This is a genomic window from Mesorhizobium sp. CA5, assembly GCF_020165105.1.
Taxonomy (GTDB): domain Bacteria; phylum Pseudomonadota; class Alphaproteobacteria; order Rhizobiales; family Rhizobiaceae; genus Mesorhizobium.
In genome coordinates this window covers 1-114500 of the sequence record NZ_JAIUHJ010000004.1, presented here as the reverse complement: position 1 = coordinate 114500, position 114500 = coordinate 1, and the positions used below count along the sequence as shown (strand labels likewise).

Below are 114500 nucleotides of genomic sequence, written 5' to 3'. Positions count from 1 at the left end.
GGCCGACCAGGGTGATCGTGTCGATGCCACGTTCCTTCAGATAGCCTCCGAGGCCGGTCGGCGTCTTATGGTCGTTCTCGAAGAAGGCGGAATAAGAATCGATCGCCGTGCGGAACCCCTTGCGGATCACCAGTTCCGCCTTGGTCCAGGCGAGCCCGGAATGGAAATCGGAGCCGAGGCTTCCCTGGATGCAATGATCCGGCCACAGCGTCTGCGGCCCATATGGCATCTCGATGCCCTCGAAAGGCTGCTTGCCCGGATGGCTGGAGGCAAAGCTCGAATGCCCGGCCGGGTGCCAGTCCTGGGTCAGGATCACGTGCTCCGTTCGCCGGATCAGGTCGTTGACCAAGGGGACGATCTCGTCGCCGCCGGCAACCGCCAGCGCGCCGCCGGGGCAAAAATCGTTCTGCAGGTCGATGACGATGAGCGCTTCTTCGGCCATGCGGTCCCTTTCGTTTCGGCCCTCTCGTCTGGCTTGGGGCACCTGTCCAAAAGCCGCTGACGCGACCGGACACGGAACCTTGACCAGATGGCCGGCGGCGTCAACCTCCGGCGCCATAACAATCGCGTTCAGCTCTTCGCGGCGCCAACTCCGGCTTTGACAATTCCGGCCGGCCTGATATCATTTGCATACGAATGAATTTGACCGGTCCGGAGACCGGCAAGAAGACCTGAAGCGGCACTTCGGGAGGCCTGGGGAAGGCCTAAGGTCTGGGAAGGCGCAATTGTCTGGAAGGCAGAGCGTGATCCGTTACGCAAAACCCACCACGGTCGACGAAACGCTCGCTTTGCTTGGCGAGGACCGCTGGCGCATTCTCGCCGGCGGCACGGATTTCTATCCGGCGCAGGGCGCGAAACCCTTCCGCGACAACGTCCTCGACGTCAACGGTCTCGCCGAACTGCGCGGCATCGCCGAGACCGGGGAGTATTGGCGCGTCGGCGCGCGCACGACCTGGACCGACATCGTGCGCCACCCGTTGCCGGCCGCGTTCGATGCGTTGAAATCGGCCGCGCGCGAGGTCGGTTCGGTCCAAATCCAGAATGTCGCCTCGGTGGCCGGCAATCTCTGCAATGCCTCGCCGGCAGCGGATGGCGTGCCGGCGCTTTTGGCCCTCGATGCCGATGTCGAATTGCGCTCGGCGAAAGCCGTCCGCCATCTGGCCCTCGGTGACTTCATCCTTGGCAATCGCCGCACCGCGCTGCAGCCGGGCGAGATGGTCACCGCCATCCGCGTGCCGAAGCGTTCCGCTGCCGGCAGCTCGGCCTTCGTCAAGCTCGGCGCCCGGCGCTATCTCGTCATCTCGATCGCCATGGCGGCGGCGAGGCTGGTGGTCGAGAACGGCTTGATCGCAGAAGCGGCGATCGCCGTCGGCTCCTGCTCGGCGGTTGCCCGCCGCCTCGCCGGCGTCGAGGCGGCCCTGCGGGGGCGTCCGAGCGATGAGGCGCTTGCCGATGCGGTGCTGTCGGCGCCGTTCGATGAATTGTCGCCGATCGCCGATGTGCGCGGCAGCGCCGAGTACCGAGAGCAGGCGGCGCGCGAGATCGTCGTCCGTGCCGTGCGCGCGGCGGTCGGGCTTGATCAAGGCAAGGTGGCCGCATGAGCATGGTCCAATCCGGCATGGCCCGGTCCAGTATGGACCGCTCCGAGATCGCCTTCGAGGTCAACGGCGCTGCCGTCAGCGTGTCGGTGCCGCCGGTCAGGCGGCTGTCGCAGGTGTTGCGCGACGAGTTGCGGCTGACCGGCACCAAGGTCGGCTGCGATGCCGGCGATTGCGGCGCCTGCACGGTGCTGGTCGACGGCAATCCGGTCTGCGCCTGCCTGATGGCGGTGGCCTCCGTAGCCGGCGCCTCCGTCGCCACTGTCGAGGGCCTCGCCGATGGCCGGCTGTCCGCCTTGCAGGCCTCCTTCCTCGAACATGGCGCCGCGCAATGCGGCATCTGCACGCCCGGCCTGCTGGTCGCGGCCACCGCGCTGCTGGATCGCAACCCCAGGCCGAGCGAGGCCGAGACGCAGGATGCGCTGGGCGGCGTCCTTTGCCGCTGCACCGGCTACAGGAAAATCGTCGCGGCGGTGATGCAGGCCTCGCAGCACATGAACAGCGTGGATCTTCGCCTGCCGGAGGCCGGCCATGCCGTCGGTGCCTCGCCGATCCGGCTCGACGGCGTGCCGAAAGTCACAGGCGCCGAAAAATTCGGCGGCGATTCCTTCCCGTCCGACGCACTGGCGGTGCTTGTGGTGCGCTCGCCGCATTATCATGCCCGCTTCAGCTTCGGCGATCTCGATGCCTGGTCAAAAGCGCATCCCGGCATCGCAGGCGTCTTCACCGCCAAGGACATTCCGGGAAAGAATTGCTTCGGCGTCATCGGCCCCTTCGCCGACCAGCCGGCGCTGGCTGAGGGCTTTGCGCGCCTGCGCGGCGAGGCCGTGGCGCTCGTCGCCGGCGAGCGCGAGGCGATCCTCGATCTCGACCTGATGGACTTTCCCATCACCTGGACCGAGCTGCCGCATGTGCTGCAGCCGCGCGAGGCGAAAGCTGACGGCGCAGCACTGATCCATCCGCACCGCCCGGCCAATCTGCTCACCTCCGGCCATGTCGAGCGCGGCGATCCGGAAGGAGCGTTCGCCAGCGCGGCCGCCACCGTCTCCGGCACTATCGAGACGTCCTTTGTCGAGCACGCCTATATCGAGCCGGAAGCCGGTTACGCCTATATGGATGGCGACACGCTGGTTGTCGTCGCCTGCACCCAGGCGCCCTATATGGACCGCGACGACACGGCGAAAGTGCTGGGCCTTCCTGTGGAGAAGGTGCGCATCGTGCCGACGGCGACAGGCGGCGGCTTCGGCTCGAAGCTCGATGTCTCGCTGCAGCCTCTCATTGGCCTCGTGGCGATGAAGACCGGGCGGCCGGCGGCACTTGCCTACACGCGCAACGAGTCGATGATGTCGACCACCAAGCGCCATCCGGCCGAGATGAAGGCGACGATCGGCGCCGATGCCGAGGGTCGGGTTACCGGCATGGTCTTCGAGGGCGATTTCAACACCGGCGCCTATGCCAGCTGGGGCCCGACGGTCGCCAACCGCGTGCCGGTGCACGCCTCCGGTCCTTACTTCACGCCGAACTACCGTGCGACGGGCTACGCCATCCACACCAATGGCCCGATCGCCGGCGCCTTCCGCGGCTTCGGTGTGCCGCAAGCTACCATCATGCAGGAGACGCTCTATGACGAGCTCGCCGCCAAGCTCGGCATGGATCGTCTCGATTTCCGGCTTAAAAACTGCCTTCGTAACGGACACGAAACGGTCACCGGCCAGCGCCTGGAATCAGGTGTCGGGATCGGCGAATGCCTGGAACAGCTCAAGCCGCACTGGGCGCGTGCGCTGGCGGACGCGGAGGCGTTTAATGCCACCCATACGGCAAGCAAGCGCGGCGTCGGCATCGCCTCCTGCTGGTATGGCTGCGGCAACACTTCGTTGCCCAATCCGTCCACCATCAAGGTCGGCATCTCGGCCTCCGGCGACGTCGTCCTGCACCAGGGCGCGGTCGATATCGGCCAGGGCTCCAACACGGTCATCGCCCAGATCTGCGCCGACGCGCTCGGCCTGCCGCTGGACAAGTTCAAGCTGAAGAGCGCCGATACCGCCATCACGCCCGATGCCGGCAAGACCTCTGCCTCGCGGCAGACTTTTGTCACCGGCAAGGCCGCCGAGAAGGCCGGCCAGGCGCTGCGTGAGAAAATCCTGCGGTTTGCCAATGTCTCCGGTCAGGCGACGATCGCGCTCGACGGCGACAGCATCTCCATCCGGGAGGGCGATGCCGCGCGGCGCATCGATCTCGCGACGCTCAAGGTCGATGCCGACGGCTTCGTCTTCCTCGCGGAAGAAACTTACGACCCGCCGACGCTGCCGCTCGATGCCAAGGGCCAGGGCAAGCCTTACGCGGTCTACGGCTATGGCGCGCAGATCGCCGAGCTCGAGGTCGATCTCAAGCTTGGCACCGTGAAGTTGATCAAGATCACCGCGGCGCATGATGTCGGCAAGGCGATCAACCCGGTCCTGGTCGAAGGCCAGATCGAAGGCGGCATCGCGCAAGGCATCGGCATGGCGCTGATGGAGGAATATATCCCCGGCCGCACCGAGAACCTGCACGACTACCTCATCCCGACCATCGGCGACGTGCCGCCCATCGAACATATATTGGTCGAGGTTCCGGATCCGGAAGGACCGTTCGGCGCCAAAGGGTTGGGCGAGCATGTGCTGATCCCGACCGCGCCGGCGATCCTCAATGCCATTCGCCATGCCACAGGCGTCCTGGTCACCAAGGTGCCGGCGACGCCGAGCCGCATCCTGGCGGCGATCCGCGAGAAGGAGGCGCGCCGATGAGCGAGCTTGCCGAACGTTTCGAAACCCACGATCCCGGTGAGAAGCAGGTGGCGGAAAAGATCCGCTGCGATGCCTGCCCGGTCATGTGCTACATCGCCGACGGCCGCACCGGCGCCTGCGACCGCTACGGCAATGTCGGCGGCCGCATCGTGCGCATGGACCCGCTGACCATCCTCGACCACGCGGCCGAGGCCGGCGGCGCGGTCGTGCCGTTCATTGCCGAGGGCGAGGAGTGGCGCGGCGAGCTGGTCAACACCGGCCGCCGCTTCGTCACCGCGATCGGCGCCGGCACCACCTATCCGGACTATAAGCCCGCGCCTTTCATCGTCAGCCAGGAGGTCGAAGGCGTCGATCTCGTCACCGTCGTCACCGAAGGCATCTTCTCCTATTGCGGCGTCAAGGTGAAGATCGACACCGACCGCCACATCGGCGACGAGACGGCGACCGTGCGCGCGCAAGGCGAGGCGATCGGCCATGTCACGACGGGTGAATACGGCTCGCAGATGCTTTCGCTCGGCGGCGTCCATCATTTGACCGGCGGCTCGAAAGCGGAGGGACGTGCCACCTGCGACGCGCTGCTCAATCTCTGCAACCGCAAGCCCGTCGAGCTCACCATCGACGGCGGCGCGACGGTCATCGTCGAAGCCGGCAAGGCGCCGGTCATCGACGGCAAGGTCGAGCATCGCATGCGCGTCGGCTGCGGCTCGGCCACCATCGGCATGTTCGCCACGCAATGGCGCGGCCTCGTCGACGAGGTGGTGGTGGTGGACGACCACATCACCGGCGTCGTTTCCGAGCACCAGGCCGGCAAGGTGCTGGGCTGGGAGGATACGGGGATAAAGATCATCGGCCGCCGTTCGACCCCCGGCCGCTATTTCAAGGTGTCCGAGCCCGGCCTCGGCTGGGGTGGCACCACGATCTCCGATCCGCTGTCGATCCTCGGCGATTGGAACGCCAAGAAGGGCGCGCGTCCCGGCCTGTCGCTGCTGATGGTCTCGACCACCGGCGAGCAGTTCGCCTATTACGAGCTCGACGACCAGCTGAAGCCGGTCCAGAAGCCATTTCCCGAGCGGCTGCAAAAGTCCGTCGGCCTGATCGAGGACAATTGCGAGCCGGCGCTGTGCACGGTTCTGTTCATCGGCGGCGCCGGCGGCTCGCTGCGCGCCGGCGTCACCGAAAACCCGGTCAACCTCACCCGCTCGGTGCAAGGGTTGAAGACCTATGTGACCGTGGGGGGCGCGCCGGTCTATGTCTGGCCGGGCGGCGGCATCACGCTGATGGTCGACGTCACCCGCGTGCCGGAAGGCGCCTTCGGCTATGTGCCGACGCCGGCGCTGGTGGCGCCGATCGAGTTCACCATGCGCCGCGACGACTATGTCCGGCTCGGCGGCTATGAGAACGAGATCCGCAGCATCGAGGACATCCTCGCCAAGGGCGGCGAATATCTCAACCCACGCCGCGGCACGGGCGCGCCGGCCGATAACCCCTGGCCGCCGTTGGCGCAACTGCGCCGCGCCGTGGCGAACGGGGCCGGCTGATGAACGGCCCGCAGGCGCATTGGCTTGCCGACGGCAGGCGGCTCCATCTCAACCATGGGCCGATCGATCTGATCGTCGAGGCCTTTGGGGAAGCGGATGAATGCCGCGCCGCTTACGAACAGGCGGTCGCACGCTTTCAGACGATCCTGATCGAGGTGGTCGAAGAGCTGCCCGAATTGCGCCTGCCGGCCTTCTTCCTGGCGCCGCGCGACTTCGCAGGCCCGACCGCGCGCCGCATGGAGGCTGCCGTCATGCCGTTGGCAGAATGCTTCATCACGCCGATGGCTGCCGTTGCCGGTTCGGTAGCCGACGAAATTCTCAGCTCAATGCTCGCCGGCCGCCGGCTCGATCGCGCCTACGTCAACAATGGCGGCGACTGCGCTCTCCATCTTGGCATCGGCCAGACGATGACAGTGGCGATCGCCGGCACCGGGAATGGCATGGCCGACCGCGTCGCCATTCGCGGTGAAGACGGCGTGCGCGGCGTCGCCACCAGTGGCTGGCGCGGGCGGTCGTTTTCATTGGGCATAGCCGATGCCGTCACGGTGCTGGCGCCGACGGGCGCCGAGGCCGACGCGGCGGCGACGCTGATTGCCAACGCCGTCGATCTGCCCGGACATCCCGCCATTGCACGCGCCGCCGCGCGCGATCTGGCGCCGGACAGCGATCTCGGTGAGATGCTGGTGACGCAAAGCGTCGGCCCGCTTGACGCCGCCGAAATTGCGCGCGCGCTGGACAACGGCCTTGCCGTCGCCGAAGATTTTCGCCGGCGCGGCCTGGTCGCCGCCTCGGCGCTGTTTCTGGCGGGCGAGGCCCGCATCAGTGGCTCGGTGACGCTCGCTGCGCCCAATAAACATAAAGCGAAGGAAACTGCCCATGCCTGACTTTCCGATCCGCAAGGTCGCGGTCTTGACCGAGGAGATTTTTCACGACGGCGGACCGGTGGTGAAAGAACCCCGCCTGCGCGCGGCGGCTCTTGCCGTGGTCAAGAACCCCTTCGCCGGCCGCTATGTCGAGGATTTGCAGGGCGCGATGGAGGACCTGAAGCCGCTCGGGCTTCTGCTCTCGGACAGGCTGATCGCGGCGCTCGGCGGCGATGTGAAAAAGATCGACGGCTACGGCAAGGGCGCCATCGTCGGCACGGCAGGGGAGCTGGAGCATGGGGCGCTGTGGCATGTCCCTGGCGGCTATGCCATGCGCGAGCGCCTCGGCGACGCCAAGGCGATCGTGCCCTCGGCCAAGAAGGTCGGCGCCTTCGGCGCGCGGCTCGATGTGCCGCTCGGCCACATCAACGCCGCCTATGTGCGCAGCCATTTCGACGCCATGGAGGTCGGCATCAGCGACGGCCCGCGTCCGGACGAGATACTGTTCTGCCTCGCCATGACCTGCGGCCCGCGTGTCCACAACCGCATGGGCGGCCTGGCTGCCGAGGACATCAAGGCATGGGACGGCCTGAGATGAGCGCCGAGGACAATCTGCTGCGGCTGGTCGAAGCCGAAGACGGCGACGAGAACAACTACCACCTGCAGGACCAGGTCGGCTTCATCCTGCGCAAGGCGCACCAGCGCCATGTTTCGATCTTCGCCTCGCATATCGGCGACCTGACGCCGCCGCAATTTGCCGCTTTGGCCAAGCTTTACGACATCGGCGAAACCTCGCAGAACCAGTTGGGAACGCTGATAGCCATGGACGCCGCGACCGTGAAGGGTGTCATCGACCGGCTGAAGGCGCGCGGGCTGGTCGAAGTTTCCAAGCACGAGGTCGACAAAAGGCGGCTGCTGGTCAATCTGACGCCGGAAGGCCGCGAGGCGATCGAGCGGCTGATCCCGCTCGCGCGCGCCATCACCGAGGAGACGTTGGCGCCGCTGACGGCCAAGGAGGCCGCGACATTCCTGCGGCTGCTGGCGAAGCTGGCTTGAAGGGTTGCTTTCGAGAGGGTGACACCTTTAGACGCTGGAGGGACAGCACCCCCCTCTGCCCTGCCGGGCATCTCCCCCGCAAGGGGGGAGATTAGCAGTTCGGACGCTGGTGCTCGTCCTGCAGCGTTGGCGATGGCGAAAGCCAAGGTGACGGCTGATCTCCCCCCTTGCGGGGGAGATGCCCGGCAGGGCAGAGGGGGGTTGGCGGGAACTCGACGCGGGCGATTGGCCACGCCCGTCCGCCTACACGTCCACCCCGAACATCTCCCTGGCCTGCTCAGCCGTATAGTACCCGAGCCTGACATCCTCGGCGACCTGCTTCGGGTCGCGCTCGCGCGGATCGCCGTAACCGCCGCCGCCGGGCGTGCCGACACGCACGCGGTCGCCGGCTTTCAGCGCGATGTCCTGTTCCTTGGAAAGATGCGGCGGCACATGCGCTTCGCCGCCCCGGAACACGGTGACGCTGTTCGGCGCGCCGTCCCTGCCGCCGAGCGCGCCTTGCGGCCCGAAGCGGCCGTGATCCATGACGAATGATGCGCGCGCTTCACCGCGCAATAGCTCGACTTCATAGGCGAGCCCGAAGCCGCCACGATGTTTTCCCGCGCCGCCGGAGCCTTCGCGCAGCGCGTAATGCCGGTAGAGCACCGGAAACGCCTGCTCCATGATCTCGACCGGCGGCGATTTCGAAATGCCGATGGTCGAGCAGCCATTGCTCAACCCGTCATGGCCGGCATTGCCGCCATAACCGCCGCCCGAGATCTGGTACATGACATAGTCGCGCCCGCGCGCCGGATCGTTGCCGCCGAGCGCGAAATTGCCGCTGGAGCCGGCGGGCGCCGCCGTCACCTTTTCCGGCAGCGCCTGCACCATCGCGGCGAATACGGCTTCGGCGATGCGCTGCGAAACCTCCGCCGCGCAGCCCGAGACCGGGCGCGGATATTTGGCGTCGAGGAACGTGCCTTCCGGCCGCTTGACGTTTAGCGGTTCGAAGGCGCCGGCGCTGATCGGCACCTCCGGAAAAATATGGCGCATCGCGAGATAGACCGACGACAAGGTCGTCGCCAGCACGCTGTTCATCGGCCCGGCGCAGGGTTTCGACGAGCCGGCGAAATCGAAGGTCAGCGTGTCGCCCTTTTTCTCGACGGCGAGATTGATGGTCAGCGGCTCATTCACCACGCCGTCGGAATCGACAAAGGCCTGCGAGCGGTAGATTCCGTCAGGGATCACGGCGATCGAGGCGCGCATCTGCTCGGCGGCGCGGCGGCGCAATTCGGCAATGGCCTCGACGACGGTTTCATCTCCGTAACGATCCAGGATTTCGTTGAGCCTGTCCTGGCCGATCAGCAACGCGGCGGCCTGCGCGCGGATGTCGCCGATGCGCTGGTCGGCGACCCGGATGTTGGAACAGATGACGGCGTAGATTTCCGGATCGAGCGTGCCCTTCTTGAACAGTTTTACCGGCGGCAGGCGCAGGCCTTCCTGTTCGACCGCTGTGGCCGAAGCGGAGAAGCCGCCCGGCACCGAACCGCCTATATCCGGCCAGTGGCCGGTGTTGGAAAGCCAGCAGAAGATCTTGCCGCCGCGATAGACCGGCATGACGAAGCGCACATCCATCAGATGCGTGCCGCCGAGATAGGGGTCGTTGACGATGTAGATGTCGCCGGGCTCGGGTGCCAGGCAACGGCCGTCGGCGATCATCTCGATCACCGTCCTGGTCGAGTATTGCATGACACCGACGAAGACCGGCAGGCCCTGGCTGCCCTGCGCGATCAGCGAGCCGTCGACGGCCGAATAGATGCCGTCCGAACGGTCATTGGCTTCCGCGATGACCGGCGAGAAGGCCGCGCGCGAGAAGGTCAGGTCCATCTCGTCGCAGACCTGCTGCAGCGCGGCCTGCAGCACCGAAAGCGTGATCGTGTCGAGCTTTGCCATCTCAGGCCTCGCCGATGTCGATGATGATGTTGCCGTCCGCATCCGAGCGCGCCCGGTCGCCGGGTTCGAGCACGGTGGTGGCATCCATCTGCTCGAGGATCGCCGGCCCGACAATTGTTGCGTCGAGCGGCAGCTTTTCGCGCGCATAGACCGGCGTGTCATGCCAGCGCCCGTTGTACCAGACCGGCCGGATCTCGCGCCGCGCCTCTATTAGCGTTGCCGCGCGTCCCGCCGGGTCGATCAGCTGCGACAGGTCTATCTGCGGCCGCACGCCGGTAACCGATGTGTTGAGGTTGACGAGGTTGGCACGGATCTCCGGCAACTCGACCTTGAAGCGGGCGAAATAGGCTTTTTCGAACAGAAGCTGCAGTGTTTCTCGTGAAACCGACGAGGAGGGCAGCGGCACGTTGATGATGTGCGTCTGGCCGACGAACTGCATGTCGGCCGAATGCGCGACACGGATTTCGTCCGGCTTCACCGCTTCCTTGGCGATCAGCGCTTCGCCCTCGTTACGGTGCCGTTCCAACACCTCGCGAAGCCTAGCTTCGTCGAGGCCGCCGACCGGCTGGTTGATTGTGTTGACGAAGTCGTGCCGCAGATCGGCCACAACGCAGCCGAGCGCATTGGTGATGCCCGGGCGCGCCGGCACGAGCACTCTCGGCAGGCCGAGCTCGCGTGCGAGCGCCGTCGCGTGCAGCGGTCCGGCGCCGCCGAAGGCGAACAGCGCGAAATCGCGCGGATCGTGGCCGCGCGAGACCGAGACCATGCGGATGGCGCCTGCCATCTTCATGTTGCCGAGCCTCAAGACGGCACCCGCCGCTTCGACGCCGGAGAGCCCTGTGCGCTTGCCGATCCGGTCTTCGAAAATCCCGGTGACGCGCTCGACGGTGACGGGATTGTCGACGGCGAGCAATTTCTTCGGCGCCAGGCGGCCGAGCACCAGATTGGCGTCGGTGATGGTCGGCTCGATGCCGCCGCGCCCGTAGCAGATCGGGCCGGGATTTGCGCCGGCGCTTTCCGGGCCGATCTGGATCAGCCCGGCCGCATCGACGCGCGCGATCGAGCCGCCGCCGGCGCCCACCGTGTGCACCGCCACCATCGGCACATGGATCGGCATCGCATATTCGATCTCGATCTCGTTGGAGACGGCGGGTTCGGCGTTGCGGATCAGCGCCACGTCGGTCGAGGTGCCGCCCATGTCGTAGGTGACGAGATTGCCGAAGCCGGCGCGTTTTCCCGTATAGGCGGCGGCGATAACGCCGGAGGCCGGGCCGGACATCACGGTCTTGGCCGATTCCTGCGTGACGAAGCGGGCCGAGATCATGCCGCCATTGCCGTTCATGATCAGGAAGTCGCGGGCGTAGCCCTTTGCCGCCAGCTCCTTGCGCAGCCGCTCGACATAGCGTTCGAGGATCGGCTGAACCGAGGCGTTGACTGCCGCGGTGACGCCGCGTTCGAACTCGCGCGCTTCCGAAAGCAGCGCATGACCGGTGGTGATGTGGCCGTTCGGCCAGAGCTCCGCCGCGATCTCTGCCGCACGCCGCTCATGCGACGGGTTGGCGTAGGAGTGCAGGAAATGGATGACCAGCGACTCGCAGCCGGCGTCGAGCAGCGCCTTCACCGCATCGCGCATCTCGGCTTCGTCGAGTTCAATGCGCACGGCGCCCGACGCCTCGACCCGCTCCGACACTTCCAGCCGAAGGTCGCGGGGAATGACGGGGACAAAAGTGCCCGTCATTCCATAGGCCTGCGGCCTTGTGCGGCGCCCAAGCTCAATCACGTCGCGAAAGCCTCGGGTGGTGATCATGCCGGTCCGCGCCAGGCGACGTTCCAGCACGGCGTTGGTCGTAGTCGTCGTGCCATGCACGATGAGGTCGATACCGTCGATCGGAAAACCGGTGGCGCCAAGTGCCGCGACGACGCCGAAGGCCTGGTTTTCCACCGTGGTCGGTGTCTTTGCGATATGGACCTTGCCGCCCGCCTTGCCGTCGATCAAAAGCAGATCGGTGAAGGTTCCGCCGACATCGATGCCAGCCACGACGTTTCCCGCCGACGCCGAAAATTTCTCATTCATTGCCGAAACCCGAAATGCCAGGACTACGGATATGCCTCGGTTTGGAAAGGCGTTTTACGCCGCCATCTTGACCTGGAGATCATTTGTATACTAATAAATTCCGGACACAAGAGCTTACCGCTTGACAGTGTGCAGGGAGCACGCCGGAACCTGACCGTTCGGGCGCGCACGAGAAGGTTTGGCGCCAGAAGGTCCCGTCTGGGCCGGAAAGTTGGGTTGGAATGAACACGACATCCGCGTTGAACGTCGCCGGCGCAAAGCCGCTGCAGTTCCCGATCCCGGCCAATGTCTATGCCGAGACCGTGGTGTCGGTGAAGCATTATACCGACCGGTTGTTCTCCTTCCGCATCACCCGGCCGCAGTCGCTGCGCTTCCGCTCCGGCGAGTTCGTCATGATCGGCCTGCCCAATGCCGAGAAGCCGATCTTCCGCGCCTATTCGGTCGCGAGCCCCGCCTGGGACGACGAGCTTGAATTCTTCTCGATCAAGGTCCCGGACGGTCCGCTGACCTCCGAGCTGCAGAAGATTGAGGTCGGCGACACCGTCATCATGCGCCAGAAGTCGACCGGCACGCTGGTGCTCGACGCGCTGACGCCCGCCAAGCGCGTGATCATGATCTCGACCGGCACCGGCATCGCGCCCTTCGCCAGCCTGCTGCGAGACCCCGATACCTACGAGAAGTTCGACGAGGTCATCCTCACCCACACCTGCCGCGACAATGCCGAGCTCACCTATGGCCAGGAGCTGGTGGCCGGGCTCGAGAGCGACCCGCTGATCGGCGAGCTGACCGGCGGCCGCGTCACGCTCTACAATTCGACGACCCGCGAGGAATCGGCGCGCATGGGCCGCATCACCGCGCTGATCGGCTCGGGCAAGTTCTATTCCGACCTCGGCATCGACAAGCTCAATCCCGAGACGGACCGCATCATGATCTGCGGCTCGATGCACATGCTGAAGGACGTCAAGGAACTCGCCGAAAGCCTCGGCTTCCAGGAAGGCTCGCTCAGCCATCCGGCCAGCTTCGTCGTCGAGCGCGCCTTCGTCGGCTGAGACATATCGCGGTCCGCCTGCTCTGTTGGAGGCGTCTGAGATTAGCGACGGCATTCGCGCTTCGTCATTCTAGGGCGGAGCAAGGAGCGGAGCGACGCGCGCAGACCCTAGAATCCATGCAGTTACGCTAAGACGTTGCGGCGGTTACAGAATTCTGCACCGTTGCACTCTGCGGCAGAGGTCACGGCATGGATACTCGGGTCAAGCTCGAGTATGACGAAGGGATGGGCATTTCGGCCAATCTCCAACGCATGGAGCGCCTACCCAGCATGATGTTTTGACCATACGGTCAAAAATCTGCTGCCTGAGCGGGCTTTTTGCGCTATGACCCTTTGAAAGACTCGTGAAGCATCGCTTCACGGGCTATCTTCGTTCGTGCCACCCAATGACACCGACGAAGGCATAAAAGCGCAAAGGCGCTGAGTGAAAGGGCAGGAGATGAGCACGATCCGCGAGGCCGGCGCAGGCGCGCCCAAGGTGATGCCGCTGCCGGCGCGCGCCGCCGCCAACACGCCGCTGCCGCTGGAACACGGCATCGCCCGCAACCCCGGCATGAAGCTTGATCTCGGCTTTCTGGAATCGGTGCGCAGCGTCAACCGCTCGGCGCTGGAGCGTCGCGTCGCGACGCTCACCAAGCGGCGCTCGATCAAGGCCGACAACCAGGCCGCTTGGCTCCTGCGCGCCATCGCCTGCATGGACCTCACCACGCTGAACTCCAACGACACCGACGAGCGCGTGCGCCGGCTTTGCGCCAAGGCGATCAGTCCCCTGCGTCGCGATATCGTCGAGGGCCTCGGCATATCGAGCGAGGCGATCCGTCCGGCGGCGGTCTGCGTCTACCATCCCTTCGTCGCCACCGCGGTCGACGCCGTGCGCGGCACCGGCATCCATGTCGCCGCCGTCTCGACTGCTTTCCCGCACGGCCTTGCGCCGCTCTCCACGCGCCTGCAGGAGATCGAAGCATCGGTGAAGGACGGCGCCGACGAGATCGACGTCGTCATTCCGCGCGGCCTGGTCTATGGCGCCAAATGGCGCGAGCTGTTCAACGAGATCGTCGCCATGCGCGCCGCCTGCGGCGATGCGCATCTCAAGGTCATTCTTGGCACCGGCGACCTTGCCACGCTGCGCAACGTCATGCTGGCGTCGATGGTGGCGATGATGGCGGGCGCCGATTTCATCAAGACGTCGACCGGCAAGGAAAGCGTCAACGCCACGCTTCCTGTCGGGCTTGCCATGGTGCGCGCCATCCGCGCCTATTTTGAGGAGACCGGCTATCTCATCGGCTTCAAGCCGGCCGGCGGCATTTCGACGGCAAAAGTCTCGCTCGACTGGCTGGTGCTGATGAAAGAGGAGCTCGGCCGTCCCTGGCTCGAGCCGGACCTGTTCCGCTTCGGCGCCTCCAGCCTACTCACCGACATCGAGCGCCAGCTCGAACATCATTTGACCGGCCACTATTCGGCCAACCATCGCCACGCAATGGCGTAGGCTACGAGTGCGCCCCATGAACATTCTCGAACGCTATCACGCCATGGAATACGGCCCGGCGCCGGAGGCCCGCAATGAGGCGGATGCCTGGCTCGCCGCACGCGATTTCTCCAAGGCGCTGTTCATCGACGGCGGCTGGAAGCCGGCGGCAAGCGGCAAGACTTTCGACACCAGCGAGCCGTCTTCCGGCAAGCTTCTGGCCGAGATCTCGGATGCCGGCGCCGCCGATATCGACGCGGCGGTCGCGGCGGCAGCAAAGGCGCTGCCAAAATGGTCGGCATCCTCGGGCTACGCCCGCGCGAAAGTGCTCTATGCCATCGGCCGCGCCATGCAGCGCCACCAGCGCCTGTTCGCGGTGCTGGAATCGATCGACAACGGCAAGCCGATCCGCGAAAGCCGCGACATCGACGTGCCGCTGGCGATCCGCCACTTCATCCATCATGCCGGCTGGGCGCAGACGCTGGACAAGGACTTTCCCGACCATAAGCCGGTCGGCGTCGTCGGCCAGGTCATCCCGTGGAATTTCCCGCTGCTGATGCTGGCCTGGAAGATCGCGCCGGCCTTGGCCGCAGGCTGCACGGTGGTGCTGAAGCCGGCCGAATTCACGCCGCTCACCGCCATATTGTTCGCCGAGATCTGCGAGCGGGCCGGCGTGCCGAAGGGCGTCGTCAACATCGTCCAGGGCGGACCGGAGGCCGGTGCGGCCATCGTCAATCATCCCGGCGTCCAGAAGATCGCCTTCACCGGCTCTTCGGAAGTCGGCAAGATCATCCGCAAGGCCACCGCCGGGTCGGGCAAGAAGCTTTCACTGGAGCTTGGCGGCAAGTCGGCCTTCATCGTCTTCGAGGATGCCGATCTCGACAGCGCCGTCGAAGGTCTGGTCGACGGCATCTGGTTCAACCAGGGCCAGGTCTGCTGCGCCGGCTCGCGCTTGCTGGTGCAGGAAGGCGTTGCGGAGGCCTTCATCGCCAAGATCAAGGTCAGGATGAGCCGGCTGCGCGTCGGCAGCCCGCTCGACAAGAACACCGATATCGGCCCGCTGGTCGACCGCACCCAGCTCGACCGCGTCAAGGGCCTGATCGCGGAGGGCGCGAAACAAGGCGCCGTCTGCTGGCAGCCGGACGCCGCTTTGCCATCCTCCGGCTATTATCACTTGCCGACGCTGGCGACGGGTGTTTCGCCGGCTAATATTCTGGCGCAGGAAGAGGTCTTCGGCCCGGTTCTGGCGACGATGAGTTTCCGCAACACCGAGGAAGCGATCGAGCTTGCCAACAACACGCGCTACGGCCTTGCCGCGTCCGTTTGGAGTGAGAACATCAACCTTGCCTTGCATGTCGCGCCGCAATTGAAGGCGGGCGTGGTTTGGGTCAACGGCACCAACATGTTCGACGCCGCCTGCGGCTTCGGCGGCTATCGCGAAAGCGGCTTTGGCCGTGAAGGCGGCCGCGAAGGCATGTTCGAATATCTCGCCGCCAAGCTGCCGGTCGGCCCCGCCATCAAGCCGGCCGCGGCCGGCTCGGCCCAGCCGGTCGAGCAGGCCGACGGCTTGGCCATCGACCGCACGGCAAAACTGTTCATCGGCGGCAAGCAGGTGCGCCCGGATGGCAATTACTCGATCGCCATTGCCAGCGCCAAGGGCAAGCTGGCAGGCGAAGTCGGTCTCGGCAACCGCAAGGATATCCGCGACGCCGTCGCATCCGCGCGTGGCTGCAAGGCCTGGCCGGAGGCGACGGCCTTCAACCGCAGCCAGGTGCTTTATTACTTCGCCGAGAACCTGTCGGGCCGCGCCGACGAGTTTGCCGCGCGCCTTGTCCAACTCACCGGCGTCGGCGCCAAGGCCGCGCGCGAAGAGGTCGAGCAGTCGATCGAGCGGTTGTTCCTGTATGCCGGCCTCACCGACAAGTTCGAAGGCCGCGTGCACCAGCCGCCGGCCCGTGTCGTGACGCTCGCGCTGCATGAGCCGGTGGGCGTCGTCGGCATCGTCGCGCCGGATAACCAGCCGCTGCTCAACTTCATTTCGCTGGTCGCGCCGGCGCTTGCCATGGGCAACACCGTTGTTGCCGTCCCGTCGGAGCGCCACCCGCTGCTGGCCACCGACCTCTACCAGGTGATCGAATATTCCGACATTCCGGCCGGCGCGATCAACATCGTCACCGGCCGCGGCGCCGAGCTTGCCGGCGTGCTGGCCAAGCATGACGACGTCGACGGGCTCTGGGTCTTCGCCGATGCCGACACCTGCGCCAAGGCGGAGGCCGACTCCATCGGCAACCTCAAGCGCGTCTGGACCGGCAATGGTCGTAGCCTCGACTGGGCCTCGGGGGAGGCGGCAGGCGAGGTCTTCCTGCGCCGCGCCATCGAGGTCAAGAATGTCTGGGTGCCTTACGGCGATTGATCGCTTACGAAGCGCGGCGTGCCCGAATGGTCCAGGACAGCGGAACTTGTTGCCCGGTTGTCGTACAAGTCTTGCGCCGCGACAGACTATATGCATTAAAGCAGCTGCCGCGAAGGTGATCGCGTTCGGGCTTGACGCCCGGATGGGTGTTCTTTAACGAGAAAAAACATCTTGTCCGTGGCGGAGGGCGCGGGTCGGCAAGGATTCTGGCCGGCCGCCGGCCATCCGCTCAATGCATGTCGCCCAAAAGTGCGCAGCGGTTTTGGGAGAACGACATGCATCAAAACAAAAAACTTAAAGCGCGTTGCATGAATTCGTTTCAACGCGACACGCTTTAAGTCCAAAGCGTGAGGAGAACAGCATGGCGGATCTTGCAGGCAAGGTCGTTGTTGTCACGGCCGCGGCCCAGGGCATCGGCAAGGCGAGCGCGCTGGCTTTCGCCAAGGCAGGCGCCACCGTCCATGCCACCGACATCAACGACGCCTTGCTGGCCCAACTCGGCAAGACGCCTGGCATCAAGACCCGCAAGCTCGATGTGCTGAACGACGCTGCCGTCGCTTCTGCCTTCGCCGAGATCGGCCGCGTCGATGTGCTGTTCAACTGCGCCGGCTTCGTCCATGCCGGCTCCATCCTCGAGATGAAGGACGAGGATCTCGACTTCGCGCTTAACCTCAATGTCCGTTCGATGATCCGCACCATCCGCGCCGTGCTGCCCGGCATGCTGGATCGTGGCGACGGCTCGATCATCAACATGGCGTCGCTGGCGAGTTCGCAGAAGGGCGTGCCGAACCGCTTCGTCTACGGCCTGACCAAGGCGGCCGTGGTCGGCCTGACCAAGGCGGTTGCCGCCGATTATGTCGCCAAGGGCATACGCTGCAACGCGATCTGCCCGGGCACGGTCGAAAGCCCGTCGCTGCAGGACCGCATGCATGCCCAGGGCGACTATGAGGCAGCGCGCGCGGCCTTCATCGCCCGCCAGCCCATGGGCAGGCTTGGCACGCCGGAGGAGATCGCCGATCTCGCCGTCTATCTTGCTGGCGCAACCTACACGTCGGGGCAGGCCTATAATATCGATGGCGGCTGGTCGATCTGACGAGAGGCTCGGATATCGGTGGGGCGGTCGGATCGAAACGTCTGAAAATCTCGACGATTTGGTCGGCATAGCAGCGAGGCTTGCTTGCCGTGGACGGGGTCGGCAACTACGGTCCGCTGGCTTTGATGGGAATTTGCAAAACCGGCCCTTGGCCGCAAGGTGGAGAACGTTGAGATGAAGTTGTTGCGCTATGGCGAAGCTGGCTGCGAAAAGCCCGGCCTGCTCGATGCGGATGGGACGATCCGCGACCTTTCGGCTCATGTCGCCGACATCGCCGGCACGGCGCTCCATCCGGCCTCGCTGGAGATGCTTTCGAAGCTCGATCCGAAGTCGCTGCCGGTGGTTCCCGGCAAGCCGCGCCTGGGCGCCTGCGTCGCCGGCACCGGCAAGTTCATCTGCATCGGCCTGAACTATTCCGATCACGCCGCCGAGACCGGCGCCACCGTGCCGCCGGAGCCGATCATCTTCATGAAGGCAAGCTCGGCGATCGTCGGGCCCGATGACGACGTGCTGATCCCGCGCGGCTCGGTCAAGACCGACTGGGAAGTCGAGCTCGGCGTGATCATCGGCAAGACGGCGAAGTATGTCTCGGAGGACGACGCGCTGGATTATATTGCCGGCTACTGCGTCGCGCATGACGTCTCCGAGCGTGCCTTCCAGGCCGAGCGCCAGGGCCAGTGGACCAAGGGCAAGTCGTGCGACACCTTCGGCCCGACCGGCCCCTGGCTAGTCACCAAGGACGAGGTCGCCGACCCGCAGAACCTGAAGATGTGGCTGACCGTCAACGGCAAGACAATGCAGAACGGCTCGACCAGGACCATGGTCTATGGCGTCAAGTATCTGGTCGCCTATCTCAGCCAATTCATGTCGCTGCATCCCGGCGACATCATCTCCACCGGCACCCCGCCCGGCGTCGGCCTCGGCATGAAGCCGCAGGTGTTCCTGAAGCCCGGCGACGTCGTAGAGCTCGGCATCGAAGGGCTCGGCCAGCAGAAGCAGACCTTCAAGGCGGACGAGTAACGCATATTTCCCCTTCTCCCCCTGTGGGAGAAGGTGGCCGCGAAGCGGCCGGATGAGGGGTGTTGGAAGGATCTCCGCGCTGCAGGATTAAGCGCGTGGAATTCTTCAATCTTTGAGGTCTTACTCCGCTGGAGCACCCCTCATCCGTCTCGGCGCTGCGCGCCGATCCACCTTCTCCCACAAGGGGAGAAGGGAGCGCCGGCGCTACTTCAGCACCTTCCCATCCGCCCCAAACCGATACGTCTTCGCCGCATCCGGCGTCGCGTAGAGGGTCGCGCCCGGCTCGGCATTGTAGACGCCGAAGATACGCACGGTGATCAGCCCGGCCTTCTCGCAGTCGAGATAGAGGTTGGTGTCGGCACCGAGATGCTCGGCATGCACGACCGTGCCTTTCCAGGCGCCCGACGTCGCGTCGACGGTGACGTGCTCCGGCCGCACGCCGATGGTCTTGGCCGTCTCGCCCAGCCTGGCGCCGTCGATGAAATTCATCTTCGGCGAGCCGATGAAGCCGGCAACGAATTCGTTGGCCGGCGAATTGTAGAGCTCCATCGGACTGCCGATCTGCTCGATGCGGCCGGCATTGAGCACCACGATCTTGTCGGCCAGCGTCATCGCTTCGACCTGGTCGTGGGTGACGTAGATCATCGTCGCCTTCAGCCGCCGGTGCAGCTGCGCGATCTCGAGCCTGGTGTTGACGCGCAACGCGGCATCGAGGTTGGACAGCGGCTCGTCGAACAGGAACAGCTTCGGCTCGCGCACCACGGCGCGGCCGATGGCGACGCGCTGGCGCTGGCCGCCCGACAGTTCCGCCGGGCGGCGCTCGAGATAGGGCTCCAGCGACAGCATCGCGGAGGCGATCTTGATGCGCCGCTCGATCTCGGCCGCCGGCGTGCCGGCCTGCTTCAGGCCCAGCGCCATATTGTTCTTCACCGTCAGGTGCGGGTAGAGCGCGTAGGTCTGGAACACCATGGCGATGCCGCGTTTGGCCGGCGGCGTGACGGAAACGTCCGTGCCGTCGATCAGCACGCGGCCGGAGGTCGAATCTTCCAGGCCGGCGATGACGCGCAGCAGCGTCGATTTTCCGCAGCCGGACGGGCCGACGAAGACGACGAACTCGCCGTCCGTCACTTCGAGGTTGATGCCCTTCAGCACCTCGACCGGCCCGAAAGCCTTCTTCACATTCTCGATCTTCAGCGAACCCACGGCGTCGTCCCTGTTCTAGAGTTTCACGGCGTTGCCGCTGCGCACGCTCTCGTCGGCGGCAAGGCAGACGGCGAGCGATTTCACGGCATCGTCCATGTGGCGGGTGAGGTCGATATTTTCGCGGATGGCCTTGAGCAGGAAGGCCTGCTCGAGGTCGCAAAGCTCCTGGTGGCCCGGTTCGCCTTCCATCGACAGCAGCTGGTCCTCCCGGGCGAATTTGCCGTCCGGCCCAGTCGCCGCGCTATGCAGCCTAATCGTCGAGGTCTTGGTATGGGTGTCGATGTCGTCGGACCTGACGCCCTCCTTCATCACGATCGAGACGCAGCCCTTCGGCGACATGACGTCCTTCACGAAGAAGGCCGTTTCCGAGATCATCGGCCCCCAGCCGGCCTCGTACCAGCCGACCGAGCCGTCCTCGAACAGCACCTGCAGGTGCCCGTAATTGTACATTGACGGAGCCACCTCATCGCTCAGCCGCACCCCCATGCCGCGCACCTCGACGGGTCTCGAGTCGGTGATCTGCAGCATCACGTCGAGATAATGCACGCCGCAATCGACGATCGGCGACGTCGTCTGCATCAGCTGCTTGTGCGTCTCCCAGGTGTGGCCGGAGGATTGCTGATTGAGGTTCATGCGGAAGACATATGGGCCGCCGAGCTTGCGCGCCTCGGCGATCAGCCGCACCCAGGACGGATGGTGACGCAGGATATAGCCGATTACCAGTTTCTTGCCGTTGGCCTTCGCGGCATCGACGACTCGCTTTGCGTCGGCAACCGTGGTCGCCAGCGGCTTCTCGACGAAGACATGGCAGCCGGCCTCGAAGGCCCGCACCGCATAGTCGGCATGGCTGTCGGAATAGGTGGCGACCGCCGCGACATCCGGCCTCTCGTCGCGCAGCGCGTCGTCAAAGGAGCGCCTTATGCCGTAGCCGGCGAGCCCGTCCGGCAGCGGCACGTCGGAACGGTTGACGAGTGCGGCGATCTCGAAGCCTGGGTTGCTGTGGTAGGCAAGCGCATGGCTGCGGCCCATATTGCCGAGCCCGGCGACGACAACGCGAAGAGAGGTTTTATCGCTCACCTGACTGCTCCATTTTTTCCTGAGAGGGTGAAGCGCAGCCCCATCAAGAATTGGCTATTGCGGCTCACTTGACCGCTCCTGACGTGATGCCGCGGATCAACTGCCGCGAGAAGATGACATAGAGGATCAGCACCGGCAGGATCGCCAGCGACAGCGCCGCTAGGATCGCGTTCCAGTTGGTGACGAACTGGCCGAGAAAGAGCTGCGCGCCGAGCGTCACGGTCTTGGTCTCCTCCGAAGGCGCCAGGATCAGCGGGAACCACAGATCGTTCCAGATCGGGATCATGGTGAAGACGGCGACGGTCGCCATGGACGGACGCACCAGCGGCAGCACCAGCCGGAAGAAGATCGTGTATTCCGACAGCCCGTCTATGCGGCCTGCATTCTTCAGGTCGCTGGACACCTGCTTCATGAATTCCGACAGGATGAAGATCGCCAGCGGCAGGCCTTGCGCGGTATAGACCAGGATCAGCGCCGTGAGCGTGTTGACCAACCCGGTCGCCACCATCAATTGGAGGATGGCGACGGTGCCAAGGCGGATCGGGATCATGATGCCGAGCGCGAGGTAGAGCCCCATCATCGTGTTGCCGCGGAAGCGGTATTCCGACAGCGCGAAGGCGGCCATCGCGCCGAACAGAAGCACGAAGAACAGCGAGGCGACGGTGACGATGAGACTGTTCTGGAAATAGTGAATGAAGTCGCCCTGGCCGAACACGGTGGTGTAGCCGATCAGGTCGAACGTTTTTGGCGTCGGCGGCGTCAGCGGCGCGCCGAAAATACCCGCGCGCGACTTGAACGAATTCATCACCACCAGGATCACAGGAAACAGCGCGATCGCGGTGTAGGTCAAAAGGATCGCATGCGCGCCGATGGCGCGGGGAAGCGAACGTGTGGCTGTGCTCATGGTGCGCCTCAGAACTGGTAGCGACGCAGGCGCGTCTGCACGAGGAACAGATAGACGCAGACGCCGGCGAGGATGATCAGGAACATGATCGTGGCGATGGTCGCGCCCATGTTGGGATCGCCGACCTGCAGCTGGAAGCCGAAGAAGGCGCGGTAGAGGAAGGTGCCGAGGATGTCGGTCGAATAGTTCGGCCCGGCCAGCGCCCCTTGCGCCGTGTAGATCAGGTCGAAAGCGTTGAAATTGCCGACGAAGGTCAGGATCGAGATGATGCCGATCGAAGGCAGGATCAGCGGCAGCTTGATCTTCCAGAACTGCGCCATGCCGGTGACGCCGTCGCATTCGGCCGCCTCGATCACCTCGTCGGGGATGGACAGAAGCGCTGCATAGATCAGCATCATCGGGATGCCGACGAACTGCCAGACCGAGACCAGGCTGAGCGCGGTGAGCGCATATTGCTCCTTGCCGAGCCACGGCGTGAAAAAGCTCTTCAACCCGACGAAATCCATCAGATGCGGCGCTACGCCCCAGATCGGCGACAGGATCAGCTTCCAGGCGAAGCCGACGATGACGAAGGACAGGATCGTCGGCACGAAGATCGCCGTGCGGTAGAAGGCGGTGAAACGCAGCCGGGGGCTGGAAAGAAGCGCCGCCAGAAGCACACCGATCGGGTTCTGCACCAGCATGTGGATGATGAAGAACCAGACATTGTTCCTCAGCGCATTCCAGAAGTTCACCGACCAGTTCGGATCGCCGAACAGCGTGCGGAAATTGCCCAGTCCGACAAAGACCTGGGACTGCTCGATGTTGCGGAACAGCGAAAGCTGCAGCGTGCCTAACAGCGGCAGGATCATGAATGCGGTGTAGACCAGCACCGCCGGCGCCAGGAAGACGCCGACATGCCAGCGGATCACTCTTTTCGGTCGCGTTTCTGCAGCCATGAGTTCGGTAGCCATGAGTTCGGTTCCCCGCCGTCTCTGGGTTCCAGGTCGGTTGATGCTAGCTGATGCCTCGATGCACGGCTTGGCTGTCCCCTTGAGGAGAAAGACAAGGCCAGCGACAGATCGGCTCCGTCTTCCCCGCACGGCGAGGGTAAGGCCGGGAGGCTGCGCCGACAATCGCTATCGGGAACTGTTTGATGCCGGCCGGGCCCGAGCCCGGCCGGCATCGCAATCGATGCTCTTACTTCGCCGGCTTGTACCAGCTGTCGAGGCCGTCCTGCAGCTTCTTGGCCGCAGCTTCCGGCGTGTCGGTGCCGTTGATCACATTGGCCGATTCGACCCAGGTCTCGTTCTCGAGGTTCGGCGTGCCGCGCGACAGGATCTGGTAGGTCGAGCGGATCGTCGACTTGCACTTGCCGCGCCAGGAGACGAACTCCTGCGCCAGCGGGTCTTCCATCTTCACCGGCGAGGAGTTCAGGCTGAAGAAGCCGGGCAGCGCGTTGGCGTAGATGGTGGCGAAATCCGGCGAGGCGACCCAGGACAGGAACTTCTTGGCCTCTTCCGCATGCTTCGACGCCGCATTCAGGCCCATGCCGATGTCGGTGTGGTCGGAGATGTAGCAGGTGTCGCCTGCCTTCTCGACCGGCGGCGGGAAGGCGCCCATCTTGAACTGCGCCTGGGTGTTGAACAGGCCGATTTCCCACGAGCCGGCCGGGTAGATGGCGGCGCGGCCGAGCGTGAACAGGTTCTGGCTGTCCGGATAGGTCTGCGCCTCGAAGCCGTCGCCGAGATAAGGCTTCCACTTGGCCAATTCCTTGAAGGGCTCGACCCACTGCGGATCGGTGAGCTTCTGCTCGCCCTTGATCAGCGCCTGGCGGCCTTCCTCGCCCTTCCAGTAGTTCGGGCCGACATTCTGGTAGCCCATGGTCGCGGCTTCCCAGAGGTCCTTGGTGCCCATCGCCATGGGGATATAGGTGCCGTCCGCCTTGATCTTGTCGAGCGCGGCGAAGAACTCGTCGCGGGTCTGCGGCACCTTGATGCCGAGCTTGTCGAAGGCATCCTTGTTGTAGATGAAGCCGTGGATGACCGAGGCCATCGGCACGCAGAAGCTCGACTTGCCGTCGTCGGTCTGCCAGGCGGCCTTGGCGACGGGCGAGAAGTTCTCCATGCCAGGCAGCGAGCTCAGGTCGGCGAGGTTGCCCTTCTTGAACAGCTCCAGCGACTTGTCGAAGGGGCGGCAGGTGATCAGGTCGCCTGCCGAGCCGGCGGCGAGCTTGGCGCCGAGGGCCGCATCGTATTCGGTCGGCGCCGAAGGCGCGAACACCACCTTGATGCCGGGGTTCTTGGCTTCGAAAGCCGGGATCAGCTTGTCCTTCCAGATGGTCAGGTCGTCGCCGCGCCAGCTTTCGATGTTGAGCGTCACGTCCTCGGCCAGCGCCATCCCGGTCGTGCCGAGGATGCTTGTGCCGAGCAGAAGGGCCGTCAGTAGTTTGGTCTTCATCTTCAGTCTCCCTGTTGACCTTTTTCAGGTTCGGTTTTGAGAACAGAGGCTCAGCGCCCCTTGCTCCCCTCGATCGCGGAAAGCGCCGGCCTGAGCTTCTGGCCGGTTCCTTCCAGTATCTTCTCGGCCGCGTCGGCGCTGGCGGCGCCCGCGGCGAGCAGAATGGCGGTCTTGACGCCGCCGCGGCTCTCTTCGAGCAGGCGGGCGGCGTCGTCGCGGCTCTTGCCGCTGATGGCGGCGACCATGCGCACGGCGCGGTCGCGCAGCTTGATGTTGTCGGCGGTGAGATTGACCATATAGCCGTCATGGACATGGCCGAGATGGATGGCAGTGAGCGTCGAAAGCATGTTGAGCGCGATCTTCTGCGCCGTGCCAGCGCCCATGCGCGTCGAGCCGGCGATCAGCTCAGGCGGCGTTTCGAGCAGGACGGCGACGTCGGCCTGCTCGAACAGGATGGCGCCCCGGTTGTTGGCAATCGCGATGGTGGCGGCGCCCCGGCGCCGCGCGTCCTGGAGCGCCTGGACCGCATAAGGGGTCGAGCCGCTGGCCGAGATGGCGATCAGGCAGTCGCCCTTGCCGATGGCGGCCGTGGCAACCGCCGCCGCCGCTTCCTCGGTATCGTCCTCCGGTCCGCCGGCCAGCGTGCGGAAGGCGTCGTCGCCGCCGGCGATGAGGATGGCGATGCGGTCGCGCGCAATGCCGAAGGTGCCCGGCAACTCCAGCGCGTCGGCCAGCGCCATCAAGCCGGAGCTGCCGGCCGCCGCATAGGCAAGCTTGCCGCCGCCCTTCAATTGCTTCGCGATGAGTTCGGCGGCAACGGCAATCGCCGGAATGGCGCCGTGCACGGCCTTGCCGGCCTCGATCTGGGCGTTGGCCAGGAACGCCAGAATGGTTTCGGGGGCCTGGACATCCAGCCCCTCGGCATTCTGGTGGAGCGCTTCGGTGCGCGTCTCGGCCATGCATTTTCCTCCGATTGAGCGAACAATACCAAAAAAATACCACTTGTCCACACGCATTAATGAATTTCAGGCGGCGGACCTCCCTTGTCGGCAAATTGGCGTGATTTTTCAATAAAATGCGCCTTAATCTTTTTTGAACAAAAATTAACTCTTGGCTATTGGTATTTTATTGGTATTATCCGGCTCCGAGGAGAAATCGCGTGAAATTCGTGCTTGGCATCGATGGCGGCGGCACCAGCTGCAGGGCGGCCCTTGCGACCGTCGGCGGCGCCGTTGTCGGCCGCGCCAAGAGCGGCGCCGCCAACATCCGCACCGACCTCACCGGCGCCCGTGCCAACATTGTCGAGGCGGCCAGGCAGGCTTTTCTGGCCGCCGGCGCGGATCCGGAACTGATTCCCCAAACACCGGCCATTCTCGGTCTCGCCGGCGCCAATGTCGGCACCTACCGGCAGCAGCTCGAGGCGATCCTGCCCTTCAGCCGGAGTCGTGTCGAAACCGATGCCGAGATCGCGCTAGAGGGCGCGGTCGGGCCTAGTGACGGCGCCATGGCCATTCTGGGCACCGGCACCGCCTATATGGCGCGCAAGGACGGCAAGTCGCGCGCCATCGGCGGCTGGGGTTTCCAGGTCGGCGACCAGGGCAGCGGCGCCCGCATCGGCCGCGACCTGCTGGAACAGACGCTGCTTGCCTATGACGGCATCCGTCCGGGCTCGCCCTTGACCGACGCCATGCTCGCCGTCTTCCGCAACAATCCCGAAGACGTGGTGGAATTCACCACCAACGCCAAGCCGGGCGATTTCGGCGGCTTCGCGCCAAAGGTTTTCGAGCATGCCGAGAAGGGCGATCTCGTCGCCAATTTTATCCTCGCCAAGGCGGTCGCCGATGTCGAGGCCTCGCTCAACGCGCTCGAGCTTGCCGACCATGCTCCGCTCTGCCTGCTCGGCGGCCTGGCGCCGCTTTACGCGCCGCGCCTTTCGGCACGCTATCAGGCGCTGCTCAAGGCCCCGCTCGACGATGCGCTGGGCGGCGCCGTGCAGATGGCCGTGCGCATCTTTGCCAAGGGTTCGGAGGCCGCCCGATGAGCGCCGCCGACCAGATCTTCTCCATGCTGAAAGAATCCTCGCAGAGCGGCGCACCGCTCTATTTGCAGCTCAGGCGCAGCATCGAGGAAGCGGTCAATCGCGGCCTGATCGGTCCGGGCGACGCATTGCCCTCCGAGCGCGACATCGCCAGCAAGGCCGATATCTCCCGCGTCACAGTACGCAAGGCGGTGCAGGACCTGGTCAAGGGCGGCATCCTCGTTCAGCGCCACGGCTCGGGCACCTTCGTCGCGCCGCGCATGGAGCGTGTCGAGCAGTCGCTGTCGCGGCTCACCTCCTTCACCGAGGACATGGCGCGCCGCGGCATGAATGTGCGTTCGGTCTGGCTCGACCGCGGCCTCTATGCGCCGTCGCCGGACGAGATGATGGTGCTGGGCCTCTCCTCGACCGAGCTGGTGGCGCGCGTGGCGCGCCTTCGCATCGCCAACGACACGCCGCTGGCGATCGAGCGCGCGGCGCTCTCGGCCAGCGTCCTGCCCGATCCCGAAGCGATCGGCTCCTCGCTCTATGCGGCGCTGGAAACGACCGGCAATCGCCCGGTACGTGCCGTGCAGCGCATCTCCGCCACCAATCTCGGCGACGCCGATGCGCGCCTCTTGGAAGTGCCTCCGGGGGTTGCCGGACTGCAGATCGAGCGCATTTCCTATCTGGCGAGCGGCAAGGTGATCGAGTTCACCCGCTCGGTCTACAGGGGCGACGCCTATGATTTCGTCGCGGAACTCCGGCTGACCGGGCCGGGAGAGGAGCTCCGGCCATGAATGCCAGCACCACCCATATGCGGCGCGAGATCGACGAGATCCCTGAAGCGGCCGCGCGCCTTCTCGACGGCTCGTCCGCCATGTTGGCCGAGGCCGGTCGCGGCCTTCGCGAGCGCGATCCGCATTTCGTCGTCACCGTGGCGCGCGGCTCGTCCGACCATGCCGCGACCTTCATGAAATATGCCGTCGAGCTGACGGCAGGCCTGGCGGTCGCCTCCGTTGGGCCGTCGATCGCGTCGATCTATGGCGCCAGGTTGAGGCTCCGGGGCTCGGCCTGCTTGGCGGTCTCGCAGTCGGGCAAGAGCCCCGACATCGTTGCCATGGCCGAAACGGCAAGGGCCGGCGGCGCGCTCACCGTCGCCATCACCAACACGGCGGACTCGCCGCTCGCGCGGGCCTCCGACTATGCCATCGATATCTTGGCCGGACCTGAGCGCAGCGTCGCGGCCACCAAGACCTTCGTCAATTCGGCCGTCGCCGGCCTTGCGCTGATGGCGCATGCCACCGATGACCAAGCATTGATCAAGGCGCTCGCCGGCCTTCCCGGCCATTTCGAGAAGGCGATCGCCTGCGACTGGATGGCGCTCGCCGGCGCTCTGGAGAACCCGCAATCGCTGTTCATCCTCGGCCGCGGCCCGTCCTTCGCGATTGCCAGCGAGGCGGCGCTGAAATTCAAGGAAACCTGCGCCATGCATGCCGAGGCCTACAGCGCCGCCGAGGTCATGCATGGGCCGCTGGCGCTGGTCGGTCCGGGTTTTCCGGTCCTGGCGCTTGCCGCCCGTGATGCGTCCGAACCCTCGGTCGCCGAGGCGGCCGACGGCCTGACGGCCAAGGGCGCCGCCGCCTTCATCACCTCCGACAAGGCGAAAGCCGCGCGGCTTCTTCCCCATGTCGCCACCGGCCACCCGCTGACCGATCCGCTGCCGCTGATCGTGTCCTTCTACGGCTTCGTCGAGGCTTTCGCGCGCCATCGCGGCCTCGACCCCGATGCGCCGCGCAATTTGCGCAAGGTGACGGAAACCGTATGAGTGACCGTTTCGCACTTACCGGCGCCCGCATCTTCGACGGCGCCGACTGGCACGACAACGCGGCTCTCGTCGTCAAGGGCGACGTGGTCGAGGCCATCCTGCCCGCCGGGGCGATTCCATCCGGGGTTTCGGCGACCGAGACTGGGGGCGGCCTGCTGGTGCCCGGTTTCGTCGACATCCAGGTCAATGGCGGCGGCGGCGTGATGCTCAACGATCATCCCGACGTCGCCTCGATCGAGACCATCTGCCGGGCTCACGCGCCTTTCGGCACCACGGCGCTGCTGGTGACGCTGATCACCGACACGCCGGCGATCACCGCCGCCGCCATCGCCGCCGGCGCCGAGGCCGCCCGGGAAAAGGCGCCGGGCTTCCTCGGCCTGCACCTGGAAGGACCGCATCTCTCGGTAGCCCGCAAGGGCGCGCATGATCCGGCCCTGATCCGGCCGATGACCGACGCCGATCAGGCGGCATTGATTGCCGCGCGGCGGGACCTGCCGGTGCTGCTCACCACGATCGCGCCGGAATCGGTCGAGCCGGCCCGTGTCGCGGCGCTGGCCACGGCCGGCGTCGTCGTCAGCCTCGGCCATAGCGATACCGACTACGCGACGGCAACCGCCTTCGCCAAAGCCGGCGCCACGGTGGTCACGCACCTTTTCAACGCCATGAGCCAGATCGGCAACCGCGAGCCGGGCCTGGCCGGTGCGGCGATCGACGCCGGCGGCCTGTATGCTGGGATCATCGCCGACGGCATCCATGTCCATCCGGCGACGATGATGCTTGCGCTGCGCGGCAAGCAGGGGCCTGGCAAGATCGTGCTGGTCACCGATGCCATGGCGACGATCGGCACCGACATGACATCGTTCACGCTCAACGGCCGCACCATCTACCGCAAGGACGGGAGCCTGCGGCTTGCCGACGGCACGCTGGCCGGCGCCGATCTCGACATGATTTCCGCCCTGCACTACGTCCATCGCGTCGTCGGCCTGGAACTCGACGAGGCTCTGCGCATGGCCTCGCTCTATCCGGCCGAGGCGATCGGCCAGGCCCACCGCCTCGGCCGCTTCGCCAACGGCACCGCCGCCGACATTGTCCGCCTGTCGGAGGACCTGGATGTCAGCAACGTCTGGATCGGCGGCAGGAAGGTTTTTGGAGCGTAGGCCTTCGCGATTTTCGTCATCCTCGGGCTTGACCCGAGGATCCATTCCGCGACCTCTGCCGCAGAAGCGCAATGGTGCAGAATTCTGTAACTGTTGCAATGCCTTAGCGTCACGGAATGGATCCTAGACTAGGGTCTGCGCGCGTCGCTTCGCTCCTTGCTTCGCCCCAGGGTGACGACGCAGTGTTGTTAGCCGGCTGTATAGATATCCTTATATGCCTCGCGCAGCACGTTCTTCTGCACCTTGCCCATCGTGTTGCGCGGCAGTTCGTCGACGAAGATCACCTGCTTCGGATGCTTGTATTTCGCCAGCCGGCCGGCGATGGCCCCGGCAATCTCGGCGGCGCTGATCGCCGAGCCCGGTTTGCGCACCACCACCGCGGTGACGCCTTCGCCGAAATCGGGATGCGGCACGCCGATCACAGCGCTTTCGCCGACACCGTCCAGCGCGTCGATCTCGCTCTCGATCTCCTTCGGATAGACATTGTAGCCGCCGGAGATGATCAGGTCCTTGCCGCGCCCGACGATGTGGACATAGCCGTCGGCATCGATCAGGCCGAGGTCGCCGGTGATGAAGAAGCCGTCGTCGCGGAACTCGGCCTTGGTCTTGTCGGGCATACGCCAATAGCCGGCAAAGACGTTCGGCCCCTTGACCTCGATCATGCCGATCTCGCCCCGGGCCAGCGGCTTGGCCGTCTCGGGATCGGTGATGCGAAGCGAAACGCCGGGCAAGGGGGAGCCGACCGTGCCGGCGCGCCGCTCGCCGTCATAGGGGTTGGACGTGTTCATATTGGTCTCAGTCATGCCGTAGCGCTCGAGGATGGCGTGGCCGGTGCGCTCGCGCCAAGCCTTGTGCGTCTCGGCGAGCAGCGGCGCCGAGCCGGAAATGAAGACCCGGATCGTCTTCGCCGCCTCGCATGTCAGGCCGTCCTGCTGCAACAGCCGCACATAGAAGGTCGGCACGCCCATCAAAGCCGTCGCGCGCGGCATCAGCGACAGAATGCGCGCGGGATCGAATTTCTGCTCGAAAAGCATTGTCGCGCCGGCCATCAAGACGACGTTGGTGGCGACGAACAGGCCGTGTGTGTGGAAGATGGGCAGCGCGTGGATCAGCACGTCGTCGGCGCCGAAGCGCCATTGCTCCACCAGCACGCGGGCATTCGAGGCGAGATTCTCGTGGCTGAGCATCGCGCCTTTGGAACGGCCAGTCGTGCCGGAAGTGTAGAGGATCGCGGCAAGATCGTCCGGCCCGCGCGCGACATCGCTGAAATCCGTCGCCTGCCGCGAAGCCTGGCTGGCCAGCGTTCCCTGCCCATCGCGGCCGAGCGTGAGCACTGTCGCGCCGACCGCCGCGGCAAGCGGCTCGACGCCCGAAAGGCGGTCCGGATCGCAAACGATCAGTTTCGGCTCGGCATCACGGAAGAAATAGTCGAGCTCGGGCAGCGTGTAGGCGGTGTTGAGCGGCAGGAAGACCGCGCCGGTGCGTAACGAGGCGAGATAGAGCAGCATCGCCTCCGGGCTCTTCTCGACCTGGACCGCGACGCGGTCGCCGGGCTCGATGCCGGCCTGCACGAGGGCATGCGCCAGCTGCGCCGATTTCGCCAGCATGTCGCCATAGGTGATCGAACGGCCGTCATCCGTCTCCATCAGCAGCCGGCCGGGCGCCGGCATGCGGGAGCGGAAAGCGCTGAAGAGATGATTGGTCATGAGATGTCCTCAAAGCGGACGAAGGCCGAATGGCGCATGCCTTGCGCTCGCCTGAGCGAATACCAGATTTGGCGCTCGGAGCAAAAACTGCGTTGATTTTTCGATCCGCTATTTACGGCCGCGTTGGGACTTGCCGGCCTTCGGATCATAACCCTGGGCGAGGCGTTCCATGCACATCGCTGCGGTGAGGCGGTAGTGATTGAGAAGCGCCTCGACCGCGCCGTCGGCGTCGCCGTCCAGCGTGCGTTCGGCGATGATGCGGTGCTCGCCGAGATCGTCGCGCCCCGTGCCTGGCGCGTTTTGCGCAATCAGGCGGTAGCGCGAGGCCTGGTCGGAAAGCTGGTCGCAAAAGCCGATCAGCCAGTGCGACCTGCAGGCCGCGATCAGGGCGCGATGGAAGGCGCGGTGCAGCTTTTCCCATTCCGGATTGTTGGTTGCCGGGTCATCCGGCAGGCGCCGCTCGGCGCGCGCCAGGCGGTGCAGGGCAAGCACCAGTTGCTCTTCCCATTCTGCGGTGCGGTGCGCAATGGATTCGCGCAGCGCCCGCTCCTCCAGCCAGCAGCGCGTACGCGTCAGCTCCTCCAGTTCCGCGGCGCTGACCGGCATCAGGAAGAAGCCGCGTTGGTCGTGACGGCCGAGCAGGCCCTCGGCGGCCAGGCGGTTGAGCGCCTCGCGCACCGGCGAGGCGCCGGCGCCATAGCGGGAAACGACCCACTCGACACGCAGTTTTGTCTCGGACTCCAGGGCTCCGCGCAACAGGTCATCGCGGAGTTGCTGGTAGACCGAACTGGCAAGCGTGCTTTTGGCGCCCTTGCTCTCGCCCGGCTCGGTGCTTCCGTTTGTCAATCGAACTCCTGTTGCTTTGCCCCTGGTTTGCCAGGGCCCCGCGGCGAAGCAATTCCCGTACATGTATCATACAGCCGGGCAATGAGGTGTCTCAAGCGGAAGATGACGATATTCGACTTTAAGACAAGCGGATCGTCTATTTATTGAACAAAGTAGAATCTCAGGAAAAGTCGATGTTCCTGCGTCGCTTCATAGAATGAACAATCGTTCAATCCTTGTCGCGGTTGTACAACTCCCGCGAGGCTCGCACGGTTATATGTTTAACTGGCGGCCCTGTCGGCAGCCGTTCGAATTGCTTCGATATTTGCCCTATAGGCTTCGACGCTGCCGCCCTTGAAGACTGCGGCGCCCGCTACCAGCACATTGGCTCCGGCCGCGGTCACCAGCGGCGCCGTTTCGGCCGAAACACCGCCGTCGATCTCGATACGGATCGGCCGACCGCCGATCAACGCCTTCACCCGTTTCACCTTGTCCACGATCGCCGGGATGAAGGCCTGCCCGCCGAAGCCCGGATTGACGGTCATGATCAGGATGAGGTCCAGCCGATCGAGCACATACTCGATCGCCGTTTCCGGCGTTGCCGGGTTGAGCGAGACGCCTGCCTTCTTGCCGAGGTTCTTGATGGTTTGGAGCGAGCGGTCGAGATGTGGCCCGGCCTCGGCGTGCACCGTCATGCCGTCGCAGCCCGCTTCGGCGAAGGCAGCCAGGTAAGGATCGGCCGGCGCAATCATCAGATGGCAGTCGAAGAAGGCCTTGGTGCGGTTGCGGATCGCCTTGATCACCGGCGGGCCGAAGGTGATGTTGGGCACGAAATGGCCGTCCATCACGTCGAGATGGATCCAGTCGGCCCCGGCCGCCGCAACGGCCTCGACCTCGTCGCCGAGTTTGGAGAAATCCGATGCCAGCACCGATGGCGCAATCAGGGTCTTCTTGCTCATGGCGCAAATTCTCCCGGCGGTCCTGTGCGCATGGTCGCGCCTGTCAGGGCGACTGCCTAGAGCAATTCCAGGAAAAGTGCGAGCGCTTTTCCGTCCGGAATTGCGTGAAAACAAAGAGATAGGGCGTTCACTGTTTTCGTGAAACGGTGAAACGCCCTCGACCATGATCCGGCCAAGGGGAGCATGTTTTCGACGGGCGCACTGGCCCGCCTGCCGTAGAGCTTTCTTCGATGTGGAAGAGAAAACCCGCCGGATCGCTCCGGCGGGTCTCGATCTTCAGCCAAGATTACGGCTTGAAGTTCTGGATGTTGGCGCCCGCCGGATCCTGCAGCATGCGCCGCGGCTGGCGCTGCGGCACCAATTGCTGCAGCACATTCGGGTTGAGCAGGATGCCGGGGTTGATCTCGATGTCCGGTCCCCTGCGGATCGGGTAGCAATCCGGATACTGCCCGGCCGTTCCGGCCGGGCAGCGCCGCCGGGTGAAAACCGGCTGGCACTGTCCGTCGATGAACTCCGCACCCGGTGCGCATTCCACCGACGCCTTGCGGCAGGCGCCGTTGCGGATTTCGGTCCCGCGCGGGCAGACGCAGTCACCCCGCTTGTTGTGGACCTGGCCGCGGATGGCGCACTGCTCCTGGCTCGGCTTCGGCCGCTGGCAGGCCTTGCCCCGCACCACCATGCCGTCCGGGCAGGCGCAGTTGCCGTTGGCGTCGCGCAGCTGGCCGCGGACCGGGCACTGCTTCGACACGATCGGCCGGCAGGCGCCACCGCGCACCTCCATGCCACTCGGGCAGACGCAATCGCCATCGGCGTTGCGGGACTGGCCGCGGATACGGCACTGGGCGGGCGGCTCCCTGTCAGGCACGCAAGCCTTGGCGGCACGGTCGAGATGCGTGCCTTTCGGGCAGACGCAGCCGTCCGTCGTCAGCACTGCACCATGGATCGAGCATTTCGGCGGGACGACCTGGCACACGCCGTTCACCAGCTCGCCGCGGCGGCAGACGCAATTGCCGTTCTGGTCGCGGTACTGGCCGGGACGCAGCGTGCATTGCGGCTCCTGCGGCTCTTCGCCCCGCACGCATCTGCCGTTCTCCAGCTCGGTGCCGCGCGGGCAGACGCAGCGTCCGTCCTCGGTGCGGACCTGGCCCTGCAGCAGGACGCAACGCTGCGGCAGCGGCAGAAGCTTGCTGCCGCCGGACGAGCATTGGCCGTCACGGAAGGTGGTGCCTTCCGGACAGACACAGCGGCCGGCCGAGTTCAGCACCATTCCATACAAGCACTGGTTCTTAACCTCTCGGCTGACGGTGAAGGGATGGCACGCATAGGCCTTGCCGCGATCGCCCTGCATGCCGCTCGGCGTGCGCGACAGCACGTCGCCGCCGCTTTGCACCGGCGTGTTCGGCGAGAGCACGCCGACGCAATTCTGTCCGCTGACCGTGCCCTTGAGATCGGCAAGCCGCCTGTCGTCGGGAAGCGTCACCGTGACATGGTGCTTGCGGCTTTCGCCGGCGCCGAGCGCCAGGTTGGCGATGCAGGACGCCGGCAGCGTCGCCGGCTCCGGCGAGCAGCCGAAGGGCGGGTCGATCGAGGTGATCCGGACGCCTTCCAGCCTGCCGATGCCGTCGATGCCGATCGCATCGCCGATGCGGACCGGGCCGGAGAAGGGGGTAGGCCCATCGTTCGTGATGGTGATCTCGAACGAGCAGGGCTCTCCCGCCCGGCACTCGGCATCGCCGGTCTTCTCGACGCGGATGGTCGAGCCGCCGCCGCCCTTCGCGCAGGCCTGGCCGATCGGGTAGACGATGTCATCGCCCGGCGCCGGCCCGTAGGAGCCGCGCGCGCAATTCTCGAACGCGCCGTTGCCGCTCACCGTCACGTCGAAGTGCCGGCTGGTTCCGGGCGTCATCACGGCGCCGGGAATCTGGCACGACAGCGTGTTGGCAGGCACCGGTCCGCAAGCCCAGTCCGCACCGTCAGGAGTGACGCTCTGGATTTGCACAGGCGCTCCGCCCGATACCAGCGTCGCGGCATCGTTGACCCGCACCGGGCCGGTCGGGGCCGCGGTGCCGGCATTGGTGACGGTGATGCGGCAGGAAACCGCGGCACCGGCAAGCGAGCCATCGCAGGTCTTGGTGATGCGCAGGCCAGGCTGGCCGCCATTCGGGTGGCGGGTGCGCTCGGTGGCGCAAGCCTTGTTGTTGGCAAGGTCGACCTCGCTGGCAACGCCCTTCACCTCGGCACAGTTCTCCACCGTGTCCGGCCGGTAGTTTGCTGGCATCACCGCTCTGACGACGATCGGCGTCGAGGCGCCCGGAGGCAGCGAGATGCCAGCATTGTCGCAGCGGAACTGTCCGGGGCCGTTCGGTCCGCAGGCCCATGGCGGGCTCGGCCCGAAGGTCGACGAGGTGGGCGCGCCGCCGGGGTAGGTGTCGATCACGGTCAGCGGCCCGTTATAGGTGCCGGTGCCGTTATTGATGATGTCGATCACGAAAGTGCAGGCACCGTCCGGCGTGCAGACCGGGGTGCGGGCGCGCTTCTTCAGGATCAGGTCGACCTTCTTCTCGACCGGCGGATTGCACTGCGCATCGCGATCGCCACGGCGGCAGATCGGGATCGAGGCGCAGCCGCGGTCGTTCTGCCGGCTGCCGAACAGCGGCTTGCCGCTGGCCTGGTAGTCATAGGCGGCGCAGTTGCGCAGCACGCCGCCTTGCCAGCCGCCCGCCGGCTTGAAGCCGAGCTTGAGGTTGACGGAGGCGCCGGGGTTGAGCGTGGCCGCCGGATAGGTGCAGGTCATCGGCGTCGTGCCGGGCGCGCAGACCCAGGGCGCGTTCGGCCCGGAGGTCAGCACTGAGCCTGCCGGCAGCGTCACCTCGTCGAGCACGATCTTGCCGTTATAGGGCGCGTCGCCGACATTGGTGACGGTGATGGTGAAGTCGCAGCCGCCGGCCATCGTGCAACGCGGCACGTCCGCATGTTTTTCGACCTTGAGGTCCGGCTCCTTGTCCTTGGGCGGGCATCTGAGGTCACGCGGGACGACGATGTCGATCACCTGCGTGCAGCAGAGCCCCCAGCCTTCCTTCGGCCCGGCATAGGTCTCGATGCCGGTGACGACGAGGTGGATGGTCTCGCCGGGCGAAGCGCCGATAATCTTCCAGTTCAGCACGCCGCCGCCGATCGGCACCTTCTGCATGTCGGGAACGATGCTGACGCCGGGCGCCGTCGTCGACACCTGCACCCATTTGTCGCCCATCTCCCGGCCGACCGGCATATGATAGATGAAGGCGCCGCCGCCTGGCACGCAATCGACCGTGCCGCGCTCGACTTTGAAACATTCCTTGCCGGGAGGTGGCGGCGGCGGGTTGCACTTGATCAGGTCGATCTTGATCGAGGTCTTCACGCCGGTCAGGAAATCGCCGTCGTCCGGTCTGTCCGGATCCTGCGAGTGGATCGTTGTTGCCGAACCGCCCCTGAAGGCCACCTCGATCTCACCCTGGTTGTCGACCGTCGTCGGCACGGGAAAGGTCGCATGGTCTATCCTGGCGGTAATGCGGAAGGTGATGACGCGTTCGTTCGCAGCACCCGCGCCATCGAGGTTGGCAGCGCTGATGCGGAAGTTGGAAACGCTGGCCGTGTCGTTCGGGCTGTCCGACGTGCCGATTGAAGCAACGGGCAGCGCTCCGCCGGAGGCGCTGGTGCCGTCGCCGGTGACATCGACGTTGACGACCTGCAGGCCGTGCGACAGCTGGTCCTTGAAATCGAGCCTTGTCGCTTTGAGCAGGGCGGCCACGCTTGGCCGGTCGAAGTCCTGCGGGTCGCCATGGATGCCGAAGCTCAGGACGTACTCGACGGAATCGCAGCTTTTCTGGCTGCCTTTCTTGGTGAAGAAGGGCACGATCCGCGCGAGTTCCGCATTGATGCCGCGTGACGCCGGATTGGCGGCCTGATTGGTCTTGGCCGGAGCCTGGTCCTGGGCAAACGCCGGCAGAGCCGGCATCATGGCGACCGCGATACCGGCCGCCATCAGCCAGCGCGCGCCGCGCCTGGCGTATGACAGGGGTTTCATGATCGTCTCCATGACGGGTTTCAGGTTGCTCGAAACGAAGCGGGAAAGGGCGAGATTGCTCATCTGTCCCTCCCTCAACGTTCGCAGCTGACGGCTGGCGTTCTGAGCGGCAGCGTCATCTTGCAACAAGGGTAGTAGCCACCCTTGTCCTGGTCGGACTTGCGGTAGAAGCAGAGCCCGACATTGACGGTGTCGCCCGGATCATGGCCGGTGATGTCGATCGTGTAGGGCTTGCCCGGAACATGCGACATGGGGGTTGATACCCCGACGCCGGGCGTCCTGGACTGCGCCTTGATCGAATCGCCGCCAAAGCCGGCATGGTCATGGAGATAGAGTTCGGCCCGCAGACCGCGTGGCGTGCAGTAGTAATGCACGTCGTCGACATCCACGCAGGGCGGCAGGTTGCCGGGCGGCGGGAAGTCCGGCGGATAGAACGGAGGCAGATAGCCGCCGCCGGGGATTTCCTCATAATAGCCGGCGCGGCCCTCACAGGGGCGCCAGACCCTTACGTCGCCGACATGGCCTTGGACGTCCGGGTCTTCGAAATAGCCGTCGAAGTCGACGAACCATGAGCCGAAGGGCGGAACGTTCGCCGGCTTGACCAGCGCGCTTGGCGTCAGCTGGACGCCATGCACGGCAAGCGGCCCGCCGGCGGCGAGGCGCTCGGCAAGTTCGGGATTGTCGCGCAACTTGTCGCCGGTGTTGACGACGGTGTCGGTGCAAACGGAAGTGTCGAGATTGCCTTCGGCGTCATAGCGATATTGCAGGTCGACGCCGCCGGCCGACTGCCGGTTGCCCTGCGGGAAGCCGACGGCATATTCCTGCGGCACCTCGACCCAGGCCGATTCCGTTGCCGGATCGTCCGGATCCTCGCGCCAGTAGCGGATCAGCTCGCCTTTGCCGGAGGAGGCGAACCGGCTGTAATCGTAGCGGTTCTCGACCGGGCCGCGCTGGGCGAGATACATGAAGCCCTTGTTGTCGAAGGCGATGTCGGTGACGGCATAGTCCTGGTCCGCCTTGACCGTCAGTTCCCAGCGCGGACCGCCGGCAAAGCCTCCGTCGCTCGCGATGCCGACCGACCAGATTTCGGCCTTCTCGCCGACGGAATAGTAGAGCCGGCCGCCATGATAGGCGACGGCCCAGACCCGGCGCGCATCCTGCGTGTAGCCCCAGGTCGTGGGGTCTTCGCTATCGAAAGCGGCAGCCTGGATGTCCATCACGGCGGTGTCGTCGGGGACAGGGGCGAGCCCATGCGCCGGGCGCCCGGCGACGCCATGGTCGAAGCTGTCGATCAGATTGCCCTCGATATCGATGCGGTGGATCAGCCCGGTGTCAAGATCCGAAGCGAAGAACTGGCGATGGGTCGGATCGAAGGCGAGATTGGCGATGCCCGGCCCGCTGTTGGTGTCGATGTCGGCGAATTTGGAGATGGCGCCCGTGATGCCGTCGATCTTCCAGATCGTGCCTGGACCGCCGCCATTCTCGGTGCCGAACTGGCCGTCCATGAAGGTGGCGCCCGCGGTGCCGCGGCGCTGCCGTTCCGGCCTGCCGTCATGGTCGGCGTCCGGCGTGACGATCTCGATGCCATGCAGCGAGGTCGCAGCCGCGTAGAGGTTGGGAACGCCTGAGGGCACGCCGTCGCGCACGCCATCGTCATAGGCGAGGCCGAACACCTCGCCGATCTGCCCGGCCGTCACCTCGAAGGGCGGCCGCGTGTTGACGAGTTGGCCGGAAGCGGGCCCGCCGAGATGCGAGACGTCGAAAATGCGCAAGGATGCGCGGGACGTATCGATGAAGGTCTCGTCGACCGGGTCGACGCCGGGGGGCAGACCCTGATCGAAATCGGGAATGGTGGTGCCCGGAAAGCCGGTGACCGCCATCGAACCGGGATAGATGATCTGGGTTTCCTGCGCCTTCGCCGCGCCGAGCCACAAGCCGGCGGACAGCGCCAAAGCCAGAATTCCGCCGCTTGTTGCGATTGCGCGGCGCAAACGGCGGCCACGGGAACGCAGGAACGAGCCGCGAACGCCAGACATTGAACTCCCCCCGAAGCCGCTGGAAGGAACGTCCGCCTCTACCGCGCCAACCAGGGCAAGGCGCGGCGTTGCGGCACGTTCTTCCCCGTTCGAATTGTCTGTTTTCCTCTTGGTGACGATACGCCGGCTGCCGGGCAGGGTCAACGGAATCAGCCGGAAGCCCAGCGCGTCGACCCCTTCCCGAAGGGGGTGGTCGCGCTGGATTCCCGTTGTTCCCGGAGACCGCGAAGTCTCTGGGTTTCTGGTCATGGCGGCTTTCCTTTCCGGGCCGCACCATTTGCGGCGCCTGGTCGTCAGTCGCTGGCCGGCGTGGAAAGGTTCATGGGAGGATAGCGGGGTGGAAAGTGTTTGCGGTCGCCAGGGGCGTTACCAGATCCAGTCGCCCCGGCCGAGGGCCGATACCGCCTCGACGATGCGGGTGAAGCTTGTCCGTGCCCGGCCGACCATGTGGCGGGCTCTGAGATAGCCATGCACCAGGCCCGGCTCCTCGAACCAGGCGGCGCGCCCGCCGGCCGCGATGACGCGGTAGCGATAGGCTTCGCCGTCGGACGACAGCGGGTCGCACTCGGCGGTGATCAGCACCGTCGGCGGCAAATAGGCGAAATCGGCGTCGGCCAGCGGATAGAGCGTGATGTCGCCGGTCTGGTCGACGCCGCCGGTGCGGATATGCTTGTAGAAGTCGAGATCGCGCGCGGTCAGCATCGGAGCCTCGGCATGGGTGACGTAGGAGCCGCGCGAATGGTCGCCGCCGAGCCCGGGATAGATCAGCATCTGGCCGGCCGGCTTCTTTTCATGGCCGCGCGTGGCATGCGCTACCGCCGCGCAGAGATTGCCGCCGGCGCTGTCGCCGCAAAGCACGACAGGGCAGTCATAGGTCTTGGCAGCCCATTCGAACGCGTCCATGGCGTCGTCGAAGGCCGCCGGGTGCAGATGCTCCGGCGCCAGCCGGTAATCGACCGAGACCACCTCATAGCCGGTGCGGGCGCAAAGCTCGGCGCAGACATCGTCATGGCTGTCCAGACCGCCGAGGATGAAACCGCCGCCGTGAAGGTAGAGCACCATCGCAGCGTCGTTCGGCTCCGCGTTGCGATAGATGCGGATCGGGATGCCGTCGGCGATGCCTGTCGTCAAGGCGGTCACGCCTTGCGGATAGCCGGCAAAGAACTCCCGGCACATCCGGTCATAGATCGCGCGCTGCTCTTCGATCGTGTAGTCGATCGTGTTCGGCGGATAGTAGGAGTTGGTCTTCTCGATGAAGGCCCAGGTTTCTGCGTCGATGAGGATTTTGTAGTCGGTCATGGGTGCGAAACAGGTAGCCAAGGCCTCGCTCCGTCATCTCCGCAGAATCACTTGCCCTTCCAAACCGGCTCGCGCTTCTCCGCGAAAGCCCGGAACCCTTCCATATTGTCTTCCGACCCATAGAGGATATCGACCGTCGGCAGCTGCCGGCGCGTCACCTTGTTCATCGCGTCCTGGAAGGTCAGCGCCTCGGCCACCCGCGCCGTCTCCTTGATTGCGGCGAAGACCAGCGGCGGGCCGCTGGCGAGCAACCTTGCGATCTCCCAGACGCGCTCCTCGAGCTTGTCCTTGGGCAGCACCTCGTTGACCAAGCCCCAGCGATGCGCCTCGGCGACATCCATCCAGCGGCCGGTGAACAGAAGGTCCATGGCGATATGGTAGGGGATGCGCTTCGGCAGCTTGATGGTCGCAGCGTCGGCCAGCGTGCCAGCGCGGATCTCGGGCAGCGCGAAAGAGGAATGGTCCGAGGCGTAGATGAGATCGCAGGACAGCGCCAGCTCGAAGCCGCCGCCCACCGCCATGCCGTTGACGCAGGCGATCACCGGCTTGTTGAGGTCGCGCAGCTCCTGCAGCCCGGCAAAGCCGCCGACGCCATAGTCGCCATCGACCGCATCGCCGGCAGCCGCCGCCTTCAGGTCCCAGCCGGCGCTGAAGAACTTGTCGCCCGCCGTCTTGACGATGGCGACGCGCAGCTCCGGATCGTCGCGGAACGCCTTGAAGGTCTCACCCATCAGCCGCGATGTCTTCAGATCGATCGCGTTGGCCTTCGGCCGGTCGAGCGTGACCTCGAGGATCGTGCCCTCGCGGCGGGTGGTGATGATTTCAGCCATTCTTCTTTTCTCCAAGCACCAGCAGGGCATCCGCGATCCAGGCGCCCTTGCCTTTGGCGCAGACAATCAGCGGGTTGATGTCGAGTTCCTCGATCTCGCCCTCGTTCTTCTGCACGAAGTCGGCAATGCCGGCGATGGCGTCGATGGCGGCGTCGACGTCGGCCCTCGGCCGGCCGCGATAGCCTTCGAGGAGAGGATAGAGCTTGAGCCCACGCAAGGCCGCCTCGATGTCGTCGCGCGTCGCCGGCAGCATCAGGGTCACGCTGTCGCGCAAAAGCTCGACCAGCACGCCGCCGGTGCCGAGCGTCATCACCACGCCGAACATTGGATCGCGGGTGAAGCCGACGATCAATTCGGCGACGCCGTCGCGCACCATGCGCTCGGCGTAGAGTCCCGTGCCGAGCGGCAAAAGGTCATGCGCGGCGGCGCTGACGGATTCGGCGTCCTTGAGGTTCAGCCTGACGGCGCCGACTTCCGATTTGTGCGTGACGCCGAGAGCCTTCAGAGCCACCGGAAAGCCAAGCGTCATGGAGGAGATAACCGCCTCGACCGCGTTGGAGGCGCGCTCGCCCTTCGGCACCGGCAGGCCGGCGTTGATCAGTCTCTCCTTGGCTTCGGCCTCGTCCGGCGTCACGCGCTTGGCTTCGGACGCGCCTGCCGCGGTGGTGTCGACTGGCTGCGCCTGCGGCTCGCGCCAGGCCCAGCCGATGAAGGCGGCGGCCTGGGCGGCGTCCATGGCCTCCGAAATGCCGAACAACGGCACCATGCCGCGCGCCATCAGGCCGGCGGTGTATTCCTCCGGCAGGTTTTCCGGCAGCGAGGAGACGATCGCGCCTTGCGCCTTGTTGGTCTTCAGCGCCGCCTCGAAGGCGCGCAGCGTTGCCCACCAGTCGACGTCCGAACAGCGGTCCGGGCGCGGGAAGTCCAGCACCAGCATGTTGAGGTCGAAGCCGCCCGACACCATGGCGGTGAAAGTGGCCGTCATCGCCGGCTCGTTGTTCCAGATGAAGGTGTGGTAATCGAGCGGATTGGCGACCGCGACCAGCGGTCCGAGCGTCGATTTGACATGCGCGCGGTGCTCGGCCGTCAGGGCCGGAAAATGCACCCAGCGCCCCTCGGCGCTGTCGGCCATCACGGAGGCCTCGCCGCCCGAGCAGCTCATCGACGAGAGCCTGTAGCCGGGCAATGGTCCGGTGATGTGCAGCAGCTTCAGCGCCTCGATGAAGGCCGGAATGGAATCGACGCGCGCGATGCCGAGACGCTTCAGGAAGGCGCCGGAGGCGGCGTCGGAGCCGGCCAGCGAGGCGGTGTGCGACACCGTCGCCTGCCTTGCCTGCTCCGATCGGCCGACTTTCATGGCGATAATCGGCTTCTTCAGCTCGCGCGCCCGCGCAGCCAGCCTTTCGAAGCCGGCGACCGAATCGAAGGCCTCGATATGCAGGCCGAGCGAGGTGACGCGCTCGTCCTCGATCAGGCCCAACGCCATTTCCGAAAGGCCGGTCTGCGCCTGGTTGCCGGCGGTCATCAGGAAGGCGATCGGCAGGCCGCGCTTCTGCATCGTCATGTTGATGGCGATGTTGGACGACTGGGTGATGATGGCGACGCCCTTGCCGCCCTCGGCCAGGCGGATGCCGCCGTGCTGGTCGGGCCAAAGCAGCGCGCCGTCGGCATAGTTGATCAGGCCGTAGCAGTTCGGGCCGATGATCGGCATCTGGCCGGCGGCGGCGACGAGCTCCGCCTGCAGCCGCTCGCCGTCCTCGTCATAGGCCTCGGTCTCGAGGAAGCCGGCGGCGAAGCAGACGGCGCCGCCGGCGCCGCGCTCGGCCAGCGCCTTGATCACCTCGATGGTGAGATGCCGGTTGACGCCGACGAATGCGGCGTCCGGCGCTCCGGGCAGGTCGGAGATGGAGCGGTAGGCCTTGCGGCCGGCGACCTCGTCCTTGGTCGGATGCACCGGCCAGATCTCGCCGGCAAAGCCCATCTTGATCGACTGCGCCACGACGGCGGCGGCCTGCGCCCCGCCAAACACGGCGATCGATTTTGGGCGCAAGAGACGTTCGAGTTTATGCATGGCCATCTTTTCGTTTGAGCGCGATCTTGTCCAAGGCCGGATCCGAGCCTTGGCGCATCATGCTCTAAGCTCCGAACGGACGCAGCAGCGCCCGCGAAATAATATGTCGCTGAATCTCCGACGTGCCTTCCCAGATGCGCTCGACGCGGGCATCGCGCCAGATGCGCTCCAGCGGCAGGTCGTCCATCAGCCCCATGCCGCCATGGATCTGGATGGCCTCGTCGGCGACGAAGGCCAGCATCTCGGTGGCCTTCAGCTTGGCCATCGCCATGTCCTGGTCGGTGACGGTGCCCTGATCGTATTTCCAGCCGGCTTCGAAGACCATCAGGTCCGCGGCCTTCAATTCCGTCGCCATGTCGGCGAGCTTGAACGACACGCCCTGGAACTTGCCGATCTGCTGGCCGAACTGCTGGCGCTGCGCGGCATATTCGATGGCATGCGACAGCGCGCGCTCGGCGCGGCCGAGGCAGGTGGCGCCGACCTGCAGGCGCGTGGCGCCAAGCCACGAATTCGCGACGTCGAAGCCCTTGTGCACTTCGCCGAGCACCTGGGAAGCCGGCAGCCGGCAATCGTCGAATTCCAGGATCGAATTGGTGTAGCCGCGATGCGAGACATTGCGATAGCCGTCGCGCACCGTGAAGCCTTTGGTGCCCTTGTCGACGAAGAAGGCGGTGATCTTCTTGCGCTTGCCGCGCGGCGAGTCCTCCTCGCCCGAGGCCATGAAACAAATCGCGAAATCGGCGATGTCGGCATGCGAGATAAAATGCTTGGTGCCGTTTAGGATCCAGTCCGAGCCGTCCTGCACCGCGGTCGCCTTCATGCCGCGCAGGTCGGAGCCGGCGCCGGGCTCCGTCATCGCCAGGCAGTCCGACTTCTCGCCGCGGATGCAGGGGAAGAGATATTTCTCGCGCTGCTCCGGCGTGCCGGCAAGCAGGATGTTGGACGGACGCGCCACGCAGGTCCAGTGCAGCGCGTAATTGGCGCGGCCAAGCTCCTTCTCGTAGAGCAGCCAGCTCACCGTGTCCAAGCCGGCGCCGCCGACATCGTCCGGCATGTTGGCGGCATAAAGCCCGGCCTCGATCGCCTTGGCCTTCAACTCGTCGATCAGCTCGCGGCGCAGCACGCCGGTGCGCTCCACCTCGCGCTCATGCGGGTAGAGCTCGTTCTCGACGAAGGAGCGCGTCGTTTCGACGATGAGCTTCTGTTCTTCCGAAAGACCGAAATGCATCGCCTCAGCCCTTCTTCTTGCTCTTCTTCGCCTTGTCGGCCTTGGCGGACTTCTCAGCCTTTGCCGGCTTGGCTGCCTTCTTCGCCGGCTTGGGCTTTTCGGCAGTTTTGGCTGGAGTCTTCTTCGCGGCCAGCTTGGCGAGTTGCCTGGTATAGTCCTTATGCAGCGCGCCGGCACCCCAGCCCTTGCCCTTGTTCTGCCTCGACAGCGCCTCCATGATCGCGACGAGATTGTCGTCGCGGATGCGCTCCAACTCACGGATCGACAGCCCGTGCGCCTGTTCGTCCGACTGCGTGGCGATCAGGTCGACCAGCTCGTCATTGAACTCCGGCACGTCCATCAGCTTGGTCCACGGCCATTTCAGGCAGGGTCCGAACTGCGCCATGAAGTGGCGCATGCCGGCCTCGCCGCCGGCGACCCGGTAAACCTGGAACATGCCCATCTGCGCCCAGCGCAGGCCGAAGGAATAGCGCATGATGTCGTCGAGTTCCTCGACGGTGCAGATGCCGTCCTTGACCAGCCAAAGCGCCTCGCGCCATGCGGCCTCGAGCAGGCGGTCGCCGACGAAGGCCTCGATCTCCTTGCGCACCACCACCGGCTTCATGCCGATCGAGGCGTAGAGCTCCTTGGCCACCTCGATCGCCTCGGGGAAGGTCTGCTCGCCACCGACGATCTCGACCAGCGGCAAGAGATAAACCGGGTTGAACGGATGGCCGACGACCAGCCGCTCCGGATGCTTCTTCATCGCCACCTGCATGTCGGTCGGCTTGATGCCGGAGGTCGAGGAGCCGACAATGGCGTTGGCGGGCGCATGCTGGTCGATCTCGGCCAGCACCTTGTGCTTGAGGTCGAGCCGCTCCGGCACGCTTTCCTGGATGAAGTCGGCGTCGGCAACCGCCTCGGCGATGGTCTTGGCGAAGGTGAGCTTGCCTTCCTTGGGCAGGCCGCCGGGCAGCATCTGCTTGTAGGCGCGGCGCGCGCCCTTCATCACTTCGCCCACCTTGCGCGACGCTTCCGGATCGGGATCGAAGATCGACACGTCGATGCCGTTCAGGAGCAGCCGCGCCACCCAGCCGGCGCCGATGACACCGCCGCCGATGGCGGCCGCCTTGTTGATGATGCTCATGCTTGTCAGGCTCCGGTTCTCGTCTTGGCTGTTTCGGGATCTGTGAGGGCCACGCGCTCGCCGGCGCGGATCACCGCCGGATCGTAAGCCTTGCGGGCGAAGACCTCGAGCACGAAGGGCCGGAAGAACTCGACCGGCAGCGTCTCGTAGTCGGGATCGAAGCTCGACTGGTCCCAGCGCTCGCAGAACTGGTCGCAGTCATCGAAATAGAGGTGGCCGGCGAAGCGGTCCCGGGCATGCCGGTTGCCGCCCAGGTGATGCGCGTAATAGAGGCGCTGGAAATCGCCGTGCTTCTCCACCACCCAGGTGCATTGCTCGCGCACGAAGGGTTTCAGGATCGCAGCCGCATATTCGTCATGATTGTAGGGCGCGTAGATGTCGCCGATGTCGTGCAGCAGCGCGCAGACGATCCAGTCCGTATCGGCGCCGTCGCGCCAGGCGCGCGTCGCCGCCTGCAGCGAATGGCCGAGCCGGGTGATCTTGTAGCCGGAAAGACCCTCATCCAGCTGTACGATCGCGTCGAGCAGCCGGTCGCCGGTCTTGGCGGCGTAGTCGATCTCATGGGCGGTCAGGAATTCATAGTCTTCCTTGTCGCCGTCCTTCATCGCAGTGAACTTGACGGTATCAGCCATGGCCAGCGCCCGCCTTACGCCGCGGCCGCGATCGGCGCCCGCTTGGTCAGGCTGAGCTTCTTGCGCACTTCCTCGGGCCCCAGGATACGCGCGCCGAGATTGGTGACGATGCTGGCCGCGCGCTCGACCAGCTGCGCGTTTGTCGCCAGCACGCCCTTGTCGAGCCACAGATTGTCCTCCAGGCCGACGCGGACATTGCCGCCGGCAAGCACGGCCGCCGCCGCATAGGCCATCTGGTTGCGGCCGATCGAGAAGGCCGACCAGTTCCAGGTCGAGGGCACGTTGTTGACCATCGCCATGAAGGTGTTGAGGTCGTCCGGCGCGCCCCATGGCACGCCCATGCAGAGCTGCACCAGCGCGTCCGGGTCGAGCACCTTTTCCTCGACCAGCTGCTTGGCGAACCACAGATGTCCGGTATCGAAGGCCTCGATCTCGGGCTTCACGCCCAGCGCCGTCATCATGCCGCCCATGGCGCGCAGCATGCCCGGCGTGTTGGTCATCACATAGTCGGCCTCCGCGAAATTCATCGTGCCGCAATCCAGCGTGCAGATCTCCGGCAGGCACTGGCGCACATGTTCCATGCGGTTGGTGGCGCCTCCCATGTCGGTGCCCTTCTCGTTGAGCGGCAAAGGCGCTTCCGGCGAGCCGAACACCATGTCGCCACCCATGCCGGCGGTGAGGTTCAGCACCACGTCGACGTTTGCTTCGCGGATGCGCTCGGTCACCTCGCGGTAGAGATGCACGTCGCGCCTCGGCTTGCCGGTCTCGGGGTCGCGCACATGGCAATGGACGATCGCCGCACCCGCCTTGGCGGCGTCGATCGCCGAATCGGCGATCTGCTTGGGCGAGCGCGGCACATGCGGGCTGCGGTCCTGCGTGCCGCCAGAGCCGGTCACGGCACAGGTAATGAAGACCTCGCGGTTCATCGCAAGCGGCATCTTGATCCTCCCAGATTCGATCGGCCATGCATGCCACCCAGAAGCGGGAGCCGATAGCGGCACGGCATGCACGGCAATTCAGCAAGAATGCCCGACTTGCCGGAAACTGTTTTGCGTTTTACGAAGCTCCCATGATCAAAAGCGAAAAGCCGACCATCTTTCGGTCCGAGCGCGAAAGGCTCAAGGTTACGCTCCTCGTGTTCTCGGGGTCCTCGATCATGTGCGTAGCTTCGGCGGTCGACCCGCTGCGCGCAGCAAACCGCATCTCAGGCGAGACGCTGTTCGATTTCAAGCTGGTCTCGGTCACCGGCGAGGCGCCGGTGACGACATGCGGCCTCCCCGTGGCCGTCAGCGGCCGCTTCGACGCGGCCGAGGCCACCGACATGCTGGTTGTCGTCGCGGGCTTCGGCACGCAGAACTACGCCACGTCGGCATTGCTCGCGGGTCTGCGCAGGGCAGCGCGCGCTGCACGCGCTTGCGGTGGTGTCGAGGCGGGAACCTGGCTGGTGGCGCGCGCCGGCCTGCTCGAGGGCCGCAGCGCCACCACGCATTGGGAAGACATGGAGGATTTCTCGACCGCCTTTCCGGGCGTGGATGTGCGGCCGGACCGCTATGTCATCGACGGGCCGGTCTTCACCTCCGGCGGCGCTTCGCCAACCTTCGACCTGATGCTGCATCTCATCCGCACCCGGCTCGGCATGGCCGCCGCGCTCGATGTGGCGAGCGTCTTCATCTACGATCAGGCGCGCGCCGCGACCGACGCGCAGCCGCTGGTCTCGCTTGGCCGGCTCGACGGCTACGATCCGCGGCTTGCCCAAGCGATCCGGCTGATGGAAGCGCATGTCGACCAGCCGCTCACCATTGACGCCGTGGCAAAACGCGCCGGCGTCACGGCAAGGACGCTGGAAAGCATTTTTCGCAAGTCGATCGGCGAGACGCCCGGCGCCTATTATCTGAGGCTGCGCCTCAGCGCCGCGCGGCGTCTGGTGGTCGATACGCGCATTGCCATGGCGGACATCGCCGGGCGTACAGGCTTTTCCTCCGCCGCAGCATTTTCCAGGGCATTTTCAAGAGCTTTCGGCGAGGCACCGGTCAGGCTGCGGCGCGGTTGAGAATCCAGTCTGTTGCGGCGGCGAGGTCATCGACCACTGCCGTCGGAGCCGGATCGTATCGCGTCTCGTCCTTGGGTCGGTACTTGCCGGTTCGCACGAGCAGCGCCGCGCCGAGCCCGGCACGCAGCCCGCCGGCGACGTCGCTCTCCGCGTCGTCGCCGACCATGACCGCATCGGCCGCAGGGCAGTTCAAATCGGCGAGCGCCGAAAGGAAGAAGTCCGCCGACGGCTTGCCGAGCACGACGGGGCTTCGGCGGCTGGCGAATTCGAGGGCCGCAACGAAGGCGCCGGCGTCGAGGCTGAGCTGGCCGTCCGCATCCTTGAAGATGCGGTTGTTGGCCAAAGCCACAAAATCGGCACCGGCGGATAACGCGCGGAAAGCACGGTTGAGACTGGCGTAGCCGAACGCCTCGCCCGCATCGCCCACGACGACCGCCTTGCCGCTTCCTCCCTCCGGGCCCGAAAACTCTGCTTCGAGATCGGGATGGACGAGCAGATGCGGCTCGCGGCCATGCCTGCGCAACCATTCGATCGCAGCCTGCGCCGGCGTCAGCAATTCTTCATCCGCAACTTGGATGCCCATGGCGGCAAGTTGCGCGGCGATCTTGCTGCGCGGCGAGCGTGTCGTGTTGCTGACAAAGCGGAGCGGCAGGCCGGCCTTGCGCAAACGCTCGACCGCGGTCACGGCTCCTGCAATCGGGGTATCGCCATCATAGACGACACCCACAAGATCAAGCAGCACCGCGCGTATCATCGGTGCAGGATGGAGAAGCCACCTCTTTTCGTCAAATCACGGGAATTGTCAGGCGGCGTCGCGGCCTTCGCCGACGATGCGCGTGCGCATGCTCTTGGCCAGCGCCGTTTCCAACCGCGCGGCGACCGCGCGGTCCCATTCATTTGTCTTGCGGCCGCCCTCTTTCGAATGGGGCAAGGCCATCAGCCGGTCGATGATCGATCCGGTTTCACCGGACGAAAGCAGGGCGTCGATCTCGCGTTCGTGCTGCATATCGGTTCGCCTCCTTCTTCTTCACCCGCCACAGGAGCCACGTTTATACGAGTTCCGTGACGGCTGTTTGAAGGCAAGAGCGGGGCGATTGAGGGGCGGCTCGGGGCAAAACCTTGTCGTGAAGTTCTGCCCCGCGCGAATGCTATACGCTCGGGCATTCCGCCTGAGCGATCAGACGTAGCGGTTGACGATATTCTCCAGCAGCTCCTGCCGGCCGGAGCGCGGCTGCGGCTCGATCTTCTCCTTCACCACGCGTTCGGCGATCTCCTCCAGCGTGCGCTCGCCCGAAAGCATCGCCTTGCCTTCGGCGGTGTTCCAGCCGGCATAGCGCTCGGCGAGCGGGCCGGACAGCGCCTTGCCCTCGATCATCTTTGCCGCCGCCTTGAGGCCGCGTGCGCAGGCATCCATGCCGCCGATATGGCCGATCAGGAGGTCGTCCGGGTCGAGCGACTGGCGCCTGAGCTTGGCGTCGAAATTGGTGCCGCCGGTCTTGAAGCCGCCGCCTTGCAGCACCTGATAATAGGCCAGCGCCATTTCCGGCACGTTGTTGGGGAACTGGTCGGTGTCCCAGCCCGACTGGTAGTCGTTGCGGTTCATGTCGATCGAACCGAAGATTCCCAGCGCATTCGCCAAAGCCAGCTCATGCTCGAAGGAATGGCCGGCCAGGATCGCGTGGCCCTGCTCGATGTTGAGCTTTACTTCCTTCTCCAGCCCGAAGCGCTTGAGGAAGCCGTAGACGGTCGCGACGTCGTAGTCGTACTGGTGCTTTGTCGGCTCCTGCGGCTTCGGCTCGATCAGGATCGTGCCCGTGAAGCCGATCTTGTGCTTGTAATCGACGACGAGGTTGAGGAAGCGGCCGGCCTGTTCCTGCTCGCGGGCAAGGTCGGTGTTGAGCAGCGTCTCATAGCCCTCGCGGCCGCCCCAAAGCACATAGTTCTCGCCCTTGAGCTTCTTGGTGACGTCGATACATTTCTTCACCGTCGCCGCCGCATAGGCGAACACATCCGGATCGGGATTAGTGGCCGCGCCGGACATGAAGCGCCGGTGCGAGAAAAGGTTCGCCGTGCCCCAGAGCAGCTTGACGCCGGTCTGTTTCATCTTGTCGGCGAAATAGTCGGTGATCTCGTCGAGGCGCGCGGCACTCTCCGAAAAATCCTTGCCTTCCGGGCGCACGTCTGCGTCGTGGAAGCAGAAATAGGGCGCGCCAAGCAGCGAGAACATCTCGAAGGCGACGTCGGCCTTGAGCTTGGCCAGTTCCATCGTGTCGACGCCGCCCGGCTTGGCAAACCAGGGTCGGTCGAAGGTCTGGCCGCCGAATGGGTCGCCGCCCGGCCATGCGAAGGAATGCCAGTAGGCGACGGCGAAGCGCAGATGGTCTTCCAGCCGCTTGCCGGCCACCACCTCATCGGGGTTGTAGTAGCGGTAGGCCAGCGGATTGGTCGAATCCGGCCCTTCATATTTGATTGTCTTGATGTCGCCGAAAAATCCGCTGCTCATGGTTTCCTTCCTCTCCGAGATGGTTTCCCGATTACCTCAGGCGTAATTGGTTTCACTCTTTTGCCGGGCGAAAAGCGTCATGTCGAAACGATCCAACGAAGGACCATGACTATGACCGACCTCAACACGATCGCCCGCAATTACATCGCCGCCTGGAACGAGATCGATGCGCAGCGCCGCAAGGCGCTGCTCGAAGCCGCCTTCACCAGCGACGTCAGCTATCGCGACCCGATCATGCAAGGCGATGGCCATGACGGCATCGCCGCGCTGATCGACGGCGTGCAACAGCGCTTCGTCGGCTTCCGCTTCTCGCTGAAGGGTGAGCCGGACGGTTTCGCCGACCGCATCCGCTTCTCGTGGAATCTTGGGCCGGAAGGCACGGAATCCGTCATCGAAGGCACCGACATCGGCGTCATCGAGAATGGGCGGCTGAAGAGTGTCACCGGGTTTTTGGATAAGGTGCCGGCGCAGTGATAACTGGAGAGGTGGGATGCGAGGCCCCCCTCTCTGGCCTGCCGGCCATCTCCCCCTCAGGGGGGGAGATTGGCAGCTTCGAGGCCTCGCCTCTCCTTGCAACGCCGGCGATTGGCGAAAGCCGGCGTGACATCCAATCTCCCCACTTGCGGGGGAGATGCCCGGCAGGGCAGAGAGGGGGGCCTCGCACATAGTCACGCAGTTATCGCTCTTATCGCCGGATACAGCGCCCGATACCCTTGATACGCATCAGCATAAGCGCCACCCAGCCCGACATCCGGCTCGATCGTCGCATCCGTGGCCGGCGCAGTGCAGACGGCAAGCGGATCGGCCCCCGTAGCCGCAATCAACCCAAGCCTTGCCGCACCAAACGCCGCGCCGAAATCGCCGTCGGTCGGAATATCGACCGGAACCTGCAGCGCGGTAGCGATCGCCTTCAGCCAATAGCGCGAGCGCGAGCCGCCGCCGATCGCGGTCACCCGGCTCAGCGTGGTGCCGGCCATCTTCAGCGCCTCGAGACTGTCGCGAAAGGCGAAAGCGACGCCCTCAAGCACGGCCTGCGTCAGCACGGCCCGGCTCGATTGATGCGCCAGCCCGGTAAAGGAGCCCCGAATGGCGGAATCATTGTGCGGCGTGCGCTCGCCGGAGAGATAGGGCAGGAAGGTAACGCCCGTCGGCGCCTTCAGCGTATCGCCGAGTTCGCCGGTCAGGTCGCCGGCGCTCTTTGCCGTGATCTCCGACAGCCAGTTGAGCGAATCGGTGGCCGAAAGGATCACGCCCATCTGGTGCCAGGTGTCGGGCAGCGCATGGCAGAATGTGTGGACCGCGCTTTCCGGATTGGGCAGATAGGAGGCGTTCGCCGCAAACAGCACGCCCGACGTGCCGAGCGACACGAAAGCGTGGCCGGCGCCGACCGTGCCCATGCCGCAGGCCGAGGCCGCGTTGTCGCCGGCGCCGCCGGCAATCGTGACGCCCGTCGCGATCCCCCATTTCGAAGCGAGCTCGTTCCGCAAGGCGCCGGCCTTGGCTGTGCCTTCGACCAGCGAGGGCATGTGCTTTTCGTCGAGCGATGTCGCCGCCAGCAATTCGGGTGCCCAGCGGCGCTTGCCGACATCGATCCACGAGGTGCCGGCCGAATCCGACATCTCGGAAATATGCTCGCCGGTCAGCCAGAGCCGCAGGTAATCCTTTGGCAGCAGCACTTTCGCCACCTTGGCAAAACTTGCCGGCTCGTTGTTCTTTACCCAGGCAAGCTTCGGCGCGGTGAAGCCCGGAAAGACGATATTGCCGGTGAGCTTGCGGAAGCGTGGATCGGCATCGAGCGCGGCCGCCTCGACATGGCTGCGGGTGTCGTTCCACAGAATGCAGGGGCGCAGCACCTTGTCCGAGGCGTCGAGGAGGGTGGCGCCGTGCATCTGGCCGGAAAGGCCGATGCCCTTGACCGCGGCCAGCTCCTTCGGGTGCGAAGCCTTGAGCTCGCCAATCGCCGTCTCGCAGGCCTCGATCCAATGCGCCGGATCCTGCTCCGACCAACCCGGATGCGGCCGCGAAACGTCGAGCGAGCCATGGCCGGAGCCGATGACCTTCTGGCCGTCGTCGATCAGCAGCGCCTTGACGCCCGAAGTGCCCAGGTCGAGGCCGAGATACATGATTTCCTCCCACTGCCGTTAATTTTTTCGGATCCCGAAAAATTCTGGCTTGGCCAGTTTTTAGGACAAGATCCGCTCCGGGTCAATTCTCTGACAAATCGGCCGCGCGACGCGAGAACAGCGCCGACAGCGGGCTGTCGGGCCTGGCGAGCTGCCGTTCGGCCGTCAGCGCCCGCGCCAGCGCCGTATCGCCGGCGCGCAACGCGGCCTCGATCAGCGTCAGGTCGATCACGTCGCGCTGCGCATGGCTGCCGCCGAAACGATGCGCGATCGAGCGGATCGGCCGGATCAGGCGCACGGCCTCGTCATATTTGCCTTCGCCGAAAGCCTTGATCGCAAGCGTCAGCGGATGGCCGACATCGCGCGTGAAGGCGGCGTTGTCATCCTCGCCGCGCATCGCCTCGCGCTGCGCCTCGAGCAGCGTCTTGGCCGGCGCCTCCAGGCCTGCGCCGACAAACGCCATCATCGCGTGCGCATCGTTGAAGGCATAATTGCCGGCAGCGGCTTTTGGCATCCAGTTGCCGGCAAGCGTCGCCCAGCGGTCGCCGGCATCGACGCCGCCCAGAGTAAGGCGCCACAGGATCGCCGAGGCATCGACCATATTGAGCGCCAATGTCGAGCGGTCGCCATAGATTGGCCCGTCATAGAGCTTGAGCACCTCGTCGGTTTCGTCGAGATCGTAATGGAACAGCGCCAGGTGCCACCAATTGTGGATCTGGAGAAAACTCTCCTTGGTCCATGCATCTGGATTGGCGCGCATCCAGGCGATGCCGTCTCGTTGCCGGCTTTGCATCTCCATGACATGCGCGACCGCATGCTGCGCCCAGCCGTCGCGCGGTTCGATCTCGACAGCCTGCCGGCCGAAGGATTCGGCACGTCCATAATCGCCCATCTCCTCCAACCCGAAGGCCTGCATGCCGAGAATGGCGTGGTAGCCCGGCATGCCTTTCTGCCACGCCGGCAGCGCCCGGCCGATGCGGTCGCGCAGCATGCGCGCATTGCCGGTGAAGAAATCGATCTGGTGCCCGACCTGCAGCGCCAGCGCATCGCGCGGAGTGTCGATCGCGACGTCTTCGAGGATGCGTGCGCTTTCATGCCAGCGGCCATCGGCGAGATGCCCAAGCGCCGCGACATGCGCCCGTTCGCGCGTGGTGCCGGCGAGCGGCAGCGCCGCCATGTGGCATGATTGCGCGACAGCCATCGCATCTCGCTCGGTGGCGAGGCTGAACAGATAGCCCTTGAACACATGCGCCATGACGAAGGTCGGATCATCGGCGATGGCGCGGTCGATAGAACCGACCGGATCGCCGATGAAGCATTGCAATTCACGCACGGCGCGGGCGTAGGACGAAAACCCGGCTTCGGTCGCACCGGAATAGGTAAGACCGAATGCGTCCTTCATAGCGTCAGTTGGCCGACCGCATCGCCACCGTGGCGATGCCGGCGCCGACCAGCAGCGTGCCGCCGGTGCGGTTGAAGATGCGGATCGCCTTCGGGTTGCGAACGATTGCCCGGGCCCTGGATGCGACCAGCGCGTAGCCGAAGGCGTTTGCGAAGGCCAAAGTCAGGAAGGTCGTCTCGAAGATCAGCATCTGCGTCCAGAAGTCGGCATGCCGGTCGAGGAATTGCGGCAGGAAGGCGACGAAGAAGGTGATGCTCTTCGGGTTCAGCGCCGTCACCAGCCAGGCATGCGCCATCATCCGTGCCGCCGAGACCGCGTCGGTGCGCGGTTCCGCCTTCAGCGCGCCGCCGGCGCGGAACAGTTTTATGCCGAGATAGATGAGATAGCCGGCGCCGATCACCTTGAGCATGGTGAACACCGTTGCCGAAGCCGCGAGCAGCGCGCCGATGCCGAGCATCGACAGCGTCATGGCGGTGAAGTCGCCCAGCGCCACGCCCACCGCCATCGGCAACGCGGTGCGCCAGCCTTGCCCAAGCGCATAAGAGACGACCAGGAGGATCGTCGGGCCAGGAATGATGAGAAGAATGGAAGAGGCGGCGGCGAAGGCAGCCCAGTTTTCGAAGGACATTTCCCTGCTCCTTGAGCGCAAAGAAAAGGATAAATCCTGGGGCCGGGAAGAATGTAAAGGGGCCGTCGGAAAAATCTTCAGCGCCGAGGCCGGCGGCTCATCTACCGCCATAACGATCCGTTAGGGTTAAGCCCGGCACGGGCTCTTTCACCCTTTTTCAACGATGAATGGCGAAAATGCCTGCGATCCGGCCGCTCCCGCCGGCAGCGTAGGGTTTGTGCATGCGCGAGTTGCCGCAACGTCTGACGTCGCCTTCCAACGGCGCCGCAATCGATACCGAAATTCAGCTTTCCCGCCGCGCCGTGCTTTCCGGCGCGGGCGCCATGGCGCTGCTCGGCCTTGCCGGCTGCAGCACCACCGACACGCTCGACCTGCCGCAAATGCAGCTCGACAACACCGTCACCGGTTCCGTGCCGCCGATGCGTCCGGCGATCAGCGTCGACAAGAACATCACCGGCCCGGACGTCATGTATGCCTCGCTCACCGACGGCGGCTTCCAGGTGCCGGAGGTGCCGTGGCAGAAGGTCAAGCCGCAGTTCCGCCGCCAGATCGTCGTCGACAAGACCGGCGAGGCGCCCGGCACCATCGTCGTCCACTTGCAGGAGCGCATGCTCTATCTCGTCCAGCCGGGCGGCGACGCCATCCGCTACGGCGTCGGCATCGGCAAGGACGGCTTCCGCTGGTCGGGCCGCGCCAACATCCAGTACGGCCGCGAATGGCCGGTGTGGACGCCGCCGCCGGAAATGATCCAGCGCAAGCCCGAACTGGTGAAATGGCAAGGCGGCCAGCCCGGCGGCCTCACCAATCCGCTGGGCGCCCGGGCGCTCTACATCTACCAGAACGGCAAGGACACCGGCTACCGCATCCACGGCTCGCCCGAATGGTGGAGCATCGGCCAGGCGATGTCGTCGGGCTGCGTGCGCCTGATCAACCAGGACATCATCGACCTCTACAGCCGCGTTTCCAAGAAGAACCCGGTCGTCGTGGTCTGATCTTTCCAGGCGACCTGTCTGGCCGCCATTTCGAGATCCCGTTTCTTCCGTTGCGCGATGCCGCAAGACAGGCCAAGGTACCTGAAAACCTTCGCTTCGGGAGAAAAAGCATGTCTGGAACCTTCGTCATCGCGCAAGGCGGCGGCCCGACCGCCGTCATCAACCAGACGGTCGTCGGCGCCACGCTGGAAATCCGCAAACGCCATCCAGGCGCCAAGGTGCTGGGCTCGCTCCACGGCGTGCGCGGCATCCGCGACGGCAATTATGTCGATCTCTCCGCCATCCCCGAGGACAGGTTGCGGCTGATTGCCGGCACGCCGAGCGCCGCCCTCGGCTCGACCCGCGATAAGCCGGACGCCGCCTATTGCGAGGTCATCCTCAACGGCTTGAAAAAGGCCGGCGCCGACGCCTTCATCTATATCGGCGGCAACGACACCTCGGGCACGCAGCAGATCCTGACCGATGCCGCCGGCGGCTCGATCGCCTTCGTGCACGCGCCCAAGACCATCGACAACGACCTCGAGGAGAACGACCACACGCCGGGCTTCATCTCGGCGGCAGAATTCGTCGCTGGAGCCTTCCTCTCCGTCGACCTCGATTTCCGCGCCCTGCCCGGCATCTATGTCGGCATCGTCATGGGCCGGCATGCCGGCTTCCTGACCGCCGCCGCGGCCGCATGGCAGCTCGATCCCGACAGCGGACCGCATCTGATCTACGTGCCGGAGCGCGCCTTCTCGGCGAAGCGCTTCATCGAGGAAGTGCGCGAAAAGCTGGACCGCCACAAGCGCTGCATCGTCGCTGTCTCGGAGGGCGTCAGCACTGCCGACGGCAAGGCGCTGGTCGAAAGCCTGGTGCCGCCGGACAAGCTGGAGCGCGATCAGCACGGCAACGTCAAATTGTCGGGCAGCGACCTGCCGGCGGCGCTCGAACGGGCCTTGGCCGAGGGCCTGCCCGGCAAGCGCGCGCGGGTCGACGCGCTGGGCTACATGCCGCGCGGTTACGTCGGCGCGATCAGCGCCGTGGACGCCAAGGAAGCCTTCGACGCCGGCGCTTTCGCGGTTGCTGTCGCCGGCGAAGGCGGCGGCTCGGTCGCGCTGCAATATGACGGGTCGAAGACGGTGTTGAAGAAGGTGCCGCTGAAGGCGGTGGCCGGCAAGACCCGCCACATGCCCGACGATTTCATGAAGCCGGACGCCAATCAGCTTTCGGAAGCCGGCATGGCCTACCTGAAGCGGCTGGTGCCGGAAAAATACAAGGTCGGGAAGCCGTTCATCTGATGGGCGGCGGCTCGATGCCCGAGCTTGAGGTTGGCGACTGGTTCGGCAAGGCGAAAGTCGATGCCGGCACGACGATGCTGACCGAGCCTTTCGTGCATGATTTCGTGCGCGCCAATATGTGGCATCTGAAGGGCCGCGAGGCGGATCTGCTGGTCGACACAGGCATGGGCATCCGTCCGCTGGCGCCTGAGATCGACACGCCGCCCGGCAAGCCGCTCATCGTCGTCGCCACGCACATCCATCTCGACCATGTCGGCTCGCTGCATGAATTCCCGCTGCGCCTAGGCCCGAAGATGAGCGCGCCGCGGTTCGACGCCATGGATGATGCCGTCACCTACGCTTACATGTTCCACAATCTCGACGGCGCCGTCTCGAAACTGCCGGCGCCGGACTGGAAGGCGGCCGATTACCGGATTCCCTCAGCACCGCTGACGCGTGCGCTCGACGAAGGCGACATCGTCGATCTCGGCGACCGCAAATTCCGTGTGCTGCATCTGCCTGGACACTCGCCGGATTCGATCGCGCTTTTCGACGAGGCCGATGGCCTCTTCCTCGCCGGCGACGCCATCTATGACGGCATGCTGATCGACGATCTGCCGGATTCGGACCGCACGGCCTATTGCCGCACCATGCGGCGCCTGCTCGACCTGCCGATCCGCATCGGCCATGGCGGCCATGGCCCGAGTTTTACCGGCCAGCGAATGCGTGAGATCGCCTCCGCTTATCTGCGCCGGAGAGAGCGGTTCGTAAGCGCTCTCTGAATTAAATCTTCGTAAGGTCATCCAAAGGCCCTGATTCAGGCCATTCCGCACCCTAAATCCTGATTGTCGATCCGGCCGGCTGCCATGCAAGGCGAGGCAGGCAATCCCGGTCGCCGACACGCCAACGGATGCGTGCTTCGAGACACATCCGGGGTGCCCGATCAACCTCTCGCCCGGACAGAAACGACCATGTCACCCATGAACATTCTTCGCAGACATCGCGTCGCGGCCCTGTTGGGCGCTGCGCTGATCATTTCTCCCGTTATTGGTTCCTTTGCCGAGAGCACGAACAACGCCGGATTGAGCAACGCCGTCGCCACCACGCAAACTCCCGCCGCCGGCGTTACCGCGCCTAACGGCTCCTTCGCTCCCATCGTTGCCACCACAAAGCCGGCAGTCGTAACAGTCACGACAATGATGAAGGGCCAGCCGGACGCCATGAGCGAGGGTTCGCCCTTCGACGGCAACTCGCCTTTCGACGACTATTTCCGGCAATTCTTCGGCGACCAGGGCATGCCGATGCCCAAGACGCCCCCTCAGCGGGCACCACGTAGCGAGGCGCTCGGCTCCGGCTTCATCGTCAGCGCGGATGGCACAATCGTAACCAACAACCATGTCATCGACGGCGCCAGCTCGATCAAGGTGACGCTCGACGACGGCACCGAGCTTCCGGCCAAGCTTGTCGGCCACGATGCGAAGCATGACCTGGCTGTGCTCAAGATCAAGGCAGACAAGCCGTTGCCGACCGTCAAGTGGGGCGATTCCAGCAAGCTGATGACCGGCGACCAGGTGCTGGCGATCGGCAACCCATTCGGCATCGGCACCACGGTTACCGCCGGCATCGTGTCGGCGCGCGGCCGCGATCTCCATAGCGGGCCGTTCGACGATTTCATTCAGATCGACGCGCCGATCAATCACGGCAATTCGGGCGGTCCGCTGGTCGACATCCATGGCAATGTGATTGGCATCAACACCGCCATCTACTCGCCCAATGGCGGCAGCGTCGGCGTCGGCTTCGCCATCCCGTCGGATCAGGCCCAGAAAGTCGTGGCCAAGCTGATGAAGGGCGGCGACATCGAATACGGCTATCTCGGTGTGCAGATCCAGCCGGTCACTCCGGATGTTGCCGGCGCCATCGGCCTCGACCATCCTGCCGGAGCCTTGGTTTCGTCGGTCACGCCGGGCTCGCCGGCGGCCAAGGCGGGCATTGAAGTCGGGGATGTGATCACCGGCTTTGGCGGCCAGGAGATCAAGGATCCGAAGGACCTGTCGCGCGCCGTCGCAGATGTCCCGCCCGGCAACAAGGAAACCGTCGACATCTGGCGTAAGGGCAAGGCGGTTCAGGTCTCCGCAGACGTCGGCCGCAACACCGACGAGGTGCAGACCGCCTCGAATGGCGAAGGCGGCAAGCCGTCAGCGGGCCAGGGCGTGCCGTCGCTCGGCCTCGGGCTGACCGATATCACTCCCGACATCCGGCAGGAGCTCAACCTCGCCGACAACCAGCACGGCGCCGTGATTGAGCGTGTCAATCCGGACAAAGCGGCTTCGGCAGCGGGCCTCCAGCCGGGGGACGTGATCGTCGGCGTCGACCAGACGCCCGTAAAGAACGCCAGACAGGCGAACCAGGCGATCGCCGAGGCAGCCAAGTCGGGCAAGAAGTCGGTGCTGCTGCTTGTCGATCGCGGCGACCAGCAGATCTTCGTCGCGGTCCCGTTCGCGGCCGGCTGACGAGGGCCTCGACAGAGCCTGCCGGCGTCTGCGGCAGGCTCTGTCTGCAAGATTTCTGTTGCTCCCCAGAGCGTCTTCGAGAACACTCTCCGCGATCGACCAAATCCGGCGCAAGGGATGTCTCGATGGTTACGCGTGGCTTCTTTTCCGGACGGCGGCCTCCTTCCGACACCGACACGCGCATCCCGCCGGGCCAGTATCTGGAGCAGGGTTTCCCGGTTTTGTCGGCGGGGCCGACGCCGCGGGTGCGTACCGAGGACTGGTCCTTCACCCTCAAGCGGGGGCCGCGACCGCTCAAGACATGGAACTGGGCCGAATTCAACGCGCTGCCGCAAAGCAAGATGACGCGCGACATCCATTGCGTGACGGCCTGGACCAAGTTCAACACGCCCTGGCAAGGTGTGATGATCGACGACATCCTCGCCGATGCCGGCATCGAGCCGCCGACGGCTTACACGCTGGCGCTGTCCTTTGACGGCTATTCCACCAATGTGCCGACCAAGGACCTCGTCACCGGCAAGGCGATGGTGGCGCTGCTTTACGAAGGTAAGCCGATCACGCCGGATCACGGCGGGCCGGCGCGACTATTGGTGCCGCATCTCTACTTCTGGAAATCGGCCAAATGGGTGAACGGGCTGCAGTTCACCGAGCGCGACGAACCGGGCTTCTGGGAGCTGCGCGGCTATCATAGGTATGGCGACCCCTGGCGCGAGCAGCGCTATTCCAGTGACCCGTGAGCAGCGATCGATGAGCGCCGAGCCGTCGCCGCAATCGCCCTGGCAGGCAGCCACGATCACCCGCATCGAAAAGCGCACGCCGCGCGTCACCAGCTTCTGGTTCCAACCGTCGCGGCCCTTCGCCCATCTGGCCGGACAGCATGTCGACATCAGGCTGACGGCGCCGGACGGCTATCAGGCGCGCCGATCCTATTCCATAGCTTCGGCGCCCGAAGCAGGTGCCGTCGTCGAGCTCGCGATCGAGCGGCTCGACGACGGCGAGGTCTCGCCCTTCTTCCACGACGTGGCTGCCGTCGGCGACGAGATCGAGCTGCGCGGGCCGCTGGGTGGCCATTTCATCTGGGAGGAGAGCGACGGCGGGCCGATCCTTCTGGTAGGCGGCGGCTCGGGCGTCGTGCCGCTGATGGCGATGGTGCGCCATCGCACGCTGCGCAACACGGCGGTACCCGTTGTGCTGGTGTTCTCGGCCCGGGTCTGGGACGAGGTGATTTTCCGCGACGAGCTGATCGGTCTCGACGATCGCCGCGTTGGTTTCGATCTGGTGCTGACGCTGACCCGCGAGCCGGCTAGGCGGCCGTCCGACTATTCCCGGCGCGTCGACGCCCGCATGATGGTGCAGGCCGTCGAGCGCCTGCCGAAGGCACCGAGGCTCGCCTATGTCTGCGGCTCGAACGCCTTCGTCTCGGCCGCCGCTGATGCCCTGATTGGCGCCGGCGTTCCGGCGGGGATTATCCGCACCGAGCGCTATGGAGTTTGACAGAAGCCCGTTGAAATTCGACCGAAAGGTAATACCTTGCTTACAATTGGTATTACTGAGGAGCGAAGATGGCCACCACCGTTACGTCAAAAGGACAGGTCACCATTCCAAAACCGGTCCGCGATCTGTTGGGGATCGTCCCGGGAAGCAGGGTCGATTTCCGGCGCGCCGCCGATGGGAGCGTAGTGCTTGCTCGTGTCGACAGAAGGCAAACGGCGGGCCGCTTCGCCAAGTTGCGCGGCCATGCCGGCGAGGGGCTTACGACCGACGCGATCATGGCGCTGACGCGTGGTGAAGCGTGACGCTCATCGACACCAACGTCCTGCTTGACCTTGTTACTGACGATCCAAACTGGGCAGATTGGTCGGTTGCTCAGCTTGAGGCGGCGAGCCTCAACGGACCATTGTTGATCAACGATGCGGTCTATGCCGAGCTCGCCGTACGCTATGCCCGCATCGAGGATCTTGACGCTTTTCTCGATGCGGCCGGTCTTGAAATGGCTCCCATGCCGAGGGCCGCTCTTTTCCTTGCCGGAAAGGTATTTACACAGTACCACCGGTCAGGAGGACAAAAGACTGGTGTTTTGCCGGACTTCTTCATTGGTGCGCACGCTGCGGTCGGCCATCTTCCACTTCTGACCCGCGATATCGGCCGATATCGAACCTATTTCTCCTCCCTGAAGCTGATTACCCCAGGCTCTTGAGCCGTCCCGGACTGTTGCGCTGATGTCAGCCGGTCGGAGAGAATTTCGCCGAAACGAGCTGGAAAGGCAGCGCGCCGTAGCTGGCGACGGCCTGCTCGTTGTCCCAGACGCGAAACTGGCGTGACGGCCGAGCCTCCAGCACCAGGGCCCGTCCTGTCCCCTCAAGCTTCACCTTGCCGCGAAAGCGCAGCATCCGCTCCCCGCCGGAACGACTGATCGACATCGAGCGCAGCCGGGCCACGTGCCGGTCGCCCGCATTGATCTCCATCTCGATGCGTCGCCTGACCGGCGGGACGACGATGCGAACGATGAGATCGAGCATCACCTCGCTGGCCTCGCCCTGCGGTCCGTCCAGGGGTTGCGAGAGCACAAATGCGGCAGGCTCGCCTATGGCCTTGGTCGTCACGGACTTGCCGCGCCACACGATGTCGGGCTCGGTCTGCCTCAGCCGGCCTTTCTTGCGCTGCAGGCGCAACTGTTTTGCAAATCCCCGCGACAGCCAGGTCAGCGCGCCGAAATCGGTGCGCGGCTTGGCCTGCAGAACCGACGACAGCCGCGCCGCGCCGCGCCGGTCAGCCATGTCCACCACCTTGGCCAGCACGTCCTCCGGCATAACGATGCCGATCTCCAGCGCAAGATAGGAAAGCGCCACCGCCGCGGCGACGGCGAGACTGCGCCTGGCGATGACATCGAGGAATATGGTCCAGTCGACAGTGCCGCCCTCGATGGCCACGGCGCAATCGACCAGCCAGTCGCTATGCGTATGTGCGTCGAGGCCGCCATGCGCGATGGCGAGCGCGATGCGGTCGGCGGCCGAGGGGACGACTACGCTGACGTCGCTGAATTTGGCGGCAATCGCGCGGCGCCAGATGGCGAGGTCGTCCTCGGTGTTCTGCTGCGACCCGTCATAGGCAAGCTGATGCAGGTCGATGTCGCCGTAATTGCCCTTGAAGAAATTCATCGAGCGCAGCGATCCCAGCCGTGCGCGCAGATATTGCGGGGAAACACCGCTGGCGATCTGCCAGCCGCGGTCGCGCAGCACATCGAAGGCCGGCTGCATATCGCCCGGCCGCACCAGTATATCTATGTCATGCGCCACGCGCCCGCGCTGCGCGGCGGCATCGAGTGCGATGCGGCTGGCGCCCTTGATCAACATCACCGTGCAGCCGGCATCGACCATCGCCTTCAGTGCGGGCTCGGCCTCGCGCATGGCCATGCGCGACTTGGTCCACAGCATCTTCTGCAGGCCGACCAGGCGCGGATAAGCGGCGTTGCCGGCAAGCTTGCGGCCGAACCTGTCGGAAATCGCGGCAAGCAACCGGTGTTCCCGGAAGGAGACGTGGTCGATGTCGTTCCCGTTCAGCCAGCCGGCGGCGCAAAGGCGCGCCGCCTCTTCGTCGGGCAGAAGTGCTGCCTTGAGCAACTGGTCGAGCGAGCCCGTCGGCCAGGACCAGCCATAATCTGGAAAACGCCTGCCGATGCGACGGATCTTCGCCATCAGCTGGAACTGGCTTTGCTTTGTGCCCGTCGCAGCATGGCCAGGCGTGCCACTTCCAGGTAACCGCGGTCGCGTGCCGCGTCGCGCCCATAGGACAGGCTCCCCGGCCTGATGCGCCGCAGCGCCAGGACATCAGGCATCATGTCGAGGACAAAACCGCTTTCCCGCGCGCGGGCGATCCAGTCGATCATCTCGCCGCGGCCGCCCGGCGGATCGACCATCGGGCCGACGCTCTCCGCGGTCTCCCGGCGCATCAGCATCGTCGAGCGCGACCAGCCGGGCGTTGCGGTCGGGGCCATCGCGTCGGGCTCTCCGTCGCGGAAGGCGCGCATATGGGTGAAGACCCCGGATACGCCGGGAAGCCGTTCGAGATAGGCAAGCTGCGCCGCGATCTTTCCAGGCAGCCAAAGGTCGTCGGCATCGAGCGTGGCGACGAAGGGCGTCGACAGCGCGGCGATGCCGCGGGTGGTCGCGCTGCCGGGTCCGGCATTGTCCTGGCGCAAAAGCCTGAGCGGCAGGTCGATGCCGCCGATCGCGCCGGCGAGATCGTCGGTCGAGCCGTCGTCGATCACCACGACCAGTTCGGGCCGCAACGTCTGCGCCGCAACCGATCGCAGCGTCTCCGCGATCGTGGCGCTGGCGTTGTAGGCCGGAATGACGACGCCGTATGCGCTCATCACATGAACTGCCAGTCCGCGAGTTTCTTCAGTTCGAAGATGCCTTCGATCGGCTTGAGCGAAGGGTTGGCCCTGCGCCGCTTCATCGACTTGTAGATCGCGCGCATGAACTCGCGCGACTGGACATCTTGCTGCCTTGTCATGTTGCCGGCGTGCCGCCGATAATAAAGCGCCAGCGTGTCCGGAAGCGCGCATCGGGGGCCGAGCTCGAAGCTGCGCAGCAGGAAGTCCGTATCCTCGGCCTGAACGAAGTCCTCGTCGAAAGCGCCGATCCGGTCGAGCAGACGGCGCGAGAAGATCGCCGCCGAGAGATGGATGCCGCGAACCGTGATGCTGGTGCTGTCGCGGGTCGGCTCCAGCGTCTCGTCGTCGATCGTGTCGACCAGCATCATCCTGGAATAGGTGAGCTCGAGAGAAGGATCGCGCCTGAAAAGGTCCAGATCCGCCGCGAAGCGCCCGGCTGGCGAGATGTCGTCCGAATCGAGAAAGGACACCAGTTCCGTCTCCGGCTTGAGCCGGCTGAGCCCGCTGTTGCGCGCCCGGGTCACGCCCATGTTTTCCTGCCGAAACAGCCGGATGCAAGGCGCTTCGTCCATCATCGCGCGCACCGCTTGGGCCGAACCGTCGGTCGAGCCGTCGTCGATGACGATGATGTCGAGATCGGCGGCGTCGCGCTGCCTGATGAGCGAACGCAATGCCGCAACGACATAGCGCTCGCGGTTGTAAACAGGCATGATCACGCTCAACTTCACCGGGCGCTCCGGACAAGGAAATCCGCAATCGTAGCGGCGATTTCTCCTGGGCGTGACCCAAGTGAAATCCGGTAGCATGGCAGTAGCCGGGTCAGATCGCTGAAGAAGCGAAAACCGCTTTCGCGTTCGCCAGGCATCTGGGCGATGCCGGACGGCGCCAGCGCGATGATGGCATCCTTGCGCGAAATCGGTGCGATCGAACTTGTCTTTCCGCCGCTGACATGTGGCACCAGCAACGCGCAAATGTCCAGACTCTCACCTACTGGCCGGGGCGCGATCTCGTGAATGTGGAAGGCATGCTTGCCTTGCCAGTTGAGCGGGCGGCCGGTTCCCAGCCGCCTTTCCAGCCCGAGCCGGGCGAAACCCGGCGGATCCTGCTTCAGGATCGAAAACAGCGGTCGCGCCGTCACGCCGCCGGAAAGGTCGATCAGCACGTAATCGTCGCCGACGCTGTCCAGCCCGTTGAGCAGTCCTGCTACGACGGTTCCGGATTTTCCCGCACCCCCGGCGCCTGCCAGCAGCACGCCCCTGCCGTCGAGGCCCAGCGTGCCGGCATGGGCAAGGCGCATGCCGCGCGCGGCGTATTCCCAGTGCAGGAAGGCGCGCAGCGGCGACCCCTGCTCCCAAGGCGGAAACGCGTCGGGAGACCGCATCAACTGGACGCCGATCCGTCGGGCGGGATCGTAGACCTGCCAGAAATCCAGATCGTGGTAATGATGGCCGCGCAGCCCTGCCTCCGCAAGTTTCCGGGCAAAGCCGTGCTCGGTGAAATGCGCATCGCCCCAGCTTGCCGGTTCCGGCATGTCGCCGATGCCTGGATGGCCGATGAAGATACGGCATTGGCGGGAGTCCCGCGGATCGCCTTCGGCTTCGATGAAGGCTTGGCCGAGGGCATCAGCGAGCGCGCCGGGATCGAGATGCGCGATCAATTCCAGCCCTGGCAGGCGGACAGCACGCCGGACCGGAAACTGCCCGGCCGCGCCTTCGGCAGCGGCGATGAGAAAGCGGGCATAGTCCGGCAGGGTCTCGAGCGTCACATGTGGCATGGTCTGTTCCGGCCGCCCTGACCCTTCGCCGGTTCAGGAAACCTGCTTGACAGCCGGCCAGCCGAGCGGCTCCTCGACTTCATGGATCGGGTCAACGATGATCAAGTCGGCAAGATCGTCATGGGCGCTCACGGTGAGCGGTTCGCTCGCCGCCGCCAGCGCCGCTGACAAATCGTCGGATGACGGCAGCGGCGTTGCGCTGGAAGGGGCCAGCAGCCCGAACTCGACCAGCTGCGTAATGAATGCCTCGATCGCGGCGGCGTCGATTCTGCCAGCGGCCGATCGGATCAGCGCTTCGGTGCCGACACCCGAGGAAAGCGCCTGCCACACTTTGCTGCCGGAATCGGAGAAGCCGAAATACTTGCCGTTGGAGAGGTCGAGCACGACAGCTTCCCCGTCGAAGGATTCGAAAACGATGTCCCGGCTCGCAACGGCGTAGACGTCGGAAAGAGGCATGTTCTTGACCCCCGCTCTGCAATTCCGGCCGGCGGCTGCGCCGGTCGTATCGTTGCCCTGACCCCTGGACAACGCCTGTAAACAGTCGATCCTTGCTTGGCAAGGCAGGGCATAACGGCGCCATCTCGACTATTTTGGCGTTCAACTCGCGGTTCGAGCCCCGATTTTGAGCGCCGACAAGCAGGGCGACCGCGACCCTTCCGGCGCGAAATGCCCGCTGGCCTGAAGTCTGAACACGGTCATGGAGCGGGCCGAATCGGCCTGTGGAACGGGGGTATGATGGTTAATAGTATCGAAAAGTGACTATTTAGGAGATTCTAAAATCGAACTGAACGGTTCGTTTCTGTTGACGGTGCGTGCAGGACGGTGTGAACGTTGGCGCTCCGATACATTTGGTGAGCCAACGGTCAAATTTACATAAGTCATTGATTAAATGTGATAAAAATAAAGTCATAGGCATGCTTATCAAAACTTCAAGATGCCGAATCATGGTCCAGACGGAAAAACTTCGTGATTGGAATCCCGCCCTCGGCTCACCCAAATCAGCGCTGTCCGAACGACGCGATTTCATTCCCAGGACACGCCGCTAGACGGACTGAATAAAGATACTGGAGTAGCAAAAATGAAAAAGATTGTTCTCACTGCCGCAGCCCTTGTGGCAATTTCTGGCAGCGCCTTTGCTGGTAGCGACCATTACAACCCGAATGAAGCCAATCAGGCGGCGGCCAAGGTCGACTCGTCCTACACGGCTGCGGTCCGCCAGTCTGCGCCGGCCACTCAGCAGCCTGCCACGACGGGCGCCGACCACAACCTTTTCGGCAACAACTAACGGTCGACTTGAACCGGCGGCGGGCTCGCCCGCCGCATCGGTCGGACCACAAGATTCAGGAGCACTGAAATGAAGAAGATCGTTCTTGCCACGGCCGCCCTGTTGGCCGTTTCCGGCGCTGCTTTTGCGGGCAGCGACAATTACAACAATAGTGGCGTCAACCAGCCGGCCCCGGCGGTCGATACCGCCCCTACGTCATCGATCGGCACCGACTCGCCCGTCTACAAGTTGCTGAACTCGTCGCGCGACGTGCAGAAGTCGGCGCCTCAGGGTGCCGACCGCGACCACTTCGGCAACCGTTGATAGCCGACTGTGATTTGAAAGAGAGAGCGGCGGGCCAGGCCCGCCGCTCTCTTTTTTTGCCGGGAAAGCCAGCCTGCCGATAAAGCAATTCCAGGAAAAGTGTAAGCGGTTTTCCGTCCGAAATTGCGTGAAAACAAAGAGATAGAGAGTTTCGCCGTTTCGGTGAAACGGTGAAACTCTCTAGCGTCAGGCAGCCTTTGCTTCCTCGCGATGCAGCGTGAAGGAATGGCCGTCGGCGTCAAAGATGTGCAGATCGCCGGCGCCGGCGTTGAGCCGCAGCGTCTCGCCGCGCTTGACCTCGACATTGCCCGGCAGCTTGGCAACCAGCGGCAGGTCGGCGCGGCCGATATCGATATAGACGAGCTGAACCTCGCCGAGCTGCTCGACATAGTCGACCTTGCCTTCGAACAGAAAGTCCGCGCCTGTGGCAATCGCGAGATCCTCCGGCCGCACGCCGAAGCTGACCGCCGTGCCATTGGCTGAGGCCGGCGTCGCGATCGGCACCGTCGCCTTGCGGCCGCCGACATGGCTGACCACGGTCGGATTGCCGGCCCTCTCGATCTTTGCCGGCAATATGTTCATGGCCGGTGAGCCGATGAACTGGGCGACGAACAGGTTGCCGGGCCGCTTGTAGAGTTCCATCGGCGTGCCGACCTGCTCGATAACGCCTTCCTTCAAGACCACGATGCGGTCCGCCAGCGTCATCGCCTCGACCTGGTCGTGCGTGACGTAGATCATGGTGGTGTTCGGCATCGATTCCTTGAGCTTGGCGATCTCGATGCGGGTGGCGACGCGCAGTGCTGCGTCGAGATTCGACAACGGCTCGTCGAACAGGAACACCTTCGGGTTGCGCACGATGGCGCGGCCGATGGCGACGCGCTGGCGCTGGCCGCCCGACATCGCCTTGGGCAGGCGGTCGAGATATTTGGTCAGTTGCAGGATCTCCGCCGCTTGGCGCACGCGTTTGTCGATCTCGGCCTTGCTTTCCTTGCCGATCTTCATCGAGAAGGCCATGTTGTCGTAAACCGTCATATGAGGATAGAGCGCATAGGACTGGAATACCATGGCGATGCCCCGCTTCGACGGCGGCACGTCGTTCACCACCTCGCCGTCGATCTTCAGCTCGCCCGACGTGATCTCCTCGAGGCCGGCGATCGACCTCAGCAAGGTCGACTTGCCGCAACCCGACGGCCCGACGAAGACGATGAACTCGCCTGATTTGATATCGAGGTCGATGCCGTGGAGAATGTTGAGGTTGCCGTATGATTTCTTCACCTGGTTGAGCGTGACATCGGCCATGTTTTTCTTCTCCCGTTGATCCCTGTTTTGCAAGTTCAGTCGATGCGTCCGAACCAGGCGCCGTAGCCGCCGAGGCGGACCGGCCCGCTGCCAGTCTGTCCCGAAAAGCCGTGCCCGGGCAAGGGTTGCAGCGCACCTTTGCCGAGATCGACCTCGGAGGGCTTGCTGCCGAGATTGAAGGCGCAAACGATCCGCTCATTGCCCTCGCGACGCGTGAAGGCGACGGTGTCGCCATCGCTTTCGATAAAGTTGATGTCGCCCTTGGTCAGCGCCGGATGCTGGCGCCGGAAGGCTAGGAAGCGGCGGTAATGTTCGAGCAGCGAGCTCGCCTCGCCCTGCTGCACGTTGACCGCCTGCGACAGGTGCTTGCCCGGCACCGGCAGCCACGGCTTGGCGGTCGAGAAACCGCCATTCTTGGCGGCCGCGTCCCAAACCATCGGCGTGCGGCAGCCGTCGCGACCCTTGAACTCCGGCCAGAACCGGATGCCGTAGGGATCCTGCAGGTCCTCGAACTTCAGCTCCGCCTCGCCAAGGCCGAGCTCTTCGCCTTGATAGATGCAGACCGAGCCGCGCAGCGACATCAAAAGCGCCGAGATCACCTTCAGATAGGCGGTCGGATCCGCCTCGTTGGCGGCCCAGCGCGAGGCGACCCGCATCACGTCATGGTTGGAGAAGGCCCAGCACGACCAGCCGTCGCTGGCGACCGTGCCGAAGGCCTCCAGCACCGCGCGCGCTTTCGCCGCGCTGATCTTCTCCGGCGCCAGGAAGTCGAAGGAATAGCACATATGGACGCGCTTGCCGTCGGCGGTGTAGGCGGCGACCACCTCCAGGCCGCGCTGGGAATCGCCCACCTCGCCGACGGCCGCCTGCGCCGGATATTCATCGAGAAGCGCGCGGAAGCGCTCCAGGAAGCCGAGATTCTCCGGCCGGCTCTTGTCGTAGATGTGGTCCTGGTAATTGTAGGGATTGACCGCGGGCGCCGTCTGGTCGTTGCGCTGTTCCGGCGGCAGCGGCGGATTGTCCTCCAGCCCCTGGCTGTGGAAGTAGAAATTGATCGTGTCGAGGCGGAAGCCGTCAACGCCGCGCTCCAGCCAGAAGCGGGTGATGTCGAGCAGCGCGTCCTGAACTTCTGCGTTGTGGAAGTTGAGGTCGGGCTGCTCGGCCAGGAAATTGTGCATGTAATACTGCTGGCGGCTGGTGTCCCACTGCCAGGCCGAGCCGCCGAAGATCGACAGCCAGTTGTTGGGCGGCGTGCCGTCGGGCTTTGCGTCCGCCCACACATACCAGTCGGCTTTCGGATTGTTGCGGCTGGAACGGCTCTCCTTGAACCAGGGGTGGATATCGGCGGTGTGCGACAGCACCTCGTCGATCATCACCTTGAGCCCCAGCCGATGGGCTTCCGTCACCAGCGCGTCGAAATCGGCGAGCGTTCCGAACATCGGGTCGACGTCGCAATAGTCCGACACGTCGTAGCCGAAATCCTTCATCGGCGATTTGAAGAAGGGCGAGATCCAGATGGCATCGACGCCGAGCGAAGCGATATAGGGCAGGCGCTGAACAATGCCCTTCAGGTCGCCGATGCCGTCGCCGTTGGAGTCCTGATAGGAGCGCGGGTAAATCTGGTAGATCACCGCGCCCCGCCACCAGTCGCGGTCCACGGCCGGGTCTGGCTGCGACGTCGCCTTCAAAGCCGATTGCATGTCTTCAACCTCCTTTCACCGAGCCGGCAAGCAGCCCGCGGACGAAATAGCGCTGCAGCGAGAAGAACACGAACAGCGGCACGATAATGGTGATGAACGCCGATGTGGTCAGGATCTCCCACTTGCCGCCGCGCGAGCCGAGCAGCGCGTTGAGCTTGGCTGTCAGCACGATCTGATCGGGCGCCGTGCCGAGGAAAACCATCGCCACCAGTAGATCGTTCCATACCCACAGGAACTGGAAGATGGCGAAGGAGGCAAGCACCGGGAAGGACAGCGGCAGCACGATCTTGACGAAGATCTCGAAGTCGCTGGCGCCGTCGATGCGTGCCGATTCCATGATCTCGCGCGGCAGGCCGGCGATATAGCTCCTCAGCAGGTAGATGGCGAAAGGCAGGCCGAAGCCGGTATGTGCCAGCCATATGCCGAGATAGGTCTTGGACGGCACGCCGAAGAAGGCGCCGACCCCGTTATAGAGCCTGAGCAGCGGGATCAGCGACATCTGCAGCGGAACCACCAGAAGGCCGATGATCACCGCGATCAGCAGCGGCCGTCCGGGAAAGCGCATCCAGGCCAGGGCGTAGGCTGCGAAGGCTGCGATCAGGATTGGGATGATCGTCGCCGGGATGGTCACCGTCAGCGAGTTCATGAACGAGCGGCCGATGCCCTCGGAAAACAGCACCGCATCGTAGTTGTCCGTGGTGAATTTCGGCGGTGCCGAGGAGGCGAAATAGACGCGCTGGCCGCGGTCGCCCTCGAAGGCCTTCGGTGACGACAGCACGAAGCCGCCGTCGGCATTCATCTGCAGCGTGACGCCGTCATCGAGGTCGGCAACCGATCCCGCCTTGTACTGCGTCGGCGCGGAGGACTTGACGCCGAAGGCGCTGATCTCGCGCTTGGGGCCATCGCCAAAGATATTGCCTTCGATGACGTATTTGCCGTCCTTCTGGGTTTGGGCCGACGCGCCCGGCAACCGTCCCGCCTCGCTCTGGCTGGAGCTGGCGAAGGAGTTCCACCAGCCGGAGGCGACGATCTGGTCCTTGTCGCGCAGCGACGAGACGAGGATGCCGAGGGTAGGGATGGTCCAGATCGCCACGAAGACGAGCACGGCGATATGGACGCCGAAGCGGCCGACGAAGGACTTTCCGGTCTTGGTCGCCATCTCAGTGCCCTCCCGTCTCTTTGTTGGCCTGGCGGATATTCCAGACCATGATCGGGATGACCGCGATCATGATGATGATGGCGATCGTGGCGCCGCGGCCGAAATCGCCGCCGCCGCGGAACATCCAGTCGAACATCAGATTGGCGAGCACCTGTGTATTCCACTGGCCGTTGGTCATGGTCAGCACGATGTCGAACACTTTCAGCACCAGGATGGTGATGGTGGTCCACACCACGGCGATCGTGCCCCAGATTTGCGGCACCATGATCTTCCAGAAGATCTGGAACGGGTTGGCGCCGTCGATCACGGCCGCTTCCAGCGTCTCTTCCGGAATGCCGCGCAGCGCCGACGACAGGATGACCATCGCAAAGCCGGTCTGGATCCAGATCAGGATGATCATCAGGAAGAAATTGTTCCAGAACGGCAGCGATATCCAAACCTGCGGCTGGCCGCCGAAATATTGGATGATGGCGTTGAGCAGCCCGATCTGCACCTGGCCCTCGCCGCGATACTCGTAGATGAATTTCCAGATCACGCTGGCGCCGACGAAGGAGATCGCCAGCGGCAGGAAGATCAGGCTCTTGGCGATGGTGCCCCACCAGATCTTGTCGGTGAGCACGGCGATGATCAGGCCGAGGAAGGTGCAGGCAGCCGGCACCACGGCCAGCCACAGGATGTTGTTGAAGATCGAATTGCGCAAATCATGATCGCTGACCGCCCATTCATAATTGGCGAGCCCGACGAAATTGGTGCCGCCGCGGTCGAAGAAGGAGAGCCACAGCGTCGCGATCACCGGGTAGATCAGGTAGATGGCTAGGATGATCATCGCCGGCCCGACGAACAGCCAGGGCCGCACCATTCCCTGCCGACGCAAATTGTCGACGGCGGCGGTGCCCGAGACGCCGCGTGACGGGAAGACGAGATCGAGCAGTTTGTTGGCGCCCCAGAAATAGGCGACACAGCCGCCGACGCCGATGATGATGACGAATATGGCCGAGAAAATCTGAGCCGCCATGGGTCCCTCTCCCTGCGCATGACCGGCCGGCCGAGGCTGGCGATCGGATGCACCGACTTTCGGTTATTCGGAACAATCGAAACGCGAAGGCTTCCGGCGCGGACCGCCGGTCGGACCCGGGCCGTAGCCCGGGTCCAATAGGAGGATTAGGAAGATTTCAGGATGCTATTTGATGCCGTCCCAGCTTTTCTGGATGTCGGCGGCGACGTCCTGCGCGGACTTGCCGCCCACCAGGTCGACCATGCCGGTCCAGAACGAACCCGCGCCGATCTTGCCCGGCATCAGGTCGGATCCGTCGAACCGAACCGTCGTGGCGCCGACCAGGATCTCGCCCTGCTTCTTCAGCGCGTCGCTGCCATAGGCCTCCTTGTTGGCCGCCTTGAAGGGGGTGACGAAGCTCTTCTGCGCCATCCACAATTCATGCGCGAGCGGCATCTCGAGGAACTTGATGAACTCGCGCGAGGCCTTGGAATCCTTGGTGATCATCACCAGCGTTCCGGCCACTTCCAGCGGCGTGCCCAGTTCCGGCTTGGAGGCGTAAGGCGGGTAGGGGAAGAAGTCGGCGTCCTGGCCGAGCTTCACGTTTTCCGGGAAGAAGGACGGAATGAACGATGCCTGGTGGTGCATGTAGCACTTGGGCGGCACGGTGAAGAGGCCCTTCGGGCTGTCGCGGAAGTCGGTCGCCGCGACCGCCTTGGCGCCGCCGTCCACCATCTTGTCGTCGGTGGCGATCTTGCCGAAGATGTCGATGGCGTTGACAACGGCCGGGTCGGTGAACGGAATCTCGTTCTTCACCCACTTGTCGTAGACTTCCGGCGGCTGCGTCCTCAGCATGATGTCCTCGACCCAGTCGGTCGCCGGCCAGCCGGTGGCGCCGCCCGAACCCAGCCCGATGCACCAGGGCTTGCCGCCGTCGGCGACGATCTTCTTCTCCAGATCGGCGAGTTCTTCTTGGGTCTTCGGCACCTTGTAGCCGGCCTCGTCGAAATTGTCGGGCGAGTACCAGACGAGCCCCTTCACGTCGATCTTGTAGGGAAAGGCATAGAAGCCCGATTTGCCGTCCTTGCCCGTATAGGTGCCGAGCTTGGCCCAAGAGTCGCCGGCGGCGTAATTTTCCTTGATCCAGGCCGCGACGTCGTCGCCCAGCGGGGTCAGCACGCCCTTGGAAGCAAGATCCTGGATGAGGCCGGGCTGCGGCAGGACGGCGATGTTGGGCGGGCTGCCGGCCTGGGTGTCGATGACGATCTGCTGCTCATAATTCTCGGACGAGGAATATTTCACCTCAGCGCCGGTCGCTTCCTGGAAATAGTCGAGAACGGATCGGACAAGCGCCTCGTCCTCGCCGCGCCACGGCCCGAAGATCGTCAGCGTCTCGCCCTTGAGGTCGACCTTCTTGAGGTCGTCGTAATTGGCCCAATGAAATTTCGAATCCTCGCCCGGCTTGAACTTCAGTTCGGCTTGCGCCGGCAGGCTGAGGGTGAGTGCCGCGAACGCCGCACCCAAGAGAAGCATTTTCTTCATCGCAAGTCCTCCCAGTGATCACAAAAAGGACGAAACCTCCATTTCGTCCGCCGACGCCGCGGAACTGTGACTCAGCGAAAGGGCAACCGCAACCTTTCGAAGAGACTTCCAAAGCGCTTTGGCTATTTTGATCTCGCCATTGAATCGCCTTGGAGTCAAGTGGGCGACGTCATTAATCGATTTAAATAGGAGAAGATTAAGCGAAAAAAGTGCAGCGCAGCATGCTTTTTTGGCGCTGCAGCAGCAATTTTGCTTCAAACGACGCTGTCTGGCCTCTAAGGTCGTCCTGCTTGATGATCTCGCCAACAATCGTCAGATCGATTCAAAATTGAAAGCGCTTTGAGGCGGGAGGGCCTCCGATGAACCTCAAGCAGCTGTCGCATATGCTGTCGCTCTCGCAGACCACGGTGAGCCGGGCGCTGAACGGCTACCCCGAGGTTAACGAGGAGACCCGGCGCCGGGTTATGGACGCCGCCAAGCGCCATGGCTACCGGCCCAACCCCAGCGCGCGCCGGCTCGCCACCGGCAAGTCGGGAATGATCGGCTATGTGCTGCCGACCGGGGCCGCCGTCGACATCGATCCGCACTTCGTCGAATTCCTCTCCGGCCTCGGCGACTATGCCCGTTCGCATGAGCTCGACCTTGTGCTTTCGCCCGCCGACGCCGATGACGAAGAGACGACCTATCGCCGCATCGTCGCCAACCGCCAGGTCGACGCCGTCTACCTGTCCTCGCCGCGGCCGGCCGACAAGCGGCTGGCGCTGGTCAACACGCTGGGTATCCCTTTCATCGTCCACGGCCGCAGCGAAGGCTTCGATTTCGACTATCCCTATCTCGACATCGACAATGAGGGCGCCTTCCACGAAGCATCGAGGCTGTTGATCCAGCTCGGCCACAAGCGCCTGGCGCTGATCAACGGCAACGAGCGCGAGACCTTCGCCATCCACCGCGAGCGCGGCATGCGCCGCGCGCTTGCCGCGAGCGGACTGACGCTCGGCGAGCGCCACATCCGCTCGGTGGCGATGACCGAGGAAAACGGCTACCGGGCCGCCCGCCGCCTGCTCGAGGAGGCTGAGCCGCCGACGGCGATCGTCTGCTCCAGCCTGATCATGGCGCTGGGTGTGGTGCGCGCCGTGCGCGATCTCGGCCTCACCATCCCGGGCGACCTCTCGCTGGTTGCCCATGACGACGTCTTCCCCTGGCTGCGGCCGGAGAATTTCCCGGTGCCGCTGTCGACGACACGCTCCTCGATCCGCCTCGCCGGCGCGCGCGTCGCCGAGCGCCTCGCCGCGCGCATATCGGGGTTGGAAGACGGGGCTCGCGGTGAGGTCTGGCCGGTAGATCTGATCGTCAGGGGATCGGTGGCCGGCGCGCCGGTATAGGGCTAATCCAACACCTTCGCCACCGCCTCATTCCGGGCAACTGCCGTGGGACAACGGTCAGCCTTCGGCTGCTCCTGATGCTGGACGGTGACAACCGGTAAGCCAGAACCGTCAACCAGTCCTTCCGGGTGCGCCATTTGCCGACATTCCCGTTCACCGAAGCCGATCCAGTCCAGTACCCCGGTCCTCCGCCGAAGGCTTCGGAGGTGGTGATCGTCGGCGGCGGCATCATCGGCGTAACGACGGCCCTCTTCCTTGCTTCCCGAAACATTCCGGTGACGCTGCTTGAAAAAGGCCGCGTTGCGGCCGAACAGTCCTCCCGAAATTGGGGGTGGATCAGAAAGCAGGGACGGGACGCGGATGAGCTGCCGATCGTCATCGAGGCCATTCGCCTATGGCGGCAACTGGCCGAGGAATGCGGCGAGGACATCGGGCTCAACCAGACAGGCGTGACCTACCTGGCGAACGCCGACAAGGATATGGCCAAGTTCGAAGAATTCATGAGGATCGCCGCGATCCATGAGCTCGACACACGCCTCCTGGGCGCCGACGAGACCGCAAAACTCATCACCGGCATGTCGCGCAGGTTCAAGGGCGCGATGACGACACCTTCCGATATGCGCGCGGAACCTTGGTTGGCGGTGCCGGCGCTTGCCAGGCTTGCCATGCGAAAGGGCGCCAGGATCGTGGAGAATTGCGCGGCGCGCACCCTCGAGATCGCAGCCGGCAGGATCAAGGGCGTTTGGACCGAGGCGGGATATATCGAGACCTCAACCGTGCTGGTCGCGGGCGGCGCCTGGTCGTCCCTGTTCCTGGCGAGACATGGCGTAGCCATCCCCCAGCTCAGCGTCCGCGTAACCGTGGCCGCAACGGAGGCCTTGCCCGAGGTCTATGCGGGCGCGGCCGCCGACGACCACATCGCTTTCCGGCGCAGGCAGGATGGCGGATATACGCTCGCCGCGGGCGGCAGCCACTTGCTTTACCTGGGGCCTGACGCATTCCGGCACTTCACGAAGTATATTCCCGCCCTCAGGAACAACCCGTTCGGCACGCGCTATTTCCCGTTCGCTCCGTCAGGCTACCCGGACGGCTGGTCGACGCCACGCGATTGGGCGCCGGATTCCTCAAGCCCTTTCGAAAGAATGCGCGTGCTCAACCCAGCCCCTGAGCCGGCAAAGCTTCGTTCGAGCGAGCGCAATTTCAAGCAGCTTTTTCCACAGTTCGAGAAAGCCCGCTTGAAGCTCGGCTGGGGCGGCATGATCGACGCCATGCCCGACGTCGTCCCCGTCGTGGATCGGGTCCAGGCGATCGGCGGTCTTTTCGTCGCGACAGGAATGAGCGGCCACGGCTTCGGCATCGGGCCTGGCATCGGCCGCGTCGTCTCCGACACGATCCAGGGGAACGACACCGGCCACGACCTCAGCCGTTTCCGGCTGTCACGCTTCTATGATGGAAGCCCTGTCCGGTTGGGGCCGGCGCTATGATCCCTCTCGCCCTCACCTTGAACCAATTTCACTTGATGGACGCTTCTAGGATGCCGTCTCAGCCGCCATGCGTTGAGAGATATAATTAATATAATATATCCGGATAGAGCCAAGAAACTCCAAAGATAATCGCCTATGGCGGTCAAAGACAATATGACTATAGATGCGATTCCGGTCACGATGTAGTACAATATCGAGGACCAGACGTATCTCTCCATCTGAGAGCTGCTCATCCACCAGCCTCGCTGTAATAATCTAAATTCGTAATTCGCCGGCGGTCGATAGCACTACTCCTTCGCCGCTCCGGCGGCCTTGATATCGATCAACCCATAGCCGAAATCACTGTCCCGCCCCTTCGGCCCCAGATCCTTGGCCGTGGCCGCCAGCGCCTTCTCGATGTCGTCGGCAGAGCGGTCGGGCGCGGCGTGGATCAGATTGGCGATGGCGCCGGACACGATCGCGGCGGCGAAGGAGGTGCCGGTGACGACGTCCGAGCCGGCGCCGCTCGGCGCCACCATTTCGACACCCGGCGCCGAGATGAAGACATAGGCGCCGCGATTGGCCTGCGGCATCAGCCCGTCGTTGGCGTCGGTGGCGGTCACGGCGATCACGCCGTCGAAGGCCGCCGGATAGCCATAGGGCGCCTTCGGGCCGTTGTTGCCGGCGGCCGCCACCAGCACCATGCCCAGCCCCCGCGCATTCCGGCAGGCGATGCCGAGCAGGTCGTTCTTCGGGCCGACGAAGCTCATATTGATGATGCGCACATTCTGCTCGGCTGCCCAGTCGAGCGCCGACAGGATGACGTCCATGGTCGACTTGCCGCCTTCGAAGGCTCGGGCGTGGTAGATTTTGGCGCCGGGCGCCATGCCTTCCAGCGGACCGACACCGGCAATCAGTCCGTCGACCGAAGTGCCGTGGTCGCGCTTCTCGATCGGCACGTTGGGCATGGCATCGTATTGGCCGGCGATCACGCCGGCGAGCGCTGGGTTGCTGTCGTCAATGCCGGTGTCGATGACGGCGACCCGCACATTCTCGCCGCTCGCCTGGTTTGCATCGAGCGCGATGCGCTCGAAGGCGTAGTTGACGATGCCCGCCGCCTGCTGCAGCGAATAGATATGGTTCGGCTCGCGCCGCTGCGTGCGCCCATCGGCTGCAAGCTGCGCCAGCACGACGCCGACCGGCCGCCCGTCGGTGATGCCGAAGCGCACCAAAGTGGTGCCAAGCAGCCGCGACTGGCGCTGCGAGCGCACCTGCAGGCCGAAGGAATTGGCGATCTGCTGCACCACGCCGGCATCGCCGGCGACCGTCACCAGCACCTCGTCGGGCACGAATTCACCGCTGATCGCGCGCGGCGGTTCGGCAAGGTTGAGGCCCTGCGGCACCGTGACGGGCCCGCTCGGCGTTGGAGCGGGTGGCGGCGTGGTGCTGGAACCGTTCGATGACGACGTTCCGTTGGACGGTGCCGGCGTTTGCGGGGCCGTGGGCGCCGGCGGGTTCGGGAACAGATCGACGATCAGCGCCGGCAGGAACACCGCGCCGCCCTTGGCTGCGTCCTTGCTCCTACCGCCATCTGCGCCGCCGCTGTCCTTGTCGCAGCCCGCGCCCGCCGCCGTCGTGCGGTCCAGGCAATCGAGCTGTTTCTGCGTCAGGTTCGGATCGTTGGTCTGCGCGGAGGCAGGCGCGGCGACAAATGCCGCCGCCGCAAGGAGCGCCGCATGCAGAATGACCGCCTTAGCCGCCATCGGCCGGTTTCCTTCCCTGCACCACAGCCTCCGCGAAAGGCTGGGCGGCAATAAGGCCGACGAGCTTGTCGTAATCGGCCGCCGTGCTGGCCGGGATCGTCAGGTGGAACACGCCGTCCGCGGTCGGGCCGCCGGCGATCTTCAACCCGTTCTGGCCGAGGAAGGCGGCGATATCGGCCATCTTCGCATCCGCCTTGAACTTGACCAGCGCGAAAGGCAGCTTCGCCAGATCGTCCTGAGCGCCGGCCACCTCGAAGTCCTTGCCCTTGCCGCCCGGCTGTTCGAAGGACTGCACGATGACCAGCGCAAGCAGCGCCGCGGCAGCCGCCCAGGCGACACCGGCAGGCATTGCCGTCACCCGGCCGAAGACTCTTGCCAGCCAGGATTGGCCGGGCGTTCGCACCGGACCGGCCTCGGCGTCCAGCGCCTTGGAGAAGCGGGAGAACGCGTCGGCGGGCGGCCGGATCGCCTCGTTGGCGGCTGCGGTGCCGGAGAACTCCGCCTCCGCTTCGCCAAGCGCATTCATCGCCGCCGGATCGGTGGCCAGCCACTCCTCGACGGCCTCCAGCTCGGCGCCTTCCAGCGAGCCGTTCAGGTAGAACGGCAGCAGCGTTTCCATCTCGTCGCGACGCGACATCTTTTCAGCGGCGCTCATGGCCAACCCCTGTCGTAACCGGCGGCCTTGAGGGCTTCGCCGAGTTTCTTGCGGGCGTAGAACATCCTGGTCTTGACGGTCGCGACCGGGATGTCGAGCACCTCGCCGATCTCGGTCACCGACTGGCCATGATAATAGGCAAGGTCGATCACCGTGCGGTGTTCTTCCGGCAGGGCATCGACGAAGCGGCGCAAGGCGGCGGCCTTGTCTTCCTTCATGGTCACGACTTCCGGCGTGTCGGCGCCGTCGGGAACTTGCGCCGCGTCGTCGTCGTCGATCCAGTCTTCCTTCTTCTTGCGCAGCATAGATAGCGCCTTGAAGCGGGCGATGCCGAGCAGCCACGTGGAAACTTCAGAGCGGCCCTCGAAACTGGGCGCCTGTTTCCACAGCTCCAGAAAAACCTCATTCGTGATATCGTCGGCCACCATTTCCGATCCCGTCTGGCGCGCCACGAAGCGGTAGATCCGCGCGTGGTGACGCATGAACAGGAGCCGGACGGCGGCCCGGTCGCCCTTCGCGACCCGGTCCACAAGCGCGCGATCGGTTTCCGTCGCCGCATTCATGGCCGATCGAGCCGCCTGGCTCCTCGAAGCTCTGTCGCTGATCGGTCCAAAAAGGTTCACCCTCCGCCAAGGATTTCTTGGAGGCTAACTGAAGAAAGTGAGTGTTGCCAGAGGGCAGGTTTTCTCCTTCTCCCCTTGTGGGAGAAGGTGGCCGCGAAGCGGCCGGATGAGGGGTGTTCCAGGGGATGCCGACGTCTCACTCCGCTGGAACACCCCTCATCCGTCTCGGCGCTGCGCGCCGATCCACCTTCTCCCACAAAGGGAGAAGGAAAGGCCGCTTTAACCCAAAAACGCCTTCGCTTTCATCGTCTCGGGTACAGCCACGCCAAGCCGGCTCAGCACTGTCGGCGCGAGCTGCAGCTGGTCGAGCAGCGTGTCGGCCTCAGGCCCATTCGCAGGCCCCGAAATAATAGAGCGCGAAATCCTGCATCTCGTGGTCATGGCCGCCATGGTGGCCGCGGCCGGTCTGGCCATGGTCGGCCGTCACGATCACTTCATAGCCAGCCTGGCGCCATTGCGGCAGGAAGGCGGCGAGCATTCCGTCCATCGCGTAGCAGGCATGGTCCATCTCGTGGCAGTCATGGCCGAAGCGGTGACCCATCGAATCCAGCGTGCAGGTGTGCAGGATGCCGTAGTCGATGCGATGGCGTTTGGTCAGCATCGTCAGCGTCGCGAACAGGTCGACGTCGCTTGGCGTCATCTGATTCTTGAGATTGTAGCCGGTCATGGTGTGGAAGCGGCCATGCGTGATCGGCCCGCTTGGCTCGTCGAACTCCATGTCCTCGACAAGATCGAACGGATACGAACGGAAGAATTCCGACCAGTAGGAGTGGGTCACCGCGCCCGTCCTGCCGCCGGCCTTGCTCACTTCCGAAAAAATGTCCGGCTGCGTGACGCGAAAACGGTTCTCGTTGGAAAGGATGCCGTGCACCTGCGGCGTGACACCGGTGTGGATCGAGGCGTAACAGCAGGCGGAGGTCGACGGCAGCACCGAGCGCATCTTCCACACCTGCGCCTCGCCCGATTGCGCCCAGCCTTCGAGATTGCCCATCAGCCGGCGCCAGTTCCGGTAGGGCACGCCGTCGAGGATGATGAGCAGCAGTTTGGATTTGAGCGCCACGGCGGTTCCCATGCATCGAAAACAGAAGCGCCGCCTGTCGCACGGACACGCGGCGCTGCTTTGGATAGCTTGATATCAGGCGTTCAGCCAGCACTCGTTGAGCGCATAGCCGTCCATCATCTCGCCATTCGGGTTCTTCACCCAACCGCCGACCTTCTTGGTGTTGGCGGCGCCGCAATTCCGTGCGGAGGCCGCTTAACAGCTCTGCCGGAATTGCGTCAGTTGCCGGCGCTTTCCATGCGCCGTCCCTTGATGGCCTTCTCCAGCCAGCCGATCTCCATTTCGGGAACGGAGGACAACAGAAGGTCGGTGTAGGCGTCGAAGGGCGGCGTCAGCACCTTGCTTTTGGATCCGTAGCGCACCACCTCGCCGCGGTACATCACAGCGATCGAATCAGCGATCGACTTAACCGTCGCGAGGTCGTGGGTGATGAAGAGATAGGCCACCTTCTCGATCTGCTGCAAGTTGAGCAGCAGCTTGAGGATGCCGTGGGCGACCAGCGGATCGAGCGCCGAGGTCACCTCGTCGCAGATGATCAGCTTCGGCTTGGCGGCGAGCGAGCGGGCGATGCAGACGCGCTGCTTCTGGCCGCCGGAAAGCTCGGCCGGATAGCGGTCGACGAAGCCCTTGCCCATCTCGATCTCGTCGAGCAGCTCGGCGACGCGCTTGTCGCGCTCGCGGCCCTTCATGCCGAAATAGAACTCCAGCGGCCGGCCGATGATGGTGCCTACCGTCTGGCGCGGATTCATCGCCACGTCGGCCATCTGGTAGATCATCTGCAGCTGGCGAAGGTCCTCCTTCGGCCGGTCGGCGAGCCTGTTGGCAAGCGTGCGGCCGTCGAAGACAACGCTACCTTTCTCGGGCGGCAAGAGACCGGTGATGGCGCGCGCCAGCGTCGATTTGCCGGAACCGCTCTCGCCGACCACGGCCAGCGTCTGGCCCGGAAAGATGTCGACCGAAACGTTCTTCAGCACCTTGACGTGGCCGCCGCCATAGGCGGCCGTCACGTTCTTCACCGATAGCATCGGCGTCGTGCCCGGCTGCTGTTCCTGGTGTTCGATCTGATGCACCGAGACCAGGGCGTTGGTGTATTCCTGGCGCGGCTCCTTGATGATCTGGCGGGTGCCTCCCCATTCGACCAGCCGGCCGTGACGCAGCACCATGATCTCGTCGGACACCTGCGCCACGACGGCTAGATCGTGGGTGATGTAAAGGGCCGCGACATGGGTGTCGCGGATAGCATCCTTGATCGCTGACAGCACGTCGATCTGCGTCGTCACGTCGAGGGCCGTCGTCGGCTCGTCGAAGATGATCAGGTCCGGCTCGGAGCACAGCGCCATCGCCGTCATCACGCGCTGCAGCTGGCCGCCCGATACCTGGTGCGGGAAGCGTTGGCCGATCGTTTCGGGATTGGGCAGGCTGAGCTTCCTGAACAGGGCGACGGCGCGTTTCTCGGCCTCGGCGCGGGTCGCGGTGCCGTGCAGGAGCGTAGCCTCCACCACCTGGTCCATCAGCCGGTGCGCCGGATTGAAGGCCGCCGCAGCCGACTGGGCGACATAACAGACTTCGCGGCCGCGCAGCTTGCGCAGGCCTTCCTTGCCGCCTTTCAGTATGTCGCGGCCGTTGAGGATGACCTCGCCGCCGGTAATCCGAACGCCGCCGCGGCCATAGCCCATCGACGACAGGCCGATGGTCGACTTGCCGGCGCCGGACTCGCCGATCAGCCCAAGCACCTTGCCCTTCTCCAGCGTCAGCGAAACGTCGTGGACAAGCGTGATGGTCCTCGGTGCTTCGCCCGGCGGATAGACCGTCGCTTCAATGCGCAGATTGCGGATGTCGAGGAGAGGGCCGGACTTTGCTTTGCCGTCAACCATCAGCCGCGTCCTCCCTTCAGGCTCGTCGTGCGATTGAGCACCCAGTCGGCGACGAGATTGACCGAGATCGCAAGTGCCGCGATCGCCGCCGCCGGGATGAGCGCCGCCGGAATGCCGAACACGATGCCGTCCTTATTCTCCTTCACCATGCCGCCCCAGTCGGCATCCGGCGGCTGCACGCCGAGGCCGAGGAAGGACAACGTCGACAGGAACAGCACGGCATAGATGAAGCGCAGGCCTAGTTCCGAGACCAGCGGCGACAGCGCATTGGGAAGGATCTCGCGGAAGATGATCCAGCCGCTGCCTTCGCCGCGCAGCTTCGCTGCCTCGACATAGTCCATGACGTTGATGTCGACGGCGACCGCGCGCGACAGTCGGTAGACGCGGGTCGAATCGAGGATGCCCATGACCAGGATCAGCGTCACCAGGTTCGACGGCAGCACCGAAAGCACGACGAGGCCCATGATCAGCGTCGGGATCGACATGAGGAGGTCGACGAGCCGCGACAGGATCGTGTCGTACCAGCCGCCGAATACCGCCGCCGAAAAGCCGAGAATGGCGCCGAGCGAGAACGACAGCGCCGTCGCCAGCACCGCGATGAACAGCGTGATGCGGGCGCCGTAGATCATGCGCGACAACAGATCGCGGCCGAGATTGTCGGTGCCCAGCCAGTGCGCGGCCGACATCGGCTCCCACACGTCGCCGATGATCTCGGCGTTGCCGTGCGGCGCGATCAAGGGCGCGAAGATTGCCGCCAGCACGAACAGCGCGGTCAGCACCAGGCCGGCCAGCGATGGCAGGGGGATGCGTCTGATATCGAGCATATCGGCCGCCCCCTATTTCGGATGCCTGAGTCGCGGATTGGCGACGATCGCCGCAATGTCTGCGATGATGTTGAGGGTGATGTAGACGGCGGCGAAGATCAAGCCGACCGCCTGCACGACCGGCACGTCGCGCTTCGTGACGTGGTCGACCAGATATTGCCCCATGCCTGGATAGACAAAGATCACCTCGACCACGACGACGCCGACCACCAGATAGGCAAGGTTGAGCATGACGACGTTGATGATCGGCGCGATCGCGTTCGGGAAGGCATGCTTGCGGATAACGGCAGCGGCCGACAGCCCCTTGAGTTCCGCCGTCTCGACATAGGCCGACTGCATGACGTTGAGGATCGCCGCGCGCGTCATGCGCATCATATGGGCCAGCACCACCAGAGTCAGCGCTGCCGCAGGCAACGCGATGGCCTGCAGGCGCTCACCCAAAGACATTCCGTCATAGACGGTCGAGATGGCCGGGAACCATTGGTGCTGGACCGCGAAGTAGAAGACGAGCAGATAACCGATGAAGAACTCCGGGAAGGAGGTCGAGGCAAGCGCCACGCCGGAGATCAGCTTGTCGACCCAGCCATTGCGGTAGCGCACCGCGATCAACCCAAGCGTGATCGCCAGCGGGATAGCCACGATGGCCGCCCAGAAGGCCAGGAACAGCGTATTCCACAGCCGTTCCTTGATCGAAGTCGCGATGTCCTGGCCGCTCGACATGGCGGTGCCGAGATCGCCGGTCAGCACGCCGCCCAGCCAGTGGAAGTAACGGATATAGGCAGGCTGGTTGAGCCCGAGCTGCTCGCGCAGATTGGCCAGCGACTCCGGGGTCGCCGATTGTCCAAGGATGGCTTGCGCGACGTCGCCGGGCAGGATCTGCGTACCGGCGAAGATCAGGACCGAAACGGCCAGCAGAAGGAGGATGCCCAGCGCAATGCGCTGGGCCACCAGTTTCACGATGGGTGAGGACATCTCCGCAAGGCCGTGCTCAGGCTTCGAGCCAGCACTTCGCCAGCGCGTAGCCGTTGCAAAGCTCCTGATGCGGATCCTCCACCCAGCCCGCCACCTTGGGGCCTGTTGCGTCGATGAACTGATTGAACATCGGCAGAATCAGGCCGCCTTCGTCGCGCACCATGACGGCCATGTCGTGGTAGATCGCCTTGCGCTTGGCCTCGTCGAGTTCGGCGCGCGCGGCCAGCACCATCTTGTCGAAGTCCGGGCGCTTGAAACGCGTGTCGTTCCAATCGGCGGTCGACAGATAGGCGGTCGAGTACATCTGGTCCTGGGTCGAGCGACCGCCCCAATAGGAGGCGCAGAAGGGCTGCTTGTTCCAGACTTCGTTCCAATAGCCGTCGCCGGGCTCGCGCTTGAGCTCGATCTTGATGCCGGCCTTGGCGGCGCTCTGCTGGAAAAGCTGGGATGCATCGACAGCGCCCGGGAAGGCGACGTCCGAGGTCCTAAGCAGCACAGGGCCGTCATGGCCGGACTTCTTGTAGTGGAATTTGGCCTTGTCCGGATCGTACTTGCGCTGCTCGATCTCGGTGAATAGCGGGTAGGAGGCGTTGATCGGGAAATCGTTGCCGAGCGAGCCGTAGCCGCGCAGCACTTTTTTCAACATCTCCTCGCGGTCGATCGCCAGCTTCAACGCCATCCTGAGATCATTGTTGTCGAACGGCGCCGTGTTGCAATGCATGATGAACACGTAGTGGCCCGGCCCGGAGTGATTGCGGATGGTGACGCCAGGCACGCGCTTGATCAGATCGACGATCTTCGGCTCGACGCGGTTGATCATGTTGACCTGGCCGCCCTGCAGGGCCGCCGTGCGCGCTGTCGCATCGTTGATGACGATGATTTCGATCTGGTCGGCGTGGCCCATCTTGTCGCCCTGCCAGTAATTGGCGAAGCGTTCGCCGCCATGGCGCACGCCGGGCTCATTGACCTTGACCTTGTACGGACCGGCGCCGATGCCCGCATCGGCCTTGTCCTTGCCGCCGTTCGGCTGCACGATCAGGTGATAGTCGCTGAGGAGGTAGGGGAGGTCGGCGTTGGGCTCCTTCAGCGTCAGCACCACTTCCTTGCCGTTGACCTTGATGGTGTCGATGCCCTTCATGTAGCCCAGCGCGCCGGACTTGGACTTCTCGTCCGAATGACGCTCGAGCGTGGCCGCGACGTCTTCTGCGGTAACCGTCTTGCCGTTGTGGAATTCGATGCCGTCGCGGATTTTCAGCGTCCAGACCTTGGCGTCGTCCGAAGAGCCGATCTCCTCGGCGATGCGGTTCTCCAGCTTGCCGTCGGGCGAGAGCTCCACGATCAATTCGCCCCACATTTTGCCGAAGGCGAAGGGCACCTGGGTCATGAACAGGGCCGGATCGAGGCTGTTGGTGGATTCTCCGCCGACCAGGCCGGCCTTCAGCGTGCCGCCCTTGACCGGGCCGGCAGCGCGCACGGCGCTGGAGAGCAGCGAGTTGGCAAAGGTAGCGGTAACGCCGAGCGCGGCAGCGCGACCGAGAAAATCGCGACGGCTAAGTTTTCCGGCCGCGACTCGCCGGCTGAGATAGTCGAGTTCGTTGGACATAATGGTTCCTCACTCTGGGTATCCGACCTTATGGTCGTTTCTTGCTATTGGAGGAGATAATGACCGTAAGGGAAAGCGGCAGGCAAGACCGAATGCGACATACAGTGGCGTAAATCGTACGTCGCATTTGGACCAATCTTGCTTCGGCTCAAACCATGGAGCGGGGAATCGTCTGCTCGAAGTCGCGTTCGAAGACCAGCTTTTCGCTCTCATAGGCTTCGATTCTGGCGCTGACGATGAAGTTTGCGTCGTCCGATCGCATCTCGGCAAAAGTCTCGGTCCGCACCGACCATTCATTGCGCGACAAGGTCTGTGTCCAATGCGTGGCTCCTGTGGCCGACAGCGGGTCGTCGGGATGGATCGTCCATATCTCGCGCACGACGCTGCCATTGGCCAGCCCATGGTCGATGTCGCGCACCTCGCCGAAATCGTCGATTATGGAAAGCCTAACCAGCCCGGTCTTCTCGTCGCGATCGACTTGGCGTTCGGAATTCGCCTGCCTGATCGTCTCGGTCGCCCACGGCGTCGCGCCTTCCGGCTCAGGGAATGAAACCTCATCCCCTCTTGCCAGCGGACGCCGCGGCAGCTTCAGCGTCGCCTTGACGAGATCCAGCCGTACCGGTTCCGGTGAGGGCCAGATCATCGGCCAGTAAGCGGTCGAAACGGCGATGCGCAATTTGTGGCCGGCCGGCACACGATAGGCGCATTGGTCGAGCACGACGCGCGCCGAAACCGTCTCTCCGGGAACCAACGGTTCGGGAAATTCATGCGAGTTGCGGTGGGTCAGATTGAGCACGCCATAGGAGATCAGCTCCGAGGCGCCGTCCGGATGCACGTCGCAGAGCCGCACCGCGATATTGGCCTGGGGCCGATCGGAAGCGACCCGGACCTCGAGCTCCGGCGCCCCGACTATGTCGATCGCTTCGCCGAGCTCGGGTTGATCGAAACAAGCCGACAGCGCGTCGTCGGGGCGTTGGTCGCCCGGCAGTTCCGGCCCGAAGGTGAAGGGAAAATATTCGCCGCCGGCAAGTCCGCAGGTCTGCGGCGACGCGACGATCGCGGGCTTGGCGCCGTCGGGGATGAGCTCGATCGTCTCAAGCTTGATGTTGGCCGACGGCCAGGTCTGCTCGGCCACCCAGCGGCCCGGCCGCTCGGGATGCCAGCGCGCCGGGCGCACGCTGTCCATCACATAGGCGCGGTAGGCCGGATCGGCCTCGACGCCGGTTTCAGCGCCCTTCAGCCAGCGGTCCCACCAGCGCAGCGCTTCCTGCAGGAAGCCGATCGCCGGCTTGGGCCCGGCGTAATGCGGGTATTTGTGGATCCATGGACCGACGATACCTTTGACCGGTGACTCGATGTTGGTGACGAGATTGGAGATCGTGTTGCGGTAGCCGTCATGCCAGCCACCGATCGACAGCACGGCCGCTTTCACCGCCGAAAAATCCTCGCAGATCGAGCCGCGTTTCCAATAGGCGTCGCGATGCTGGTGGCTGAGCCAGAGCGGGAGGAGAAAAGACTGGTTCTCCAGCCGGTTAAGCCACAAATCCCGCCAGCGGTTGCCGCCGGCAATCGCCGGATCCGGAGGCCGCGACGAATAGGACAGCATCGTCGAGGCCCAGCCGAAATTTTCCAGGAGCAGGCAGCCGCCCTTGTAATGGATGTCGTCGGCATAGCGGTCGACCGTCGAGCACAGGCTGATCACCGCCTTCAGCGCCGGCGGCTGCTTCGCCGCCACCTGCAGGCAGTTGAAGCCGCCCCAGGAAATGCCCATCATGCCGACATTGCCGTTGCACCAGGGCTGCGCGGCCGCCCAGGCGATGACGTCGCAGGCGTCCTGCAATTCCTGCTCGGAATATTCGTCGTCCATCAGCCCTTCGGAATCACCATTGCCGCGCATGTCGACGCGGATCGAGGCGTAGCCGTGCCCGGCGAAATAGGGATGGGTGAGCTGATCGCGAAAGATGGTGCCGTCGCGCTTGCGGTAGGGCAGGTGCTCAAGGATCGCCGGCACCGGATCGTCAGTCGCGTCCTCCGGCATCCAGACGCGCGCCGACAGCCGGCAGCCATCCGGCATGACGATGCCCATATCGGGAAATTCGACGACTTTGCGGGGGAATTCGGTGACGGTTTTCATGGGGCGCATAACGCTACGCAGCGTGGCGACTTTCAATCGCCAATCGCGACTGGAGCATCAAAAAATGCGACCTGGGTCGTTAGCGCAATTCGTCGAGCAATTCGGGATGTTTCTCGAGCAGCGTCATCAACTGAATGGTCGGCCCACTCGGCTCGATGAGGCCTCTTTCATATTTGTCAAAAGCATTCTCTCCGACCTTGAACAGGGAACCCGCCTCGCGCTGCGACAGCTTTAGCTTTGCGCGCATGCGCCGGATAGTTTCTGGCGCCGGCACGCCGTCGATCTTTTCCTTGAGAATGCGCAGAGCGGCATCGACAGCAATCATGTCATCCCCGATATGCACGCTCTCACCATCCGAAGCTGGATAATAGCCGGGCAGGTCGACCGTCATGCTCTCGCCCTTGTAGGTCACGGCGAATGGACGAACCCCGCGCGTCAGCGTCTCTCCTGTTTCCGGGGAGGTCATCGTTTCAGGCCTCTCTTTTTTTGCCATGGCTATTTCTCCTTGAATGCCACAACCGTGAATTCAGTCACGACATCCGCCTGAAATTTCACATAGAGGATCAGGTCGCGCGCTGGGACATGGTAAACATCTTGCCAGACCCGATGATCCGCGAACGTTGTCATCGATTTTACGAACATCTTTGGTGTCATGGTGCCAATCACCTCGACGACACTCGTGCGATCGAAGCCGAGACCAATGGCATCGCGCAGCGCTGATATCGTGATTGCCAGCGTATCGGCAGACCCAAACGTCGTCTTGATCGCATCAAGATCGTAAGTCGGTCTGCGCTTCTCCATACTTCAATATGCCACCATAAAGGTGGCAAATCAAGATTCGAAAATTGCTCAGTTCAGCGGAATGTCGTTGTCGGCCTTGCTTGCCTGATAGGCCTCCGACAGCTCGTCATAGCGCGCCGAAATCCTGCCGATCCGAGCCTCCAGCCGCTTGCGCTCAGCGTCGGGCAAAGCCCTGACCAGCCTGCGTATGGAAAAGCTCTTCCAATAGGCGTTCTCGGCGTTGTAGCCGCCGGGGTCAAGGGTGAAGACCTCCTTCAGAATCCTGAGATCGTGCGGGATGGCAAAACTGTCGCGCGAATCCTCATGGCTGAAGAGATAGTAGAAATTGTCGAAACCGGTCCAGGTGATCGCCGACAGGCAGAGCGAGCAGGGCTCGTGCGTGGCGACGAACAGCGCATCCTTGGTGTCGACGCGCTCGGCCTTGGGCATCTCGTAGAAGCGCTTCAGGCAGTGCACCTCGCCATGCCAGAGCGGATTTTCCATCTCGTTGTTGGTCTCGGCCAGCACCAGCGAGCGGTCGTCTTTCCGCAGGATCGCGGCGCCGAACAGCTTGTTGCCATGGGCAACGCCTTGCGCCGTCTTCGGCACGATGTCGTGCTCGATCACATCGAGCAGGCGGTCGATCAGCGAAATGTCGGTCATGGGAATCGCGAGCTTTCAGGGAAGGTGGATCTCGTAAGGATGCGAGAAATGGAACTCTTCGAGATTGGAGCCGTCGCCGCCGCGGTCGAGGATGAGGAAATCCTGTTCCTCGCCGATCGGCGTCAGCACGCCGTGCCAGAGGTTGCGGCGGTAGTTGATGCCTTGTCCGGGGCCGGCGAGAAAGGCATGCGGCTCACCCGGACCGTCCTTGGTGTCATGGCAGACGACCACCAGGAACGGCCGCGGCGACAGCGGGATGAAGGCCTGGCTGCCGAGCGGATGACGCTCGACCATGGTGAGCTTGAGCGGCATCTCATAGGGCGTGCCGCGCACCATCGAGATCAGCACGCGCGCATTCGGGCCTGCGGCCTCGGCGGTGGCGAGGTCGTGATAACGCATCGCCTTGCCGCCATTGATCGGGTAGCGGTTGTCGCCGCCCATGTCGATGACGTCGCCGAAGGGCGCGAAGTTCTCGCGGGTCAGCGGTCGGGCGACGATGCGGCTCACCGTGCCTTGCCCCCAAGATAGCCGGCAAGCCTGGCGTGCCTGTTGACGTCCTTGTAGAGCAGGTAGCGGAAATTGCCGGGGCCGCCGGCATAGCAGGCCTGTGGGCAGAAGGCGCGCAGCCACATGAAATCGCCGGCTTCGACCTCGACCCAGTCCTGGTTGAGGCGGTAGACCGCCTTGCCTTCCAGCACATAGAGCCCATGCTCCATGACATGGGTTTCGGCGAAGGGGATAACCGCACCCGGCTTCAGCGTCACGATGGTGACATGCATGTCGTGGCGCATGTCGGCCGGGTCGACGAAGCGGGTCGTTGCCCAGCGCCCTTCCGTGCCTGGCATCGGGCTTGGCGCAACGTCCTGATCGCTCGAGAAGAAGGCTTCCGGCGCGTCGAGGCCGTCGACAGCCTCATAGACCTTGCGAATCCAGTGGAAGCGAACGGCGCTGCCGCTCTCGTTGCGCACCGTCCAGCCGCTCGACGGCGGCAGGAAGGCAAAGCCGCCGGGGGCAAGCACATTTTTTTTGCCGGCAAGCGAAACGGTGAGCTCGCCCTCGACGACGAACAGCACACCCTCGGCGCCAGCGTCGAGTTCGGGCCGGCGGCTGCCGCCCCCAGGCAGAACTTCGACGATGTATTGCGAGAACGTCTCGGCGAAGCCCGAGAGCGGCCTTGCGATGATCCAGGCCCGCGTCTCGTCCCAGAACGGCAGTGGGCTGGTGACGATGTCCTTCATCACGCCCCTGGGGATGACTGCATAGGCCTCGGTGAAGACGGCGCGGCCGGTCAGAAGCTCGTTCTGGCCGGGATGGCCGCCATGCGGGGCGTAATAGGTTCGCTCGGCAGTCTTGATCATATCCATGAGGATCCCTGGCGTTATTGCGGGAGCATGTCTTTCAGGCGAAGCAGTGCGATGCGCTCGACCTGTTTGCAGGCGGTTTCCAACTCGGTGCCGCGGCTGTTGCCGATCCGCGCCTCGAACTCCGCCAGGATTTCGTCCTTGGTCTTGCCCTTGACCGCGATGATGAAGGGGAAGCCGAAGGTGGTGACATAGGCGGCGTTGAGTTTCGAGAACAGCTCGCGCTCCTTGTCGGTCAACGCGTCGAGCCCGGCGGAGGCCTGCTCCTTGGCCGACTCGGGCGTCAGCCGCTTGGCCGCCGCCAGCTTGCCTGCGAGGTCCGGATGAGCGTTGAGGATGGAAAGCCGTTGGGCTTCCGTTGCCGCGCGGAAGACGCGGCAGAGCGCATTGTGCAGGCCGCCCGCGCTGTCATGCGCGGGCCCGAGTTCCAGTTCGTAGGCGCGCTCGGCGATCCAGGGCGAATGCTCGAACACTCCGCCGAAGGCATGCACGAATTCCTCGAACCCCATCCGCGACGGCCGCAGCGCCGGTGCCTCGTAGGGGTGCGTCTCGCGCCAGTGTTTGGCGATGTCGATGCGCCGTGTCAGCCACACCTTGTCATGCGATTTCACATAGTCGACGAAGCGCTTCAGCGCCGCGACCCGTCCGGGACGGCCGACCAGCCGGCAATGCAGGCCGATATTCATCATGCGCGGCCTGCCCGCCTTGCCCTCGGCATAGAGCGTATCGAAACTGTCCTTCAGATAGGCGAAGAACTGGTCGCCGGAGTTGAAGCCCTGCGGCGTCGCGAAGCGCATGTCATTGGCGTCGAGCGTGTAGGGGATGATGAGCTGCGGCTTCTCCAGCCCGTCGCGATCGAACCAGTAGGGCAGTTCGTCGTCATAGGTATCGGAGACGTAGTCGAAGCCGCCTTCCTCGGCGACGAGCCGTACCGTGTTGACCGAAGTGCGGCCGGTGTACCAGCCGGTCGGCCGCGCGCCGGTCACCTCGTAATGCAGCTTGATCGTCTCTTCGAGATCGCGCCGCTCGTCCTCGGCCGAGTGGTCGCGGTAGTCGATCCATTTCAGCCCGTGCGAGGCGATTTCCCAGCCGGCCTCCTGCATCGCCGCGACCTGGTCGGGCGAGCGCGCCAGCGCCGTGGCGACGCCATAGCAAGTCACCGGCACTTGCGCTTCGGTGAACAGCCGGTGGAGCCGCCAGAAGCCGGCCCGCGCCCCGTATTCATAGATCGATTCCATGTTCCAATGGCGTTGGCCAACCCAGGGCGCCGCGCCGACGATTTCGGACAGGAAGGCTTCCGAAGCCTTGTCGCCATGCAGCACGCAGTTCTCGCCGCCCTCTTCATAGTTGACGACGAACTGCACCGCGACATGCGCGCCGCCAGGCCATTTCGGATCCGGCGGATTTGCCCCGTAACCGCGCATGTCCCGATCGTAACGCATTGCCGCTCCTGCCCGATGGTCGAGATGAAGATATCGAAAGGAGTGCGCATGCATTCCCCCGAAAATTTTTGAAAGTGCTTTTTGCCACGCTCCGCTCGACCGGGGCTTATGCATAGCCTTTAATTGGCGCACAATTGACCTGAAACTGAACCGGGATGGGAGGCGGCCAGTGGCAGAGACGTCGAAAGCCGATGGCGGGCGCCTGACGACCCATGTGCTCGACACCGCGGCCGGCCGGCCTGCAAAGGGCCTGTCGATCGGCCTTTTTCGCATCGAGGGCCAGGGCCGCACGCACCTCAAGACCGTCGCCACCAACGATGACGGGCGCTGCGACGCGCCGCTGCTTGCCGGCGCCGATTTCCGCACCGGCGAATATGAACTGGTCTTCGCCGCCGGCGACTATCTGCGCGGCCAGGGGATCGACCTGCCGCAACCTGCTTTCCTCGACATCGTGCCGATCCGCTTCGGCATGGCGGAAGCACGGCACTATCACGTCCCGCTCTTGATTTCGCCTTACGGCTACTCGACCTATCGGGGGAGCTGAGACATGGCTGAGACCCGCAACGAAATACGCTTCATCCTGAACGGCAGCGACGTGGCGCTGAAAGACGTCGCGCCCGATGCGACCTTGCTCGACTGGCTGCGGCTCAACCGCTCGCTGCGCGGCACCAAGGAAGGCTGCGCCGAGGGCGATTGCGGCGCCTGCACGGTGCTGGTCGGCAAGCTCTCCACCGAAGGTCTCGTCTATGAAAGCGTCAATGCCTGCATCCGCTTCGTGGGCTCGCTCGACGGCACCCATGTCGTCACCGTGGAGCATCTGCGCGGCGACGGTGAAAAACTGCATCCGGTGCAGCAGGCGATGGTCGATTTCCACGGCTCGCAATGCGGCTTCTGCACGCCGGGCTTCATTATGTCGCTCTACGGACTGTGGATGAAGACGCCCGACCCGTCCAACGCGGCGATCGAAAAGGCTCTGCAGGGCAATCTGTGCCGCTGCACCGGCTATGAGGCGATCATGCGCGCCGCGCACGCCATTTCGAGCTACGGCAGGGCGGCTAAGGATCCGCTGGCCGTGGAGCGCGACGACATCACCGCGCGGCTGAAGGCACTGCGCGATGGCGCCAGGGTCGAGATCGGGTCGGGCAAGGCGCGGCTGATCGTGCCGGCCAGCGTCGACGATTTCGCAGCCTTCCTCGAGAAGGAACCGGGCGCCACCATCGTCGCCGGCTCGACCGATGTCGGCCTGTGGGTCACCAAGCATATGCGCGACATCTCGCCGGCGATCTTCATCGGCGGCCTCGACGGCTTGCGTACGACCTCGGAAAAAGACGGCGTCATCACCATCGGCGCCGGCGTGACCTACACCGAAGCCTTCGAGACGCTGTCGAAGCGTGTCCCGGCATTGGGGCCGCTCGTCGACCGCATCGGCGGCGAGCAGGTGCGCAACATGGGCACCATCGGCGGCAACATCGCCAACGGCTCGCCGATCGGCGACATGCCGCCGCCATTGATCGCGCTCGGCGCGCAGCTCACGCTGCGCAAGGGCGAGGCCCGCCGCGCCATACCGCTCGAAACCTTCTTCATCGCCTATGGCAAGCAGGACCGTCAGCCCGGCGAATTCGTCGAATCCGTGCATGTGCCGGTGCCGGCAAAGGACACGAAGTTTGCCGTCTATAAGGTCACCAAGCGCCGCGACGAGGATATCACCGCGACGCTCGGGGCATTCAACCTGACCTTGGCCAAGGATGGCGCGGTAGCCGACATCCGCATCGCCTATGGCGGCATGGCGGCGACGCCGAAGCGCGCCGCGGCAGTCGAAAAGGCGCTTATTGGCAAAACCTGGAGTGAAGCGACAGTGGAGGCCGCGATGGCGCAATACGCCAGCGACTTCACGCCGCTGACCGACATGCGCGCGACCGCCGAATACCGGGCGCTGGCGGCAAAGAACCTTCTGCTGCGCTTCTATATCGAGACGACCGGAACGAAAGCGCCGTTCCAGGTCTCGCGCAACGAGGCCGCCTGATGAACAAGCACGCCACTCCCAATCTCAAGGCGGAAAAGATCGCAGGCGGTGTCGCCACCGACCAGCGGCACGATTCCGCGCACAAGCATGTCAGCGGCGCCGCCGTCTATATCGACGACATGCCGGAGCCTGCCGGCACGCTGCATATTGGCCTCGGCCTGTCGAAGATCGCGCACGGCACGCTGAAAAGCGTCGACCTGTCGGCCGTGCGTTCGGCGCCGGGCGTGGTCGATGTGCTGACCTATGCCGACGTGCCCGGCGAGAACGATGTTTCGCCGAGCAACATGCATGACGATCCGGTGCTCGCCGAGGGCAAGATTGAGTTTTACGGCCAGCCGATCTTCGCCGTGGTTGCCGAGACGCGTGAGGAAGCGCGCCGCGCGGCGCGTTTCGCAAAAATCGAGTATGACGAGCTTCCGGCCGTCATCGACATCTGGAACCTCGACCCGGTCAACGACAAGCAGGTCACCACGCCGTTGATCCTGAAGCGCGGCGATGCCGCCGCGGCGATTGCCGCCGCTCCGCGCCGCATCAAGAACCGCATGTGGCTCGGCGGCCAGGATCATTTCTATCTCGAAGGCCAGGTCTCGCTGGCGATCCCCGGCGAGGACGACGAGGTCGTCGTCTATTGCTCGACGCAGGGTCCGAGCGAGACGCAGCATCTGGTTGCCCATGCGCTCGGCGTGCCGAGCCATGCGGTGACAGTCGAAGTGCGCCGCATGGGCGGCGGCTTCGGCGGCAAGGAGACGCAGGCCAATCAGTGCGCGGCCATCGCGGCCATCGCCGCCAAGAAGCTGAAGCGCGCGGTGAAAATCCGGCTCGACCGCGACGAGGACATGACCGCCACCGGCAAGCGGCACGACTTCGCCATCGACTACGAGGTCGGCTTCGACGACGAGGGTAATATCCTGGGCGTCGACTTCACCTATGCGTTGCGCTGCGGGTTCTCCGCCGACCTCTCCGGTCCGGTCGGCGACCGCGCGCTGTTCCACTGCGACAATGCCTATTTCTATCCTGCGGTGCATGCGAAATCGGCGCCGCTCTACACCAACACCGTCTCCAACACCGCCTTCCGCGGCTTTGGCGGCCCGCAAGGCATGGTCGGCGCGGAGCGCGTCATCGACGAGGTTGCCTTCGCCGTCGGCAAGGACTCGCTCGAGATCCGCAAATTGAATTTCTACGATCCGATGGAGGCGATCGGCGAGCGCAGCGTCACGCCCTATCATCAGAAGGTCGAGGACTGCATCATCCAGCGCATCGTGGCCGAGCTGGAGGAAAGCGCGAACTATGCGCGGCGACGCCGCGAGATCAGCGCCTTCAACAACAACAGCCGCTTCATCAAGCGTGGTCTGGCGCTGACGCCGGTAAAGTTCGGCATCTCCTTCACCAAGACGGAAGCCAACCAGGCCGGCGCGCTGGTGCATGTCTATGCCGACGGCTCCGTCCATATGAACCATGGCGGCACCGAGATGGGCCAGGGCCTGCACCTCAAGGTGGCGCAGGTCGTGGCCGAGGAGTTCCAGATCGATCTTGACCGGGTCAAGATCACCGCCACCACCACCGCCAAGGTGCCGAACACCTCGCCGACGGCCGCGTCGTCCGGCGCCGACCTCAACGGCATGGCGGCGCAGGACGCCGCCCGCCAGATCCGCAAGCGGCTGACCGATTTCGCCGCCGACAAGTATCAGGTGCCGCACGATCAGGTCGTGTTCCTGCCCAACCGGGTGCGCATCGGCAACCAGGAAGTGGCGTTCAACGATCTGGTCAAGCAGGCCTATATCAATCGCATCCAGCTCTCGGCGGCCGGTTTCTACAAGACGCCGAAGATCCATTGGGACCGCAGCAAGGGCCGCGGCCATGCCTTCTACTATTACGCCTATGGCGCGGCCTGCTCGGAAGTCTCGGTCGACACGCTGACTGGCGAATATGTCGTCGAGCGCACCGATATCCTGCATGACGCCGGCCGTTCGCTGAACCGGGCTATCGACCTCGGCCAGGTCGAGGGCGGCTTCATCCAGGGCATGGGCTGGCTGACGACGGAGGAGCTGTGGTGGGACGACAGCGGCCGGCTGCGTACGCATGCGCCGTCGACTTACAAGATTCCGCTCGCGTCCGACCGTCCGAAGATATTCAACGTTAAGCTGACCGACTGGTCGTCTGCCTATGAACCGACCATCCACCGCTCCAAGGCTGTAGGCGAGCCGCCGCTGCCGCACGGCATGTCGGTGCTGCATGCGCTGTCGGACGCGGTGGCCAGCGTCGCGGATCACAAGATCTGTCCGCGCCTCGACGCGCCGGCGACGCCCGAACGGGTGCTGATGGCGATCGAGAGGTTGAAGCGGGAAGCCGCGAAGCCGGCTTAAAACGTGCAATTCGGGCCGAAAAACCCTATATTTCCCAAGTGGAAATGCAGACGATGAACTCGAAAGCGCAACAGCTGAAGGAATTCCTCGGCCGGGTCGGCCAGGCTGCGTTGGTTGAAGTGGCGGCGACGAAGGGTTCGACGCCGCGCGAAGCCGGTGCCTTCATGCTTGTCTCGGCATCGTCGATTTTCGGCACCATCGGCGGCGGTCAGCTCGAATACATGGCGATCGACAAGGCGCGGCAGGTATTGAATGCAGGGCAGCGGTCGCGATCTCCGGCCGGTGAAGCCCGTACCGAGGTCGATGAGATCTGCGCAACGCTTGACGTTCCGCTCGGGCCGGAGATCGGCCAATGCTGCGGCGGCCGCGTGAAGGTGTCGATCCGCCTCGTCGATGCTTCGCTGGAGCAGCAGCTGATCGCCAACGCTGAATCGGAAGAGGCGCGTCTGCCGCATGTCTATCTGTTCGGCGGCGGCCATGTCGGTCGGGCATTGGCAGCTTCGCTGGCGCTGCTGCCGATCCATGTCTTCGTCGTCGAGACCCGCGCCGAGGCGCTGGAAGGCATGCCGGAAACGGTGGAGACGCGGCTGACATCGTTGCCCGAAGCCGTGGTGCGCGAGGCGCCGGCGGGATCGGCCTTCGCGATCCTGACCCATGATCATGCGCTGGATTTCTTGATCGTCGCCGAGGCGCTGAAGCGCGACGACAGCGCCTATGTCGGCATGATCGGCTCGAAGACCAAGAAGGCGACCTTCAGGAACTGGTTCCTGAAATCCGCCGAGGGCAGCGAAGCGCAGTTCGCCCGGCTCATCTCACCGATCGGCGGCAATGCGGTGAAGGACAAGCGCCCGCCGGTGATTGCAGCGCTCGCCGCCGCAGAGATCATGACGGCGCTGGTGTCGCACGGCGCCCAGCCGGCTGCTTCGGCCGCGCCCGAAAAGACGATGGCGGGCTAACCTGCCGGCCATGTTGTGAAAGCCGGGAAGCGCCTGGCTATTCTTTTTCCTGCGTGTGCGCCTCGAGGAACCACAGCAATTTGTCGAGCGAGCGCGAATAGGCGGTGAAGATGTCCGCCGTATCGCGATCGCCGGCGTCGTCGGCCTCGTCGATTGCTTCGCGGGTCAGCTTGGCGGCCGTGGCATAGCGGTCGATCAACGCCGCCAGATGATCCTTGGTCTTGTGGATGTCGGTCGGATAAGGCCTCAGCTTGGTCGCCTTCGACACTTCCTGCGAGGTGCCGTGCGCGGTGCCGCCGAGCTGCACGGCGCGCTCGGCGATGATGTCGACATGGCCGTCGATCTCCTCGCGGAATTCGTCCAGCATCTCGTGGATGGCGATGAATTGCGGGCCCTTGACGTTCCAATGCGCCTGCTTGGTGATCAGCGCCAGGTCGATGGCGTCGGCAAGCCTGGCGTTGAGCAGATCGATCGATTCCTTCTTGGCATCGGATTTGAGGTCGTTCTTGGTGACGATGGCGTCCATGGTCGGCTCCTGTCCCGCTGCGTCGCATGATGAAAGCTGAAGGCGGCCCGAACGACCGCCAACCGTCAGAACGGTGATGACCAGAATTTCGTTCCGCGTTGGATCGAGGGGCACCATCCCCGATTGCAGGTGTGACTGGCGCTCACCGCTGCTTGCTGCTTTCCTCATTTCCCAAAGCGGCGCGAAACGTGTTTGTTGCGCCTCACGGATAACGGGGTCAGGAACATGGACATATTGAAGATCGCCGCATTTTCGGACGGGAACACCGGCGGCAATCCCGCCGGCGTGGTGATTGGCGAGACGCTGCCCGACGTCGCCGACATGCAGCGTGTCGCGGCGGATGTCGGTTTCTCGGAAACCGCCTTCGCGGCGCCCGAGGGCGACGTCTGGCGCGTGCGCTATTTTTCGCCGGAGTCGGAAGTGCCGTTCTGCGGCCATGCCACGATCGCGCTCGGCGCGGCGCTGGTCGGAAAGTTCGGCGACGGCATCTTCAGGCTGATTCTCAACCAGGCGGACATCACCGTCGAAGGCTTTCGCGATGGCGCCAACTTTGCCGCCGCCTTGCAGTCGCCACCGACGCGCAGCAAGGCCGCATCCTCGGAACTGGTCGGCGAAGCGCTCGCCTTGCTTGGCTATCAGCCGGGCGATCTCGATCCCGCCATTCCACCGGCGCTCATCCATGGCGGCGCCGATCATCTCGTGCTGGCGCTGAAGTCGCGCGCGGCGTTGGCCGCCATGGCCTATGACTTGAAGCAGGGCCAGTCCTTCATGCGGCGCGAAGGCCTGGTCACCATCCTGCTCGCCCATGCCGAGACACCGCGCCTCTTTCACACGCGCAATCCCTTCGCGTCCGGCGGCGTCTACGAGGATCCTGCGACGGGCGCTGCGACCGCTGCCTTTGCCGGCTATCTGCGTGATCTCGGCTGGCCGCATGGCGGCGCCATCGACATCGTCCAAGGCGAGGATATGGGTATGCGCTCGCGCCTTCATGCCGATATTCCACCGGCCCCCGGCAGCTCGATCAGGGTGTCCGGCACGGCCAGGCTAATGGACTGATCCGAGGCCATTCCAGGAAAAAGTGCGCCGCGGCTAGGCCCGGCGCCTTTCGCCGTAGCCTTCCGTCCGGAATGGCGACGCCACCGGCCGTTACTTCCCGGCCAGGAGGTCCTTGATCAGCCGCTGGCAGCGCTCGGCCATGAAGTCGAGCAGCAGCCGCACCTTCGGATCCTGCAGCTTCTTGTGCGGATAGACGGCGGCGAACTGCACCGGCGTCGGTGGCGCCTGGGGCAGGATCACCTTCAGCCGCCGGTCGCGGATGAACGGCTCGACCTCGAAACGCGGCTTGTTGATGATGCCGCGCCCCGATAGTGCCCAGCCGGTCAGAACGTCGCCGTCGTCGGTGTCATAGGGACCGTGCACCTCGAATTTCTGAGGTCCGTTCGGCGTCTGCAGCGTCCAGACATATTCGCGCGCGCCGGCATAGCGCAGCATCAGGCAGTCGTGCTTTTTACCGATCAGCTCCTGCGCCTCGGTCGGCTCGCCGCGCGCTTCCAGGTATTTCGGCGCCGCCACCAGCACGCGCTCGCATTCCATGATGCCGCGCATCCTGAGGCTCGAATCCTCGATGATGCCGAGCCGGAAGGCGACGTCGATGCCTTCCTTCATGATATCGACATTATGGTCGGAGAGCCGAAGCCTCACCTCGATATCGGGATATTTGTCGTGGAAGTCCGGAATGCCTGACGCGATCAGCCTCCGGCCGAGGCCGAGCGGCGCCGTGACCCTGATGGTCCCGCGTGGCTGGCCGGAGAGCGCGGCGACCGCCGCTTCCGCCTCGGTGATCGCGTCCAGCACCTGCTTGGCGCCGGTGTAGAACACGGTGCCATGCTCGGTCGGCATCAACTGCCTTGTCGTACGGTTGAACAGCCGCACCCCAAGATGTTTCTCCAGTTCCTTGATGCGGTTGGAGGCGACCGCCGGCGAAATGCGCATGTCGCGCCCCGCCGCCGAAAGATTGCCGAGCTCGACGACACGAACGAAGACAGCGATGTTGTCGAGATAGGCCATGTGTGGCTCTCAAGCGGCTGCGCGAAGGTGTGTGGAGATTCAGCTGATGCCGGCCTGCAAACGCCGGGTTCCTGCGCTTCCGGTGCTCACGTACTTCAACTACGCTCCGCCCCGGTTCTCGAAACGCGCCGTTTTCGGCTCGGCCTGACCTGAATCCTCACACACCTTAGGCACCCTAGTATTTTCCATTTTTTTTTGAAAGTCATCGCGCACCTCGCCTCTTTTCGTTTGCGCGCCAGACCGTAAAGTCGCTCTCATCGGCAGGGACGAGTGCAATGATGGATTTCGCGATTTTCTGGGACTGGCTGAGCTTCGCGGTCCGCTGGCTGCATGTCATCACCGGCATCGCCTGGATCGGCTCATCCTTCTATTTCGTCGCGCTCGACCTCGGCCTGCGCCAGCGGCCCGGCCTGCCCGCCGGCGCCTTCGGCGAGGAGTGGCAGGTGCATGGCGGCGGCTTCTACCACATCCAGAAATATCTGGTGGCGCCGGCCGAGATGCCGGAGCACCTCACCTGGTTCAAATGGGAATCCTACGCCACCTGGCTGTCGGGCTTCGCCATGCTCTGCGTGGTCTATTACGCCGGGGCCGATCTCTTCCTGATCGATCCCAACGTGCTCAACATCTCGGTGCCGGCCGGCATCCTCTTGTCGCTGGCCACCATCGGCGTCGGCTGGATCGTCTACGACCTGCTCTGCCGCTCGCCGCTCGGCAAAAGCGACGCCGGGCTGATGCTGGTGCTCTATTGCGTGCTGGTGTTCATCGCCTGGGGGCTGACGCATCTTTTCACCGGCCGCGCCGCCTTCCTGCATCTTGGCGCCATCACCGCCACCATCATGTCGGCCAATGTCTTCATGGTCATCATCCCCAACCAGAAGATCGTCGTCGCCGACCTGATCGCCGGCCGCAAGCCGGACCCGAAATACGGCAAGATCGCCAAGCAGCGTTCGCTGCACAACAACTACCTGACCTTGCCGGTCCTGTTCCTGATGCTGTCGAACCACTACCCGCTGGCCTTCGGCACTGAGTTCAACTGGGTCATCGCTTCGCTGGTCTTCATCATCGGCGTTTTGATCCGGCACTATTTCAACACCGTGCATGCAAGGAAGGGCAACCCGACCTGGACCTGGCTGGGCGCCGCCGTGCTGTTCATGATCATCATCTGGCTGTCGACCGTGCCGAAGGTGCTGACCGGCGAGCCCAAGATCTCCGCCGCATCCGCTGCAGCGCAGGCCTACATCGCCTCGGCGCATTTCCCGGCCGTGCGCGACACCGTGCTTGGCCGCTGCTCGATGTGCCATACGGAGGAGCCGGTCTATGAAGGCATCTACCATGCGCCGAAGGGCGTGCTGCTCGACACTGATGAGCGCATCGCCGAGCATGCGCGCGAGATCTACATTCAGGCCGGCCGGGCGCATGCCATGCCGCCCGCCAACGTCACCCAGATAACCGACCAGGAACGGGCCCTTCTGGTCGCCTGGTTCGAAGGCGCCGGAAAGTAAGCATGACAGCGAAAATTCTGCGCGGCCGCACGCTCTCCTTCCTGCACTGGCCCGAAGCGATCGACGACCATTCCGCCTGGCGCTATGAGGAGGATGGCGGTCTGCTGATCGAGAACGGCAGGATCGTCGCCGCCGGCTCCTATGCGGAGGTCTTGAAGAAGGCGGCTGCCGGTGTCGAGACGATCGACCATCGTCCGCATCTCATCCTGCCGGGCTTCCTCGACGCGCATGTCCATGTGCCGCAGATGCAGATCATCGCCTCCTATGGCGCCGAGCTGCTCGACTGGCTGAACAAATACACCTTTCCGGAAGAGTCGAAATTCCAGAACGCCCAACACGGGCGCCGCATCGCCAGGGTCTTCCTCGACGAGATGCTGCGCCAGGGCACGACGACCGTCGTCGCCTATTGTTCGGTGCACAAGTCTTCGGCAGAGGCTTTCTTCGCCGAGTCGCATGAGCGAAATATGCTCAACATTGCCGGCAAGGTGATGATGGACCGCAATGCGCCCGACGGCGTGCTCGACACGCCGCAGACCGGCTATGACGATACGAAGGCGCTGATCGCCGAATGGCACGGCAAGGGCCGCCAGCTCTATGCCATCACGCCACGCTTCGCCATCACCTCTACGCCCGAGCAGATGGAGATGGCCGGCGTGCTCTGCCGTGAGCATCCCGATCTCCACATGCAGACGCATCTGTCGGAAAACCACGCCGAGATCGCCTTCACCCAGGAGCTCTATCCCTGGTCGCGCGACTACACCGACGTTTATGAGCATTACGGCTTGCTCGGCAAGAAGAGCCTGTTCGGCCACTGCATCCACCTGTCGGAGCGCGAGGCGGACGCGCTGTCACGGTCGGGTTCGGTCGCGGTGTTCTGCCCGACATCCAATCTCTTCCTCGGCTCCGGCCTGTTCGACTACCAGCGTTACCGCCGGCGCGAGAAGCCGCTCAGGATAGCCGCAGCCACCGATGTCGGCGGCGGCACCAACTATTCGATGCTGCGCACCATGGATGAAGGCTACAAGGTGATCGCGCTGAACGGCGAGAAGCTGAACCCCTTCCAGTCCTTCTGGCAGCTGACGCGCGGCAATGCAGAGGCGCTGTCCGTGGCCGACAAGGTCGGCACGCTGGAAGAAGGCACCGATGCCGACATCGTAGTGCTCGACGCCCACGCGACGCCGGGCATGCGGCTCAGGATGGAGACTGTGGAGACGCTGGCGGAAGAGCTCTTCCTGCTGCAGACGCTGGGCGACGATCGTGCCGTGCGCGAGGTCTATGTGGCAGGCCGGCCGGCGAAGAGCGCGATTGTGGCGGGATAAGTCCCGACAATGGGGTAGATCTTCGAGTAGGGCAAGATGATGACTGCGCCTGGTTGCCAAGTGGTTCCCCCACTCCGTCGCCGCTTCGCGGCGCCACCTCTCCCCCCTCCGGAGGGAGAGGAAAGGGGCCAACTGGAAAGGCGCCAGCTTGAATCGCTTCGCGCCTTTCCTCTCCCCCGTCGATCGGGGGAGAGGTGTCGAGCGAAGCTCGACGGAGTGGGGGTCGACCCTGGCGCGTCTGCGACGAATGCTTGACCAGACAGAGCTTGTCGTACAAACGACGGTGGGATTTCGGAGAAAGAGACATGGCCATCGCCGACGACATCGCTCTGATCAAGAAACAGGAAGCCACGCTGGTCTTTCCGGCCTTCGATGAGGCTGTCGCCTTCAAGATCGGTTCTGACATCAGGGACCGGGCGCTGAAGGAAGATCTTCCGATCATCGTCGACATCAGGACTTTCGACCGGCCGCTCTTCTATGCGGCCATGCCGGGTTCCAACGCGTCAAATCCCGATTGGGCGCGGCGCAAGATCAATGTCGTAAGGCGCTATCTCAGAAGCACCTATCGCCTGGTGCTTGAGCAGCAGCGCCCGGACCGCACGTTCAAGGTCGGCGAAGCGCTCGACATTGCCGATTATGTGCTCGCCGGCGGCGGCTTTCCGGTCACGGTGAAGGGCGCCGGCGTCATCGGCGTCATCGCCGTCTCGGGCCTGCCCGAGCGCGAGGATCATGGCGTCGTAGTCGACGCGCTTTGCGCGCATCTTGGCATCGATGCGAGCGGGCTCGCGCTGCCGCCGGAACAAAAATGACCGACCCGAAAAGCTTCCTCACCTCGATCTTCGACGCCGCCGTCGCCGCCGCCGACCCGGAAAAGACGATCCGCAATCATTTGCCGGCGAAGCCGAAGGGTCGCACCGTCGTCATTGGCGCGGGAAAAGGCTCGGCGCAAATGGCGGCGGCCTTCGAGAAGGTCTGGGATGGTCCCATCGATGGCCTAGTCGTCACCCGCTACGGCTATGGCGCCAGATGCGAGCGCATCGAGATCATCGAGGCGGCGCACCCGGTGCCGGATGCCGCTGGCCTCGAGGCGTCGCGCCGCTTGCTGGAGAAGGTGCGGGGTCTGACCGCTGACGATCTTGTGGTGGCGCTGATTTCCGGCGGCGGTTCGGCCTTGCTGCCGTCGCCGGCTCCCGGGCTGACGCTTGCCGATGAGATCGCCGTCAATGAAGCGCTGCTTGCCTCCGGCGCGCCGATCGCGGCGATGAACACCATCCGCAAGCATGTCTCGACCATCAAGGGCGGGCGCCTGGCCGCCGCTGCCCATCCTGCGAGGATGGTGTCGCTGGTCGTCTCCGATATCCCGGGCGACAATCCGGCACTGGTCGCATCGGGACCGACCGTTCCCGACACCGGCAGCCGCGCGGATGCGCTGGCCTCGATCGCGGCCTATGGCATAAAGCTGCCGGCCTCGGTCATGGCGCATATCCAGTCGCCGGCAGCCGACGCGCCGAGTCCAGACGATCCGCGCTTTGCTGGCAACGAGGTGCACCTGACCGCCTCGGCCGGCGTCTCTCTGGAAGCCGCCGCCGCCGAGGCTGAGCGGCAAGGCATTCAGGCCGTCATCCTGTCGGACGCGATCGAGGGCGAAGCGCGTGAGGTCGGCGGCGTGCACGCCGCGATCGCGCGCGAGGTGGCGACGCGCAATCGTCCCTTCAAGAAGCCAGTGCTTATCCTCTCGGGCGGCGAAACGACCGTGACGTTGCGGGCAAAAGGCAAGGGCGGCCGCAATTCGGAATTCCTGCTCGCTTTCGCCATCGGCATCGACGGCGTGAACGGCATCGATGCCTTGGCCGCCGACACCGACGGCATCGACGGCTCGGAGAACAATGCCGGCGCCTTCGCCAACGGCTCGACCGTGGCGCGCATGCGCGCGGCAGGCGTCGACGCCAAGGCGATGCTCGCCGGCAACAATGCCTGGACGGCCTTCAATGCGGTCGGAGATTTGTTCGTCCCGGGGCCGACCGGCACGAATGTGAATGATCTGAGGGCGATTCTGGTGAGGTAGCGCGATAAGCGCTGACGTCGTCATTCCAGGGCGAAGCAGGAGCGAAGCTCCGTCGCGAAGACCCTGCAATCCATTCCGTGACGTCGGGCAAGGAATGTAGCGGAGCAGAATTCTGAACCGTTGCGGCGCATCGAAGTCGCGGAATGGATCCTCGGGTCTGCGCGCGTCGCTTCGCTCCTTGCTCCGCCCGTGGATGACGAAGCGATAGGCGCTTCGGCTAATCTCCAACGCCGCAGAGCCGTTCAAAAGCGCACGCCCACCGGTCCCTCGGGTGCGTAGAACGATCAAGCAGCCATCAGCCCTTTCACCTTCCGCATATCCTGCAAAAACCGGTCCCTCTCCGCCTCCTTGTCCTCATGATCGCGGATGCGCAGGATGAAGGAGGGGTGGATGGTCACAAACACGCGCAAGCCATCCTCGCGCTCGATCACATCGCCGCGCATCTTGGTGATCGGCACGGCCTTGCCGAGCAGCGACTGCGCCGCCGTCGCGCCGAGCGCCACCACGAGGTTCGGCTTGACGAGGTCGAGCTCCTTGTCCAGCCACCAGCGGCAGGCCTGGATTTCTCCGGCATTGGGCTTGGAATGGATGCGCCGCTTGCCGCGCGGCTCGAATTTGAAGTGTTTGACCGCATTGGTCACATAGACCTTGCGGCGATCGATTTCGGCGTCGTCCAGGATGCTGTCGAATATTCTACCGGCCGGGCCGACAAATGGTTTGCCGGCCAGATCCTCCTGATCGCCTGGCTGTTCGCCGACGAAGACCACGTCCGCGCTCTCCGGTCCTTCGCCGAACACGGTCTGCGTTGCGTCATGCCAAAGCGGGCAGCGGCGGCAGCCTTTCGCCTCTTCGCGCAACTCCGGAATATCTTCGGCTTCAGGCGCCACCACATCGGCCGGCTCGGGCGTCGGCCAATGCTTGGCCTTCACCTTGGCATGGCGCGGTACTGGGGTGGTTGGCATCCGGTCGATCATCTCTGACGCGGCTCTGTCTGCTCCTGCTGTCAAATCTGGAATGAGCGAGGCCGCGGGAAGGTTCCGCCAATATTTTCTTCGGCATCTCCTGCCGTTGGCAAAACGTGATCGCCGCGCCTGTCGGGCCCTGTGCTCAAACCTCATGCAGGTAGAGATGATAGTCCAGCTCGCTGACGGTGCGTGCCACGCGCAGATATTCCGCCTGCTTGATCGCCACGAAGGTTCGGTGCAGGTCGGGGCCGAGCGCCGACTTCAGGAAATCGGAGCCTCTGGCCGCTTCGATTGCGGCGCGCCAGTCGGCGGGCATGCTCGATTTCTCCGTTGCCTGTTCATAGCCGTTCCCGGTCGTCTCGAGGCCAGGGTCCAGACCCTCGTCCAGGCCCTTGACGATGCCGGCCAGCACCGTTGCGGCGACAAGGTACGGATTCGCGTCTACGCCCGACGGCCGGTGCTCGATGCGGCGGTTCCTGGCGTCGCCCGCCGGCACGCGCAGCGCCACCGAGCGGTTGTTGACGCCCCAACTGGGCGCCACGGGGGCATAGGATTGCGAGACGAAGCGGCGCCATGAATTGGCGTGCGGCGCAAACACCAGCATGGATTCCGCCATGGTGTGGATGAGGCCGCCAAGCGCGTTGAGCAGGCTTAGCGACCACTTCTCGCCGGCTGCCTCGGTGAAGACGTTGCGGCCGCCATCGTCCTGCAGCGAGACATGGAAATGCATGCCCGATCCGGCATAGGCCTCGATGGGCTTGGCCATGAAGCAGGCGGTCACGCCGTGCCGCCGCGCCTGCGCCCGTACCAGCCGCTTCAGCATGACGAGATCGTCGGCCGCCCGCATCACGTCCTTGCGGTAGTTGAGCGTCAGTTCGTACTGGCCGGGCGCGTATTCGGAGATCACCGTCTCGGCTGGAATGCCTTGCGCCCTCGCGGCGGCGTAGATGTCGGAAAACAGCGGCTCCATGCCATGCAGATGGTCGACCGAATAGACCTCGGTCTTGGCCGAGCGGCGGCCGTCGAGCACCGCGCGGGCAGGCTGAACCTTGCCATCCGCGTCGCGCTCATTGGACAGCAGGAAAAACTCAAGCTCGAAGGCGCCGGCCGGATGCAGGCCGCGTGCCGCCAGCAATTCCACCTGCCTTGCCAGCACCAGCCGCGGGTCGGAGGTCATCGGCTGGCCGTCGAGGTGGTGCATCGACATCAGCACCTGGCCGCGCGGCGGGTTGGTGCCGAAGAGCGGAACCAGCGTGCCGGGGATCGGCCATGCCCTGAGATCGCCGTCGCCGGTGTCCCACACCAGTCCGGTTTCGTGCACATCCTCGCCGGTGATGTCGAGGCCGAGGATCGAGATCGGCAGATGCCGGCCGTTCTCGAAAATGCCCATCAGCTCGTGCCGGCGCACGATCTTGCCGCGGCCGATGCCGTTGGCGTCGGTGAGCACGATGTCGAACGCCTCGATCTCGGGATGCGCGTCGAGAAACGCCTTCGCCTCGGCGGGAGTCGAGCCGGAAGGAGAGGTGGTAGCGGCGTTCAGATTGTCCATCGCCGCTTTTCTCACGCCGCAAGCTTGCCCGCAACCGCGGCGAAGGCGGCGATCAGTCGGCTCACTTGCGCCGAAGTCGTTGCCGGTGAGATCAGCATCATGTTGTGGAACGGCGCGATCAGCACGCCGCGATTGACCAGCGCGACATGGATGGCGGCTTCGAGCTCCGGCGCATGCGCTTGTTCCGCCTCGCCACCGTTCCCAAGCGGTCCGGGCGCGCAGATGAACTCGACGCGGGCGCCGACCCGCGCGACATGCCAGGGCAGCTTGTTTCGCTGAATGACGGCGGAGAGCCCCGCATCGAGGCGGCGCGCCAGCCGGTCCATATGGGCGTAGGCTGCCTCCGTCATCACCTCTTCCAGCGTGGCGCGCATCGCCGCGAATTGCAGCGGGTTCGCCGACAGCGTGGTGCCCATGCCGGAATAGCCAGGCTCCTTGGTCTGGTTGTAGGCGCCATAGCGCGTGGCGACCTCCTCGCTCATGCCCCAGATGCTCGCCGGCACGCCGCCGGCCACCGGCTTGCCGAGCACGAACAGGTCCGGCTCCAGCCCGTGCTTGCGCGTATAACCGCCCGGCCCCGTCGAAATGGTGTGCGTCTCGTCGATCAGCAGCAGCGTGCCGGCCGCGCGGGTCAGGCGCCGCAGCGCGTCGTGGAAACCGGGTTCCGGCAGCACCATGCAGGAATTGGTCAGCACCGGCTCAGTGATGACGCAGGCGACGTCGCGGGCCGCAAGCGCTGCCTCGAGCGCGGCAATGTCGTTGAACTCGACGATCTTGGTCGCTCGCGTCAGGTCGCGGAATTCGCCGGCCAACCCAGGCCGGTTGACCGGTTTGCCGTCGATCAGCCGCACCATCGTCTCGTCGACCGAGCCATGATAGCAGCCGTTGAAGACCAGGATCTTCTCGCGCCCGGTCACCGCGCGGGCGACGCGCAGCGCAAAGCGGTTGGCGTCGGTGGCGGTGGTGGCGATCTGCCAGTAGGGCAGGCCGAAGCGCTGCTGAAGCAGTGGGCCGATCGCCAGCGCATCCTCGCTTGGCAGCATATAAGTCAGACCCCGAGCGGCCTGCCGGCGGATCGCGCGGGCGACCGCCGGCGGCGAATGGCCGAGCATCGAGCCGGTGTCGCCAAGGCAGAAATCGTCGAGCCTATTGCCGTCAATGTCGGTGATGGTAGCGCCCTTGGCGCCGTCGACCAGGATCGGGAACGGCGTCGGCCAGTCGCTTATCCAGTGCATCGGCACCCCGCCGAGGAAACCGGCAATGCCGTTGCCGAGCTTCGCCTCGGATTTCGGCCGCGCCTTGCGGAACGCGGCCGCCTCCGTCTCGCGCAATTCGGCGATGCGGGCGACGTCGATGCCGCCCATGGAAGTCCGGTCGATTGAATGCATGAAGCCCCCTCAGGCAGTAGGCAGTAGGGCAGTAGGGCAGTAGGGCAGTAGGGCAGTAGGGCAGTAGGGCAGTAGGGCAGTAGGGTGGCTTTCAAGCGCTATTCCCCTACTCCCTTACTGCCCTACTGCCTTACTCCCCTTAAGCCGTGATATCGATCACGCCGCAGTCGCCGGCGGCGCTTCCGAAGACGATGCGGCGTTCTTCCTTGTCCCACATCATCGACGTGATGGCGCCCGTGCCGGGGCGGCGCAGCAGCACTTCCTTGGCGTCGGCGAAGCGCGCCGCAATCACCATGCCGTCCTCATAGCCGATGGCCGTGACATCTTGGCTGGGATGGCAGGCAACACAGGTCACCATGGTATTGCCGCGCGTGCCGAGCTCCAGCGGCGCCTTGCCCATCGGTCCGTCTTTGCTGGCGAACGGCCACACGATCGCTGCCGGCGCGCCGGAGCTCGCCAGCCATTTGCCCTTCACGCTCCAGGAAAGGCTCTTCACCTTGCCCGGATAGCCCGACATGCGCATGTGTTTGCCGTCGGCAAGCTTCCAGCCATGCAGCGCGTTCTCCTGCATGGTGGTGACGAGGAAGGCGCCGTCCGGTGAAAAGGTGATGCCGGTATGGGCGCCTGCCCATTCGAGCTCCACCGGCTTGCCCTCGGCCGCCGGGAAATGCAGCGTCGCGCCATTGTAGCGGGCGACGCCGAAACGCATGCCCTTGGGCGAGAAGGCCAATCCCTCCACCGAACGCGGATGGGCAAATTCTTTGATCTTGCCGTCGGCGAAACGCACGAAGGCGGTCTTGCCCGAGGCATAGGCGATCGCGCCCTGCGGCCCGGCGCTGACGCTGGTGATCCACTTTTTGCCGGCGCTGGCCAGCTCGCTCACCTCGCCGCCGGCCTTCACGGCAAACACCTTGCCATCCTCGCCGCCGGTGATCAGCCGGTCATTGGCCGCGTCATGGAAGGCGGCGAGCAGGCCGTCATTGGCCCGCACCGTCTTGTGCCCGTTATCCAACCGGTGGATTGAACCGTCGGCGAGCGCGAAATGCGGCACGTCGTTCAAGAAGACGGCGGCAACGCAATGGCCTTCGAGATCAAGCGGGGCGACTGTGGGCATGCAAACGATCCGTTCGAGATAGCCGGCGCGGCTAGATGTGGCTCCTCCTTCTCCCCTTGTGGGAGAAGGTGGATTGGCGCGCAGCGCCAAGACGGATGAGGGGTGTTGGACGGATTGCCGTCCTTGCCAAGCTGGAGCACCCCTCATCCGACCTCGCTTCGCGAGGCCACCTTCTCCCACAAGGGGAGAAGGACGAAGGGGCAGCGCTAGCGCCTGAAAGTCAGGAAATCAAGCCGCCTGGCAGGCCTCAAAACTCTTCCTGAGCCGATCGGCGTCGAGATCGCGGCCGATGAAGACCAGCCGGCTTTCGTGTTTTTCGCCATCCTTCCAGGCGCGCTGGTGGTCGCCTTCGAGGATCATGTGCACGCCCTGCAGCACATAGCGGTCCTCGTCGCCCTTCAGCGCGATGATGCCCTTCAGCCGTAGGATGTTCGGTCCTTCCATCTGGGTCACCTTCTCGATCCAGGGAAAGAATTTCTTGGGGTCCATCTCGCCGCCGCGCAGCGACACCGACTTCACCGTCACGTCATGGATGTCGGAAGCATGGTCGTGATGGTGATGATCGTGACCGTCATGATCATGATGATGGTCATGGTCATGGTCATGGTCGTGCGCGTCGAGGAAATGCGGATCGTTCTCCAACGCCCGCGACAGGTCGAAGGCGCCGCGGTCGAGCACTTCGTCAAGCGCCACGCCGGAACGCTGCGTGCGATGGATTTTTGCCGCCGGGTTGATGGCGCGGATCGTCGCCTCGACCTTTTCGAGCTCGTCCGGCGTGACGAGGTCGGTCTTGTTCAGCACCACCACGTCGGCGAACGCGATCTGGTCCTCGGCTTCCTTGGAATCCTTCAGGCGCAGCGGCAGGTGCTTGGCGTCGACCAGCGCCACCACCGCGTCGAGCTTGGTCTTGGTGCGCACGTCGTCGTCCATGAAGAAGGTCTGCGCCACCGGCACCGGGTCGGCAAGACCCGTGGTCTCGACGACGATGGCGTCGAAGCGGCCCGGGCGTTTCATCAGGCCTTCGACCACGCGGATCAGGTCGCCGCGCACCGTGCAGCAGACACAGCCATTGTTCATCTCGTAGATTTCCTCGTCGGACTCGACGATCAGGTCGTTGTCGATGCCGATCTCGCCGAACTCGTTGACGATGACGGCGTAACGCTTGCCGTGGCTCTCCGACAGGATGCGGTTGAGCAGCGTCGTCTTGCCCGCGCCGAGATAGCCGGTGAGAACGGTTACGGGGATTTGCGTCTGTGCGTCGCTCATGGTTGCCTCGAAAATCCTGGATTGTCGGCCTGATATAGGATGGGTGTCGAGCTTTTGCACGCGCCAAACCGATGGGCCAGGCCGACCCTCCAAGCGGAGCGGCGCCACGCACGGATCGGCGGCGGCCGAGGCAGGCCAGACGCAGGAGCCGCTCGGGCGCCCAAAGCGCCTTCATCAGCGTCCGCTGTGAATCTCGCCGGTGCAAAAGTCGTTTGTCATCTAACTGAAATAAACATCTGGCATCACCTGCGCGGGCACCGCAATGCTTGCCGGCAAAGCGTTCCGCAAGCCGGACTCTTTAAATCGTCATTTGCCAGCCGTCGGACAGCCTCTATGCTTGTCCGCGCCGGTTCGGCCGAAGAGGGAACGACCATGGCCAAGGCGGACAAGACAGCGACAATGAGCCGGCTGCATTCGGCGGCAAGGCTGGCGCGTACAGCGCTCGCCGCGCGGCTTCTGGCGCACGGCTTTTATGCCGGCCAGGACCAGATCATGCTGGCGCTCGACCGCGAGGACGGCCAGACCCCCGGCAACCTCGCCGGCCGGCTCGGCGTGCGCCCGCCGACCATCACCAAGACCATCAACCGGCTGCAGGCGCAGGGCTTTCTGGAAAAGCGCGCCTCCAACGCCGATGCCCGCCAGGCCCATATCTTCCTCACCGAGTCCGGCCGTGAAACCATCCGCGCCATCGAGAAGTCGGTCAAGAAGACCGAGAAACAGGCGCTGAGAGGCCTCGACAAGAAGGACCAGAAGGCGCTGTTCAAGCTGCTCGCCCGCATCGAGGCGAATCTATCGAACGAAGATCTGGTGCTGATCGACGATGACGCGGAGTTGGATGAAGCGTGACGCGTGAGCGTCATCGCTCAACCGCGAGACGTTCCCATTAACGAGCGACGCAAAGCGTCGTCTCGAGCTAAGCGCGATGCGTAGCATCGTCGCTCCACACGCCATCTAAGCAACGGCTTAGCGGAAAGGCGACGATGCTGCGCATCGCGCCTGAGCGACGATGCTGCGCGTCGCGCTTACGCGTCGCGCACCAGCGCTGCCCAGCGACCCGGCGTCATGCCGAATGCCTTCTTGAAATGCCGGTTGAAATGGCTCTGGTCGCTGAAGCCGGCGCCGGCGGCGATCTCCGCCAGCGACTCGCCCTCGACGATCATGCGCCGCGCCTTTTGCAGCCGGCGCATCAACAGGAAGCGGTGCGGGCTGGTCGAATAGGTGGCGCGAAAATGGCGCGACAACGCGTAGCGATCGAGGCCGGTGACGGCCTCCAGCTCATCGGAGCGCACCGGTCGCTCGGCATTCTCCTCCAGATAGTCGCGGGCAAGCGCGGCGGCGCGCCATGCGGTCTTGCCCGTTGACTTTGCCGGCTGCCCGGCATGGCGTTTGAGGTGTTGCGCCAGCTGCGCAACGAAATCTGCCACGAACAGGTCGCCGAGTGCCTCGTCCAGCGGTGCCAGCGCCGACAACAACGTGTCGCGCAAGCGAGGATCGTCGACCACGGCGTCGCGAACGAAAGGCAGCGGCTCGCCATCGAGGCAGTCGAGCAGCAGGGACGGCTCCAGATACAGGATCCTGTAGCGCAGGCCGTCTTCCGTGCCGGCGCCGCCATCGTGCAATTCGTCTGGATGCAGCACGATCGCCTGGCCGGGCAGGCTGTGTTGCAGCGCGCCGCGATAATGGAAGCGCTGCACCCCGTTCAGCGTCACGCCGATGGCATAGGTGTCGTGCCGGTGCAGCTCGAAGGCGTTGCCATGGAAGCGCGCCTCGATGCGTTCGAGACCCGAGCCGCCCGGAGCCGAAACGATGCGATCGCCGTTGGCCGCATCCGCGCACGAACGTTCAAGACCTTCCTTCGCTTCTTCGCTTAGAGCCTGCGCCATCGCCTGTCCCGCCCGTCACGGGCCGTCTCGGAGTCTCAATCTTGGTGTTCGATACAAAAATTGCAATTGTTCTGAGAGAGGACCTGCCGGTGTGGCAGAAGCTCAACGTCACCGCGTTCCTGACCAGCGGCATCGTTGCGCAGTTCCCCGAAATCATCGGCGAGGCTTACCGTGATCGTGCCGGCAACCTCTACAACCCGATGTCGATCCAGCCGGTCATTGTCTTGTCGGCCGATGCGGCGACGCTGGGTACGATTCACCGCCGGGCATTGGAACGCGGCGTGACGACATCCGCCTATGTCGAGGAGATGTTTTCGACCGGGCACGACGTCGCCAACCGCGCCGTCTTCGCCGAATTCGCCCCGAACGACGCCAAGGTCGTCGGCATCGCCATGCGCGGCGAGAAAAAGCTCGTCGACAAGATCACTAAGGGCGCGCGCATGCATGGATGAATTATGCCATCTTGAACCGTCGAGATTGGCAGCGAACTCACCAACTTCGTCATCCACGGGCGGAGCGGGAGCGAAGCGGACGCGGAGACCCGAGGATCCATTCCGTGATTTTGATCGTAGGGTGCTGCGGAGCAGAATTCTGCACCGTCGCAACGCGTCGCAGTCACGGAATGGCAACTGTGTTCATGCGAATGCGGTTTTGTCGCGAATGATAGCGTTGAGGACGACCAGGAGCTTCCTTGCGACGGCGATGATAGCGAGCTT

Annotated in this window: 100 protein-coding genes and 1 pseudogene (1 of these 101 running past the window's edge); 41 read left to right on the top strand and 60 right to left on the bottom strand. The window is 64.5% G+C overall.

Going from position 1 to position 114500, the window contains the following annotated elements; genetic code table 11:
- On the bottom strand, positions 1–442 hold the 5' portion of the coding sequence (gene pncA, locus LB529_RS07160) for a bifunctional nicotinamidase/pyrazinamidase (protein ID WP_224531653.1). Its footprint begins 173 nt before the window's first position; 442 of the gene's 615 nt are visible here — the first part of the coding sequence; the start codon lies at positions 440–442; the stop codon falls past the left edge of the window.
- 301 nt (positions 443–743) lie between these two features.
- On the opposite strand from pncA, the gene LB529_RS07155 reads away from it, so the two are divergent.
- From LB529_RS07155 to LB529_RS07130, 6 genes are read left to right on the top strand one after another with little or no spacing between them, the layout of a single operon-like run.
- Positions 744–1601: an FAD binding domain-containing protein gene (locus LB529_RS07155; protein WP_224710660.1), complete on the top strand. Its 858-nt coding sequence runs from the start codon at positions 744–746 to the stop codon at positions 1599–1601.
- The gene (locus LB529_RS07150; RefSeq protein WP_224710659.1) at positions 1598–4381 is read left to right on the top strand and encodes a molybdopterin-dependent oxidoreductase; all 2784 of its coding nucleotides are present in this window, start codon (positions 1598–1600) and stop codon (positions 4379–4381) included. The genes LB529_RS07155 and LB529_RS07150 overlap by 4 nt, the downstream gene beginning before the upstream one ends.
- Positions 4378–5919, top strand: a complete 1542-nt coding sequence (locus LB529_RS07145) for a 6-hydroxynicotinate reductase (RefSeq protein WP_224610106.1) — start codon at positions 4378–4380, stop codon at positions 5917–5919. Before LB529_RS07150 ends, LB529_RS07145 begins: the two co-directional genes overlap by 4 nt.
- A complete protein-coding gene (locus LB529_RS07140; protein WP_224710658.1) occupies positions 5919–6803 on the top strand; it encodes a UPF0280 family protein in 885 nt (294 codons plus the stop codon). The genes LB529_RS07145 and LB529_RS07140 overlap by 1 nt, the downstream gene beginning before the upstream one ends.
- Positions 6796–7380, top strand: a complete 585-nt coding sequence (locus tag LB529_RS07135) for an amino acid synthesis family protein (protein WP_224710657.1) — start codon at positions 6796–6798, stop codon at positions 7378–7380. The genes LB529_RS07140 and LB529_RS07135 overlap by 8 nt, the downstream gene beginning before the upstream one ends.
- Complete coding sequence (locus LB529_RS07130; protein WP_224545399.1) at positions 7377–7838, top strand: MarR family winged helix-turn-helix transcriptional regulator; 462 nt, start codon at positions 7377–7379, stop codon at positions 7836–7838. The genes LB529_RS07135 and LB529_RS07130 overlap by 4 nt, the downstream gene beginning before the upstream one ends.
- A 243-nt stretch (positions 7839–8081) precedes the next feature.
- Here LB529_RS07130 and LB529_RS07125 read toward each other — a convergent pair whose 3' ends face one another.
- Together LB529_RS07125 and LB529_RS07120 are read right to left on the bottom strand one after the other, a co-directional pair.
- Positions 8082–9770: a hydantoinase B/oxoprolinase family protein gene (locus LB529_RS07125; protein WP_224710656.1), complete on the bottom strand. Its 1689-nt coding sequence runs from the start codon at positions 9768–9770 to the stop codon at positions 8082–8084.
- A 1-nt stretch (position 9771) separates the two neighbouring features.
- Complete coding sequence (locus LB529_RS07120) at positions 9772–11844, bottom strand: hydantoinase/oxoprolinase family protein (protein WP_224710655.1); 2073 nt, start codon at positions 11842–11844, stop codon at positions 9772–9774.
- Positions 11845–12065: 221 nt separating this feature from the next.
- Here LB529_RS07120 and LB529_RS07115 point away from each other — a divergent pair, with 221 nt between their 5' ends.
- From LB529_RS07115 to LB529_RS07095, 5 genes are all read left to right on the top strand, one after another.
- Positions 12066–12893 carry a ferredoxin--NADP reductase gene (locus LB529_RS07115; protein WP_224709228.1) on the top strand — a complete coding sequence of 276 codons (828 nt, stop codon included), beginning with the start codon at positions 12066–12068 and terminating at the stop codon, positions 12891–12893.
- Between the two features lie 438 nt (positions 12894–13331).
- Positions 13332–14378, top strand: coding sequence for a deoxyribose-phosphate aldolase (gene deoC / locus LB529_RS07110; protein WP_224710654.1), 1047 nt, complete (start codon positions 13332–13334; stop codon positions 14376–14378).
- Between the two features lie 16 nt (positions 14379–14394).
- On the top strand, positions 14395–16770 hold the full coding sequence (locus tag LB529_RS07105) for an aldehyde dehydrogenase family protein (RefSeq protein WP_224710653.1): 2376 nt from the start codon (positions 14395–14397) through the stop codon (positions 16768–16770).
- Positions 16771–17131: 361 nt separating this feature from the next.
- Positions 17132–17863 (top strand): SDR family oxidoreductase, encoded by a 732-nt coding sequence (locus tag LB529_RS07100; RefSeq protein ID WP_224710652.1) that lies wholly within the window; start codon positions 17132–17134, stop codon positions 17861–17863.
- Between the two features lie 174 nt (positions 17864–18037).
- A complete protein-coding gene (locus LB529_RS07095) occupies positions 18038–18883 on the top strand; it encodes a fumarylacetoacetate hydrolase family protein (protein WP_224710651.1) in 846 nt (281 codons plus the stop codon).
- Positions 18884–19087: 204 nt separating this feature from the next.
- Here the strand turns inward: LB529_RS07095 and LB529_RS07090 are convergent, their stop codons facing one another.
- The 6 genes from LB529_RS07090 to LB529_RS07065 all read right to left on the bottom strand — a co-directional run bounded on the left by LB529_RS07090 (position 19088) and on the right by LB529_RS07065 (position 25465).
- Entirely contained in the window at positions 19088–20086 is a 999-nt protein-coding gene (locus tag LB529_RS07090) for an ABC transporter ATP-binding protein (RefSeq protein WP_224545270.1), read from the bottom strand.
- 15 nt (positions 20087–20101) lie between these two features.
- Positions 20102–21115: a Gfo/Idh/MocA family protein gene (locus LB529_RS07085; protein WP_263490618.1), complete on the bottom strand. Its 1014-nt coding sequence runs from the start codon at positions 21113–21115 to the stop codon at positions 20102–20104.
- A gap of 112 nt (positions 21116–21227) precedes the next feature.
- A complete protein-coding gene (locus LB529_RS07080; protein ID WP_224710650.1) occupies positions 21228–22067 on the bottom strand; it encodes a carbohydrate ABC transporter permease in 840 nt (279 codons plus the stop codon).
- A gap of 8 nt (positions 22068–22075) precedes the next feature.
- Positions 22076–23005: a carbohydrate ABC transporter permease gene (locus LB529_RS07075; RefSeq protein ID WP_224710767.1), complete on the bottom strand. Its 930-nt coding sequence runs from the start codon at positions 23003–23005 to the stop codon at positions 22076–22078.
- 241 nt (positions 23006–23246) lie between these two features.
- A complete protein-coding gene (locus tag LB529_RS07070) occupies positions 23247–24506 on the bottom strand; it encodes an ABC transporter substrate-binding protein (RefSeq protein ID WP_095768147.1) in 1260 nt (419 codons plus the stop codon).
- 50 nt (positions 24507–24556) lie between these two features.
- On the bottom strand, positions 24557–25465 hold the full coding sequence (locus LB529_RS07065; RefSeq protein WP_224710649.1) for an N-acetylmuramic acid 6-phosphate etherase: 909 nt from the start codon (positions 25463–25465) through the stop codon (positions 24557–24559).
- Between the two features lie 200 nt (positions 25466–25665).
- On the opposite strand from LB529_RS07065, the gene LB529_RS07060 reads away from it, so the two are divergent.
- Genes LB529_RS07060 through nagA form a run of 4 tightly spaced genes read left to right on the top strand, consistent with a single transcriptional unit; the run spans position 25666 to position 29508 of the window.
- A complete protein-coding gene (locus LB529_RS07060) occupies positions 25666–26547 on the top strand; it encodes a BadF/BadG/BcrA/BcrD ATPase family protein (RefSeq protein WP_224531691.1) in 882 nt (293 codons plus the stop codon).
- On the top strand, positions 26544–27323 hold the full coding sequence (locus LB529_RS07055) for a GntR family transcriptional regulator (RefSeq protein ID WP_224531693.1): 780 nt from the start codon (positions 26544–26546) through the stop codon (positions 27321–27323). Before LB529_RS07060 ends, LB529_RS07055 begins: the two co-directional genes overlap by 4 nt.
- On the top strand, positions 27320–28351 hold the full coding sequence (locus tag LB529_RS07050) for an SIS domain-containing protein (RefSeq protein WP_224710648.1): 1032 nt from the start codon (positions 27320–27322) through the stop codon (positions 28349–28351). The genes LB529_RS07055 and LB529_RS07050 overlap by 4 nt, the downstream gene beginning before the upstream one ends.
- Positions 28348–29508 (top strand): N-acetylglucosamine-6-phosphate deacetylase, encoded by a 1161-nt coding sequence (gene nagA, locus LB529_RS07045; protein ID WP_224710647.1) that lies wholly within the window; start codon positions 28348–28350, stop codon positions 29506–29508. Before LB529_RS07050 ends, nagA begins: the two co-directional genes overlap by 4 nt.
- 188 nt (positions 29509–29696) lie before the next feature.
- Here the strand turns inward: nagA and LB529_RS07040 are convergent, their stop codons facing one another.
- The 12 genes from LB529_RS07040 to LB529_RS06985 all read right to left on the bottom strand — a co-directional run bounded on the left by LB529_RS07040 (position 29697) and on the right by LB529_RS06985 (position 47221).
- Positions 29697–31214 carry a malonate--CoA ligase gene (locus tag LB529_RS07040; protein WP_224710646.1) on the bottom strand — a complete coding sequence of 506 codons (1518 nt, stop codon included), beginning with the start codon at positions 31212–31214 and terminating at the stop codon, positions 29697–29699.
- 108 nt (positions 31215–31322) lie between these two features.
- The gene (locus LB529_RS07035; RefSeq protein WP_224710645.1) at positions 31323–32060 is read right to left on the bottom strand and encodes a GntR family transcriptional regulator; all 738 of its coding nucleotides are present in this window, start codon (positions 32058–32060) and stop codon (positions 31323–31325) included.
- Positions 32061–32320: 260 nt separating this feature from the next.
- On the bottom strand, positions 32321–32998 hold the full coding sequence (gene rpe, locus LB529_RS07030) for a ribulose-phosphate 3-epimerase (protein ID WP_140686993.1): 678 nt from the start codon (positions 32996–32998) through the stop codon (positions 32321–32323).
- A gap of 286 nt (positions 32999–33284) precedes the next feature.
- Positions 33285–37124: a DUF11 domain-containing protein gene (locus tag LB529_RS07025; RefSeq protein WP_224710644.1), complete on the bottom strand. Its 3840-nt coding sequence runs from the start codon at positions 37122–37124 to the stop codon at positions 33285–33287.
- A gap of 11 nt (positions 37125–37135) precedes the next feature.
- Positions 37136–39097 carry a hypothetical protein gene (locus tag LB529_RS07020; RefSeq protein WP_224710643.1) on the bottom strand — a complete coding sequence of 654 codons (1962 nt, stop codon included), beginning with the start codon at positions 39095–39097 and terminating at the stop codon, positions 37136–37138.
- Positions 39098–39463: 366 nt separating this feature from the next.
- Positions 39464–40396 (bottom strand): alpha/beta hydrolase, encoded by a 933-nt coding sequence (locus LB529_RS07015; protein ID WP_224710642.1) that lies wholly within the window; start codon positions 40394–40396, stop codon positions 39464–39466.
- Positions 40397–40443: 47 nt separating this feature from the next.
- The gene (locus LB529_RS07010; RefSeq protein ID WP_224710641.1) at positions 40444–41226 is read right to left on the bottom strand and encodes a carnitinyl-CoA dehydratase; all 783 of its coding nucleotides are present in this window, start codon (positions 41224–41226) and stop codon (positions 40444–40446) included.
- On the bottom strand, positions 41219–43297 hold the full coding sequence (locus LB529_RS07005) for an acetate--CoA ligase family protein (RefSeq protein WP_224710640.1): 2079 nt from the start codon (positions 43295–43297) through the stop codon (positions 41219–41221). Before LB529_RS07005 ends, LB529_RS07010 begins: the two co-directional genes overlap by 8 nt.
- Before the next feature lie 64 nt (positions 43298–43361).
- The gene (locus LB529_RS07000; RefSeq protein WP_224710639.1) at positions 43362–44525 is read right to left on the bottom strand and encodes an acyl-CoA dehydrogenase family protein; all 1164 of its coding nucleotides are present in this window, start codon (positions 44523–44525) and stop codon (positions 43362–43364) included.
- Between the two features lie 4 nt (positions 44526–44529).
- Positions 44530–45651 carry a carnitine 3-dehydrogenase gene (locus LB529_RS06995; protein ID WP_224629718.1) on the bottom strand — a complete coding sequence of 374 codons (1122 nt, stop codon included), beginning with the start codon at positions 45649–45651 and terminating at the stop codon, positions 44530–44532.
- A 5-nt stretch (positions 45652–45656) separates the two neighbouring features.
- Positions 45657–46283, bottom strand: a complete 627-nt coding sequence (locus tag LB529_RS06990) for an HD domain-containing protein (protein ID WP_224710638.1) — start codon at positions 46281–46283, stop codon at positions 45657–45659.
- Between the two features lie 14 nt (positions 46284–46297).
- A complete protein-coding gene (locus LB529_RS06985) occupies positions 46298–47221 on the bottom strand; it encodes a 3-keto-5-aminohexanoate cleavage protein (RefSeq protein WP_224709247.1) in 924 nt (307 codons plus the stop codon).
- 131 nt (positions 47222–47352) lie between these two features.
- Here LB529_RS06985 and LB529_RS06980 point away from each other — a divergent pair, with 131 nt between their 5' ends.
- Positions 47353–48333: a GlxA family transcriptional regulator gene (locus LB529_RS06980; RefSeq protein ID WP_224604367.1), complete on the top strand. Its 981-nt coding sequence runs from the start codon at positions 47353–47355 to the stop codon at positions 48331–48333.
- Here the strand turns inward: LB529_RS06980 and LB529_RS06975 are convergent.
- From LB529_RS06975 to xylA, 3 genes are all read right to left on the bottom strand, one after another.
- On the bottom strand, positions 48314–49087 hold the full coding sequence (locus LB529_RS06975) for a TIGR01458 family HAD-type hydrolase (RefSeq protein WP_224710637.1): 774 nt from the start codon (positions 49085–49087) through the stop codon (positions 48314–48316). The genes LB529_RS06980 and LB529_RS06975 overlap by 20 nt on opposite strands.
- Before the next feature lie 48 nt (positions 49088–49135).
- Positions 49136–49339 carry a hypothetical protein gene (locus LB529_RS06970; RefSeq protein ID WP_224531740.1) on the bottom strand — a complete coding sequence of 68 codons (204 nt, stop codon included), beginning with the start codon at positions 49337–49339 and terminating at the stop codon, positions 49136–49138.
- Between the two features lie 171 nt (positions 49340–49510).
- On the bottom strand, positions 49511–50836 hold the full coding sequence (xylA, locus tag LB529_RS06965; protein WP_224710636.1) for a xylose isomerase: 1326 nt from the start codon (positions 50834–50836) through the stop codon (positions 49511–49513).
- Positions 50837–50947: 111 nt separating this feature from the next.
- Here xylA and LB529_RS06960 point away from each other — a divergent pair, with 111 nt between their 5' ends.
- Entirely contained in the window at positions 50948–51310 is a 363-nt protein-coding gene (locus LB529_RS06960) for a nuclear transport factor 2 family protein (RefSeq protein ID WP_224531776.1), read from the top strand.
- Between the two features lie 194 nt (positions 51311–51504).
- Here LB529_RS06960 and xylB read toward each other — a convergent pair whose 3' ends face one another.
- The 3 genes from xylB to LB529_RS06945 all read right to left on the bottom strand — a co-directional run bounded on the left by xylB (position 51505) and on the right by LB529_RS06945 (position 54989).
- Positions 51505–52959: a xylulokinase gene (xylB, locus tag LB529_RS06955; RefSeq protein WP_224710635.1), complete on the bottom strand. Its 1455-nt coding sequence runs from the start codon at positions 52957–52959 to the stop codon at positions 51505–51507.
- A gap of 82 nt (positions 52960–53041) precedes the next feature.
- Positions 53042–54361 carry a tetratricopeptide repeat protein gene (locus tag LB529_RS06950; protein ID WP_224710634.1) on the bottom strand — a complete coding sequence of 440 codons (1320 nt, stop codon included), beginning with the start codon at positions 54359–54361 and terminating at the stop codon, positions 53042–53044.
- A 4-nt stretch (positions 54362–54365) separates the two neighbouring features.
- A complete protein-coding gene (locus LB529_RS06945; RefSeq protein WP_140844649.1) occupies positions 54366–54989 on the bottom strand; it encodes a LysE family translocator in 624 nt (207 codons plus the stop codon).
- Positions 54990–55312: 323 nt separating this feature from the next.
- On the opposite strand from LB529_RS06945, the gene LB529_RS06940 reads away from it, so the two are divergent.
- The 8 genes from LB529_RS06940 to LB529_RS06905 all read left to right on the top strand — a co-directional run bounded on the left by LB529_RS06940 (position 55313) and on the right by LB529_RS06905 (position 61944).
- Entirely contained in the window at positions 55313–55981 is a 669-nt protein-coding gene (locus LB529_RS06940; RefSeq protein ID WP_224610225.1) for a L,D-transpeptidase, read from the top strand.
- Positions 55982–56091: 110 nt separating this feature from the next.
- A complete protein-coding gene (locus tag LB529_RS06935) occupies positions 56092–57258 on the top strand; it encodes a diphosphate--fructose-6-phosphate 1-phosphotransferase (RefSeq protein WP_140844653.1) in 1167 nt (388 codons plus the stop codon).
- A gap of 14 nt (positions 57259–57272) precedes the next feature.
- Complete coding sequence (locus tag LB529_RS06930) at positions 57273–58019, top strand: MBL fold metallo-hydrolase (protein WP_224610165.1); 747 nt, start codon at positions 57273–57275, stop codon at positions 58017–58019.
- Between the two features lie 189 nt (positions 58020–58208).
- On the top strand, positions 58209–59747 hold the full coding sequence (locus LB529_RS06925) for a DegQ family serine endoprotease (protein ID WP_224710633.1): 1539 nt from the start codon (positions 58209–58211) through the stop codon (positions 59745–59747).
- Positions 59748–59872: 125 nt separating this feature from the next.
- Entirely contained in the window at positions 59873–60484 is a 612-nt protein-coding gene (locus tag LB529_RS06920) for a molybdopterin-dependent oxidoreductase (protein WP_224710632.1), read from the top strand.
- Positions 60485–60494: 10 nt separating this feature from the next.
- Positions 60495–61241, top strand: a complete 747-nt coding sequence (locus LB529_RS06915) for a ferredoxin reductase (RefSeq protein ID WP_224710631.1) — start codon at positions 60495–60497, stop codon at positions 61239–61241.
- A 68-nt stretch (positions 61242–61309) separates the two neighbouring features.
- Complete coding sequence (locus LB529_RS06910; RefSeq protein ID WP_224710630.1) at positions 61310–61543, top strand: AbrB/MazE/SpoVT family DNA-binding domain-containing protein; 234 nt, start codon at positions 61310–61312, stop codon at positions 61541–61543.
- Complete coding sequence (locus LB529_RS06905; protein ID WP_224710629.1) at positions 61540–61944, top strand: type II toxin-antitoxin system VapC family toxin; 405 nt, start codon at positions 61540–61542, stop codon at positions 61942–61944. Before LB529_RS06910 ends, LB529_RS06905 begins: the two co-directional genes overlap by 4 nt.
- 25 nt (positions 61945–61969) lie before the next feature.
- On the opposite strand, the gene LB529_RS06900 is transcribed toward LB529_RS06905, so the two are convergent.
- The 5 genes from LB529_RS06900 to LB529_RS06880 are packed head-to-tail and all read right to left on the bottom strand — an operon-like array spanning position 61970 to position 66301.
- Positions 61970–63442, bottom strand: coding sequence for a nucleotidyltransferase family protein (locus LB529_RS06900; RefSeq protein ID WP_224710628.1), 1473 nt, complete (start codon positions 63440–63442; stop codon positions 61970–61972).
- Positions 63442–64119, bottom strand: a complete 678-nt coding sequence (locus tag LB529_RS06895; protein WP_224710627.1) for a glycosyltransferase family 2 protein — start codon at positions 64117–64119, stop codon at positions 63442–63444. The genes LB529_RS06900 and LB529_RS06895 overlap by 1 nt, the downstream gene beginning before the upstream one ends.
- Positions 64119–64871 carry a glycosyltransferase family 2 protein gene (locus tag LB529_RS06890; protein WP_224545300.1) on the bottom strand — a complete coding sequence of 251 codons (753 nt, stop codon included), beginning with the start codon at positions 64869–64871 and terminating at the stop codon, positions 64119–64121. Before LB529_RS06890 ends, LB529_RS06895 begins: the two co-directional genes overlap by 1 nt.
- Positions 64868–65917 (bottom strand): serine kinase, encoded by a 1050-nt coding sequence (locus tag LB529_RS06885; protein WP_224710626.1) that lies wholly within the window; start codon positions 65915–65917, stop codon positions 64868–64870. The genes LB529_RS06890 and LB529_RS06885 overlap by 4 nt, the downstream gene beginning before the upstream one ends.
- A gap of 33 nt (positions 65918–65950) precedes the next feature.
- On the bottom strand, positions 65951–66301 hold the full coding sequence (locus LB529_RS06880; protein WP_318012547.1) for a PqqD family protein: 351 nt from the start codon (positions 66299–66301) through the stop codon (positions 65951–65953).
- 694 nt (positions 66302–66995) lie between these two features.
- On the opposite strand from LB529_RS06880, the gene LB529_RS06875 reads away from it, so the two are divergent.
- Together LB529_RS06875 and LB529_RS06870 are read left to right on the top strand one after the other, a co-directional pair.
- On the top strand, positions 66996–67202 hold the full coding sequence (locus LB529_RS06875) for a DUF680 domain-containing protein (RefSeq protein WP_224710624.1): 207 nt from the start codon (positions 66996–66998) through the stop codon (positions 67200–67202).
- Positions 67203–67271: 69 nt separating this feature from the next.
- The gene (locus LB529_RS06870; protein WP_140844674.1) at positions 67272–67505 is read left to right on the top strand and encodes a DUF680 domain-containing protein; all 234 of its coding nucleotides are present in this window, start codon (positions 67272–67274) and stop codon (positions 67503–67505) included.
- A gap of 186 nt (positions 67506–67691) precedes the next feature.
- Here LB529_RS06870 and LB529_RS06865 read toward each other — a convergent pair whose 3' ends face one another.
- The 5 genes from LB529_RS06865 to LB529_RS06845 form a co-directional block, all read right to left on the bottom strand.
- Entirely contained in the window at positions 67692–68804 is a 1113-nt protein-coding gene (locus LB529_RS06865) for an ABC transporter ATP-binding protein (RefSeq protein WP_224710623.1), read from the bottom strand.
- A gap of 35 nt (positions 68805–68839) precedes the next feature.
- A complete protein-coding gene (locus LB529_RS06860) occupies positions 68840–70504 on the bottom strand; it encodes an alpha-glucosidase (protein ID WP_224710622.1) in 1665 nt (554 codons plus the stop codon).
- 4 nt (positions 70505–70508) lie between these two features.
- A complete protein-coding gene (locus tag LB529_RS06855) occupies positions 70509–71663 on the bottom strand; it encodes a carbohydrate ABC transporter permease (RefSeq protein ID WP_095768189.1) in 1155 nt (384 codons plus the stop codon).
- A gap of 1 nt (position 71664) precedes the next feature.
- On the bottom strand, positions 71665–72678 hold the full coding sequence (locus LB529_RS06850; RefSeq protein WP_095768190.1) for a carbohydrate ABC transporter permease: 1014 nt from the start codon (positions 72676–72678) through the stop codon (positions 71665–71667).
- A gap of 165 nt (positions 72679–72843) precedes the next feature.
- Entirely contained in the window at positions 72844–74199 is a 1356-nt protein-coding gene (locus tag LB529_RS06845) for an ABC transporter substrate-binding protein (RefSeq protein WP_095768191.1), read from the bottom strand.
- A 118-nt stretch (positions 74200–74317) separates the two neighbouring features.
- On the opposite strand from LB529_RS06845, the gene LB529_RS06840 reads away from it, so the two are divergent.
- The 3 genes from LB529_RS06840 to LB529_RS06830 all read left to right on the top strand — a co-directional run bounded on the left by LB529_RS06840 (position 74318) and on the right by LB529_RS06830 (position 77065).
- Positions 74318–74542 (top strand): hypothetical protein, encoded by a 225-nt coding sequence (locus LB529_RS06840; RefSeq protein WP_140844684.1) that lies wholly within the window; start codon positions 74318–74320, stop codon positions 74540–74542.
- 16 nt (positions 74543–74558) lie between these two features.
- Positions 74559–75581, top strand: a complete 1023-nt coding sequence (locus tag LB529_RS06835; RefSeq protein WP_224710621.1) for a substrate-binding domain-containing protein — start codon at positions 74559–74561, stop codon at positions 75579–75581.
- A 137-nt stretch (positions 75582–75718) separates the two neighbouring features.
- Positions 75719–77065 carry an NAD(P)/FAD-dependent oxidoreductase gene (locus LB529_RS06830; RefSeq protein ID WP_224710620.1) on the top strand — a complete coding sequence of 449 codons (1347 nt, stop codon included), beginning with the start codon at positions 75719–75721 and terminating at the stop codon, positions 77063–77065.
- 287 nt (positions 77066–77352) lie between these two features.
- Here the strand turns inward: LB529_RS06830 and LB529_RS06825 are convergent, their stop codons facing one another.
- From LB529_RS06825 to puuE, 15 genes and pseudogenes are all read right to left on the bottom strand, one after another.
- Complete coding sequence (locus LB529_RS06825) at positions 77353–78807, bottom strand: S8 family serine peptidase (protein WP_224710619.1); 1455 nt, start codon at positions 78805–78807, stop codon at positions 77353–77355.
- Positions 78797–79462 carry an anti-sigma factor gene (locus tag LB529_RS06820; RefSeq protein ID WP_224610188.1) on the bottom strand — a complete coding sequence of 222 codons (666 nt, stop codon included), beginning with the start codon at positions 79460–79462 and terminating at the stop codon, positions 78797–78799. The genes LB529_RS06825 and LB529_RS06820 overlap by 11 nt, the downstream gene beginning before the upstream one ends.
- On the bottom strand, positions 79459–80025 hold the full coding sequence (locus tag LB529_RS06815; RefSeq protein WP_224710618.1) for a sigma-70 family RNA polymerase sigma factor: 567 nt from the start codon (positions 80023–80025) through the stop codon (positions 79459–79461). The genes LB529_RS06820 and LB529_RS06815 overlap by 4 nt, the downstream gene beginning before the upstream one ends.
- A 279-nt stretch (positions 80026–80304) precedes the next feature.
- Positions 80305–81145 (bottom strand): annotated as a pseudogene (locus LB529_RS06810) (alkaline phosphatase family protein).
- A 218-nt stretch (positions 81146–81363) separates the two neighbouring features.
- Entirely contained in the window at positions 81364–83019 is a 1656-nt protein-coding gene (locus LB529_RS06805; protein WP_224710617.1) for an ABC transporter ATP-binding protein, read from the bottom strand.
- Positions 83019–83843 (bottom strand): ABC transporter permease, encoded by an 825-nt coding sequence (locus tag LB529_RS06800; RefSeq protein ID WP_095769416.1) that lies wholly within the window; start codon positions 83841–83843, stop codon positions 83019–83021. The genes LB529_RS06805 and LB529_RS06800 overlap by 1 nt, the downstream gene beginning before the upstream one ends.
- A 12-nt stretch (positions 83844–83855) precedes the next feature.
- Complete coding sequence (locus tag LB529_RS06795) at positions 83856–84815, bottom strand: ABC transporter permease (protein ID WP_224532595.1); 960 nt, start codon at positions 84813–84815, stop codon at positions 83856–83858.
- 16 nt (positions 84816–84831) lie between these two features.
- Positions 84832–86418 carry an ABC transporter substrate-binding protein gene (locus LB529_RS06790; RefSeq protein ID WP_095769414.1) on the bottom strand — a complete coding sequence of 529 codons (1587 nt, stop codon included), beginning with the start codon at positions 86416–86418 and terminating at the stop codon, positions 84832–84834.
- Between the two features lie 148 nt (positions 86419–86566).
- Positions 86567–88552: a CocE/NonD family hydrolase gene (locus LB529_RS06785; RefSeq protein WP_224710616.1), complete on the bottom strand. Its 1986-nt coding sequence runs from the start codon at positions 88550–88552 to the stop codon at positions 86567–86569.
- 79 nt (positions 88553–88631) lie between these two features.
- Positions 88632–89045 carry a type II toxin-antitoxin system MqsA family antitoxin gene (locus LB529_RS06780; protein ID WP_224710615.1) on the bottom strand — a complete coding sequence of 138 codons (414 nt, stop codon included), beginning with the start codon at positions 89043–89045 and terminating at the stop codon, positions 88632–88634.
- A 2-nt stretch (positions 89046–89047) separates the two neighbouring features.
- Positions 89048–89353: a type II toxin-antitoxin system MqsR family toxin gene (locus LB529_RS06775; RefSeq protein WP_224532598.1), complete on the bottom strand. Its 306-nt coding sequence runs from the start codon at positions 89351–89353 to the stop codon at positions 89048–89050.
- A gap of 48 nt (positions 89354–89401) precedes the next feature.
- Entirely contained in the window at positions 89402–89995 is a 594-nt protein-coding gene (locus LB529_RS06770; protein WP_224610201.1) for a nucleoside deaminase, read from the bottom strand.
- A gap of 15 nt (positions 89996–90010) precedes the next feature.
- A complete protein-coding gene (locus LB529_RS06765; RefSeq protein WP_224710614.1) occupies positions 90011–90502 on the bottom strand; it encodes an ureidoglycolate lyase in 492 nt (163 codons plus the stop codon).
- Complete coding sequence (locus tag LB529_RS06760) at positions 90499–91359, bottom strand: bifunctional allantoicase/(S)-ureidoglycine aminohydrolase (RefSeq protein ID WP_224710613.1); 861 nt, start codon at positions 91357–91359, stop codon at positions 90499–90501. Before LB529_RS06760 ends, LB529_RS06765 begins: the two co-directional genes overlap by 4 nt.
- Before the next feature lie 14 nt (positions 91360–91373).
- Positions 91374–92798, bottom strand: coding sequence for an allantoinase PuuE (puuE, locus tag LB529_RS06755; protein ID WP_224710612.1), 1425 nt, complete (start codon positions 92796–92798; stop codon positions 91374–91376).
- A gap of 169 nt (positions 92799–92967) precedes the next feature.
- Here puuE and uraH point away from each other — a divergent pair, with 169 nt between their 5' ends.
- The 4 genes from uraH to xdhC are packed head-to-tail and all read left to right on the top strand — an operon-like array spanning position 92968 to position 98140.
- A complete protein-coding gene (gene uraH / locus LB529_RS06750; protein ID WP_224532603.1) occupies positions 92968–93342 on the top strand; it encodes a hydroxyisourate hydrolase in 375 nt (124 codons plus the stop codon).
- A gap of 3 nt (positions 93343–93345) precedes the next feature.
- Positions 93346–94821 (top strand): xanthine dehydrogenase small subunit, encoded by a 1476-nt coding sequence (gene xdhA, locus LB529_RS06745; RefSeq protein WP_224710611.1) that lies wholly within the window; start codon positions 93346–93348, stop codon positions 94819–94821.
- The gene (gene xdhB, locus LB529_RS06740) at positions 94821–97184 is read left to right on the top strand and encodes a xanthine dehydrogenase molybdopterin binding subunit (RefSeq protein WP_224710610.1); all 2364 of its coding nucleotides are present in this window, start codon (positions 94821–94823) and stop codon (positions 97182–97184) included. The genes xdhA and xdhB overlap by 1 nt, the downstream gene beginning before the upstream one ends.
- A gap of 53 nt (positions 97185–97237) precedes the next feature.
- Complete coding sequence (gene xdhC, locus LB529_RS06735; RefSeq protein WP_224710609.1) at positions 97238–98140, top strand: xanthine dehydrogenase accessory protein XdhC; 903 nt, start codon at positions 97238–97240, stop codon at positions 98138–98140.
- A gap of 37 nt (positions 98141–98177) precedes the next feature.
- Here the strand turns inward: xdhC and dps are convergent, their stop codons facing one another.
- Positions 98178–98666: a DNA starvation/stationary phase protection protein Dps gene (dps, locus tag LB529_RS06730; RefSeq protein ID WP_140628686.1), complete on the bottom strand. Its 489-nt coding sequence runs from the start codon at positions 98664–98666 to the stop codon at positions 98178–98180.
- 225 nt (positions 98667–98891) lie between these two features.
- Here dps and LB529_RS06725 point away from each other — a divergent pair, with 225 nt between their 5' ends.
- Positions 98892–99722 carry a PhzF family phenazine biosynthesis protein gene (locus tag LB529_RS06725; protein ID WP_224638065.1) on the top strand — a complete coding sequence of 277 codons (831 nt, stop codon included), beginning with the start codon at positions 98892–98894 and terminating at the stop codon, positions 99720–99722.
- Between the two features lie 90 nt (positions 99723–99812).
- Here LB529_RS06725 and LB529_RS06720 read toward each other — a convergent pair whose 3' ends face one another.
- Positions 99813–100733 carry a LysR family transcriptional regulator gene (locus tag LB529_RS06720; protein WP_140844725.1) on the bottom strand — a complete coding sequence of 307 codons (921 nt, stop codon included), beginning with the start codon at positions 100731–100733 and terminating at the stop codon, positions 99813–99815.
- A gap of 275 nt (positions 100734–101008) precedes the next feature.
- Here LB529_RS06720 and LB529_RS06715 point away from each other — a divergent pair, with 275 nt between their 5' ends.
- The 4 genes from LB529_RS06715 (at position 101009) to LB529_RS06700 (ending at position 105619) form a co-directional block, all read left to right on the top strand.
- Complete coding sequence (locus LB529_RS06715; RefSeq protein ID WP_224710608.1) at positions 101009–102235, top strand: urate hydroxylase PuuD; 1227 nt, start codon at positions 101009–101011, stop codon at positions 102233–102235.
- Positions 102236–102237: 2 nt separating this feature from the next.
- Complete coding sequence (guaD, locus tag LB529_RS06710; RefSeq protein WP_224710607.1) at positions 102238–103554, top strand: guanine deaminase; 1317 nt, start codon at positions 102238–102240, stop codon at positions 103552–103554.
- Positions 103555–103859: 305 nt separating this feature from the next.
- Positions 103860–104363, top strand: a complete 504-nt coding sequence (locus LB529_RS06705) for a heme-degrading domain-containing protein (protein WP_224710606.1) — start codon at positions 103860–103862, stop codon at positions 104361–104363.
- Positions 104360–105619 carry a glycerate kinase gene (locus tag LB529_RS06700; protein WP_224710605.1) on the top strand — a complete coding sequence of 420 codons (1260 nt, stop codon included), beginning with the start codon at positions 104360–104362 and terminating at the stop codon, positions 105617–105619. The genes LB529_RS06705 and LB529_RS06700 overlap by 4 nt, the downstream gene beginning before the upstream one ends.
- A gap of 284 nt (positions 105620–105903) precedes the next feature.
- Here LB529_RS06700 and LB529_RS06695 read toward each other — a convergent pair whose 3' ends face one another.
- From LB529_RS06695 to LB529_RS06675, 5 genes are all read right to left on the bottom strand, one after another.
- Positions 105904–106737 (bottom strand): UdgX family uracil-DNA binding protein, encoded by an 834-nt coding sequence (locus LB529_RS06695; RefSeq protein WP_224710604.1) that lies wholly within the window; start codon positions 106735–106737, stop codon positions 105904–105906.
- On the bottom strand, positions 106727–108133 hold the full coding sequence (locus LB529_RS06690) for a glutamine synthetase family protein (protein WP_224532614.1): 1407 nt from the start codon (positions 108131–108133) through the stop codon (positions 106727–106729). Before LB529_RS06690 ends, LB529_RS06695 begins: the two co-directional genes overlap by 11 nt.
- 11 nt (positions 108134–108144) lie before the next feature.
- Entirely contained in the window at positions 108145–109521 is a 1377-nt protein-coding gene (locus tag LB529_RS06685) for an aspartate aminotransferase family protein (protein ID WP_224710603.1), read from the bottom strand.
- A 139-nt stretch (positions 109522–109660) separates the two neighbouring features.
- Entirely contained in the window at positions 109661–110635 is a 975-nt protein-coding gene (locus LB529_RS06680; protein ID WP_224710602.1) for a WD40 repeat domain-containing protein, read from the bottom strand.
- Between the two features lie 228 nt (positions 110636–110863).
- Positions 110864–111901: a CobW family GTP-binding protein gene (locus LB529_RS06675; RefSeq protein ID WP_224629032.1), complete on the bottom strand. Its 1038-nt coding sequence runs from the start codon at positions 111899–111901 to the stop codon at positions 110864–110866.
- Positions 111902–112273: 372 nt separating this feature from the next.
- On the opposite strand from LB529_RS06675, the gene LB529_RS06670 reads away from it, so the two are divergent.
- Entirely contained in the window at positions 112274–112747 is a 474-nt protein-coding gene (locus LB529_RS06670) for a MarR family winged helix-turn-helix transcriptional regulator (RefSeq protein ID WP_027169177.1), read from the top strand.
- Between the two features lie 176 nt (positions 112748–112923).
- On the opposite strand, the gene LB529_RS06665 is transcribed toward LB529_RS06670, so the two are convergent.
- A complete protein-coding gene (locus tag LB529_RS06665) occupies positions 112924–113784 on the bottom strand; it encodes an AraC family transcriptional regulator (RefSeq protein ID WP_224710601.1) in 861 nt (286 codons plus the stop codon).
- 44 nt (positions 113785–113828) lie between these two features.
- On the opposite strand from LB529_RS06665, the gene LB529_RS06660 reads away from it, so the two are divergent.
- On the top strand, positions 113829–114236 hold the full coding sequence (locus LB529_RS06660) for a DUF2000 family protein (RefSeq protein ID WP_224710600.1): 408 nt from the start codon (positions 113829–113831) through the stop codon (positions 114234–114236).
- Positions 114237–114500 lie beyond the last annotated feature (264 nt).

Excerpts from the sequence above, each read along its gene's own strand:
- LB529_RS06685 (WP_224710603.1), bottom strand. The coding sequence starts at position 109,521 with ATGCATTCAATCGACCGGACTTCCATGGGCGGCATCGACGTCGCCCGC.
- LB529_RS06700 (WP_224710605.1), top strand. The coding sequence starts at position 104,360 with ATGACCGACCCGAAAAGCTTCCTCACCTCGATCTTCGACGCCGCCGTC.
- LB529_RS06670 (WP_027169177.1), top strand. The coding sequence starts at position 112,274 with ATGGCCAAGGCGGACAAGACAGCGACAATGAGCCGGCTGCATTCGGCG.
- dps (WP_140628686.1), bottom strand. The coding sequence starts at position 98,666 with ATGGACGCCATCGTCACCAAGAACGACCTCAAATCCGATGCCAAGAAG.
- LB529_RS06675 (WP_224629032.1), bottom strand. The coding sequence starts at position 111,901 with ATGAGCGACGCACAGACGCAAATCCCCGTAACCGTTCTCACCGGCTAT.
- LB529_RS06985 (WP_224709247.1), bottom strand. The coding sequence starts at position 47,221 with ATGCCGCTTGCGATGAACCGCGAGGTCTTCATTACCTGTGCCGTGACC.
- LB529_RS06865 (WP_224710623.1), bottom strand. The coding sequence starts at position 68,804 with ATGGCCGATGTCACGCTCAACCAGGTGAAGAAATCATACGGCAACCTC.
- LB529_RS07145 (WP_224610106.1), top strand. The coding sequence starts at position 4,378 with ATGAGCGAGCTTGCCGAACGTTTCGAAACCCACGATCCCGGTGAGAAG.
- LB529_RS06960 (WP_224531776.1), top strand. The coding sequence starts at position 50,948 with ATGACCGACCTCAACACGATCGCCCGCAATTACATCGCCGCCTGGAAC.
- LB529_RS07000 (WP_224710639.1), bottom strand. The coding sequence starts at position 44,525 with ATGCATTTCGGTCTTTCGGAAGAACAGAAGCTCATCGTCGAAACGACG.
- LB529_RS06825 (WP_224710619.1), bottom strand. The coding sequence starts at position 78,807 with ATGGCGGCTAAGGCGGTCATTCTGCATGCGGCGCTCCTTGCGGCGGCG.
- LB529_RS06995 (WP_224629718.1), bottom strand. The coding sequence starts at position 45,651 with ATGAGCATCATCAACAAGGCGGCCGCCATCGGCGGCGGTGTCATCGGC.
- LB529_RS06815 (WP_224710618.1), bottom strand. The coding sequence starts at position 80,025 with ATGAATGCGGCGACGGAAACCGATCGCGCGCTTGTGGACCGGGTCGCG.
- LB529_RS06875 (WP_224710624.1), top strand. The coding sequence starts at position 66,996 with ATGAAAAAGATTGTTCTCACTGCCGCAGCCCTTGTGGCAATTTCTGGC.
- LB529_RS06680 (WP_224710602.1), bottom strand. The coding sequence starts at position 110,635 with ATGCCCACAGTCGCCCCGCTTGATCTCGAAGGCCATTGCGTTGCCGCC.
- LB529_RS06910 (WP_224710630.1), top strand. The coding sequence starts at position 61,310 with ATGGCCACCACCGTTACGTCAAAAGGACAGGTCACCATTCCAAAACCG.
- LB529_RS06690 (WP_224532614.1), bottom strand. The coding sequence starts at position 108,133 with ATGGACAATCTGAACGCCGCTACCACCTCTCCTTCCGGCTCGACTCCC.
- LB529_RS06805 (WP_224710617.1), bottom strand. The coding sequence starts at position 83,019 with ATGGTTGACGGCAAAGCAAAGTCCGGCCCTCTCCTCGACATCCGCAAT.
- LB529_RS06925 (WP_224710633.1), top strand. The coding sequence starts at position 58,209 with ATGTCACCCATGAACATTCTTCGCAGACATCGCGTCGCGGCCCTGTTG.
- LB529_RS06720 (WP_140844725.1), bottom strand. The coding sequence starts at position 100,733 with ATGGCCTATCTCGACAACATCGCTGTCTTCGTTCGTGTCGTCGAGCTC.
- LB529_RS06970 (WP_224531740.1), bottom strand. The coding sequence starts at position 49,339 with ATGCAGCACGAACGCGAGATCGACGCCCTGCTTTCGTCCGGTGAAACC.
- xylB (WP_224710635.1), bottom strand. The coding sequence starts at position 52,959 with ATGTATCTCGGCCTCGACCTGGGCACTTCGGGCGTCAAGGCGCTGCTG.
- LB529_RS06975 (WP_224710637.1), bottom strand. The coding sequence starts at position 49,087 with ATGATACGCGCGGTGCTGCTTGATCTTGTGGGTGTCGTCTATGATGGC.
- LB529_RS06920 (WP_224710632.1), top strand. The coding sequence starts at position 59,873 with ATGGTTACGCGTGGCTTCTTTTCCGGACGGCGGCCTCCTTCCGACACC.
- LB529_RS06705 (WP_224710606.1), top strand. The coding sequence starts at position 103,860 with ATGGCCATCGCCGACGACATCGCTCTGATCAAGAAACAGGAAGCCACG.
- xylA (WP_224710636.1), bottom strand. The coding sequence starts at position 50,836 with ATGAGCAGCGGATTTTTCGGCGACATCAAGACAATCAAATATGAAGGG.
- LB529_RS06760 (WP_224710613.1), bottom strand. The coding sequence starts at position 91,359 with ATGGATATGATCAAGACTGCCGAGCGAACCTATTACGCCCCGCATGGC.
- puuE (WP_224710612.1), bottom strand. The coding sequence starts at position 92,798 with ATGCGTTACGATCGGGACATGCGCGGTTACGGGGCAAATCCGCCGGAT.
- LB529_RS06790 (WP_095769414.1), bottom strand. The coding sequence starts at position 86,418 with ATGTCCAACGAACTCGACTATCTCAGCCGGCGAGTCGCGGCCGGAAAA.
- LB529_RS06785 (WP_224710616.1), bottom strand. The coding sequence starts at position 88,552 with ATGAAAACCGTCACCGAATTCCCCCGCAAAGTCGTCGAATTTCCCGAT.
- LB529_RS07120 (WP_224710655.1), bottom strand. The coding sequence starts at position 11,844 with ATGAATGAGAAATTTTCGGCGTCGGCGGGAAACGTCGTGGCTGGCATC.
- LB529_RS07080 (WP_224710650.1), bottom strand. The coding sequence starts at position 22,067 with ATGAGCACAGCCACACGTTCGCTTCCCCGCGCCATCGGCGCGCATGCG.
- LB529_RS06870 (WP_140844674.1), top strand. The coding sequence starts at position 67,272 with ATGAAGAAGATCGTTCTTGCCACGGCCGCCCTGTTGGCCGTTTCCGGC.
- LB529_RS07100 (WP_224710652.1), top strand. The coding sequence starts at position 17,132 with ATGGCGGATCTTGCAGGCAAGGTCGTTGTTGTCACGGCCGCGGCCCAG.
- LB529_RS06895 (WP_224710627.1), bottom strand. The coding sequence starts at position 64,119 with ATGAGCGCATACGGCGTCGTCATTCCGGCCTACAACGCCAGCGCCACG.
- LB529_RS07115 (WP_224709228.1), top strand. The coding sequence starts at position 12,066 with ATGAACACGACATCCGCGTTGAACGTCGCCGGCGCAAAGCCGCTGCAG.
- LB529_RS06850 (WP_095768190.1), bottom strand. The coding sequence starts at position 72,678 with ATGGCGGCTCAGATTTTCTCGGCCATATTCGTCATCATCATCGGCGTC.
- LB529_RS07075 (WP_224710767.1), bottom strand. The coding sequence starts at position 23,005 with ATGGCTGCAGAAACGCGACCGAAAAGAGTGATCCGCTGGCATGTCGGC.
- LB529_RS07055 (WP_224531693.1), top strand. The coding sequence starts at position 26,544 with ATGAGCGCCGCCGACCAGATCTTCTCCATGCTGAAAGAATCCTCGCAG.
- LB529_RS06715 (WP_224710608.1), top strand. The coding sequence starts at position 101,009 with ATGATGGATTTCGCGATTTTCTGGGACTGGCTGAGCTTCGCGGTCCGC.
- LB529_RS06885 (WP_224710626.1), bottom strand. The coding sequence starts at position 65,917 with ATGCCACATGTGACGCTCGAGACCCTGCCGGACTATGCCCGCTTTCTC.
- LB529_RS07105 (WP_224710653.1), top strand. The coding sequence starts at position 14,395 with ATGAACATTCTCGAACGCTATCACGCCATGGAATACGGCCCGGCGCCG.
- xdhB (WP_224710610.1), top strand. The coding sequence starts at position 94,821 with ATGAACAAGCACGCCACTCCCAATCTCAAGGCGGAAAAGATCGCAGGC.
- rpe (WP_140686993.1), bottom strand. The coding sequence starts at position 32,998 with ATGAGCAAGAAGACCCTGATTGCGCCATCGGTGCTGGCATCGGATTTC.
- LB529_RS06780 (WP_224710615.1), bottom strand. The coding sequence starts at position 89,045 with ATGGCAAAAAAAGAGAGGCCTGAAACGATGACCTCCCCGGAAACAGGA.
- xdhC (WP_224710609.1), top strand. The coding sequence starts at position 97,238 with ATGAACTCGAAAGCGCAACAGCTGAAGGAATTCCTCGGCCGGGTCGGC.
- LB529_RS06860 (WP_224710622.1), bottom strand. The coding sequence starts at position 70,504 with ATGCAATCGGCTTTGAAGGCGACGTCGCAGCCAGACCCGGCCGTGGAC.
- LB529_RS07010 (WP_224710641.1), bottom strand. The coding sequence starts at position 41,226 with ATGGCTGAAATCATCACCACCCGCCGCGAGGGCACGATCCTCGAGGTC.
- LB529_RS07150 (WP_224710659.1), top strand. The coding sequence starts at position 1,598 with ATGAGCATGGTCCAATCCGGCATGGCCCGGTCCAGTATGGACCGCTCC.
- LB529_RS07015 (WP_224710642.1), bottom strand. The coding sequence starts at position 40,396 with ATGACCGACTACAAAATCCTCATCGACGCAGAAACCTGGGCCTTCATC.
- LB529_RS06990 (WP_224710638.1), bottom strand. The coding sequence starts at position 46,283 with ATGGCTGATACCGTCAAGTTCACTGCGATGAAGGACGGCGACAAGGAA.
- LB529_RS07025 (WP_224710644.1), bottom strand. The coding sequence starts at position 37,124 with ATGAGCAATCTCGCCCTTTCCCGCTTCGTTTCGAGCAACCTGAAACCC.
- LB529_RS06950 (WP_224710634.1), bottom strand. The coding sequence starts at position 54,361 with ATGAAGGACGCATTCGGTCTTACCTATTCCGGTGCGACCGAAGCCGGG.
- LB529_RS06725 (WP_224638065.1), top strand. The coding sequence starts at position 98,892 with ATGGACATATTGAAGATCGCCGCATTTTCGGACGGGAACACCGGCGGC.
- LB529_RS06770 (WP_224610201.1), bottom strand. The coding sequence starts at position 89,995 with ATGACCGACATTTCGCTGATCGACCGCCTGCTCGATGTGATCGAGCAC.
- LB529_RS07125 (WP_224710656.1), bottom strand. The coding sequence starts at position 9,770 with ATGGCAAAGCTCGACACGATCACGCTTTCGGTGCTGCAGGCCGCGCTG.
- LB529_RS06945 (WP_140844649.1), bottom strand. The coding sequence starts at position 54,989 with ATGTCCTTCGAAAACTGGGCTGCCTTCGCCGCCGCCTCTTCCATTCTT.
- LB529_RS06915 (WP_224710631.1), top strand. The coding sequence starts at position 60,495 with ATGAGCGCCGAGCCGTCGCCGCAATCGCCCTGGCAGGCAGCCACGATC.
- LB529_RS07135 (WP_224710657.1), top strand. The coding sequence starts at position 6,796 with ATGCCTGACTTTCCGATCCGCAAGGTCGCGGTCTTGACCGAGGAGATT.
- LB529_RS07005 (WP_224710640.1), bottom strand. The coding sequence starts at position 43,297 with ATGCATAAACTCGAACGTCTCTTGCGCCCAAAATCGATCGCCGTGTTT.
- LB529_RS06930 (WP_224610165.1), top strand. The coding sequence starts at position 57,273 with ATGCCCGAGCTTGAGGTTGGCGACTGGTTCGGCAAGGCGAAAGTCGAT.
- LB529_RS07040 (WP_224710646.1), bottom strand. The coding sequence starts at position 31,214 with ATGACCAATCATCTCTTCAGCGCTTTCCGCTCCCGCATGCCGGCGCCC.
- LB529_RS06855 (WP_095768189.1), bottom strand. The coding sequence starts at position 71,663 with ATGGCGACCAAGACCGGAAAGTCCTTCGTCGGCCGCTTCGGCGTCCAT.
- LB529_RS07020 (WP_224710643.1), bottom strand. The coding sequence starts at position 39,097 with ATGTCTGGCGTTCGCGGCTCGTTCCTGCGTTCCCGTGGCCGCCGTTTG.
- nagA (WP_224710647.1), top strand. The coding sequence starts at position 28,348 with ATGAGTGACCGTTTCGCACTTACCGGCGCCCGCATCTTCGACGGCGCC.
- LB529_RS06820 (WP_224610188.1), bottom strand. The coding sequence starts at position 79,462 with ATGAGCGCCGCTGAAAAGATGTCGCGTCGCGACGAGATGGAAACGCTG.
- LB529_RS07065 (WP_224710649.1), bottom strand. The coding sequence starts at position 25,465 with ATGGCCGAGACGCGCACCGAAGCGCTCCACCAGAATGCCGAGGGGCTG.
- LB529_RS07085 (WP_263490618.1), bottom strand. The coding sequence starts at position 21,115 with ATGGGCCGCAGCCATGCGCTTGCCTACCACAGCAACCCAGGCTTCGAG.
- LB529_RS07130 (WP_224545399.1), top strand. The coding sequence starts at position 7,377 with ATGAGCGCCGAGGACAATCTGCTGCGGCTGGTCGAAGCCGAAGACGGC.
- LB529_RS06835 (WP_224710621.1), top strand. The coding sequence starts at position 74,559 with ATGAACCTCAAGCAGCTGTCGCATATGCTGTCGCTCTCGCAGACCACG.
- LB529_RS06900 (WP_224710628.1), bottom strand. The coding sequence starts at position 63,442 with ATGGCGAAGATCCGTCGCATCGGCAGGCGTTTTCCAGATTATGGCTGG.
- guaD (WP_224710607.1), top strand. The coding sequence starts at position 102,238 with ATGACAGCGAAAATTCTGCGCGGCCGCACGCTCTCCTTCCTGCACTGG.
- LB529_RS06695 (WP_224710604.1), bottom strand. The coding sequence starts at position 106,737 with ATGAGGTTTGAGCACAGGGCCCGACAGGCGCGGCGATCACGTTTTGCC.
- LB529_RS06795 (WP_224532595.1), bottom strand. The coding sequence starts at position 84,815 with ATGTCCTCACCCATCGTGAAACTGGTGGCCCAGCGCATTGCGCTGGGC.
- LB529_RS06775 (WP_224532598.1), bottom strand. The coding sequence starts at position 89,353 with ATGGAGAAGCGCAGACCGACTTACGATCTTGATGCGATCAAGACGACG.
- LB529_RS06935 (WP_140844653.1), top strand. The coding sequence starts at position 56,092 with ATGTCTGGAACCTTCGTCATCGCGCAAGGCGGCGGCCCGACCGCCGTC.
- xdhA (WP_224710611.1), top strand. The coding sequence starts at position 93,346 with ATGGCTGAGACCCGCAACGAAATACGCTTCATCCTGAACGGCAGCGAC.
- LB529_RS07050 (WP_224710648.1), top strand. The coding sequence starts at position 27,320 with ATGAATGCCAGCACCACCCATATGCGGCGCGAGATCGACGAGATCCCT.
- LB529_RS07140 (WP_224710658.1), top strand. The coding sequence starts at position 5,919 with ATGAACGGCCCGCAGGCGCATTGGCTTGCCGACGGCAGGCGGCTCCAT.
- deoC (WP_224710654.1), top strand. The coding sequence starts at position 13,332 with ATGAGCACGATCCGCGAGGCCGGCGCAGGCGCGCCCAAGGTGATGCCG.
- LB529_RS06980 (WP_224604367.1), top strand. The coding sequence starts at position 47,353 with ATGATCAAAAGCGAAAAGCCGACCATCTTTCGGTCCGAGCGCGAAAGG.
- LB529_RS06800 (WP_095769416.1), bottom strand. The coding sequence starts at position 83,843 with ATGCTCGATATCAGACGCATCCCCCTGCCATCGCTGGCCGGCCTGGTG.
- LB529_RS06940 (WP_224610225.1), top strand. The coding sequence starts at position 55,313 with ATGGCGCTGCTCGGCCTTGCCGGCTGCAGCACCACCGACACGCTCGAC.
- LB529_RS07070 (WP_095768147.1), bottom strand. The coding sequence starts at position 24,506 with ATGAAGACCAAACTACTGACGGCCCTTCTGCTCGGCACAAGCATCCTC.
- LB529_RS06665 (WP_224710601.1), bottom strand. The coding sequence starts at position 113,784 with ATGGCGCAGGCTCTAAGCGAAGAAGCGAAGGAAGGTCTTGAACGTTCG.
- LB529_RS06845 (WP_095768191.1), bottom strand. The coding sequence starts at position 74,199 with ATGAAGAAAATGCTTCTCTTGGGTGCGGCGTTCGCGGCACTCACCCTC.
- LB529_RS07095 (WP_224710651.1), top strand. The coding sequence starts at position 18,038 with ATGAAGTTGTTGCGCTATGGCGAAGCTGGCTGCGAAAAGCCCGGCCTG.